This window comes from Methanoregula sp. (genome assembly GCA_041645435.1).
Classification (GTDB): domain Archaea; phylum Halobacteriota; class Methanomicrobia; order Methanomicrobiales; family Methanospirillaceae; genus Methanoregula.
Genome location: JBAZQB010000007.1, coordinates 56,036 through 141,750, shown reverse-complemented (window position 1 = coordinate 141,750; position 85,715 = coordinate 56,036). Strand labels below are relative to the sequence as shown.

The 85,715-nt window shown below is 44.1% G+C and carries 80 protein-coding genes; 24 read left to right on the top strand and 56 right to left on the bottom strand.

What is annotated here, in order from left to right; genetic code table 11:
* On the bottom strand, positions 1–250 hold a 250-nt coding region (locus WC593_14095), incomplete at its 3' end, for a hypothetical protein (protein MFA4826279.1).
* An 887-nt stretch (positions 251–1,137) separates the two neighbouring features.
* Here WC593_14095 and WC593_14090 point away from each other — a divergent pair.
* Positions 1,138–1,662, top strand: a complete 525-nt coding sequence (locus WC593_14090; protein MFA4826278.1) for a hypothetical protein — start codon at positions 1,138–1,140, stop codon at positions 1,660–1,662.
* 91 nt (positions 1,663–1,753) lie between these two features.
* Here the strand turns inward: WC593_14090 and WC593_14085 are convergent, their stop codons facing one another.
* From WC593_14085 to WC593_14075, 3 genes are all read right to left on the bottom strand, one after another.
* Entirely contained in the window at positions 1,754–2,092 is a 339-nt protein-coding gene (locus tag WC593_14085; GenBank protein ID MFA4826277.1) for a hypothetical protein, read from the bottom strand.
* 390 nt (positions 2,093–2,482) lie between these two features.
* Complete coding sequence (locus WC593_14080; protein MFA4826276.1) at positions 2,483–4,180, bottom strand: LytS/YhcK type 5TM receptor domain-containing protein; 1,698 nt, start codon at positions 4,178–4,180, stop codon at positions 2,483–2,485.
* Between the two features lie 408 nt (positions 4,181–4,588).
* Entirely contained in the window at positions 4,589–5,161 is a 573-nt protein-coding gene (locus WC593_14075; GenBank protein MFA4826275.1) for an archaellin/type IV pilin N-terminal domain-containing protein, read from the bottom strand.
* Between the two features lie 513 nt (positions 5,162–5,674).
* Between WC593_14075 and WC593_14070 the strand changes: the two genes are divergently transcribed.
* Complete coding sequence (locus WC593_14070; GenBank protein ID MFA4826274.1) at positions 5,675–6,334, top strand: VTT domain-containing protein; 660 nt, start codon at positions 5,675–5,677, stop codon at positions 6,332–6,334.
* Positions 6,335–7,138: 804 nt separating this feature from the next.
* On the opposite strand, the gene WC593_14065 is transcribed toward WC593_14070, so the two are convergent.
* The gene (locus WC593_14065) at positions 7,139–7,654 is read right to left on the bottom strand and encodes a YqhA family protein (GenBank protein ID MFA4826273.1); all 516 of its coding nucleotides are present in this window, start codon (positions 7,652–7,654) and stop codon (positions 7,139–7,141) included.
* Between the two features lie 55 nt (positions 7,655–7,709).
* Positions 7,710–8,789, bottom strand: a complete 1,080-nt coding sequence (locus WC593_14060; GenBank protein ID MFA4826272.1) for a GHMP kinase — start codon at positions 8,787–8,789, stop codon at positions 7,710–7,712.
* A 284-nt stretch (positions 8,790–9,073) separates the two neighbouring features.
* Here WC593_14060 and WC593_14055 point away from each other — a divergent pair, with 284 nt between their 5' ends.
* Together WC593_14055 and WC593_14050 are read left to right on the top strand one after the other, a co-directional pair.
* Entirely contained in the window at positions 9,074–11,065 is a 1,992-nt protein-coding gene (locus tag WC593_14055) for a cation:proton antiporter (GenBank protein MFA4826271.1), read from the top strand.
* A 1,035-nt stretch (positions 11,066–12,100) separates the two neighbouring features.
* A complete protein-coding gene (locus WC593_14050) occupies positions 12,101–13,168 on the top strand; it encodes an NYN domain-containing protein (protein ID MFA4826270.1) in 1,068 nt (355 codons plus the stop codon).
* Between the two features lie 178 nt (positions 13,169–13,346).
* On the opposite strand, the gene WC593_14045 is transcribed toward WC593_14050, so the two are convergent.
* Entirely contained in the window at positions 13,347–13,742 is a 396-nt protein-coding gene (locus WC593_14045) for a hypothetical protein (protein MFA4826269.1), read from the bottom strand.
* 275 nt (positions 13,743–14,017) lie between these two features.
* Here WC593_14045 and WC593_14040 point away from each other — a divergent pair, with 275 nt between their 5' ends.
* Complete coding sequence (locus tag WC593_14040; protein MFA4826268.1) at positions 14,018–15,268, top strand: tetratricopeptide repeat protein; 1,251 nt, start codon at positions 14,018–14,020, stop codon at positions 15,266–15,268.
* 255 nt (positions 15,269–15,523) lie between these two features.
* Here WC593_14040 and WC593_14035 read toward each other — a convergent pair whose 3' ends face one another.
* Together WC593_14035 and WC593_14030 are read right to left on the bottom strand one after the other, a co-directional pair.
* Entirely contained in the window at positions 15,524–16,381 is an 858-nt protein-coding gene (locus WC593_14035; GenBank protein ID MFA4826267.1) for a PD-(D/E)XK nuclease family protein, read from the bottom strand.
* Between the two features lie 1,161 nt (positions 16,382–17,542).
* The gene (locus WC593_14030; protein ID MFA4826266.1) at positions 17,543–18,460 is read right to left on the bottom strand and encodes a hypothetical protein; all 918 of its coding nucleotides are present in this window, start codon (positions 18,458–18,460) and stop codon (positions 17,543–17,545) included.
* A gap of 446 nt (positions 18,461–18,906) precedes the next feature.
* On the opposite strand from WC593_14030, the gene WC593_14025 reads away from it, so the two are divergent.
* The 3 genes from WC593_14025 (at position 18,907) to WC593_14015 (ending at position 20,902) form a co-directional block, all read left to right on the top strand.
* The gene (locus WC593_14025) at positions 18,907–19,041 is read left to right on the top strand and encodes a hypothetical protein (GenBank protein ID MFA4826265.1); all 135 of its coding nucleotides are present in this window, start codon (positions 18,907–18,909) and stop codon (positions 19,039–19,041) included.
* A 622-nt stretch (positions 19,042–19,663) separates the two neighbouring features.
* Positions 19,664–20,425 carry a hypothetical protein gene (locus WC593_14020; GenBank protein MFA4826264.1) on the top strand — a complete coding sequence of 254 codons (762 nt, stop codon included), beginning with the start codon at positions 19,664–19,666 and terminating at the stop codon, positions 20,423–20,425.
* Positions 20,426–20,710: 285 nt separating this feature from the next.
* A complete protein-coding gene (locus WC593_14015; GenBank protein ID MFA4826263.1) occupies positions 20,711–20,902 on the top strand; it encodes a hypothetical protein in 192 nt (63 codons plus the stop codon).
* Here the strand turns inward: WC593_14015 and WC593_14010 are convergent.
* The 9 genes from WC593_14010 to WC593_13970 form a co-directional block, all read right to left on the bottom strand.
* Positions 20,899–21,498 (bottom strand): hypothetical protein, encoded by a 600-nt coding sequence (locus WC593_14010; protein ID MFA4826262.1) that lies wholly within the window; start codon positions 21,496–21,498, stop codon positions 20,899–20,901. The two genes, WC593_14015 and WC593_14010, sit on opposite strands and share 4 nt — an antisense overlap.
* A 199-nt stretch (positions 21,499–21,697) precedes the next feature.
* Positions 21,698–22,162, bottom strand: coding sequence for a zinc ribbon domain-containing protein (locus WC593_14005; protein MFA4826261.1), 465 nt, complete (start codon positions 22,160–22,162; stop codon positions 21,698–21,700).
* 366 nt (positions 22,163–22,528) lie between these two features.
* A complete protein-coding gene (locus WC593_14000) occupies positions 22,529–22,690 on the bottom strand; it encodes a hypothetical protein (protein MFA4826260.1) in 162 nt (53 codons plus the stop codon).
* Positions 22,687–23,109 (bottom strand): PGF-pre-PGF domain-containing protein, encoded by a 423-nt coding sequence (locus WC593_13995; GenBank protein ID MFA4826259.1) that lies wholly within the window; start codon positions 23,107–23,109, stop codon positions 22,687–22,689. The genes WC593_14000 and WC593_13995 overlap by 4 nt, the downstream gene beginning before the upstream one ends.
* A gap of 202 nt (positions 23,110–23,311) precedes the next feature.
* On the bottom strand, positions 23,312–23,581 hold the full coding sequence (locus WC593_13990) for a hypothetical protein (GenBank protein ID MFA4826258.1): 270 nt from the start codon (positions 23,579–23,581) through the stop codon (positions 23,312–23,314).
* 86 nt (positions 23,582–23,667) lie between these two features.
* Positions 23,668–24,081, bottom strand: coding sequence for a PaaI family thioesterase (locus tag WC593_13985; GenBank protein MFA4826257.1), 414 nt, complete (start codon positions 24,079–24,081; stop codon positions 23,668–23,670).
* 33 nt (positions 24,082–24,114) lie between these two features.
* Positions 24,115–24,813: a glycosyltransferase gene (locus WC593_13980; GenBank protein MFA4826256.1), complete on the bottom strand. Its 699-nt coding sequence runs from the start codon at positions 24,811–24,813 to the stop codon at positions 24,115–24,117.
* Positions 24,814–24,879: 66 nt separating this feature from the next.
* Positions 24,880–26,196, bottom strand: a complete 1,317-nt coding sequence (locus tag WC593_13975) for an FAD-dependent oxidoreductase (protein MFA4826255.1) — start codon at positions 26,194–26,196, stop codon at positions 24,880–24,882.
* Between the two features lie 303 nt (positions 26,197–26,499).
* A complete protein-coding gene (locus WC593_13970; protein ID MFA4826254.1) occupies positions 26,500–26,709 on the bottom strand; it encodes a hypothetical protein in 210 nt (69 codons plus the stop codon).
* A gap of 149 nt (positions 26,710–26,858) precedes the next feature.
* Between WC593_13970 and WC593_13965 the strand changes: the two genes are divergently transcribed.
* Positions 26,859–27,821, top strand: a complete 963-nt coding sequence (locus WC593_13965; protein MFA4826253.1) for a phosphatase PAP2 family protein — start codon at positions 26,859–26,861, stop codon at positions 27,819–27,821.
* 288 nt (positions 27,822–28,109) lie between these two features.
* On the opposite strand, the gene WC593_13960 is transcribed toward WC593_13965, so the two are convergent.
* Positions 28,110–28,358 carry a DUF2769 domain-containing protein gene (locus tag WC593_13960; GenBank protein MFA4826252.1) on the bottom strand — a complete coding sequence of 83 codons (249 nt, stop codon included), beginning with the start codon at positions 28,356–28,358 and terminating at the stop codon, positions 28,110–28,112.
* Positions 28,359–28,437: 79 nt separating this feature from the next.
* Between WC593_13960 and WC593_13955 the strand changes: the two genes are divergently transcribed.
* Entirely contained in the window at positions 28,438–28,629 is a 192-nt protein-coding gene (locus tag WC593_13955) for a hypothetical protein (GenBank protein MFA4826251.1), read from the top strand.
* Positions 28,630–28,884: 255 nt separating this feature from the next.
* On the opposite strand, the gene WC593_13950 is transcribed toward WC593_13955, so the two are convergent.
* The 6 genes from WC593_13950 to WC593_13925 form a co-directional block, all read right to left on the bottom strand.
* Positions 28,885–29,130, bottom strand: coding sequence for a DUF2769 domain-containing protein (locus WC593_13950; protein ID MFA4826250.1), 246 nt, complete (start codon positions 29,128–29,130; stop codon positions 28,885–28,887).
* Between the two features lie 177 nt (positions 29,131–29,307).
* The gene (locus WC593_13945) at positions 29,308–29,676 is read right to left on the bottom strand and encodes a hypothetical protein (GenBank protein MFA4826249.1); all 369 of its coding nucleotides are present in this window, start codon (positions 29,674–29,676) and stop codon (positions 29,308–29,310) included.
* A gap of 546 nt (positions 29,677–30,222) precedes the next feature.
* Positions 30,223–30,429, bottom strand: coding sequence for a hypothetical protein (locus tag WC593_13940; protein ID MFA4826248.1), 207 nt, complete (start codon positions 30,427–30,429; stop codon positions 30,223–30,225).
* Between the two features lie 529 nt (positions 30,430–30,958).
* Positions 30,959–32,137 carry an ATP-binding protein gene (locus WC593_13935; protein MFA4826247.1) on the bottom strand — a complete coding sequence of 393 codons (1,179 nt, stop codon included), beginning with the start codon at positions 32,135–32,137 and terminating at the stop codon, positions 30,959–30,961.
* A gap of 328 nt (positions 32,138–32,465) precedes the next feature.
* Entirely contained in the window at positions 32,466–32,840 is a 375-nt protein-coding gene (locus tag WC593_13930; GenBank protein MFA4826246.1) for a HepT-like ribonuclease domain-containing protein, read from the bottom strand.
* 251 nt (positions 32,841–33,091) lie between these two features.
* On the bottom strand, positions 33,092–33,358 hold the full coding sequence (locus WC593_13925) for a hypothetical protein (protein MFA4826245.1): 267 nt from the start codon (positions 33,356–33,358) through the stop codon (positions 33,092–33,094).
* Positions 33,359–33,548: 190 nt separating this feature from the next.
* On the opposite strand from WC593_13925, the gene WC593_13920 reads away from it, so the two are divergent.
* Positions 33,549–34,931: an ATP-binding protein gene (locus tag WC593_13920; GenBank protein ID MFA4826244.1), complete on the top strand. Its 1,383-nt coding sequence runs from the start codon at positions 33,549–33,551 to the stop codon at positions 34,929–34,931.
* A 539-nt stretch (positions 34,932–35,470) separates the two neighbouring features.
* On the opposite strand, the gene WC593_13915 is transcribed toward WC593_13920, so the two are convergent.
* A complete protein-coding gene (locus tag WC593_13915) occupies positions 35,471–35,725 on the bottom strand; it encodes a hypothetical protein (protein ID MFA4826243.1) in 255 nt (84 codons plus the stop codon).
* Between the two features lie 297 nt (positions 35,726–36,022).
* Here WC593_13915 and WC593_13910 point away from each other — a divergent pair, with 297 nt between their 5' ends.
* The 9 genes from WC593_13910 to WC593_13870 all read left to right on the top strand — a co-directional run bounded on the left by WC593_13910 (position 36,023) and on the right by WC593_13870 (position 47,212).
* Entirely contained in the window at positions 36,023–37,021 is a 999-nt protein-coding gene (locus tag WC593_13910; GenBank protein ID MFA4826242.1) for a glycosyltransferase family 2 protein, read from the top strand.
* Between the two features lie 592 nt (positions 37,022–37,613).
* Positions 37,614–38,504 carry a glycosyltransferase family 2 protein gene (locus WC593_13905; protein ID MFA4826241.1) on the top strand — a complete coding sequence of 297 codons (891 nt, stop codon included), beginning with the start codon at positions 37,614–37,616 and terminating at the stop codon, positions 38,502–38,504.
* A 59-nt stretch (positions 38,505–38,563) separates the two neighbouring features.
* Entirely contained in the window at positions 38,564–39,670 is a 1,107-nt protein-coding gene (locus WC593_13900) for a glycosyltransferase family 4 protein (protein ID MFA4826240.1), read from the top strand.
* Between the two features lie 31 nt (positions 39,671–39,701).
* On the top strand, positions 39,702–41,543 hold the full coding sequence (asnB, locus tag WC593_13895; protein ID MFA4826239.1) for an asparagine synthase (glutamine-hydrolyzing): 1,842 nt from the start codon (positions 39,702–39,704) through the stop codon (positions 41,541–41,543).
* Between the two features lie 422 nt (positions 41,544–41,965).
* A complete protein-coding gene (locus WC593_13890) occupies positions 41,966–42,802 on the top strand; it encodes a class I SAM-dependent methyltransferase (protein ID MFA4826238.1) in 837 nt (278 codons plus the stop codon).
* On the top strand, positions 42,799–43,746 hold the full coding sequence (locus tag WC593_13885; GenBank protein MFA4826237.1) for a glycosyltransferase family 4 protein: 948 nt from the start codon (positions 42,799–42,801) through the stop codon (positions 43,744–43,746). Before WC593_13890 ends, WC593_13885 begins: the two co-directional genes overlap by 4 nt.
* A 167-nt stretch (positions 43,747–43,913) precedes the next feature.
* Positions 43,914–45,056, top strand: a complete 1,143-nt coding sequence (locus WC593_13880) for a glycosyltransferase family 4 protein (GenBank protein ID MFA4826236.1) — start codon at positions 43,914–43,916, stop codon at positions 45,054–45,056.
* A 56-nt stretch (positions 45,057–45,112) separates the two neighbouring features.
* Positions 45,113–46,600, top strand: a complete 1,488-nt coding sequence (locus WC593_13875) for a radical SAM protein (GenBank protein ID MFA4826235.1) — start codon at positions 45,113–45,115, stop codon at positions 46,598–46,600.
* A gap of 426 nt (positions 46,601–47,026) precedes the next feature.
* Positions 47,027–47,212: a hypothetical protein gene (locus WC593_13870; protein MFA4826234.1), complete on the top strand. Its 186-nt coding sequence runs from the start codon at positions 47,027–47,029 to the stop codon at positions 47,210–47,212.
* Positions 47,213–47,265: 53 nt separating this feature from the next.
* Here WC593_13870 and WC593_13865 read toward each other — a convergent pair whose 3' ends face one another.
* Positions 47,266–49,035, bottom strand: a complete 1,770-nt coding sequence (locus tag WC593_13865; protein MFA4826233.1) for a glycosyltransferase — start codon at positions 49,033–49,035, stop codon at positions 47,266–47,268.
* A 621-nt stretch (positions 49,036–49,656) separates the two neighbouring features.
* On the opposite strand from WC593_13865, the gene WC593_13860 reads away from it, so the two are divergent.
* Both WC593_13860 and WC593_13855 read left to right on the top strand, forming a co-directional pair.
* Positions 49,657–49,917, top strand: a complete 261-nt coding sequence (locus WC593_13860; protein ID MFA4826232.1) for a hypothetical protein — start codon at positions 49,657–49,659, stop codon at positions 49,915–49,917.
* Positions 49,918–50,423: 506 nt separating this feature from the next.
* Positions 50,424–52,277, top strand: coding sequence for a hypothetical protein (locus WC593_13855; GenBank protein ID MFA4826231.1), 1,854 nt, complete (start codon positions 50,424–50,426; stop codon positions 52,275–52,277).
* A 13-nt stretch (positions 52,278–52,290) separates the two neighbouring features.
* Here WC593_13855 and WC593_13850 read toward each other — a convergent pair whose 3' ends face one another.
* The 29 genes from WC593_13850 to WC593_13710 form a co-directional block, all read right to left on the bottom strand.
* On the bottom strand, positions 52,291–53,277 hold the full coding sequence (locus WC593_13850) for a glycosyltransferase (protein ID MFA4826230.1): 987 nt from the start codon (positions 53,275–53,277) through the stop codon (positions 52,291–52,293).
* Between the two features lie 328 nt (positions 53,278–53,605).
* Entirely contained in the window at positions 53,606–54,784 is a 1,179-nt protein-coding gene (locus WC593_13845; protein ID MFA4826229.1) for a glycosyltransferase family 4 protein, read from the bottom strand.
* Between the two features lie 78 nt (positions 54,785–54,862).
* Complete coding sequence (locus WC593_13840; protein ID MFA4826228.1) at positions 54,863–55,972, bottom strand: glycosyltransferase family 4 protein; 1,110 nt, start codon at positions 55,970–55,972, stop codon at positions 54,863–54,865.
* Positions 55,951–57,069: a hypothetical protein gene (locus WC593_13835; protein MFA4826227.1), complete on the bottom strand. Its 1,119-nt coding sequence runs from the start codon at positions 57,067–57,069 to the stop codon at positions 55,951–55,953. Before WC593_13835 ends, WC593_13840 begins: the two co-directional genes overlap by 22 nt.
* A gap of 7 nt (positions 57,070–57,076) precedes the next feature.
* Positions 57,077–58,111, bottom strand: coding sequence for a glycosyltransferase (locus WC593_13830; GenBank protein MFA4826226.1), 1,035 nt, complete (start codon positions 58,109–58,111; stop codon positions 57,077–57,079).
* Entirely contained in the window at positions 58,101–59,213 is a 1,113-nt protein-coding gene (locus WC593_13825) for an SGNH/GDSL hydrolase family protein (GenBank protein ID MFA4826225.1), read from the bottom strand. Before WC593_13825 ends, WC593_13830 begins: the two co-directional genes overlap by 11 nt.
* Positions 59,214–59,217: 4 nt before the next feature.
* Positions 59,218–60,492, bottom strand: coding sequence for a hypothetical protein (locus WC593_13820; GenBank protein MFA4826224.1), 1,275 nt, complete (start codon positions 60,490–60,492; stop codon positions 59,218–59,220).
* Positions 60,489–62,738: a DUF6044 family protein gene (locus WC593_13815; protein MFA4826223.1), complete on the bottom strand. Its 2,250-nt coding sequence runs from the start codon at positions 62,736–62,738 to the stop codon at positions 60,489–60,491. The genes WC593_13820 and WC593_13815 overlap by 4 nt, the downstream gene beginning before the upstream one ends.
* A 21-nt stretch (positions 62,739–62,759) precedes the next feature.
* Positions 62,760–63,737, bottom strand: coding sequence for a glycosyltransferase family 2 protein (locus WC593_13810; GenBank protein ID MFA4826222.1), 978 nt, complete (start codon positions 63,735–63,737; stop codon positions 62,760–62,762).
* An 11-nt stretch (positions 63,738–63,748) separates the two neighbouring features.
* Positions 63,749–64,897 (bottom strand): DegT/DnrJ/EryC1/StrS family aminotransferase, encoded by a 1,149-nt coding sequence (locus WC593_13805; protein MFA4826221.1) that lies wholly within the window; start codon positions 64,895–64,897, stop codon positions 63,749–63,751.
* Between the two features lie 16 nt (positions 64,898–64,913).
* Positions 64,914–65,954 (bottom strand): SDR family NAD(P)-dependent oxidoreductase, encoded by a 1,041-nt coding sequence (locus tag WC593_13800; GenBank protein ID MFA4826220.1) that lies wholly within the window; start codon positions 65,952–65,954, stop codon positions 64,914–64,916.
* Positions 65,951–66,622: an acyltransferase gene (locus WC593_13795; protein MFA4826219.1), complete on the bottom strand. Its 672-nt coding sequence runs from the start codon at positions 66,620–66,622 to the stop codon at positions 65,951–65,953. The genes WC593_13800 and WC593_13795 overlap by 4 nt, the downstream gene beginning before the upstream one ends.
* Complete coding sequence (locus tag WC593_13790; GenBank protein MFA4826218.1) at positions 66,615–67,700, bottom strand: DegT/DnrJ/EryC1/StrS family aminotransferase; 1,086 nt, start codon at positions 67,698–67,700, stop codon at positions 66,615–66,617. The genes WC593_13795 and WC593_13790 overlap by 8 nt, the downstream gene beginning before the upstream one ends.
* A gap of 12 nt (positions 67,701–67,712) precedes the next feature.
* Positions 67,713–68,723: a Gfo/Idh/MocA family oxidoreductase gene (locus WC593_13785; protein MFA4826217.1), complete on the bottom strand. Its 1,011-nt coding sequence runs from the start codon at positions 68,721–68,723 to the stop codon at positions 67,713–67,715.
* Between the two features lie 46 nt (positions 68,724–68,769).
* Positions 68,770–69,690, bottom strand: coding sequence for a class I SAM-dependent methyltransferase (locus tag WC593_13780; GenBank protein MFA4826216.1), 921 nt, complete (start codon positions 69,688–69,690; stop codon positions 68,770–68,772).
* Between the two features lie 5 nt (positions 69,691–69,695).
* Complete coding sequence (locus WC593_13775) at positions 69,696–70,073, bottom strand: hypothetical protein (protein ID MFA4826215.1); 378 nt, start codon at positions 70,071–70,073, stop codon at positions 69,696–69,698.
* A complete protein-coding gene (locus WC593_13770; protein ID MFA4826214.1) occupies positions 70,070–70,561 on the bottom strand; it encodes an acyltransferase in 492 nt (163 codons plus the stop codon). Before WC593_13770 ends, WC593_13775 begins: the two co-directional genes overlap by 4 nt.
* Before the next feature lie 35 nt (positions 70,562–70,596).
* Positions 70,597–71,982: a glycosyltransferase family 2 protein gene (locus WC593_13765; GenBank protein MFA4826213.1), complete on the bottom strand. Its 1,386-nt coding sequence runs from the start codon at positions 71,980–71,982 to the stop codon at positions 70,597–70,599.
* Positions 71,983–71,995: 13 nt separating this feature from the next.
* The gene (locus WC593_13760) at positions 71,996–73,036 is read right to left on the bottom strand and encodes an N-acetylneuraminate synthase family protein (protein MFA4826212.1); all 1,041 of its coding nucleotides are present in this window, start codon (positions 73,034–73,036) and stop codon (positions 71,996–71,998) included.
* A gap of 3 nt (positions 73,037–73,039) precedes the next feature.
* On the bottom strand, positions 73,040–73,996 hold the full coding sequence (locus WC593_13755) for an NAD(P)-dependent oxidoreductase (GenBank protein MFA4826211.1): 957 nt from the start codon (positions 73,994–73,996) through the stop codon (positions 73,040–73,042).
* Positions 73,997–74,041: 45 nt separating this feature from the next.
* The gene (locus tag WC593_13750) at positions 74,042–75,058 is read right to left on the bottom strand and encodes a class I SAM-dependent methyltransferase (protein ID MFA4826210.1); all 1,017 of its coding nucleotides are present in this window, start codon (positions 75,056–75,058) and stop codon (positions 74,042–74,044) included.
* Positions 75,059–75,823: an acylneuraminate cytidylyltransferase family protein gene (locus WC593_13745; GenBank protein MFA4826209.1), complete on the bottom strand. Its 765-nt coding sequence runs from the start codon at positions 75,821–75,823 to the stop codon at positions 75,059–75,061.
* Positions 75,824–75,848: 25 nt separating this feature from the next.
* Positions 75,849–77,117, bottom strand: a complete 1,269-nt coding sequence (locus tag WC593_13740) for an ABC transporter ATP-binding protein (GenBank protein MFA4826208.1) — start codon at positions 77,115–77,117, stop codon at positions 75,849–75,851.
* On the bottom strand, positions 77,118–77,954 hold the full coding sequence (locus WC593_13735) for an ABC transporter permease (GenBank protein MFA4826207.1): 837 nt from the start codon (positions 77,952–77,954) through the stop codon (positions 77,118–77,120).
* 1 nt (position 77,955) lies between these two features.
* On the bottom strand, positions 77,956–78,882 hold the full coding sequence (locus tag WC593_13730; protein ID MFA4826206.1) for an NAD-dependent epimerase/dehydratase family protein: 927 nt from the start codon (positions 78,880–78,882) through the stop codon (positions 77,956–77,958).
* Positions 78,882–79,745 carry a UTP--glucose-1-phosphate uridylyltransferase GalU gene (gene galU / locus WC593_13725; protein ID MFA4826205.1) on the bottom strand — a complete coding sequence of 288 codons (864 nt, stop codon included), beginning with the start codon at positions 79,743–79,745 and terminating at the stop codon, positions 78,882–78,884. Before galU ends, WC593_13730 begins: the two co-directional genes overlap by 1 nt.
* Entirely contained in the window at positions 79,746–81,011 is a 1,266-nt protein-coding gene (locus tag WC593_13720) for a UDP-glucose/GDP-mannose dehydrogenase family protein (GenBank protein ID MFA4826204.1), read from the bottom strand. It lies immediately after the preceding gene.
* A 665-nt stretch (positions 81,012–81,676) separates the two neighbouring features.
* Positions 81,677–82,924 (bottom strand): nucleotide sugar dehydrogenase, encoded by a 1,248-nt coding sequence (locus WC593_13715; GenBank protein ID MFA4826203.1) that lies wholly within the window; start codon positions 82,922–82,924, stop codon positions 81,677–81,679.
* Positions 82,897–83,835 carry an SDR family oxidoreductase gene (locus WC593_13710; GenBank protein ID MFA4826202.1) on the bottom strand — a complete coding sequence of 313 codons (939 nt, stop codon included), beginning with the start codon at positions 83,833–83,835 and terminating at the stop codon, positions 82,897–82,899. The genes WC593_13715 and WC593_13710 overlap by 28 nt, the downstream gene beginning before the upstream one ends.
* Before the next feature lie 882 nt (positions 83,836–84,717).
* Between WC593_13710 and WC593_13705 the strand changes: the two genes are divergently transcribed.
* Positions 84,718–84,936 carry a hypothetical protein gene (locus WC593_13705; protein MFA4826201.1) on the top strand — a complete coding sequence of 73 codons (219 nt, stop codon included), beginning with the start codon at positions 84,718–84,720 and terminating at the stop codon, positions 84,934–84,936.
* Complete coding sequence (locus WC593_13700) at positions 84,933–85,463, top strand: hypothetical protein (protein ID MFA4826200.1); 531 nt, start codon at positions 84,933–84,935, stop codon at positions 85,461–85,463. Before WC593_13705 ends, WC593_13700 begins: the two co-directional genes overlap by 4 nt.
* Positions 85,464–85,715 lie beyond the last annotated feature (252 nt).

Here is an 85,715-nt window from a genome sequence, read left to right as displayed (position 1 = left end):
CGTTTGTATACAAGTTTGAGGACGTCATGTTCAGCTGGAATGTATTCGTTGCCGCAAGTCCGGTTATCCGGATAGTAACCGTATCTCCATTGTAGACATTGTTGATATCCGAGGGAGATGTAAGCTCTGCCGTAAATGCAGATACCGAAGGAATCGCTACAAGGATCAACATTGCACACACCAGGAGCAACAGTGATCTTCTCTGCCAGGATAAGGCACCCATCTTCACATTCATGATCAAAACCGTCATTAATTATACGTTACGACGGTTATTTTATTTTAAAACAGATTAATTGTTCGGTATTGAGATAAAAATAACGGGAAGACTGTCCCGCGAACAATCCGAATTGGTGACCCGCGTACCGGGAAAAATGGCTCTCGATATATTTGCTCGTACGAATGATAAACGAAGTACGTTCCGTCAAGGCATTTTCCTGGGCAAACCATAATCCTGCTCAGGAATCACAGACCCTGTCCCGGACAGAACGGGTCGGTTTCTATATGCCGGAAAAAATCTATGATAACATCCTGTTTCTGATCCCAGTACTTCACTAATTTTTAGCCCGTACTAAAGAAACGTGTAAGATCTAACAAGAAAGCGGGTGCCGGGAATTGTCACTATTACACAAAAAGTCAGCTGAATACAAGATCTCATCCAGAAACGTTGCGATCCTGTATTTGCTGACTATCCATTGTGTACGGAGGAAATTTTAGAGACGCACCGGGTTCGTACGATTTGTTTGGATTAAGGCATTCTCCAGAGCAGATTTTTTCACGCAGGCCCTGCCTGAAAATTTTCAATCGCGATCTTTGGGTGTCAGTAACCTTGCTAACAGTTGGATAATTATCCAACTGTTGGATATTTATCTAACAGAAACCAGTTATCTCCGGCGTGAGAGGTCGGGCTGATCAACCGGACCCTGCCTGAAAAAATGTGAGCAGGGGGTGAGGGGGTGGTTGATTTTTTTTTGCCGGAGATCGATTGCGATGCTAATATTGCGATGCTGATAATGGTGTAACTATTCACTTCAGATTTTTGACAGGTAAATTAGTGAAGTACTGGATCCCGGGACACCCCGGGATCCGCAGGAACCTGACGTGGGTATTTATTTGTGCATTCCAAACGGAACATGGTACATGCAGTTACAGGAAGCAACCCCAGGAATGATTAATGCCTGGAAGAAAACTTTCGATCAATATCGGACCCAGCTGAGCCCAAATAAAAAAACGGGGTATGAAATAATCGCATATATTCAACAAAAGTATCCTATTACCGAGCTCAACGATGAAAAAATAAAACAGGTTGTTGTGGATAATGTCATCTCAAATGAGTGCCACGCCAAAAAACTGCCTGCTGGTAAAAGACCCCGGGCAAAGGGTTTTTTCTTAGACAATAAGGGAGCCGGAAAATACCTGTATGAAAACCAGGATGAGGTTTTCAGGGGAATGAACATAATCATCGGCGTTGAACTGGAAACCGCCTTTTTTGTGGTTGAGGGAAGCAGCCTGTTATGGGATGAATTATTTGCATTCCGGGGTTTGGATCGCGATGATTTAACCAATTTTTACCTGGTTGCGGAATATATTTCCTGTCTGAAGAAATCTGATCTACCAGACCCGGGAGTGACCCGAATGAACGGTGGAACATCCCAACGGTCATGACTGGGTTAACAACATATTCTGTTGAATATCCGGGCAGAGTGGCCCGATTACCTATTTTTTAAATTATTTACTGTCCGCCACGTATTAATTCTCATGATTTTTTATTCCCGATCGTGGCACAGGCTGAAAAAAAACCTGCCCCGGATCCAAACTCATTATAGCCGATAGAAATCTCTTCAAAAAATAATTCCATGTGTTTCCGGACTTCATTCTCGAAGGTAACCATGGTATCGGGGGGACAAAACACCTTTGAAAAGACTACAATTGAAGAGTTGTTTTCATCCGGAATTGCTGTTTTTTCTGCATGGCTGAGAAGAAGATACTTTTTTAGGATCTCATCATATTCATGAAAACCGTTCTCTTTTCCAAACGTCTTGTACTGACAATCGATGGTGCACTCGTCCGGGTAACAGAGGGGAAGTTTGATCATATTCTTTGAAAGTTCTCGCGTTTTTGGCTGCATCTTCTTTTTATTTTCCCGGCGTCTTTCCTGCCTTGAAGGTAACATTGCGTAAAAAAATGAACCTTTATGCAAATGAACTCTTGGAATAATCTGCAAAAAATGGGAAGTGAGAGATCCGGTCTTTTGGCATTGCAATAATCCGTAGATTACGAGTCGGGGCGCATGACACCATGTGATCGCCAGCACAAACGGGAGTTCCTCGTACATCTCTGGTGTCAGCCCCGCGTTATCGATTTCGGATATGATGATGTATCCATGGATTGAGGTTCCGGCAAGATCCATCCGGCACGAGAATATCGGATCGTACGGCTTTGCCCGGCCTGCCGGTCCCGCGAATCGTAACCATTACCCAGGATTTTAAAAAAACTCCTCTTTTTCTTTTACCACAATCGTAAATATTGTTCCGGCACGCCGGTCCAGTTCCACGGTCCCGTTCATCTGGTCGACAAGGGTGGTGACCAGTCGCAGGCCAAGTGACGGGGCATTTCTCCAGTCAAGATCCGCTGGTATGCCGCAACCGTTATCCCGGAACAGGATGGTCAGCGTATGGTCTTCCTTTTTCACGCTAACGAAGATCTCACCTCGCCGGTCATCAGGAAATGCATATTTGAGTGAGTTTGAGATCAGTTCGTTGATGAGGAGTCCAAGTGGGATGGCAACATCGATATCAACATTGATATCGTGGATATCCGCCGTAAATGTGATCCCCCGGCTCTCGGCGTCATAGGAGGAAAAAAGACCCGTACCGAGGAATTTGATATAGTCATCAAGGCTGATATACGATATATCTTCAGACCGGTACAGTTTTTCATGGACAAGTGCCATGGCCTTGACCCGGTTCTGGCTGTCCTTTATTGCTGCAAGCGTAGGATCATCCTTAATATACCGTGACTGGAGATTGAGGAGGCTCACAATAATCTGGAGATTGTTTTTGACCCGGTGGTGAACCTCTTGTAATAGTATCACTTTTTCATCATAGGATTTCTTGAGTTTTTCTTCTGCGTCAAGGCGTTGGGAATTTTCCTCTTTGAGATTCTCGTTTGTCTCCCGCAGCGCCTCTTCCGTTTGTTTGCGTCCGGTGATATCCTGGATAATGCCGACAACAAAACCCGGGCAGGGTGCATCCTTAAACACGGTTGATGTCGAGATGATAGTGCATTTTTGCCCGGATGGAATCGTTATCGTCACCTCATTTTCCCGGGTTTTCTGGCTTTGGAAGTTCTCGTTTGTCAAATTTATGTGGAACAGTGAATCACCCTCAGGGAAAAAATCGAGGGGCGTTTTTATAAGGATCTCATCCTTTGACCTTCCGATAAACCTGCAGAAACTGTCGTTTACAAGAACAAATCTCTGATTGCGATCAAGGACATAGACCGGGTAGGAAATCGTATTGATGATAGCAGAAAGATTCCTCTTGGATTCCACTTCCAGTTCCAGTAACTGCATCTTTTTCTGGATGTTCTTTTCGTCAAGGATGTTGTGGACAACCATTGCAAAAATCACCATGCCGATTACATTGAAGACAATCATGGGAATTGCAACGGTTGTTACGACATTGAAAAACTCCGAAGGTTTAGTTACGAGAATGAGGGTGTAGCACGAGATAAACGTCTCAGAAAGACCGATCAGGAGTACGGCAACCCACGTGGGAACGAACTGCCGTTTGTTGGCAAGATACATGATGCCACCAAGAAATCCCGAGAGGATGGGGGCGGATAAACCGGTCCAAATATACGCTCCCCCCTGCGCAAACCTGAACAAACCCCCGATAATCCCGGCGCCAATCCCGATATACGGCCCACAGACCAGACCCGCGACCATGGGACCGAGATCCCGGACATTTACAACAGCACCATGGAGTGTGAGCCCGCTGAGTGTGCCGAAGACCGACATGATGCCGAAAAAAACCATGAGGAGTATCTGTGTGGTCCATGCCGGGTGGTGTTCGAAAACCTCATTAAAAAACCTGCTTCTCATGAAAATGGAAGCAAAAACGATAATCACACAGAGGATCTCAAAAAGAGTAACCGAACTCTGGATGATTGTCAGTTCCATGTTACCGAATCGTTATAGGATATATATATAATTATTTTGCATCCATTGGGTGATTTAAAGATCATACCAATGAGCGGAGCGGAGATGTTCCATCATCTCTTTTTATGAATATTCACTTCATCCTGTTTTTACACCAGGAAGTTGTTTTCCTTGTTTCTGGCATATTTATGGTACCATTTTGTTCGCACGGGTTACCATTGTTTATGTAAAAAAAAATACCGGAGGATTTGCCTGGCAGTACTCCGTTACGGATGGGTCAGTTCTCTCAATCAATATCCAGGCCGCAACAGAATAGTTTCCGGTGCTATCGTTTAAAAAAACCTTCATCCGCGTGAAGGTACTGAAGACTATTTTATTTTCCTAAAAGGATTCTGGCATTGTATCCGGAATACAACTGACTAAAAAAAATTAGTAGAGGATGTTAATCTGCTGGATTGAAGCCGGGGCAGTACGGGTTATACCGAGAGCCGCACCGATCGAGGGCTTGACTTCAAGGGAGAAGTAGTCATTCTTCGTTATCCCGTTAGTTGGCTTTGCCATGATATCGAACTGCTCTCCACGTTCAAGAACGCTGTCATCCGTTATCTGGTTCTGAACGGCTGCAATACCCCATTGCCCTGCATTGGGTTCCGTTCCTTTGGCGGCCTGCGTCAGGGTCTGGAGTTGGGTAGCATTGCTGTAGGTCAATACAACCTTGTCAAAATCAACCGGGGTTCCACCGGGAGCTAATGCCGCTGTGAAATTAATTACAGTGATTGACGCTCCGGCAGTAGGGGCCGTACCATACACATTACCAACGATTTCAAGGGTTGAGCTTGCCTGCTGTACACCCGTGTGGACGACTTCCTGGCTCTTCTGGGTTGTGAAGAAACCGGCGCCGAGCACCACGTACGAGAACACCGCTGCAACGACAACGAATGCGATGAGCACAATCGCTGCCTCAAGACCGGTGAATGCATTATCATTTTTAAAAGATCTCATAATTCGCCTAAAAGAGCCCTGGTTTATTCAAGACCCTTGATGTTCTCAATGCTGTCCAGAGTATTTGTTAGTATTTGTTACGATCACTTCAAAAATGTCCTTTTTCATTCATTGATGCTCGTAACTTGTCATAAAAAGTATGTCTGGATTCAATTTAGTTGCGGAGTATTATATAGTGTTTTTGTTTTATTTTTCCTGTCAATTCTTTGAAAATTTTATATTTCCGTAGCGCAAGGGTCGGGAAATGGTTATCATTTGAAAAAGATCTTATGTTTTATGTTTTTCCGGTAGAGTCCGGTACTCATTTTTGATTATCATGATATTGTAGATTAAAAATCCTGTTGAGAGATTATCCAAAATATATTCGTGAACTATCTGTACCCCGGCGATTGGCACATGGCGGGCCCATCGTTCATTGAGGTCATGTTGTAGGAGCGGGGGTTATTATCACAAGGGAAATGAAGCCCCTATCCTCCAGTTTAATATAGTGCCAGACGCAACCTTCCGGTACTCATGATTGACGCGCTCATCAGCATCTTCCTGCATCTCGATCAGGATCTGCCGCTCATCACCCAGGAATACGGGATGTGGACCTACCTCATCCTGTTCTTCATCATATTCCTGGAGACCGGTTTTATCATCTTTCCGTTCCTCCCAGGTGATTCTTTGCTCTTTGTTGGCGGCGCAGCTGCCGCGAGCGGAATCCTTGATCCCTGGTGGCTGCTGATAGTCATTATCCTCGGTGCTGTTATCGGCGATACTGTGAACTACTGGATCGCCAACCGGCTCGGGCTGCGCATCTTTCTCGAACGGTTCCCGACCCTGGTCAAGCAGGAGCATATTGATCGCACCTACGGGTTTTACGAGAAATACGGGGGGGCTACTATCTTTGTTGCCCGCTTTGTCCCCCTTGTAAGAACGTTTGCACCGTTCCTTGCCGGGATCGGGTCCATGCAGTACCGCAAGTTCCTGTTTTATAATGTCCTCGGCGCAGTCTGCTGGGCAGTCAGCATTGTCCTGTTAGGATATTATGCGGGGACGCTGACCATTGTCAAACAGAATATGAGCCTGCTCTTCCTTGCCGTTGCACTGCTCATGGGCGGAACCATCCTCCTCATTGTCGCCAGCATCATCAAAGGCTATTTCATGCAGAAAAAAGCCGGGTCCGGTTAACCCGCAAAACCATTTTTATCCCCGGATACGCGATCCAAACAGGTCATCGTAAAACCGGTATCGGCCTGTCCTGTCCACATCCGGACTTTGATTTTTTTTGAATGACGATTTCCTGTCCTATGGCCCAATACGGCAGGACTTGGAAGATTTCAATCCCGTATTCCCCATGGGGACGCATCGGAGATCGTTTCATTGCAGTTTCATTTGCCAATCATACAGATGGTATCACGGTTTTCCGATTTACGAGGCAGGAAACAGACCCCCATTACTTACGGGTCTGCATTGGGTTCAGATCGAAATTCCGAAAACGTCAATATCGTCAGAAATAATGTCTCCCGCTCTGGTATTTCATTCAGGGTTCACTGAAATGTTTTTGATCGCGATGGAAGGGTGTTCGTAAACCTGCCTACAATAGGATAATTATCCGTTTGTAGGATAATTATCCAACAACAAATCGTTTTTTCTGGAGTGAACCATCCGGCCGATCCATCAGGGGTCGATAAAAAAATTTCAGTCAGGGGCTGAGAGGGTGATTGAAATTTATTTGCCGGAGATCGATTGCTCGCCAAATATCTGTACCCTCATTCTGCTGCAGATCTGCATCCCCAAGGATGCCAACATCCGGGAGATTGCATCTGATCAATCATTTCACTGCCTTACACCCTCCCGGGGCCGCTCGGTTCTGGGTTACAGCGGTTGGTGGGGGTAACAGCGGACCAGGAAACCGGTTGGGAGTCTTCGGATTCGGGGGGCAGAGTGCGGGTATCACCGCATGCAAACAACAATTTTTCCGGGAAAAATCGGTTATTCGTTTTTATGGCCGGGCGGGACTCCATGCATCATCAAAAGAGCGCCAGCCAGGCAGACGATCGAGATGGGGATGATCAGGGTTTCCCATTTCAGGGCATCTGATCCAACAAGGATTACATGTTCGAGGACATTTACCGCAAGAATGACGATGATGACCTGAAGAAGTGTTGTCTTGAGCTCGCTGATGCTGCTGATACGGAGCCAGCCGGGGAGGTCCTGCCGGGTGCTTTCCTTCTGGCTGTTGATGAACAGGTTGTAGATCCCATAGGAGAATATGAGGAGGACGAGCGCAAAGAGGAAGGCATCCACGGCCTGGACCAGGGCTACTGAAGTAACGGTTCCACGATCGAGATGTTCCGGTATTATCAGGGTACCCACATCAAAAAACAGAAACAGGATTGCGTTGAGTGTGCGAAAAGCCCCAACAATAAACATCAGCGCTGCCCCGACAAAGAGGGAGATGACCGCAATGAGGCTGATATACCGCAAAGACAGGAACCGGGCAAACATACTGATCTATTCTTATCTGAAAGGGTTATGAAATCTGCTGCTGTATCCGGAAAAATTATTGGCGGTATGAGATGACGAGACCCTTGTTATCGACTTTTGATGCAATGGCAATCTTGAGCCCCAGGGGTTTAAGGATCGTTTCAAGTTTTTTCCGGTCGAGTGTCGTGACTACCGCAATCGAGGGACCAACGGAACTCATACCAACGAATTCCAGGCCGGCTTCCCGCAGTTTGCTCATGTAGTGGTAGATCTCAAAGCTGTGATGCTCGACTTCGGCCCGTTTGGATCCCCGGAACTCGATCTCCCAGATGACCTCGCCAATCTTCTTTACGTCATCCTCTTCGAGAGCCGGGATGAGGTCCATCATGAAGAGGTACGCCTTGAGCTCGCGATCGCGGTAATCCAGCGACCGGGCCCGGTTCATCAGCAGGTCGAACTCCTGGGTGCCTGCCGATGAGATGTCTGTCGGGGGAATGATGATGAACACGTTCTTGTTTTCAGCAAAAGCGTGATGGTACACCAGGGTGAGTGAGTCGCCCATCACGGCCATGCCCCCGTACGTACTTGCCGCAGGGCCTACGCCGGTTTCGAACCCGAATGCGAGCGAACCGTCAGAAGTCTCCTCAACATAGTTGTGGCCAATCAGTTTGCGGAGCTGGACATTTGAAAGCGGGGATCCCACGGCATCGTTGAGTGCCGTTGCCACGGCAATCATTACCGTGCTTGTGGACCCGAGACCAACGTGTTTGTAATCGTGGTCAGTTACCCGGATGCGAAATCCCCCGGTGTAGCCGACCACTTTGTTGAAGACGGCAACGAAATTTTCCACAATGATTGCACGGTTGTAATCGATCTCAATTCCGTTTTTTATGCAGGTAACTTCTGCTGTGCAATTACACTGTATGGCAAACCCGACTCCGCCCCCCCCGGCGTGAGCCGGAGAGAAGCGGTTCATATCAAGAACCGTAAGATGGATGCGGGCAGGAGCTTTTACGATAACAGTACCTTTCTTTGGTTTTAAGGTGTAGGTATTTTTCTCAAGGCCAAGGGTCTTAAGGTCTTTTCCCGGTGCAAATGTCTTGAAATCGTATTCCACGAGGTCAAGATCGCCCCCGCGGATCTTCATTATCGGCATAGATAACAGTTCCTGTATGGAGCACTTCCTGAAAATGGTTTCGAATTCGGATTGGAATATGAATTCCTGAAGAGAGGGTGTGTGAGGGCCCGGGGTTCCGGCTGTATTACCCTGCACGGTGTTCTGTTGTATGATCTCCGTGAGTTCAATATATTATCATCCGGGGTCGCCATTGAGCCGGCCCGGTGAGATCAATATATTTACCTCAATAGTCTACGGAAAATACACTGCGATTATCCGGCAGCGGGTGTACCCGCCTAGTCGGAAACGCGGGCTGGAGGACCATGGATGTAATTCTGGCGGTTGTCTGCCTCGGGCTGCTTGCGATCGTCCTTTTGTATGCAGGCCAGCGGCTAGGGATTCCGAGCATCGTCATGTTTCTTCTCATCGGGATCCTGGCCGGGCCCTATGCCCTTTCCATTGTCGAAGACCAGTCCACCATTGAGACAATCGGCGAGATTGGCGTCATCCTTCTGCTCTTTACCATTGGTCTTGAATTTTCGTTTGAGAAACTTCTCGGGGCGTGGCGTGTTGTGATCTTCGGAGGTGTGATGCAGGTCGTGACAACGATTGTCGCAGCCTCTGCCATCATGTACTTTGCACGAGGCCTCCAGTTCCAGGAAGCGGTCTTCTTCGGGTTCCTTGTCTCGCTCTCCAGCACAGCCATTGTCATGAAGATCCTCCAGGAGCGCGGGGATGTAGAAACCGTGTCGGGAAGGACGCTGCTTGGGATCCTCATCTTCCAGGATCTCGCCATTATTCCTATGATCCTCCTCACGCCGTTCATGATGGGCAGCACCGGCACGTCTTCTTCCACTCTGCCGTTCCTTGCAGGAAAGATCGTTCTCATCTTTGTTGTCCTGATCGTATCCGCCCGCTGGATTGTACCCTTTGTCCTGCGCAAAGTAACCGGTCAGAAGAGCCGGGAGCTCTTCATCTTCACGGTTGCCGGGATCTGTTTTGCGGTTGCCTATCTCACGAATATGGCCGGGCTTTCCTATTCGCTTGGAGCGTTTGTCGCCGGCCTCATCATCGGCGAGTCCGAGTACAGCATCGATGCGGTCAGTAACATCATCCCGTTCCGGGATGTCTTTGCCGCGATCTTTTTCATGTCGATTGGGATGCTCCTCGACACCAGCGTTCTTCTCTCACACTACGAGATCATTGCAACGCTCATCATTGTTATTGTCGGGGTCAAGGTTGTAACGGGATCTTTCTCCGCAGTGATTCTCGGCATGCCGGTCCGCGTGGCTGTTTTCGTGGGGCTTGCCCTCGCCCAGATCGGGGAGTTCTCCTTCGTGCTCGCGAAAAGTGCTCTTGGCTCCAACCTGATTGGCACCGGTCCGTACCAGTACTTCCTTGCAAGCGCCATCATCACTATGGCTTTGACGCCATTCCTGATGAGTACGGCAAAACCCCTCACCGGCCTCATCTTCCGGATCTTCCCGTCACTCAAACAGGTGCACGAGACTGAAGCGGGAGAGATAAAACCGGATGAGAGACCAGCCAATCATATCGTTATCGTCGGCTATGGAATGACGGGGAAAAGTGTTGCACGGGCAGCGGAACTGGCCGCTATTCCCTATACGGTTATTGACCTTGACCCGGAAGTTGTCGAACGGGAACACACGCCGGGGGGCTGCCGGAACATCATCTTTGGCGATGCCATCCATGAAGAGATCCTCGAACATGCCGGTATCCGCAAAGCCCGGGCGCTCGTTGTTGTCATATCGGAACAGAACGTTGTACCGGCAATCATCCATCTTGCCCGATCTCTTGCCCCGGACCTCTACATTATCGTCCGGACCCGCCATGTCAGCGAGGTGCAGCATCTTCTGGACATTGGTGCCGATGAAGTGATTCCGGAAGAGTTTGAGACATCAGTGAGCATTTTTGCCTGTGTTCTTGCCAAATATGCCATGGCAGAGAACGAGATCGATTTGCTGACCAAAAAAATCCGGCAGAGCGGGCACCAGGGGTTCAACCGGGCAACCGCTCCCTGTCTGAACGGCAGGGAGATTCCCTCTGAATTATCCGCGGATCTTCGTATCCACACGGCTACGATTGCAGCCGGTTCCCCGCTTATCGGGAAGACCCTCAAAGAGCTTGATACCCGGAACCGGTATACCATCATGATACTTGCAATCCGGCGCGGAGATGTGACGATTACTTCTCCCGAACCGGATTTTCAGCTGGAATCCGAAGATCTCCTGGTCCTGAATGCCACTGATGATGGTTTCCGGCAATTCCGGTCAGAGGTTTTAGAGAAGAAATAAGAAGAACGTGCAGATTCAGCGTCTAATTACCCGCAATAGGTTTCAGTATTTCACAAATTTCCGAAAGGATCAATTACCCCAAATTTTCCTGCGCATTTCTAATCCGGATTATAACCCATGTTGGCCTACGGAACCCGATCGGGTACCAGATGATACAAAGTTCGACAAAAAAACACTCCTTGCGGAACACCCCTAAATGGAAAAAAACCCCGCAATTTGACCGGTTTAGAATTTTTGTTACAAATTATGGGAATATTTTCCATGGTGGACAAAATGGTTCCATTTTTGTTTTCACCACAGGAAAGTGCCCCCATATTCCCGCAAAATATCGTGATGTACCATCACACCGGTAAGTATTGGGTTGCCCTGCCGACTACTGGCGGGGCTGCCAGTTGGGGGAAGATCAGCTTCACGGCAATATGCCCTCATTTTTGCGGTATGCCATACGCACACTGCCCGGCATCGTTGATAATCAGAACGTCTCCTCAGCTCTGTTAACTATCGGGGACCTGGCGCCGGTTTCGGCAATCGTGAAAAGTACTGTACCTGCAACAATGGCACCGGTTGTGCAGTAGACAACGGTCGTACCGTCAACTCCTGACAAATCCGATCTTCCGCTTCGTGCTATCGCGAGTGGCGGTGTCCTTGTCCTGGTGATTACCGGAAATATTTTCCTCCAGTGGCGTTGGTGGATCCGGAAACAGAACCCGGCATTGTTCCGGAAATATGATTAATCACTCCACATTTTTCCCGGGATGTTTATCCGGTACATTGTAGGGTCATAACACCAGACGAGGTCGGTTACCGGATTGTTGCTTTCATGGTGCACTATTCTGCCATGGATTTTCTGGTGCAGTAGGGAGGGGGTTAAACCGTATGTCATGGAAATCCAAAAACTCTGACGGGGGGGATCGAATCCGCGATAGTAACGAATTGGTCCCACTCTTTCATAATTTCTGAATAACCGGATGTCCATAAAAAAAGTTCCCGAGCAACATTTCTTAACCCGCAGGCTCTATATTCTGAACGGGATTTATGGCGCTGGATACGAAAGTTATCGCATTATACATTGATTTTGAAAATATCGAGATCGGCCTGCAGCGGCAGTACAAGACAAAGTTCAAGATTGAGCCTATCATCAACAAGCTTTCAGAGCTCGGGGTTGTGCGGATCCGGAAGGCCTATGCCGACTGGGTCAAGAACCAGGATTACCGGGAAAGCCTGCTCAATTACGGCATAGAGCTTATCGAGAAGCCCAGCCTGAATACGGAAGGAAAGAATGGGGCGGATATCAAACTCGCCATAGATGCTGTTGAGACTGCGATTCTCAACCCGAATATCAATACATTTGCGATCGTATCCGGCGACAGCGATTTCCTCTCGCTCATCCAGAAACTCCGGGAAAGCGGGAAGTATGTCATAATTTTAAGCGGCGATGCATTCACGAGCAAGCTCATCATCAAAAACTGCGATGAATTCATCTCCTACGAGCTGATAGCCGACATCCATGAACCGGATACGAAAAAGGAGACATCGATCCAGAAAGAATCGTCCCATGCCATCGACCTGCTCAAGGATGCCCTCCGGATCCTCGAGGATGAAGGAAAACACCTGGATTATGCCGGCATCAAGATCAAGATGCTCCAGATCGATCCCACGTTTACTGAGAAGAAGATCGGTTTTCCGAGTTTCGGGAATTTCATCAAGTCGGTGAGTGAGAATAAGCAGATGGATATCGAGATCATCCAGATCGATGGGATCTCGTATGTGAAATCCAATCTCAATGAAGACGATGGCGAGGAGTTTGAGACACGGCCCCCGACGAAGAAAGAATGGAAAGTGATAATCGATGCCGTCCAGATGTTTTTTACCGAAGGCAAAGGGAAAAAATCGGAAGGCAATCCCTGGATTCTGCTCTCGTACCTTGACCGACGGCGGGATGTAGGCCTTCTCTCTATCTCGAAGCGTGCGATGAGAGATGCACTCCATACCCTGATCGAGTCGGGGATCATCCAGAAGAAGAAGGGATCCGGTTTCTCCCCCTATTTACTTTCTGAAGATTTCGACAACCTGAAAAAAGAGTTTCTGGGAAAACTGAAATAAGATCCCTTTTTCCGTTATACAAAGCGTCCCTTCCTGTTCCGCAGGGTATTGAGACATTCAGCCGGGTAAATTTCCGGAAGGATTGTGCCATACAATCGGGATTTTACCGGGAAATTAAAAGAAAAAAAATCTGACCTTGTTATTGATCCCGGATTGCTACGTTGGAATCATCTCGTATTCACGGTTTCTTCCTTTCAGCCAGTTCTTTTACCGATTTTTTGTAATACTGATTCTCGATACCCTCATTTTTTTGAGATTCGATCAATTCTTGAATGGATCTCCTGCTGTCACGGGTTTTTGTGCCCGCCGCTTCTTCCGGATCAGTCACTTCTTTTACCATTCCCCAGAAGAGCAGGATAAACCCGATTACCATAAGAATAATGACCGGGGCTTTGGCATTGAAGGTCATTACCATCGGGTTTGAACTGATCCCTTTGAAAAGGGCTTCACCGTACCGGGTGAGAAAGGACTCAATCTCCGGGGAATAGACAAACTGCCCCGGAAGCAGAAAACCAATGATTCCTCCCATCAATGCAGCCAGACCAATCATTTTGACCAGACGCGTCAGCCTCATACGTTCCCTTGAAAGAACTATTCGTTACGGGTATTGAAAGTATCTTTTACCCCCAGGAATTGCACATCAGCTGTTCCATACATTACCCGGATTACTCCGATTGACACAAACTATTCCCCACACCCGAAACAATCCTCACCAGATTCCAGGCATAATCCCGGATTAATTTGCCCGGTTAAGGGAATACTGTCAATCTTCCTGAGAGAATCATAACGGCCGGGCAAAAAAGAAACACTGATAATCCGACCAGCCGATATCCAATCCGGAATAATACCATGGCAGAAATAAAACTCTTCTCGCTCCTTGCCTGCCTGTTCATCATTGGCATGGCAGTAACTCCCGGATGTTTTGACATTTCCGGACCTGTTCCGGACAACAGTGTTGGATCGTACTTAAGGCAGGCTCATGGAGCCGAGGGTATCGGCTCGTATTCTTCGGCTACCAGCTATTATACAAAAGCACTCGAAATCGAACCTTCGAATGCGTCGGCTCTGCTCGGGAAATCCCATGCCCTGATAGTCCGGAAACAATACACGGAAGCGCTGGATACCAGCAAAAAGGCTCAGGCCGCCGCCCCGTCAAGCGCCCTGCCCTATATTTACGAGGGCGTTGCCCTTGACGGTCTCGGCCGGTACCAGGAAGCGGTGAAGGCTTTCACAACTGCTCTTGCCATTGACCCGAAACTGGTCTATGCCAAATCCTTAATAACTGCTGCTATTGCACGCGATGAGCTTACGCGTAACCCGGAGAATGCTATGGCCTGGTACATGGCAGGTTCGGCATATTATATCCTGGACCAGAACGGGTCGTACCTGCAGCGGAATGCAAATACCCTGTACCAGGACATTGCAGAGCAGGCCCTGAAAAATGCAACCCGGCTCAACCCGGAGAACAGTGTTGCCTGGGAGGAACTCGGGACTATCTATCTCAAATCTTTTGACTATACGGATGCAGCGGTATCTTACCGGAAATCGCTCGCCCTCAATCCGGACAACGGGGAGGCCTGGTACGGTCTTGCACAGACTTACAGATTAAACAACCAGTACCAAGACGAGATCACCACAATCGAATCCGGCATTGCCGCTGTGCCGGATAACCCGAAACTCTGGCTGTTTAGGGCACATACCTATTCCTCGCTCTATTTCAGCCGGCAAAACAACCAGACCGTTAATGCAGGGACTTACTCTGCGCTGAACTTTGAAGACGAGGCGATCCGGTCCTATGAACAGGCAACGCTGCTTGATCCGGCGAATGAGGGTGCGTGGGAGGACAAAGCCCGGTTCCTCTCCAGTACCGGGAGATATGAAGCTGCGATAGCTGCCTGGCAGGGACAACTGGCACATACCCGCGAAACAAGTCTCGGAAAAGCAAACATCTATGCGGATATCGGCGATGCTTATTACAAACTCCAGAAATACCCGGAGGCAAAATCAGCCTATGAGGAGGCAGTCCGGCTGTACCCGAACCACGAACGGGCAAAGGATGGCAGGGATAAATCTGCAAATCCGTTAATGAGAGTTATCTGATACCCGGACGCGGGAAAGAACCCGGACTTTTTTTATACGGTTTCCGGGGTTTTTCAATAACAGAGATAGTGATAGAAAGAAAAATTGTTTTTCCGGCTCTGCAGAAACCCGCAGAATCAGTCGGCGCACACCGGCACCATGAAAACCGGAGCCCGCCATTTTTGGTTGTGGGCAGCTGTTTCCTGTTTCTGGCAATTCCCCCTCCGCATTCAAATATGTATTCCGGCGTACGGAAAAGACCTGTGGATCTCCTTCTCACCTAACCTTTGCTGCCGGACAAACCTCCGTAAACTTGCAGCTCAGGCATTCCCGCTGCGAAGGGTTTTCCGGGAAATCCCCGTATTCGTACGAGGCGTTCATTGCCGCATATTCTCGGGGGATCATCTCCAGCATATCGTGTAACTGGTCCTCATAGAACCGGTAGGGCTTCGTTGCACCGGTTTTTAAAAATATAAGCTCGGTGCTGATCTCGTCCGGGCTCATCTGGTAGTATTCCTGTGCCCAGAGCACATAGGCCGCCATCTGGAGTTCCGTCTCGTACTCGTCATCGTCCCGGCCGGTCTTCCAGTCGGTGAGGACAAGCGTGCCATCCGGCATCTTCCCGACAAAATCCACCTTGACCGTTATTCCGACATCCCCGATATGAAAATGATCGAACTGCTCGTGCCGCAGGCATTCCCGTTTCCTGTAACCCGGCCATTTTCCAAAGAATGTCTGGAGGCAGGTCTTCCCGTTCGTATCGATGTAGGAAAAAAATGACGATGGGATCTTCTCGCCATTATGGTACTCGGTAAAGGTCTCGCCGCCAATATCCTTGTAGAGTGATACTTTCTTTGAGAACGATTTCAGCGCCGAATCCAGGTCCATCGGCCGGTTCGTGCAATGGAGTTCGATCTGCTGGTCGATGATGTCGTGAATGAGCTGGCCCTGGACAACGAATTTGGAGGTGAAGTTCTTGAGCCATCGGATTTTTTCGGGACTGACAACCGGAGCCGTTTTCACGTACGGGGCAATGTACTCGAAATAATACTGGCGCTGGCACCGGTTCCAGACCCGGTGTTTGGTGAAGGACCAGGTATTGATGGTAAAGAAAAAGGGATCCAGATCTGCCATTATGGTTTAGTTGAGGGGATTGAGGAAATATTTTCCGGTTCTAATCCGAGTCGCATTGTTCCCCACCCCACAGAGAGAACATGGTGGGTTCCCGGGTTATCGATCTCTTTCTGGCAATCTGGAATAGAGACTACGGGAAAATCCAACTCCCCGATTCCTTGTCCCGGGACCAGGACTCATCAGAAGATCGGATACGATACCTGAACGCTGCTCCACATGACCTCTCAATCTCAGATATGAACTCGATCGCAAATCCGGCGAACCTTACCCTCATTTTTGCGAATTGTCATCCACGGATCCGGAAAGCCGGAAATCGGCATCCTGTGCGTGGATATTTCAGAAAGGGTAATGTACTATTCCAGCCGCTGAACCCAGGATGGATTTACTGAGTGAAAAAAGGTAAAAAATACCTGCCAAAAATTTAATGCAAAAAAGAAATTCGTTTTGGAGCGGAAATACTGACGCTTCAGGGGCTTCGCCCCGCCGCTATGGCGCCCCGGTTGCGATAGTGCTGTATTACCTGAATCGGGATTTTTGGTAATACCGAGAAATCGCATGCGCCCCCGCCCCCAATGGGGGCAGGGCTGGCGCAAAGGGGGGCGGACTATTGTAAAAGATAGATGTCAGGGGCTGGGTTGGCACTTTACTCTTCAGAAAATACCCGGATACTGGGGTATCCTTTACAAAGAATAAGTAATGTTGAAATTCCTCTCAACAAGACCCCGGAATCCCACACCATTCCCCCCATCCAGAATACGCTTGTATCGGGCCCCGTTTCCATTCCGAAAATTCCCGGCTCTCGTGGTGGACTGCAAATCGGGCCCAAATTCGGGTCCTGAAAAAAATGTACCGGAATATTGCCCCGTTTGCCAAAATACCGCTGGAATCGACCGCATAGAATGACTCTTAACGGTCGTCCAACCGACCCGGTTTTTGCAGGTATTTTCCCCCGTCCGTGACCGTGAAATGCCCGCAGAATGTGAATATGAGCGTCATATATTCGGGCAAGAATTTTAAAACCGGTTCATCCCAGAACCGGCATTATCCACAAGCCCCTCCGAAGATGTGATTATCTTTAGTAATTGTGCTGAATGCCGCTACAGAAATCAGACATGAAAAAGATAAAAAAACCGGAAACGGTGTTTAAAAAAGTTCGTTTTCTCACCGGCTGGCCCGGAACTGGAACTCCGGAGCTTTCCGGTAGTGCTCGAAAAAATTCCCGATGAGATCGTTTTCCAGTTCCCGGAGATTGTGCAGGAACACATTCTCGCCAAGGGGCTGGTACGAGAACTCAAGTGTGCGATCATCCCATTCTTTCCCGCACTGGACGAGCAGCCTCTTCTTACAGTCAGGGGCCTGGCCTATGAACAGAATCTCCTGCGATCCAGCATCGGTAAGAAGGTAGAGCCCTGCTCCCGGCAAAATGGTCTCGATATTTTCCGGTGTAAAAGGTTTTGCCGGGGTCCATTCCAGCTCCATCCAGTCCGGGTCCCCGGGTTTTCCGGCTGGGCTGAGCGGGGGGATACTGGGCCATCCGGCCGGGTTGTCCTTCTGATTGTCCAGGAGTTTTCCGCCCCGCAGGTTCCCGCTCTTGTTCGTTGAACGCCGGTACCGTGGGTGGAACCGGCCGAAGTTGCAGAGCGGGGACTCCTTTACTTCCTGCCGGTACTGGTAAATGAGGAAACTCTCCATTGCCCGGCGTCCCGCCGGGGATGCATCCAGGGGTGCAGCTGAACATTCATACTGGTATCTTTCGGCATCCCTCCAGGCCCAGAGCGGAGGCGCGGAGGTGTCGGGATCGTTCCAGGGCATCAGGTCGGTCCTCCGGAGGCTCTGGCGCAGTTCGCCGAGGCGCTGGTGGAGGGTCCGGTTCGTTTCACTGATGTATACCAGGAAATCTTTCCCGACGGGCCGGATGCGATAGATACCGGGCTCTTTGGGAATGTAGAAAAATTCTCTCGGAGCATCGAACGGGACCCACGGGGACCAGGGAAGGTCCTGCCAGAATTCAGAGAAGTAATAAAGGTCGTTGAAATTTTCCGGGGTGCCCGGTTCTTCGGGTTCTGGGTCGGGCGACATACGCAGCTATTACTTGGGCGGGGAGCGGGATAATGGTGGCGGGAAGATCCAGTCTGCCCCATTTTACCAAATGGGGATCCATCGATAAAGACCGCCGGATTGGTTCTGATTGAAAGCGTCAGATTTTTTACCCGCTATTCGATTCAACACCATGCACTGCCAGCATTCGTGCTCCTGATATCCGGGAATGTTTTTGCTTCCCTTACCCGAGCATGAATATCGGGGGGTGCGGTTCTTTGTTCCAACCAGGTTCACCCGGGAGTCCCGCATAAGGGTGTAAAGAAAAATATGTCACAGTTTTATGGAGTGTGCAGGTTTCAAAAAATAACAGGAAATTCCGGTGCAGATTGTTGTTGTCCAACATATGCCGGTTAATGGGAGCCGGGTCTGCATGGAGGTCACAGCCGGCAGCACATCTTTATAGGGTGACGGGGTAACCTTTTCGCATGGATAAAGAACCCCAGAAGATCAAAGTAAAGCATGATCGTCCGGTCTGTGACCGGTGCCAGGATCCCAAGATTGTTCTGAAACCTGATGGAAGTTACAAGTGTAAGCGTTGCGGGTACGACAGCTCGAAATAATGCGCTGCTCAAAAAGTGATGGGAGACACCGGTATTCTTCAGGTTCATACAGGTTTGAAGGATCTCATCACTGGACAAAATTGATGCATTTTTTTTCGTTAATCGTTCATCCCGGTGGCAGCCGCTCCCGGGTTGTGGGTGTAACGCTTAGGATCTGATTCCGGCAGACACCGTACCGGAACGGATCTGAACGCAAAATTCAGATCCCGCTTTAAATCCCGGAGAATGGCTGCGGCATAACGATAGGGGGGATTGAGGCTAGTCCGGAAGTATAATGGTCCACGGGATCGCTTCCGCTCTTGCTCTTGCTCTTGCGCACAGGACATCTGGTGGGTCTGATATCATTTTTTAGTTACATCGAAAAATGCGCGGTTCGCTCCCCGCACTCACCGGGGATGTTTGCTGCAGGTACAAGGAAAGGGTTATGTATTATTTATTTGTATAACCAATATAGAGAATCTATTAATACAATAACTTCAAACAGTGATCATAGACTCTGATTGGGACCATCCATGTATAACCAGCTAACATTTTACCAGCCAATAGGGAAATTGCCCATCATTTACATTCGTGCGGGTTGTGCATTCGTTCATCCACATGCGTTTATGGGAGAAGAGGATTCATGGCAAAACAATTAATTTCCAACGCGCTTCTCTGCCTCATCCTGTTCTGCCTTGTACTGATCCCCCCGGTCAGTGCAATCGTGGAATACCTTGAGGTTCCGGCAAGCAGCGACCCCCTTGAACGGGACCGCCCGGAGAATATTGCAGCGCTCAGGAACCACATTGCCTATATCAGTGGATCCCAGGAAGCCCGCATGGACGGAGTGATTGCCTATATCGATACGATAAGCGGAAGCACGGAAATCGATGACCTCCGGCAGATCCAGGCCGATTACATGGCAGCGGCAGCAACTATCCCGGTCATGAATACATCGGACCAGATAAATGGACTCCGGGACGAGATGTGTACCCTCTCCGGCCATTTTGCCCAAGAGACACAGTCCCGTCTGCTCCGGTTCAATGGCAATTCCGGCGAAATGCAGAGAAGTATCGCTGTCTCGATCAATGCCTTCGACCTGTCGCTTGCCGGCACGACCGATCCCATCTGGCTCACTCAGCCCGGTGCCCGGATAACCGTCTTTGGCCGGGAATCCTATCAACGCAACTTTACCCTGCGGAGCCTGAAAGAGAAAGGCTTTGAAATGAGCGGGGCACAACAGGTTTCTGAACGAATCGATGCAATCCGCCCGGAGCTGGAAGCGGCAGTGCTGGGGAACAAAGCCGAAACCGTCCTAGAGATCAACACAAAAATCAAGAGCCTGACCCAGCAGTACCGGAACACCGTTGCAGCATCCCTGGCAGGCACGGAATTATCCGGTTAATTTTTCTGCCGATACCGATAAGCCCGGGCTGTCATCTACAGGATCTTACAAAGAGGATTTTCCCGATCAATGACGGTGACACCATAACATTTCCCCAGTCCAGTTCCGGCCTGTCAACACTTCTCTGAAGAAATCCGAACTATTTTTTTTAAAGAGATCTTTTTACTGGTGAATGTGACACCGGCATTTCTGCATCGGGAAAGGCACCATGACAGGAAAATCCCCCGGCATCCGGTTTACGTTCATACAATTAAACGAGTGCTATGAGGTTCGGGATGCTCATGTTTGCGCGAGGACTACGGAACAGCCGTTCTGATTGTTTTTCCAGAGTATTCAAAAAAGCTTATCCCGCATTCCCAGGATAAAAACACCAAGGTACCTTCAGAGAACACGGTGATACAGCCAGAAATGATTCAGATTGCTAAAAACAATACAAAAAAGTGTGGGATGAACTCCCGGGATTACCAGCCGGCTTAAACCGCAATTACCGTATCAGGGAACTGGACGGTAGTCTCATCGCAGGTTGCCCGTGTTTTTAAGATCAGGGTCTGCGAGACACATTTTGAGGCAAGGAAACCACAATCCGCTTCAATCTTGATGGGCTCACTCCGGGATTCGCCGCTTGCGAGATTCCCGACACATTTCTGGATAGACGGTGCACTATTCAGGGCAATAAGTTCTCCTTTGCTGTTGTGCATATCAATCGTAAAGCAGACATTGTGCGCTGTTGCTGTGCCGGTATTGGTAACGGTGGGTGAAAGCTGGCGGCACGTAAGCCCGCATTTCTCCTGAGCGCCTGCATCGATCGCGAAATCAACGGCTTTCTGAGCTGTAACCTGTGCTGCAGCCGGCAATGACTGCTGGGCTGTGCCCGCAGCAGATTTTGAAACCGCTGCAGCCGCAGGAGTGGCAGAGGACTGCACTGCACTGCCACCTGCAGGGGCAGGCAGGGTGTACAGGGCAATAATTGCAAGAACAACTACCACGACAATAATTCCGGCGATGATCATCTGCTTTTTATCCGGGCCCGGGGATACGGGTACGTTGTTTGCGGAAGAGACAGGAGGTACCATGGAAAATTCCTGGTTTTTATTTTCGTATTCCTATCCATTAAAGGATGCGATTTATCCACACGATTTCAGCCATCCTGGGATCGCGTGCTACCCGGGGTTTCCGGAAATTGCCGCTGAGAAATTACCCGCAGACTCGTGACAGAGTCGCATCTCATAAGGAGCGCAGGGAAAAACCGAAGATTTTCCCGGAGCAGAAAAATCAATCGAAATCTTTCTGGAATTCAACTATTTCGGCCCTGATTTTATTCCTCTCCTGGATAAGTTCACTCGCCCACCAGGTGGCAAAAATGATCAGAGGGATCCCAAGGAAAGCCCCGAAAATAGTTTTTATGACCGCAAGACAGGAGAAGATCCCGACAATCAGCGTAACCGCAGGTCCGACCAGGCTGACCTGGCGGAGCTGCCGTTCCTTGTTCGAGATCCTTGCAGCAACGATCCGGTCATTCCGTGAAATTTTCGGACCGCCTTTTATTGTATCCAGCTTTGCACCAAGACATTTTCCGCAGAACGTCATGCCGGGTTTAACCGGATAACCGCAGGACTTGCAGACTGCCATTGCAGCCGGGCCGGCGGTAGTTGCCGGAGACCGGGCGAGTTCAGCTCCACAGGATTTACAGAATGTAGTGTTGTCCTCATGGTCAGTTCCGCATTTTTGACAGATCATTTCATACCCAGTTGCCTTTTTTATATATTTAGCATTTTCTTTTCGCATGGATCGACGGGATCTGCAACAGGGCCAACAATGATTGTTGAGTGTCACCACCGGTTTTATTGTATGACTTCGGGATCAGACCTGTACCAGGGATCTGGTATGAGTACCCCCATAGGGATTCTGGTTGCAGTAATTGCCCCGACCGGGTTCGCCCTGCCGGAGTCGGTTGCCGGATAGACAGTACTCCCGCGACCAGGTATGTACATAAGAACCGGAAAGCGTCCGGCACTATTGTCATTGACAGCACGGGGGAACTTCCCGAAAAAAGGTGTGGGATCAATCATATTTCCGGAACAGCGCCGGGTTCTGTCTTCGGATTCACCAGCGCCGGAGGAGGAAAATACCCCCGATAATCACCAGGACAACAACACCGCCAATTGCGATAGTTGGAAGCGGAAGGCCGATTTCGCCCTGAGTTGCCGGTACGGCAGTGGTCTGTTGCACGACCGGGGCCGTTGTTGCCGGTACAGTACTTTTCACCGTAGCGGAACCGGTGCCAGGTCCCCGATTGTTACCGAGGATGAAGTGATGGTCTGGTTACTGCCTGTGCCGGGCTGTGCACTTATAGCATAGAGCGAGAACGAGGGGCTTATTGCCGTGAAGGTGATCTTCCCCTGGCTGGCGGCCCCGGCTGTTGTCGGCAGGGCAACCCACTCCTTGCCGGTGTAATGGTACATCACGATATTCTGCGGGGACATGTGGTGCTCTTCCAGCCACGAGACCGGGACCGTGAAGGTGATGGTTGTGCCGGTTATCGTCGTGTACTGCGCGGGGACGAGGCTGATATACTCGTATATAGTGTCCGGTGATGGGGAGATCCCAGCTCCCGGTGAGGAGAGTACTGTACCGGTGACGATAAGATCGGTAATCCCGGTGCCGGTCACTTCAACCCTGCTCACCGCGGAATCGCCGCCAACATTTACTACCGCAGAACCGGAAGCCGGCGCGGATTTTGCTGCCGACGGTCCATCACTGCCACCGTCAATATAGGGCGAAGACCCGACCGTAATGTAACCACTCTTCTGCGTACTAAGATCTCATATCATTGTGGCGCAAACCCGGAAAAGGCCCGGCTTGTTCCTGGGTATTAAAAAAGAAAAATTATTCTTCAGATCCGGATTCTGTCGGAGGAGTTGTTCTGACTTTCCAGCAGAAGTAGAAAATCGAGATTATAACGAGGACTGCAAGAAGGGCTGCACTGAAGATGTTTTCTGCAACAAGCATGTTGATGGGGATTTTCATGTGGGCCATATCGTTGAAGTACCCGATAAAGAGGGCGACTATAAGAAAAAAAATAGACCCGACTATGCAGCCCAGGATGACTGCTGCGATATACCGCAGTACGCTCGGTTGTGATGGGTTTTCCGTCATTAAATGACTATTTTGCTCTGCCTGCTATTTAGCGGTTGCCCTTATGAGCAGCGATCCGGTCGTTTTTTCCTGACACATTCCGGTCATTACGGGGGACTGACCTGGAGCGAGATACCTTCGAACTCTGCGATAAGACGCGGGCCCTCGCTCACGATAATCCGGTACGTGGAGTATTTTCCGTTATCCGCCACCAGCTCAGCCCGGGCCAGAAGGGACCCGGTTGCCGGGGCAATATACAGGATGTGCACAGAAACCGCGACCCGGTTATCCCCCCCGCAGTTTGCGGCAATGCCAAAGGCATGATCGGCAAGGGCGAAGATAGCGCCCCCGTGGGCAATCCCGTCCGGGTTTGTCTTTCCCGTAAGATCCATGACAACTTCCGCGTACCCGTCATGGGCTTTTGTCACGAACATACCAAGAAGCCGGGCAAATTCGCACTCATTGAATGCAGCAATGCTGTCCTGTGCAGTCTTGTCGGCAGAATCACCGGTATCAGACATTATTCCCTCAAAAAAAATGTGGCACGGTGCGGGTCATTTGTACTCTTTCTGGGTATACGAGTACTTGTCGTTTTCACCGCCATCGGCAACGATATAAATCCATTCGTAGATGGATTGGAGAGTCCCAAATTTCTGGTACCGGCGCATCGAGAATCCGACTTTGAGTTTGCCGTCAAATTTTATTTTACCCTGGTCTTTTAACCGCATGGCGATTTCAAGGTCATCGCCGGCATCGATACACCGGTACATGCCGGCTTTTTCAAATGCCTCTTTCCGGAAGGCCGTGTTGCACCCGAGCGTGTAATAGAATGTCCGGCTGTAGTAACCAATGCGGGAGAAGGTGTTTGCAAGCAGGAGGGAGAAGCGGTTGCCAAGTCCTTCTTCAATGGGGTAGACCGGGCCATAGAGCTGGGCTATTCCAGGGTTTTTGAAATTCTCCTCAACCCGTTTTATCCAGTCAGGCGGGAGGATGCAGTCGGCATCAGTGGTTGCGATGATATCCCCTTTTGCCTCCTTAACCCCGTCGTTCCTTGCCCCGCCGACTTTTTTGCTGGTCTGGGTGAAAACCTTGTCTGCATATTTTTTTGCAATCTCGCAGGTTGCATCCTTTGAGCCGCCATCTACGACAATGATCTCGTACTCGTTCCGCGGAACGGTCTGGTGACAGAGGGAAACGAGGCACTGGGCGATATTTTCTTCTTCATTGAACGTGGGGATGATAACCGAGATCATGTGCGGGAAACTCCGGTATCGTTTTTGGTCTGGCGCATAATAAGGGTGATGCAGGGTCCGGCACGGTTACTGCGCCGGATATGATGCAATAAAATCCATGACACTGCGGATGCAGCCGTCCATATTCAGGTACTCGAACTGGGAGAATCGTCCAACAAGCGGGATGCCCGTGGACTGGCAGTACTCTTTGACAATTCCGATATTTTCCTGGTAGTTGAGATCATAGACAACATAGGCAAACGGCTGGCGTTCAATGGACGAAAAGACAACATCCTCCCGCTTCCCGATCTTCATGGTTTCGAGCATGGATACGACTTCATCGGTCAGCTCTTTATCCGACATACCGGCGACTTCGTCCCCCGGCTGGTGGGTGATCTCGGCAAGTACGGCGCTCTTCCCGTCCGGGGCAACATGCCGGCTGTAACTTGAGGGGAACGAGACCCGGTTGGTTTTTCCGAGCGCCGGGTCCGGCAGGTACAGCCACGAGATCTCCGGCACGCCTGCCTTATAGCCGATATTCACGCAGACAAGCGAGTTGTATTTCAGCGACCGGCAGGCCTCGGTCACCCGGGCCGGTACCCCGTCCAGGCAGGGAAGCAGGTGCTGGACCGGGATAGTGCTGATGATGCGGTCAGCAGTAACGGTCTCTTTTCCATTGCTGATGAGCCACGATTTGCCGGACTTCCTGATCGAACTGATCCGGAAACCGGTGCGGACGAACTGCTCCACCGGCCGGGCAATCGCGGTTACCAGTGCCCCGATCCCGCCATCCAGCGGGTACGAAAAGACGGCCTGGTGAGTGTAGCCCTCGGTCTCGATCCCGATGGCGGACTTGATGATGTCCTCAACCGGTGGCCGGGGGATACGGCCGTCAACCCAGTGGTGCGACATCTCGTCGGTTTTGTATTTCCAGATCTTCTCGTTATAGGGCACAAGATAACATTCGGCGATGCCGTCACCGAATGTATAATAGATCCATTCCTTGAAATTGTTCGGGGGAGAAACTTCGCCTTTCTCAACCGCAATAAGATTCCTGATGAACCCAAAGGTGCAGGCAAGACGGTCCTCATCGGGAAGCTGGGAGAGGCCGTTCTCGAACGGGTACTTGACATACTGGCCTTTGTAGAAGATCTTGGTATGCCGGTTGTTCCGCTGCTCGTTTCCTGCTATCATCCGGCGCATGAACGCGAGCACTTCGGTGTCCCGGGAAAAGATGATGTGGGAACCCCCGATATCGAACGTAAATCCCTTGTCGGTTTTCGACCGGCAGAGCCCGCCATATTCTGCCTCGGCCTCCAGCACCACGACCTCATCGCCCCGCTCGTGCAGGAGCCGGGCAAGGGCCAGGCCGGAGAGTCCGCCTCCCAGTATTGCCGTCTTCACGCCTTAACGTTGGGACGGCTGGATTTATATTCATGAGTATTGTTTTTTCACGCGGATTCCGGTTTGTGTTCCGGGCCTTTACCCGCCCCGTGCAAAGACCACTTTTACGCCATATCTGAACTTGATGAAGAGGTCGCTTGTAAGCATGACCCGAGTTCCCGCTGTATCGGGATCGAAGGTTGCTAACCCGCTCGCGAGTTCCCCAATCTCTGGTGATATATATCGAAACGTATTTTTTCCTGGTGGGTGAGCACAATACAGGGCGTTTGCCTATCGCAACCATGAGTGTACCGCTCTGTTCGGTCACAACTGCCGGGCTTTTTCTGCATTGGTATCAAAAACGGCGATCGTATCATTAAGTTTTACATCTGCCGTGGAGCGGGGAGCCTGTTGTGCTGCATTGAAGGTTTTTCCGGGCGGGATGGCATGAGTATGAGCGGTTGTGCAGCCAGAGGTAAGGAGCAGGCCGGTTATCAGGAGAATCGAGAGAAACGCGTATCCTCCAAGATTCATGAGCGGGAATTTTTTATTCCCACGATATCAATGTCCTGGAACAGTACTCTGGATATTTTCCCAGCACGTTTGGGGTTATGATTCTCAAATCCCGATGAAAGAATCTTTTCAATCAGATTATATCAATAAAAAATGATACAAAAACTACGATGGAAGGAAGCATCCCGTTTATCCAGACCCTCCAGACCAGTGCCCCGGATCTCGGACCTTTCATGCAGGGGGTAGCAAGCCTTGGCTCGCCCGAATTTTTCCTCATGGTAATCCCCCTCATCTACTGGTGTTTTGACAGAACCCTTGGTATCCGCCTGGCACTCATCCTTTCACTGAGCGGGGCCCTGTGCGATGCCCTCAAGATCGCAATCCATTCTCCCCGGCCGTACTGGGTGAGTCCCGACGTGAAAGCCCTGGCGAGTTATCCCTCGTTTGGTATGCCCTCCGGGCATGCCCAGAGCGCAATGGTTTTTTTTGGGTATCTTGCAGCGTACCTCAGAAAAATGTGGGCCTGGATCATCTGCATCATCCTCATCCTGCTGATAGGCCTTGCACGGGTATTCCAGGCAGTACATTATCCAGAAGATGTTATCGCGGGCTTTGCGGTCGGGCTCGTCATCCTCGTCCTCTTCCTCCGCTTTGAGGAACCGGCAGCCGGGTGGATCGGTAAAAAATCCCTTGGAGTCCAGGTGGGCGCGATCTTTCTTGTATCAATGGGATTGATCGGCATCAGTATCCTGGCGCTGGTATCTCTCGGTTCATGGCAGCTGCCGGCCGGATGGTCCGCGCTGGCATTATCGCAGACCGGTATTCCCATTGATCCTCTTTTCCCCCGTGACACTCTTATTGCCGCAGGTCTGTTGTTTGGATCTGGTACCGGTGCAGTACTTGCGAACCGGTTTATTCCGTTTAACGTGTCAGGTACCCGTTCCCAGAAAGTTGTCAGGTATTGTATTGGTATGGTCATCCTGTTCATCCTCTGGCTGGGACTCAGTCCGCTGACGCATTCCCCGACATTCACCGGCTGGCTTATGACGTACCTGCAGCCTGCCGCTGCGGGCTTGTGGATCGGTATTGGTGCCCCCCTGCTCTTCCGGAAAGCCGGGCTTATTGATACCTAACGACTCGTATCTGTCGGGCAGCGGATCTCTTAACGCAATGGGGATACCTTAAGATTTCTCCCTGCAGGTAGCAGGAACGAATCACGGCATGGAGGGGATGCCGGGATGCTTATCCATCACCAGAGTTATTCCCCGTCTTTCTCTTTACTATCCGCCAATCCCTGCTTTCACACACGTCTCTGCCGTAATAACCTACAGCAGTCCAGGTGAGCTGGAGGGGATGAAATTTTACCTCACACTCCATAGGGCACATGAACAACGATTCAGATCTTATCAGATGAAAAAAGGTTAACGTCTTACGCAGAAGTACCCGCCGCGGAGGTGGTATTTCGTATAGATCTCGCAACCCGAACAGAAACAGCCGATCAGTTTCATGTCCGTGGCCGATGACTGACCGCATGCGCAGAAGAGTTCGGTTGGCTTGTATTTATCCAGGCAGTATTTCCTGTAGTTCTGGCAGTTTTTGCAGTATTTCTTGCAGATTGCGCGGTTCTCTTCGGTATCTTCTACAACAGGTTTGTTTCCGGTTTCAAACATGGTAAAAAAAGTGTGCGATGATGGATTATAGATCTTTTTATACGGGTCTCTTTAGATGAAACCCTGATTCGGATCGGTAATGTACTATTCCAGCACCTTAAATCCAGGAAGGATTTACGGGGTGAAAAAAGGTAAAAATACCTGCCTGAAATTAATGCAAAAAGTAAATTCGTTTTGGAGCGGAAATACTGACGCTCCAGGGGCTTCGCCCTGCCGCAATGGCGCCCCGGTTGCGGTAGTGCTGTATTACCTGAATCGGGATTTTTGGTAATGCCGGGGAATCGCATGCGCCCCCGCCTCCAATGGGGGCAGGGCTGGCGCAAAGGGGGGGCGGACTATTGTAAAAGACAGATGTCAGGGGCTGGATTGGCACGTTACCCATTCAGATTATCTGGCGATGACGCGGAAGTCAGATCAATTTCGCGCACTACAATAAACCGTCCTTGAATATTCTACCCGGTTACGATGACAGCAAGTACCGTGAACGTTCCGGCAACGTAAGGAAAAATCCCCCCAAAAAAATGGTCTAGTGTTTAGCGCAGAAGTATCCAACGCGGAGATGGTGCTTTGTGAAGAGCTCGCAGGCTACGCAGAAACAGCGGATCTCTTTTTTTGGCGGAGCAGAGGATGTTCCGCAGGCACAGAAGAGTTCGGTTGGCTGGTATTTTTCCAGGGAATGAGCTTTGTAGTTCGGGCATATCCCGCAGTATTTCCTGCAGATAGCCCGGTTCTCTTCCGTGTCCTCTACACTATTTTTGCTGGGATTTATCATATTGAAGGATGTGTTCGCTGATGGATAAGAGGTTTTTGTGGTGGGTTCCGTTTCAGAGAAAAAGGCCTGTTCCCCCGGACGGTACTTTATGCCTCACCTTTGCGTCCGGACACGCAATCCCAAGGGGGGTTAACCGGGAGATTACTTCCTGTTCTTTGTGTACTGCAATGCAGGTATTCATGACGGTTTTCCGAACTTACGCTGCGTTGCCCAGCTCGCTATACCGTCGGCAAGCGCTCCATAAATAATCCCAAAGACAAAGAGCAGGCCGGCTCCGGCATAATTGTGGGCAGAGACAGGAACTATGCAGAGCAGGAGGCTGAACAGTGCACCAAGCCCCGCACCCCGGAAGATCGGGCTTATGAGAATCCTGTCGGCAAAACCGATAACAAACCCCTGGAGGGCGCGGCCGTAAAAGATCATAGCCATGAACCAGGGTTCCGGTGTTACTCCCTGGGGGGCGAGAACAAGGAGGCTTCCGGCGCAGTACAGGCCGGTCAGGACACCGATTGCCGTTGTTATTGCTATCCGCTTTTTCTCTGCCATTATTTTCCACTGAACAGTGTATTGTGCCAGAGAAAATATTATTTCTCCACTTCCGGTCCACGGGCAGCCGGGCCCGGGTTCATCATTGCCGTGGCTGAAACGATGTGCTCAGTAGAACCGCACATGACCCAGTTTCACCCCCGGACTATGAAAAATAATACACGTTGTGTTGTGAAAATCGAAAATCCACGTAACGATAGTCCAACAGGGTCCGCATTCTGCCGGAATTACTTCATATAAAACATCTGGAGAAATTAACAATTATCTGAAAAACAAGAATTTCCTTCGGATCTCCCGTGCCATATGGTAAATAAAACTTGCCCGGACATTTCCATTGAAGATCTGTTTCACTGAAAAGAATACCGCTTCGACAGCCCATCCTGTATCATATTTTTTCTCATCGGCCCAGGTGCAATAGCATCCGTTTTGTTTCTCTTAAAAAACATTCTGCGCGATCGGGGTATCCGCCCGATTTGGTGGAGCCCGTCTCCTGGATCTTTATGCCGGAATAGATGTGGAATTTTTCATGACCGTTGAAATATCATTCTAATCATAAGCACCATTTGGAAGGACCTGGGGACTGGGGGGATCCCCGAAAGCGATCTGGGCCTGTTCAAGAAGAACCGGGAACACTTCACCATCGCTGACTTGCTCGTTGGTAATCGCAATGCTGAGGAGATCCTTACTCTTCATATCAGCAATAATGTGAGATTGAATCCATTCCCGGTGAATACTCGCCACCCCCGCATCCATTCATCCCGACGGGTGACATCAATCCCCGTACTGTCGCAACAACAAGATCATTTACCTGATCGTTGAATTCAGGGAGCACCAGACATAATCGGATACGTGATTTCAAAAGAGCCGGCCTTAAGTCTCCCATTCAAACAACCCACCGCCCATGGCATACTTCCATGTCTTGGATATCCACACAACGGTTTTTATTACCTCTATTTTTTATCAGAAACGCAGGCATAGTTCTTTTGGGCGATCTCCTCCCGGATCAACCGGAACTATGCCCTCAAATATGCCCTGTATAAACACCGGTAAAGGGAAACTATTTCTTCCATATAATCGGTTATTTTTGCCTGTAACCTGATTATAACAGGTTTTTTTATGGCGGCGGACAATTTACCGGTCTTATCGTGTCCACCGCAGATTTGTGTCAACAATCGGAGCCCGAATCGCGCGTATTTCTTCACAATCTTACGATCTATCCCTGAAACGCACCGTGGTGTGATCCAACGGTCACTCCCGCTGGCGCATTGATCCCTGAGTTCTCTCAATCAAGATAGTGAAAAACCGGGTCCAGATGAGCATATCCAACCAGATGGCCGGCAGTGCGCAGTTGTGACTGCTCCCCCCCATAGACTACAAACGATCGGTCGGGAGTGTTGCCGGACAACCCGTTCCAGTAGGTGATATTATTGAAATAATCATTATTTGCGGTCCTGCCGGATTTTATTTCAATCGGGATAAGGACTCTTCCCCGTTGTTCGATAAGACAATCTACCTCGTGCCCATGCTGATCCCGCCAGAAGTACAGGTTTCCTTCCAATCCCCGGTTGAATCTGTACTTTAAGAATTCAGTTATGATCAGGGATTCAAAGAGGCCCCCTTTCAATGGATGATACGCGAGATCCTCCGGGCTCTGTATTCCCGCCAGATGGGCAGCAAGCCCGGGATCGGTAAAGCAGAGTTTGGGCATTTTCACCAGTCGCTTATTGAAGTTTTTCTGATGTGGTCTGATAAGGACGATGATGCAGGATGTTTCGAGAAGTGACAACCATTCTTTCGCGGTATTATGAGTAATCCCGCAATCCTGTGCCAGGGAAGAATAATTCACGATCTGCCCGTTCCGGAATGCGCACATCTTCATAAATGTCTGGAATGCGGAAAGGTTCTGTACCTGTTTTAACTGGCGCAGATCGCGCTCAAGATATGTCTGGATATACGACGGATAGAAATCTTCCGGCTGAAGTGCTGTACTATAAAGGCGGGGAAAAAAGCCGGTGAAGAGATACTCTTCGTACGGCCTGACGGGGAATCCCTCGCGCGCAAGTTCCCTCATTGAGAGAGGGAGCAGCCGGATGATCCCGACACGCCCGGCCAGCGACTGCGAGATACTTTCCATCAGCAGAAAATTCTGCGATCCGGTCAGGATATACTGTCCGGGCCGGCCGTTCCTGTCCAGTATTCCCTGAAGATAGGAGAAAAGTTCAGGGACCCTCTGCACTTCATCAATAACCGCACCGGTTTTTTCAAACTGTGCGAGGAAACTCCGCGGATCCTCCTCTGCAAAGGCACGGGTGTCAGGATCTTCCAGGAGGACATAGGGTTTGTCCGGGAAGACCGATCTGACAAGGGTTGTCTTTCCGGACTGACGGGGACCAATGACCGACACGGCTGGAAACCCGTTTGCAAGTACCCTGAGTTTTTCCTCGGCATCCCGTTTGATCATAACCTTTCCCTCTTCCTTATACTGGACAAATTGTCAATCGCTTTTACAATTTGTACAGTGTAGGGTATGGGTACTATAAAATCCTCTTCTCTTGCCATAACCCGACGAGCCACATCTGCTTCCGTTCGGCCGTGACAACCGGAGCCCGTACAAGGGAGATTTAGGATGTGGAATAGCTGACACTCACTGAGGAGAGCGCCTGGATTTCCGCATTTCACGGATATTTCCTCGGAACCGAAAGGCTGGTTGAACCGGTATACAACGTTACTATTTCCGACTTCCGTCTTCTGAACATCTAGATACTAAACAAAATCCGGAGGAAAACCGTTCACTTTTTTTGCTTAATCTGTATCATATCCTGCATTACACCCACGAATTGTTGTATGCAGCCGGTTTTTTTTGTCAGGCTGAAAAGAGTCTCTTCAGAAATTCCATGGTACTCGTGTGAAAGGAGATTCCGGTAGGTTACCAGGCCAACCATCTCATGGGTGAGATCACTTCCGATGATCTCATCGTTCTTAAGGAGAACAAATATTTCCCGGTATGTGGCCGATATGCCGAGATTATGCGCTATGGCCATTTCACTTCCAAGATCGAATACCCGGTTGAGAAGGGAAAACAGAATCATGGATGATGCGTAGAAATTCTGTTTATCATGAAGTTCCTCAATGTTGTGTATACCCAGTTCATCAAGATCCTTCAGATACCGTCAGATATCAGAAACCATTGTCCCGATCCTCACCTCATTGTACTGGATATCGTTTTCATGGTATCTTACACCCGGACTTTCATTGCATGGAGGCAGTGTCTTCGGATAAGAGGAGCTATATCGATATATTCACGGATAGTCTCCGCTAATATCCGGTGGAACCGGAGTTGAGTCTTTGCAAAATAGTACACGCCTATCCCGGAGTACCCGGAACCGTATCGTTATGGGGAGATCCCAGAAGAGGTTCACATCGACTCCCTCAGATCCATAACTAAGGAGATCCCACCGGTCAGACGGGGGCAAATCCTTTGGTGTAACAATGCAGAGATAATATCGGATATACTCCGCGCCTGGTCGCGTGCAACAGAACCGAAGAGTACCAGGGCAATGACTTCTTCCTTCAGAGAAAGTTCACTGATGAGCGGGGTTACCTGCTGCATGTCCGGAATAGTATCCGTTATAGCGGAGTCCTGCAGGGTATTTACCGTATTAATGGCACTTTCGGTGAGCATTCTTATATTGTTTTAGGTTGGGAGAATGCAGGCTCATCAGAAATTATCTTTTGAGAAAAGGCGGTGCCCATGATCGGGTTTTTGTTCATTTTAGTAAACTTTTGTTTTCGCGTGATTCCGACATCCATTGGGTTCTGGTTCTAAAATGGGGGTAATGATTATATCTGCAATCATTATAACTATAATCATTATGAGATTCTACAACCGGGAGAAGGAACAAACCCTCATGGAGCAGCTGAAGAACGCCTCTCCTTCCTTCCTGGTCATTACCGGACGGAGACGGGTTGGGAAAACCGAACTTATCAGGGAATTCTGCCGGAATAAAAAATCTCTCTACTATTACGTTGACCAGAACAAGAGTATCGACATCATGATGGAAGAGTTCGGGCACTATACTGCAACGACCCTGGATTTGCCCGCCTATGTTAAACTCGATACCCCTGAGTCCCTGCTCGAATTCCTCTTCTCATATGAACATCCGGTTATCGTTGTTTTTGATGAATTCCAGCGGTTCTTAAAAGTTTATCCTTCGTTTATCGCACAGGTCCAGCGCTTCTGGGACCAAAAGAGTAAATCGGCACCGGTTTTTTTTATCATCTCGGGATCTTCTGTGGGGATGATCAGAAAGATCTTTCTCGAGGGGGAATCGCCACTCTTCAAACGGGCTGATAATATCCTCACCCTCCGTCCGTTTCCCCCCCGGGAATGCCTGTCTATCCTTGCGGATCTGGGTGTTGAGGATCCGGACGCGCAACTGGATCTGTATCTTCTTTTTGGCGGGACAATTTACTATTACACGTTTCTTGAAAAATACCGGTGTACCAGCCTTGAGGAAGCACTCGATACCCTTGTTCTTGCCGATCTCGCGCCATTCCGGAGGGAGATGAGTGATGTTCTTATTGAAGAGTTCGGACGGGAACATGCAACGTATTACGAGATCCTTGCTGCGATCGCGGAAGGCAGAGGTGCGCAGAAAGAAATTGCTGATTTTACCCATCTTGCACCGACTTCGCTTCCCCCCTATCTCAAAGACCTCACCGATCTTTTGGGGATCATCGAGTACCGGGTCCCGGTTACGGAAGATGACCAGCGCTCGAAAATGGGGAGATATTTCTTTTCCGACAATTTCTTCCGGTTCTATGCCCGGTATATCTACCGGAACATGAGCCTGTACCAGGGTGGGCAGTATGGGCTTCTTAAAGAAAAGATTCTGTCCGAATGGAGGGGATTTTCCGGCCTAGCATTTGAAGAGATGGTCCGGACGATCCTTGTGCAGGAGCTTGCCGGCCGGTACGGGCATATCGGTTCCTGGTGGAACCGGCGGGGAGACGAGATCGATCTTCTCGGTCTTGGCCATGAGGGCAATCTTGCAGTGGAAATTAAAAACCAGCACCTCACTGAATCCGAGGCACGCAGTCTTCTCTCGCACCTCAATAAGAAGATCCCGCTGGTCAAGGGTCTGGCCGGCCCCGTGACCCTGGGGGTTGCCGCCCGGACGGTTGAAGGCAAAGAGAACCTGGTCCGCGAGGGATATTTCATCCGCGATCTGTCGGATCTCGGCATTGGCGGGTGACGTGGGAGGGGGTCTTCTTTTTTTAAAACCTTCATGAGAAAAAACCGGAAATTCAATGAGCAGAAACTATTTTTTTGTTGAGAGTGGGGTAATGTGCCACAATGACAGTTCTTTTCGTTGAACGATCTTTTGATTCTCCGTCAAAGTGGACGCAATTTTTTTTTATCAGCCGGATGTTCTGACACTACCGGAAATTGGCCATAGCCGACTAATTCAGGTCAAAAAGGTTGTGGAGCCGTTCCTGCACATGAGTTTGCATTACGGGTGATAATATGCCTAATTCTCGCTGTAGCATTGATTTTGTGACGGTCATTAATCGGTGGAGTTGAAGTGTGGACGAGACCCGTAACCCTGTTGAGGCAAAACCGGGGTCTAAAGAGTCTATGACTAAATCCGTTTTCAGGGGACTGATTGGAATGCGGCTTGTAATGAAAGCCAGAATAATATGGTCCTGCGGTCCGATCGGGTCAGTAAGGCACACTGCCGGGCGAACTTTTGTATTTGAAAGATCATCGAAGGGAAATAAAATGAGACCTCCTTTATGCTTCGTCTGGGTACGGTTTCCCGTCACTTAAGGTGTAGATCTCCTCCGTTTGATCTTTCAGATTGTTAAAAGCAGGACTTAACATAGCTGCATGTAACCATTTTTTTTCATCCCATTCATCAACCGGCGAGTATAATACAATGACTCGCACATGTTTTGGGACTGATGGGGGAAGTATGCCGTCCACTTTCAACTGGTGATCATCATTGACAGTTCCTGTAAGTTCTATGGCAGTCAGTTGAGTTTCCATTAAGTGTTCCCCCCGTTTTAATTAATATCGGATGGGATCGTTAAACCTGATATATCCTTTAGTTGCATTTTGTCGCGTCAGGATATCACCATTTGGTTGTCCTTTACTTTTTAAAACTATCTCAAGAACGTGTGCCTTTCCTGTAGGCCATCCAACAATGTATATGGCTCGTTGATGATCCTCTTCGTAATCTCTAAATAATTCAGTCACGTTATATTCTTTACATAATAAAAATCACGTTACATTTTATTCACATCCAGAATAATCGGGATAATCAAAACCTCGAGGATTTATCCAATGGTGGAAACAAGCAATAACAACCCTGATTCCAGTTCCAAAGGAGCGTTTTCTGTAAGCTCCCCCCCACAGAATTCCTCCACGGTTGAAGTGAATGTGTTGGATGGGACGCACCTGAAGGGACTCGTTGCCGTGATACCGGCGTACAATGAGCAGGTATCCGTGGGATCCGTTATCCTGCTGGCCCGGGAATATGTTGATACGGTTATTGTTGTCAATGACGGTTCCTCAGATCGGACTGCTGAAGTTGCAAAGCTGGCAGGAGCAGAGGTAATCTCTCTTGAACATAATATGGGAAAAGCGCATGCGCTTCTTCTCGGGTTAAGAAAGGCCCGGGAATCCCACTGTACAGCGGTTGTCATGCTGGATGCGGACGGGCAGCATCACACCCGTGATATCCCGCGGATTGCCGCTCCGGTCCTGAGCGGGGATGCGGACCTGGTGATTGGCTCCCGGTTCATTCATAATTCCGGTAAAATCCCCCTTTACCGGAAGTTCGGACAGAAAACCCTGGATGTTTTTACCAATATCGGAACCAAACAAAAGGTTAGCGATTCCCAATCCGGATACCGGGCGCTGAGCCGGAAGGCGCTTGAGTATCTTGATTTCAGATCCGATGGTTATAATGTAGAATCGGACATGATCGCCCATTTTGTTGCAAAGGGTCTCGTGCTCCGGGAAGTTCCCATTGGCGTGCGCTATGATGTTCCAAACAAGCACAAGAAGAACGCGGTAAGTCATGGTATGGGTGTTTTGGCCCAGCTTATCAACCTGATCAGTTACCGGCGTCCGCTGCTGGCATTCGGGATTCCCGGATTTTTAATGATAGTTGCCGGGTTAATTTCAGAAATCTGGGTTTTTGCGGAACTGTATGCAGGGCATTCTTTTCATTATGTAATCGCAATCGGGAGTGCTTTTGTCCTTGTTCTTGGCATGCTTCTCGTGATTGCCGGGTTAATCCTGAATACGCTTGTAAGGATTGTTAATGAGTGTAAGTGAACAAATTACAGGGAAATACAATTTCTTTTGGGTTCTGTCATTAAATCAGGAAAATTTACCGATTATCCCTCTTCGGATCGAAGATTCTGAATAACGTTGAATAATTAGGATCTATTAGTAAATTGAAGTGGTTTTTGAGTGAATACCCTAAAAAAGTATCATAATCACGGTTTTTCCCATCCGTTTTGTTCCATAATGCCAAAGAATCCGCCAGATTATGCCATGATGTTTGGAGGCCCGACTGTTTCGGAGGGGAATACTCCTTAATCGAAATCCCCATCAGATTGCAGGAACCGTAGGCTGGATGATATCTCATTGTGGCAGGGCACCGTTACCTTACTGCAGTATACCATTTCTCTTGCGGTATCTGGAATATGGGGGATATTTTTCTTCCTCATAATCGATTATTTATTCAAAACTGCTTCTGATATCGTATGGTTTTTATATTCTCAATATCTCATAATTATTGATATTCTTCTGACAGATTCTAAAAAAACCTCACTATCCTTGAGATAATTATCATTACCGGAGGGCTGATATCTTGGAGACTTCAAACAACTCACATCTCATTTTCCCATCCCCCCCGAAAAAAATGAAGATCGCGGATGTCATTGTCGTTATACCGGCATATAATGAGGAACTGGTTATCGGCAGTGTTGTTCTGAAAGCCTGCCGGATTGTTGACAAAGTTATTGTTGTTGACGATGGTTCAACCGATCGCACTTCTGAAGTTGCACAAATGGCCGGTGCCGAAGTATTACGCCTTGATGAAAACCAGGGAAAAGCCCATGCCCTGCTCCTTGGTTTGAAGCATGCCCGAAATCTTGGCGGTAATGCTGTTGTTACCCTTGATGGAGACGGCCAGCACAAAACCCGTGAGATCCCAATCGTGATAAAACCCGTTCTCGATGGAAAAGCAGATCTTGTGATTGGATCCCGATTCCTTCTAAAGGAAAATGGTGTACCTTCCCATCGCAGGGTGGGACAAAAAACCCTGGATCTTTTCACGAAAATTGGTTCAAAGCATGCATGCACCGATTCACAGTCCGGCTTCCGGGCACTTTCTCCCAAGGCTTTGGAAAATCTTGATTTTGTCTCGTACGGCTATGGTATAGAATCCGACATGATCACACATTTTGCCGGACGCGGTCTTACCATTGCGGAGGTGCCCATAACAGTCCGCTATGAAGTCCCCCAGAGCCATAAGAAAAATTTTCTCACCCATGGTCTTGGCGTTCTCGCAGGAATTATCAATCTCCTCAGCTACAAGCGCCCGTTACTTGCTTTTGGCATACCAGGTTTTTTCCTCTTGGGTGTTGGGTTTATTCTTGGCATTTTCTCGTTCTCTGAACATGTAACAACCTCCAGATATTCTCTCACAATCTCCTTGATGAGTGCTACACTTCTGGGTCTTGGTTTGCTGCTGATGGTTGCGGGATTGATTTTGAATGCGCTGGTGATCATTATGGCTAATAAGAAATAATCCACTATGTTTACTGCAATCGATTCAATATTTTTATGTAAATCTAATGTGAGATTAAAATGAAAATTTTACGAGTGACTGGAGATTTATACCCTGCGGTTGTTGGCGGTGTTGGAATCCACACCCATGAATTATCTAAATGGCAGGTAATTAACGGTCATCAGGTGACTGTTTTTACAAACAATCAAAAAAAAGCCCCTGCATGTGAATTTATTGATGGATACGAAGTGAAAAAATTTCCCGTTAGATTATCTCTTTTTGGTAACTCAATCTCTCCGGATTTAATACCTGCAATAATTCGATCAAGAAAAAAATTTGATATTATTCATGCGCACTCACATCTTTTTTTTCCTACGAACATTTGTGTTGGTACTTGTCTCATTGGATCCGCTCCTCTGATAATAACTAATCATGGTTTAATATCGGCAAGTGCACCCCTATGGCTGAATAAACTCTACACGCGAAGTATTACAAAAATCTCTTTTGAAATTGCCGACTGTGTCCTTTGTTATACGGATATAGAAAAAGAAAAATTACACAAATTTGGTGTTCCAACTGAAAAAATTCGTGTAATTCATAATGGGGTTGATACAGAATTGTTTTCTCCACGAAAAACTGGTGGTAAGAAAAAATATCAACAATTATTGTGGGTGGGACGCTTTGTTCCTGGCAAAGGGGTGAATAATTTAATTGAAGCGTTTCAAAAAATTGTTAAGGATTTCGAAAATACACGTTTGATTCTGGTTGGGGAAGGTCCACTTAAATCAACTATTGATGATCAGATTGAAAAATTAGGTCTAAAAAATAATGTTGAGATCTATGATTACTGGAATAACTCTAAATTACCCGAATTGTACAATGAATCCGATATTTTCATTCTTCCGAGTCTAATGGAGGGGGTTCCCCGGACGATTCTTGAGGCAATGGCATGTGGCATACCGGTAATAATTACCGAATTGCCTCACCTCAGGGAAATTGTTAATGGCGCGGGTCTTATTGTTCCTCAAGGGGATTCAGAAAAACTTACATGTGCCATATCTCAATTATTAAATAACAAAGAAATGGCACTGCAACTCGGAAAGGCAGGTAGACAAAAAATCTCGCAGCAGTTTTCATGGCAGGATACTGTTGAAAAAACATTGAATGTGTATAAAGAATTTGTTTAATTCATAACCCATGTGATTCTCGGGTTTTTCCATGTGCGGTATTGTTGGATTCAACTGGAGTGATCAATCGATTTTACGGTCAATGATGGATACCGTGAAACACCGAGGTCCTGATGAGTCGGGTTTTTATATTGATAATCATATCTCTCTCGGTCACCAGCGACTGAAAATCATTGATCTTCATTCAGGAAAACAACCCATCCATAATGAAGATGAGACCATCCAGATTATATTCAATGGTGAGATATACAATTTTCCTCAATTACGTAACCTACTGGAAAAAAAAGGCCATTCTTTTTACACCAATACTGATACTGAAGTTATTGTTCATCTTTATGAAGAATATGGTACGGGATGTGTCAATTATTTAAATGGAATGTTTGCTTTTGCCATCTATGACAACATAAAACATATACTCTTCCTGGCACGAGATCGAATCGGGAAAAAACCGCTGTATTACTGGTTTGATGGTACACGGTTTATTTTCGCATCTGAAATCAAAGCCATACTTGTGCACAAGAACGTTGCACGAAAAGTAAACTACTCTGCGTTTCAATCGTTTCTTCAGTTTCGCTATACTCCTGGAGAAGATACGCTCTTTACCGGAATTAAAAAACTTCTACCCGCACATTCTCTCCACTTGCAGGGAAATCAGATTACGATCAATAAATACTGGGATGTCAGAGAAAAAATCACTATCGGCTCTGAAGATGTGTATCTTGAAAAATGTTTAAAGTTATACCGGTCTGCAGTCAAATCACGTTTAATCAGCGATGTGCCTCTTGGGGTTTATTTGAGTGGTGGCCTTGATTCAGCAAGTATTGTCGCTCTTATGAGTGAATGTACTGATACTATAGACACATTCTCTGTCGGATTTGGATCGACCGCTAATTCCGAAATTTCCTATGCCCGGATGGTGGCAGATGAATTCGGAACTAATCATCATGAATTCATTGTTGAAGACAAACATCTCTCTTTAATCCCAAAAATGGTATGGCACCTTGATGAGCCAATCGGCGATGCTGCAACATTACCTACTATGGTTATTTCACAGGAAGCAAAAAAATTTGTTACTGTTGTTCTTGCCGGCGAAGGCGGGGATGAAATTTTTGCCGGATATGATAATCAACGGGTCATGATGCTGTGTTCAAAGGCGTCTGGGATTCTTCGTCCGGTTTCTGGGGCAATAAATGCCCTCAAACAGGTTCTCCCGCCAGAGAAAAATGCATGCCGGTTGCTGGATATTCTCTCGCAAAAAGATTTACCCCATCAATATTTTGTTCTGAACTCTTTGTTCAATCCGAGAGAAATGAAAAATCTCGGGCTTTCTGAGGAACCTCCGGATCTTTCCTCATTTCATACAGAAAATATGAACAAACTTAATACATTGCTTTATTATGGTATTCATACGTGGCTTCCGAATGATTTCTGTATGAAAGCGGATAAAATGACCATGGCTTATGGTATTGAAGAACGTGCACCACTCCTCGACTACACTCTTGTCGATTTTTCATTCACACTCCCTGTATCATTAAAACTCCGAAATGGGTCGGGAAAATATATCCTGAAAAAATCTATGGATCATATCCTGCCTAAGGATATTATTTACCGGAAGAAGCATGGCTATAATGCTCCGATGGATGCGTGGTTCAAAGGACTGTTGAAAGAATCACTTGAACATATTCTCGAAGAACGTTCACATTTATTATATGATCACTCTTATATCACAGGATTATTGGGGAAATTTCAAAACGCGGGAAATGATTACCGGATGAATTTCTATAATGCCCAGAAATTATGGAGTATATTCATGTTTGAAATGTGGTATAAGATTTTTATTGATAGAGTTGATTATAATAAAATTCGGATATGATCTTTTAAATTAATTCCCTGAATGAAGGAAGAACTCAGAATGGTATTTGGGATGGTAGGGGACGGCATTTTCGTGAATCATAATGATATTATGTTTTGTCAATAGAAACGCATATGAACGCAATTTCACGCCCAAACCATGAAAATTGCGTAAAATTAAATCGATGTTGAATGTAATTTTTCTGGAGATCTGGTGGAAAATAAGTGGAATTCGAGAATTGCAGATCACGCGGTGGATAATTCAATAAATAGTGTATTCCGGTTTGCTGACATTTTTTCTCGATACAGTATGTGAACATAACATATTAAGGAAACAATGTACCTTACCCCTTTTGGTTGATCATACCTTGTTTTTATCGGAAAAAAAGATTTTATAGAGCCATTATTTAATAAATTACTTCAATAAGTTATAGAGGATTATCTATGGGAAAATTAAAACCTCAACCAATCCAATCACAGAATTCACTCATATTAAAGAAAAAAACGGCCCATAGTTTTGGATTTGAATGGACACGATTCCACAAATTAAAGAGCGAGAAAGGTTTTTTAGAATTTGTCAGCCCGATCGATAAGAAATATTTTAAAAATAAACGAGTACTTGATGCAGGATGCGGCAATGGCAGCTATGCATACTATGCTGCGTCTTATGGCGCAGAAGTAATCGCTATTGATTTTAGTGATGCCGTGTCTGTTGCACAAGAGAATACAAAGAATATGAACGTCCAGGTAGTGCGGGGAGATATTACCCATCCACCATTCAAAGAAAACAAATTTGACTATATTTTTTCGATAGGTGTATTACATCATCTCCCTGAACCGGAAACCGGGTTTCATCAACTCATTCCATTATTAAAGCCCGGCGCGCTCATTTCAATTTGGGTGTATGGGAGAGCGAAACAATGGGCAGCGGTTTATTTTTATGAACCCCTTATTAAGATTACTCATCGCCTGCCTCATCGGTTATTGTATTATCTCTGTTACGTACCAGCGACAATAATGGAAATAATAAATGGTTTCAGTATTCTTTTGAAGAAGATCCATCTGAAAAAACTATCTTCTGTTATTCCCTTCAAATATTATGAAACGTACCCATTTTCAGTTAAATTAAATGATGCATTTGACGTATTTGCAACACCCTCCGCTCGATATTATTCTGATGAGGAAATTTTTAATTGGTTTACAAGAGCAAATTTAATTGATATCTCTATTACGACAGAAGGTGTCTCAAAAGGAATCAAGGGATTCGGGATAAAAAAATGAATCCGATCTCCGTAAATGTATTAACTCCCCCGCGATTAGGAGGTCCATTTACTTGGGCAAAAAATTTGGTGCAATTATTAAATCAAAAAAACATACGTTCAAAACATATTTTTCAAAGAAGAAATCTTCTTTTTTCTCCTATTTATCAGGATGCAGATATTATTCATACTGCATTCCCACAATTTTTTAAATTATATCGAAAACCGATTGTGTTTACATTGCATGGGGATTATACTATCGAAAAATCACAATGGATCTATCCTACAAAGCTCGCAATAAGAAAAGCAAACGCATTAACTACTCCAAGCTATTACCTAAAGGATAAATTACATCTTGATGATGCAATTGTAATACCAAATGCGGTGTACCCTGATTATTATAATATTGTCAATCACCGAAAAAACGATCAAATACATATCGTCAGCGTAACGAATTTTGCATTCCGGGATAAAGCAGAGGGTATTATACGGACGATAAAATTCATTGATGAACTAAAAAAATTGACGGATATCACTATAAATTATACTATTGTGGGGGATGGGAAATATCTTGATCATGTGAAAACAACCACTCAAGATATCCGCGTAACTCCCCACTTTACGGGTTTTCTCAAAGATATAAGACCCATATTAGAAAACGGAGATATTTTTATTTATTATTCAATACATGACAATTTTCCAATTTCTCTTTTAGAGGCTATGGCATCAGGATTGCCAATTGTCACCAACAATGTCGGGGCAGTCCCGGAAATTATTACAGATAGTTATGATGGCTATGTCTGTGCTGATGATGAAAAATACAAGGAATGTCTTTTGAAATTAATTGAAAATACTCAATTGCGTGAAAATATCGGACTGAATGCTAGATGTACTGTTGAAGAAAAATTCAATTGGGTTTCGCGCATTTATCAGTATATTTCCATATATAATGAGGTTCTTCATTAATAACTAAAAAGAAACCCATATTTATTCTACGATTTTCTCTCACAGCATTTAATCGGTTAACATATATATAAAAAACAAGATCGATTGTTGAATCTTCACCATGTGAAGGTAAAATATAACTTCAATAAATAGGATAAACTTCATTATCGCATGAACCTGGTGAAAATTTGAAAATTACAGCGTTTAATAATTTCAATCCTCAAAAAATTTGTTTTTGTGCTCCTTATGCATATGATTTATTGATGCAGCACAATACGGGCTATGTTGGGGGTGCGGAACTCCAGCAAATGCTAATTGCTCAGGGTTTAAATAAAAGGAATTTTAAAATATTTTTTATTGTTCTTGGTGATGGAAAAGATCAAAATAAAATTGAGGATATTGATGGTATAAAGATATGTAAATCGATCCCTTTGGGACTAAAAATTAATGGTATTTTAGGATATTTCTTTACTTTCAAAAAAATGTGGAACTCTCTAAAAAATGTAAATGCAGATATTTATTTTCAACAATGTAGCGACAATTTAACCGGCATTATTGCTCTATTTTGCTTATTACATCGGAAAAAATTTATTTATCAGATTGGAAGTGATGAAGATGTTAACGGCAATTTTGTAAAACAAATGCATTTTTTTAAGAAGAGGCTATATTTTTTTGGATTATCCGTAGCAAAAGTCATCATATGCCAAAGTGAATATCAAAAACAACTCCTGAACAAAAACCATCACAAAATTGGCAGAATCATAAAAAATCCATACCCCCTAAAAACAATAGCCATTGAGAAATCCAAACCGCCAATTATCTTATGGGTGGGGTCAATAAAACCAATGTTTAAACAACCGGAATTGTTCTTAGATTTAGCAAAAAAGATGCCTGATATTTCCTTTCAAATGATTGGAGGTCCTTCTACGGATATTGAATTTTATGAGCAGATTAAAGAATCTGCAAAAAAGATTCCCAACTTAGATTTCAAGGGATTCATCCCATACAAAGACATTGATAATTATTTTGCGAAAGCGTCAATATTTGTAAACACCTCAAGTGTTGAGGGATTCCCGAATGTTTTTTTACAAGCATGGAATGCATATTTGCCGGTAATTAGTTTAAATGTTGATCCCGATAACATAATAAAAAAATTTAAATTAGGACTCTGTTCCGGCACAATTGATCAAATGGAAAAGGATATTACTGCATTTATCAATAATGAGGAATTAAGAATTGAATATGGAAATAATGGTCGGAATTATATAGAGAGAGAACATGAACAAAATAAGATCATTGAACAATTTATAAAATTAATTGATGAGTTATAAATGAGGTTAACGAACTATAAAAAATTCGTTAGTCTTTAATTGGAGGGCAGTTGATTATGGAAAAGCGGATTTTGTTTATTGAACCACCATTTTATAGATTGTACAAAGAAACATATTCATTAACTCGTTATCCGCTTTCTTTGGGCTATTTGGCCGGAACACTGACAGATAAAACGGAATGGACTGTGATGGCATATAATGCAGATTTCTGCCAGAATAATGAACCTTTTTCAATGAGTTCTCTTTCCGGAGAGGGGTTTAAATCATATTTAATGAATTTAAAAAATTTAAATTATATAACTTGGTGCGAAATAAAAAATGTGATTTTGGATTTTCGCCCATCAATTATTGCTATTACTTCAAAATCTCAAAATTTTTCATCTGCTGAAAATATTGCCCGTATTGCCAAATCGATCGATAAAACAATCATCGTAATTATTGGCGGTCCCCACCCAACAATGATTGGAGGAAAAATCCTTATAAATCCGGATATTGATTTTTGTGTCCGTGGAGAAGGAGAGGAAACAATTATCGGTCTTCTTGAATCGATTGTAGAGCATAAAAGTGTTAATGCTATTAACGGTATTTCATTCAGGGAGAATAACAAGATTATTGACAACCCTCCACAAAAATTTATTGAGAATTTGGATAGGCTTCGTTTCCCACACCTATCTGCACCCGCCATTTTAAAGGATTATGATCAATATCCAAAAAGTGCGTTTAAATATATTTTTGCTACACGCGGGTGTCCTTATAATTGTTTTTTTTGTGGTTCCCGAAATATATGGGGGCGTAAAGTTCGGTTTCGTTCACCACATAACGTCGTTGAAGAAATTATCAGCCTTCAAAGGATGGGTGTTCAGTCCATACATTTTGACGATGACACATTTGGTGTAAATAAAAAATATTTGACAGAGTTATGTTTATCAATAAGGGAAAAATGCCCTGATATTTCATGGAGCTGTGAAATCCATGTTAACCTTGTTGATGATGAGAATATTTCATTGATGAAATCTGCAGGGTGTAATTTTATCTCTCTTGGCATTGAGTCGGGAAACAACTATATCCTGAAAGAAAACAGGAAAAATATTACTATTGAAAAGACGCTTGCTGCAGCAAAAATTATCAAAAAACATAACTTATGGTTATCAGCGTTTTTTATGGTTGGATTTCCCCAGGAAACTATGGAGACCCTCAATGACACACTGGCTGCGATTAAAAAAATTCCCGCGGATGGAATTGTTTATAGTATTTTCACACCATATCCGGGAACAGAAGCATTTGAATTTTGTAAAGATAAGGGATTGATTAAAGATGATTTTGATGTATCACGATATAATCATCAAAGTCCGGAAAACTGTTTCTGCATGTTTTTATCCCCAGAGCAATTCCGGAAAAAAGTCAAGGAAATAGAAAATGTGGTAGATAGAAAAACAACGATGTTAAGAATAAAGTTGATATTTTCAAAGGCAGGGATTGATCTGGTTAAACAAAATGGCATAATCAATTCATTTAAATATGGTGTGAAGGGGTTATTTGGTTGAATATTACCTATATTACCAATACCTGTTTCTAACCAATGTTTGACGACGATAATTTTGAAACTAATGAAATAACAAAAATGTGGATATTATAAATTGGTCATTCCATGGATATTGCGATAAAATCTGATTTATATCGGTATTGCGGGGATACTTTGAGCAAGTCATTTTTTAATCACTTAAAATTTACGATTGGTTTCCGCCATTCGCATTATTTAAGAAAAAGTACTATGAGTTATGAGAATGGAAATAAATTCTATTTTTTATTCTGGAACTTTATGCTTACTCGTCTTCAAGTAAAGTACCATATTCATATCAGTCCATTCACAAAAATTGGTTACAGACTTTATCTTGGTTATGCAGAGTTTATCACAATCGCACAAAATGCAAAGATCGGCAACAATTTGAATATTAACCATGGGGCAGTAATTGGTAAAAACAATCGTGGGAAAAAAAGGAGTACCCACAATTGGAAATAATGTCTTGATAGCACCATTATCGTATGTAAATTTTGATGTTCCTGATAACGCAGTTGTTGCAGGTAATCCGGCACAAATAATTTCCTATTCAGGAACTGATGGATATATTAATAATAAATTGACGTATGCTGAATGAAATAATTTTGGAGATTTCTACAGAGCAGAAATTCTGGTACATCGGAAAATAATTCACTCAAAATTACCAAAACAATTACGACATTCATCGAATGGATAATCTCTCTTTTTTATCATTTTCCGGATTTCTTCCATTTTCTTAGATCGAAACGGGTTTACATCAGAAAAAATATTTCCAAATATTGGATCCGGTGGAATTTGTCGTTGACAGCCACCAATGTTTCCATCCCCATCCAGATTGATAACATAATTATGAGACCTGCAGGAAAATTTCGGGCTGCTCAAATCAACATAAATGGGTTTCTGTCGGATATATTTCCGATTCGCTGATATCCGATCAATAAAATTGATAATTTTTTCATCTTCAATTGTGATAGTATCTGGTTTATTATTGATTATTTCTGGTTTGTAGGAAAGGCAATTTTGAAAATCCAAGAATTTTGGCTCCAACATATCACAAAGTGATAAGATTTTTTCTAATTCTTGGTAATTTGCTTTTGTGATGATAAATGAAAACCCGACATTTTCAAATTTTGACTTGAGTTCCCTGAAATTGGAAATTACCTGCTCAAACATATCGCTGCCTGTATTGTTGATATAACTTGTCGAATCTGAACCATACAGACTAATTGAAATTGAGTTTGGTATCGTTTTTAATTGACGAAAAGGACCGATATTACTTCCATTGGTGATTATACCTACATACTTATGGTTCACTCTTAAAAAATCGACAATGAGAGGAAATTCAGAACATAATGTTGGTTCTCCAAACCCGGCCAGGGTAAAATACCGAAGAGTTGGATAAATTTCTAATACTTTTTTTATAACGTGTAATTCCATATTTTTCCTTTTTTCAAAGGTTTTGACACTTCTCCTGCAGATCGTACAATTAAAATTACATGAAAATGTCAAAAATAATGAACACGATACCGGTAAAACACGTGAATTTAGTATCGAATTAAGAATTTTTTTAATCGGTCGTGGTATTATTTGTCGCCAGATCATAGTAATTGGGGGTTTTTTATTACCTGACAAAATTTTCCTTTGACGTTCGCTCCATTGATTCCAGTCCTCCTTGAAAAAAACATTATGTTTTTCCGTGATTCTTAATGATGATTTCTCCAAATAATTGAAATCGTAACGTACCGCAACAGCATTCGTATCGTTTTCGTTTTTGGATGAGCGATGATCATGGATTAATTCGATATCGTCAATTAGGTAAGCGTGAATATCGACCTCATTTTTTATTGCGCGAATACATAATTCAAAATCTTCACCTCCCACGAACATTTTTTCATCATAGAGGCCGATTTGTTCAAATATCCTCCGATTAATAATTGATGCACCACCGGGAAACCAGTTGATGGTGTTGTTGATGGTATCTACGTACGTTACTTCCCCACCAACAATCCGTAATGAACGGGAATAATCATTGAATAATTTTTCATGGACATTATATAATCTTGGGATAAACACATCTACATCTGTGTTGGAGATAATGTGTCGTTGAATTTTATTCTGCCAATTTTGGGTTTTAACAACGATATCATTGTCAATAAAAAACAGCCATTTGGATGAAATATGAGAAATAAGAAAATTTCTTCCACCAGATACACCTAAATTTTCTTTTGAATCAAAAATTACTATCTGATTATTTTGTTGAATAATGTTTTCAAGCCGTTTTCGGGATTCAAGCGCAGAGCCATTATTTAATATATAAATGGGTAATTTTGATGGAAGAAAACTTTGAATACATTCAATTGTCTGATCGACTTTTTCGAAAAAAAGAATGCAGATTGCGATATCCAGTACATTATCATTCATAAATTTCGTGTCCTCTATTATATCATAATACGATTTGTTATGGTGTGCTCCAATTAATTCTTATTGTGTTGACAATGTTTATGCCCGATTTGGATATATTTTTGGGTCTCAGTACTTCACAATTTTAGCCCCCGAAAAAGAGAACCGTGATATTTAAATAATAGGCTGGTACCGAATATGTCCTATAACCGGCAAATTGCCTTCCGAATAAAGAATGAGCAACGAGCAGAAGATTGTATAGAAATAGCAGAATGCGATCAATCAGTACATCACCATTTCCATTAACGGAATGCTACAACAAAAGACAATCATCAAGTCACTTGTCGGGAAGTCAGCGAACAACGATCAGTGCATTCATGATGTAGAAAACATCCCGTGTGATACGTCGCTCATATACTATTGTCCAAGATGAACCTCGATTCACTTCTAGAGTTAGAATCAAAGATTCTCACCGATTTAAACGATCAAATCCATATTCCAGGAAAAACGTATCATTTTATAATTGATTTCATCTACGATCAATACTACGATGAGATTGTTGACGCGAATAAAGATTACGTCCTTAAAAGTAAAATGAAGGATTCTACGACAACATTTTATTAGTACGTTTCGCTCTACATCATGACGATGACGAAAGGCCAACTATGGACCCTCACAGTTTTCCCGGTAAAGAAAGGAATATCAAAGGTCTATTACATTCGAAAATTCCTGGCGATAATCAACGATGAAATAGTGAATATCAAGGTACTCTGTCTTGATCGGTGTTTTTATTCAAACGAGGTGATCTCGTTTCTTCAGGAGGAGAACATCCCGCACATTGTTCCGGGAAGAAAACACGGAAATGGATTCAAGAGAGAACTCAAGGGTAATCATTCCCAATAGGTCCAGGAAACGACGGGGAGACCTATAAACCTCTTGATCTTACTCTGCAATTGATGTTCAGTAACTACAGGGGAAGAATAAGAAATTCGGGAATGTGAATATCGGGTATGTCATATACGGTATTGATTGGATGCCCCGAAAAGTCAACAGGGTCTATAAAACCGGTTCGCTATCGAATCATCATACCGTATCTGTACATCGTGTGAGATAAAACCACTTCCAGAAATGTTGTGCTCAGGTCCTTTTTAATGATAATCTCATTCCTACTCAAGAATCTCATGTAGACTCTTCAATAGATCTTCATCTCAAAAGTCCGGGTCGAAGACGATTGACGAAGATTTAGAGAAGTACGGGACTTCTATATTGGAAGAGGGATGATTTTACAATCCTACTTAAGTATGGGGGAATCAATATAAACGTCTAAAATCGGTATCGTAACTTCCGCGGTAATGGGGGAATTTATTTTATCTAACATACAATCATAAACATTGTCCGGAGAATGAGTTTTGGAATCCATTCAGAAAAAAAAATTCAGTAGATTTTATTCATTTTTTTCGGAGAGTCATTTCAATTCATATTATACTACAAAAAAAATTGTACCAGTATTTATTTTTTTATCGATTATTCTGGAATTAATTATTATCATTTTAACAAACTTGGCAGCAGGGTATGAACTATCAATATACACCGCATTTCCATGGATATTCTGGGTATGTTTTTTCTCATCAGTTTTGCTAAGTTTATATTTAGTATTTTCTTCAATAATAGATAAACTTAAACAACTTTGGATATATGGACTTATTGGAATTATTTTAAACTATACTATTTTTTTATTGTTACCAACAATTCGTGGCTATTATTTCCTCGCACAAGGTAATGATGATGTTTTTTCACATCTTGCTTACACAGATGTAATACTTCAGACAGGGCATCTTTTTAAGGGGGATGTATATCCTGCCAGTCACATTCTTTTTTCAGTTCTTGCGGTTCTTGGCATTCCAATAAATATTATTGCAAATTTTTTCCCCTATTTATTTACAATACTATTGATATTGTTCTTTTATACACTCGGTCGTTCACTATCTTCAGAATTGCAGCTCGCTCTATTAATGGTAATATTTGCGACACCCCTATTATTTTCATATTTTCATTATACCTTTCATCCATTTATCTATGCACTTTTTTTTATGCCACTAATTCTTAGTTGTATTCATAGGATAAACCATGGAAATTCCATAAATTTAATTATTATTTTCATTTTCCTTATGGCAATTGTTTTTTTTCACCCACTTGTTACATTTTTCACCATAGGTATTTTAGTAATATATTTTTTGAACGCTTATTTCCTTAAAAATGAATATAAGAAATATTTCAGAAATACAATTATCATGATCTCCCTCTATGGTTTCATCGCTTTTTTCACATGGTATTTTTCTTTTTCTGGTATTTTGCTAACAATTAAAAATTTTTATGATGCATTTTTTAATTTTGAACCCGACGAAAAAACAATTGTATCTCAGTACTCACAAGTCGTAACTTCAAGTCAATCAGACACTCTAACAATAATAATAAACTATATCAAACCTTATGGGGCGATTACACTATTTCTCATTATTGCCATCGTGTGTTTGTTGTATGTTGTGTATATGCTTTTTCAAAAAAAATATCATTATCAAGAGATATTATTCAGCACACAATTGTTATTTGGTATTGGGTGTGCAATAGTTGTAAGTTTTTTGGCTTCAATCGTTTCAGAACCACAGCGGGCTGTAGCACTAGAACTGATAATGGGAATTATTCTTTCTGCTATTTGCTTTGACCAATGGTTAAAAATATATCCAGAAAAGAAAAGAAAAATCATTATTCTATCTGGACTTTTTATTATTATCTCATTTGCAATTATCTTCGGATTAATGGCGGTATATGAGAGTCCCTGGACAAGTACTCCAAGCAAACAAATGACATATATGGAAAAAGACGGGATAACGTGGCTTTTTTCCTACAGAATTATTGACCAGCCGACCTATCTTAAAACCGCCAATTACAGAAAAATGGAAATGTACGTCTTTGGGATTATAAATTATAGAAATAATCAAGGCGTTTTTATTTCCGAAAGTATTCCAACTCATTTTGGGTATAAATCAGTAAATCATCTCGATGTAACCCTTAAAACCAAACAGCAAACATATTTAATCACTCATGAGAAGATGCGACAATTTATTTTAGCTATTCGTGAAGATCGTCGTGATCGTATTGATTCGTATAATGGGGAGGATTTTTTCCGGCTTAATAATGACAACTCTGTGCAGAGTGTTTATAAAAATGGAGAGTATGAGATTTGGATCATTCAACCGTATTAATCCTATTAATTAATCATTTTTTTAAGCGAGAACAATATTTCCTGCAAGGTAATGCACGAATATAAATCTGTGTTGATAAATTCATCACTGTAATGCCAAAATATGTTCTGAAAAAATTAATTAAATAAACCAATCTATGAGGTTGCATCTTGAACAGTTGCCAGTATTCGTTCCTAACTAGCTTAAGATTACCTTTCATTAACAAAAAGGAAACCCTTGCATTATGATAATATTCTTTTTCACCAGAATTTAACGAGTCAATAAAATCCTTTGTATTATCTCCTTTAAACGGGTATTTAGTAATATCAATTTTTTCATTGTTTGCATATCTTATTACAACAATATGATAGGCAATCGATTTTTCAAAATTTGAAATAGTAATTGACTGATTATGGGTTCTTGATCGATACAATATTTCCTGAAGATTTCGAATCTTGTGATTCTTAGCAATTTTTAAAAATAATGCATAATCCTGACATAATCGGAATTGAACCGGATATCTTCCATTTGCTTCAAATACATTTTTTCTTGCCAGAATAGATCCATGAATAACCTGATTTGAATCCAGAAAATCAATAAACTCTGGCTCAGCTATTGGGAACTGCAATTCAATAATTTCTGAGTTTTCGTTTATTTTCTCTGCTCCGGTTCCAACGATAGATATATCCGGGTGTGAATCCAGATAATCTACTTGTTGTTTCAGTCGTTGTGGAAAGGATGTATCATCTGCATCCATCCGCGCAATATATATCCCGCGCGATTCAGATAATCCTTTATTGAGGGATCGTGTAAGGCCAATATTCTCAATATTCCAGACAATCTTTATCCTTGAATCATTATATAATTGAAGGATTTCTCGGGTAGAATCTGTAGAGGCATCATCAATAATTAAAAATTCAAAATCAGTAAATGTCTGAGAGAGGATACTATCAATTGCATCTTGGAGATATTGCTCACCATTATATACTGACATTATTACGGTAACTCGTGGGGGGGTCATGAATACCTCATGGAGTATACGCGCTGTAATACTCCATCTCCCACTCTGTTGATGTTCGAGATTGCCTCATATAAACCCAGGCGGGGTCGAATTCTTTTTAAAAAAAATTTTCCAAATATTCCGTTCCGTGGGAATAATATTGTCTGAAAACAATACCCACTTTCTTTATTCAGAGCATTCCTTCGACAACGATCAAATCCTGCATCCCCGATAAAAAACTTTGACTTTTTGAATTTTTTGTTTACATTATGGGGAAAACCTTCTCGTAGGGAAAGATATCGGATTGATTGGCCAAGAATCATTTGTGTAAACGTTTTCACTTCCCGGATCATTCTGCCATGACCTTTTGTAGCAGATCTAATTCTTTGTGCACAGTCATATCCAGTGAATAGTGGGAAAGAATATATTTCCGTGCCTTCCTTCCCATTTCCATCTGAAGGGATTCATCGGTCATGACAGTATGAATCGCATTTGCAATACTTGACGGTTCGGTATTGCAGAGATATCCTGTCTCGTTATGAATTATGTCTTCCCGTATTCCTTGAACGTTTGATCCTATGCAGGGAAGGCCACAACTCATTGCTTCTAGGAGTGATTTTGGATGGCCTTCATGAAATGATGGGAGAATAAATGACGTTGCACTGTTTAATAAAACCGGTAACTGGGAATTAGGCACATTATCGCTAAAAACAATGTTTAACTCTGACGCTGAAGCGATCTTCCGGATTTTTGGATCATTGCTACAACCACCAACAATGTGCAGGCGATAGTTCTTCCCTTGTTTTTTTAGCAGGCTCATTGCCTGAAGGAGGTTATAGACATTTTTCTCTTTACCACACCTACCCACATATATCAAATCGAAGGTTTTTTCAGCAATAACTGGCTTGAAAAGATCCGTGACAACATAATTGGGAATAACATGAATCTTTTCATTGGGTACTTTATAATCCCGTATGACTATATCGCGCTGCCAGTTACTGGTAACAACACCTGCATCGGCCGTTTGGAAACTTGAACCCTCGAGGGCAATCGCTTGAGCTAATGTCCGTTTGTCCACTCCGTTTTGCTTCATGAAATCGGAATAAAGGTATCCACAGCGGACAATGACTTTTTTCCCCATCTTTTCTTTCAGCCAGAGGGGGATATCTGATCCTAATATCTGATTGGTTTTAAAAATATCAACTTTTTCAAGAATTTTTTTATAGCGCGCCATAACAAAATATCGAGTAAAAAAAGGAGTGCGCAGCCAAGCTACAGGATGAAGGAACAGATTTCCCAATGATGCTGCATAACACAGATCTTGGTTGCCCCCATAGCTTACAATATGCACTGATTTGAGTTGGTTAGAAAGCTGGTGATATATAGCAAGTTCCCGATCAAGATTTCCGACATGATCCCATGCTTGTAATCCGACACCTCCGGTAAAAAATAGGGCCAGTGAAATATCCTTAATATTTTTTACCATTGCATGATACCCAACCAGACAACAATTGTCTTCAGTATTCATTTTAAAATTTTCCAGCGTTATTATGTATGAGGTTTGAATGACAAATACCCGTCTGGCAAATGAGTCCTTCACCCGGTTTCATATTTCGTCAATACATGGTTTATACAGGTCGTTATAATAACTTGCTGTAACCCGGTTCCAGTCGAATTGTTTCACATCATTTAGCGCGTTTCTGGAGCATTGTTCCCTCAACTCTGTTTTTTCCACCATCGCAGTAACATGCTCTAATAAGCCAGTTTCATCACCAATATCTGCGATCAGCCCATTTTGCCCATTTATGATATAATCCGCGGGCATTCCAACTCTTGTCGATATAACCGGAACCCCAGTTGCCCAGCTCTCAAGAAATGCTTTCGGGCCTCCTTCAGCGCGGGAGGTTATCAAAGTAAGATCCACAGCATGGTAAAACCGGACAATATCAAGATAATCTGGAACGTTGTGATAAATAAACGGGATGCCAGCCTTTTTTAGACCTTCCTTAACATACCCTCGGGCAGGCCCGGTGAGGAGGACGAACAGATGTTTGTGCTGATTATATGCATTTTTGATTGTGTTAAGGAAAATATCCGGGCCCTTGACAAGTTTAGGTTCATCCCCGTCGCCCCATCCGGTCCCATCTTTCTGGAATGATCCGATACAGAAAGCACCATCAGGAATCCCAAGACTCTCCCTAATACGGTTCTTCTCTGCGTGAGTCGCTGGGGAAAAACGTGTGAGATCAACACCCAGAGGGATTGTAATGATCCTTTCGGGGGAGATACCTTCACTAATCAAGATATTTCTCGATATACTGCAAGAAACCAGATACCGGTCGATATATGGATCCGCATCACCAAGTAGGGTAAATAACTCCTGCATATCTTTGTTTGGATCCATTCTGTCACCATGAAACCATGTGAGTATAATTCGATTGGACCTGTCAAGGGTTGAAAATGGACCGCCAAAAAAAGCATACCGGTCACTGAAATGGATGATCTGTCGCCGTAGTCCCCATGGAGACTTTGTTGAATGAATTGGAATTTTTAGCAATTCCATCCCGAGTCTGATGTAATAAGCATCCCAATAAAATGACCACTCATCTCCACCAACAAAAAAAATTTCTTTTTGTTTCAAGCCCAGTCTCCCATAGGGCAGCTGAATGAGGGACGCAAGAAAATTTCTGATTTTCAAGGCCGTATCACCTCCCATTCCAGGATCCTCTCTTCAGAAATCTGATCGAGCATAGCAACTGCCCAAGTTAAAAGGCAGGTACCATGGAGATCACTTATTCCTGTCTTCTGGGGAAAATGGACCCCGTAATACCAGTTCTGGGTTTTTCCTATATGATACGAGAAACCCCCGTCTTTATTCTGGTGCAGTTGTATCATATGAAGGATCTTCGTACAGTATTCCCTGATTTCCTGTTTTTTATAATCCGTCTGAAGGTTGCACCGGTGGAGTACATACACAGCATCAACCAGATGACATCCTTCAGACGAGGGCATCTGTGAGAGGCAGGTATCGATGAGTTGTTCAGGATAATGAACCCGTTCCTCGAGCCAGTCTAGAGCGGTAAGCACTTTCATAGCTCCATTGATCATCTGCCCGTAATTGGGCTTTGGGTTGATGTAATATGCTCCGGTAACGGGGTCTGCTAACGAACCAAAAAAACCGGAAATCTGTCCAGAAAGAGCCTGGACCTCGGCCTCGCCAAGAAATCGGGGTGCTTCAGTTTTTATAAATACTGCCAGAGCTGCAGCCTGTCCCCCAGCACCCCATGGTTCTCGCCAGTTCAAAGAGATCAAATGTGAATACAGATCTGATAATTCAGTTGGGAAGGATGTGTAAATATGATCGTTGTGTTCACCAACTTGGTGCAAGGTTGCAATTGCCTGTTTTGTTTCTGCATAAATGGTTCGTTCCAGATCCCCGAATTTGGGTTTTTTTAAGAGGATTCTTGTTATCTTCTTAACGACGGAAGATTTCTGTAAAAGATAATCAACAACAGGCGGATCGATAAAAGCATTTTTTTCGTAATGTTGCTGATAGTTAGTAGGGGTTCCTATCTGGAAACTCTTGATGTAGTTAATCCATTGTTGTCGTTTCAGTTCAGGAATTTTTTCCCACTCATTTATCGTATAAAGTGTCTTCAGGGCAAAGCAGCTATACCCCAATGCGATGGGGGTCTTGGGGGTTTGTGAAGGATCCATTGGATAGAAATGCCCTGCACAAAGTGGGTCTTCCAATGAACGAACGTATCCGCTGATTTTTTCCTTCAGGTCTGATAGAAAATCCAAATCGTTCATTTTCTGCCTAACTCATCACAATATTCTTCAGAAGACAGAATGGGTTTTTTAGCCACGTCCGGGATTGCAGATACTCTTCGCGGTTCCTTACCATGTGGTTGAATAATGTGAGATATTCATGACACATTTTTTCAGCAGTATACGGGTAACTTTCCATTCTTTTGACCCAGCATTCGTATTTTTCTGTCATTTCATGCAATTTTTCCTGGAAGTTTTCTTCATTGAATTCAATGCCAAAGTAGTGACAATATTCCGGTATCGCTCCACCAGTATCGCGATAAAGCACGGGAAGACCGCAAAGGGCCCCCTCGATATGATGCATTCCCGCCGGCTCGTACTGCGATGCTGTCAGGTAGACATGATGTTTCTGAATTTCAGATGCCAACTCGACACCGGCAAGAGGCTGAATGTGGTGAGAATTATTGAAGGTAATGTTTTTTGGGAGTTTTCCAATATAAGTAAATTCATACCCTGCTGCCATCGATTTGTCCATAAGGATCTCATCAAATTTCTTATAGATATCATATCCTTTCAGTCCTCCTCCACCCCAATGATGAGTTACTACTTTTAGCGGCTCACGCGTATTCCATTTCCTATATTGAAAATTATTGAAAATTTTTTGATCCGCACCGTTCATGATCACATTTGAGTGTACAGGCACCATGCCTCTTGATTTGTATAATTCCTGAAGCCAGCGGGATATAAAAATCGTATGGTCGGCACAGGTATTTGCATTCATAATCAGGTTGTTCATATTGGTTGTCCCCTTCCGTTCATCACATTCGTTTATCCGGTGAACAACCAGTGCATTACGGTTTTTTAGGAGCAAATACCATAAAATGTCTTTGTGATTAAAAGCGCAAATTGCCGTGCTTTTCCGTGGCTCACATAACAGGATGATGTCGATATCTTGATCATTTAGGCTAAAGACAACTTGATGACCTTTGTCCATGAGATATTCTGATAAAGCCTGCCCAAACTGGTTCCCCCCTCCCCAGGGACCGGTCCGGAGGTTCATCCCAATACTGATCTTAAGAGTCATTTTTCCTCATCCCGTTTATTTTCTCACTGATAACATCTGCCATGATCTTCTGCCCCCGGTCAGTAAGATGATACCGGTCAAGGAAGAGCCATTCTTCGGTTTTGAAACATTCAATATCATTGGCATCGATGAAATCGATTCCCGTCTCCTGACAGATCCTTTTTACTGCACTCCGATATTTTTCTTCATTACCCAATAAATAAGAAGAAACTTTTGCCCAGTTCACTCCGCGTTGTTGTTTTACCAGATCAAACAACATTTTTTCTTCAGGAGAGAGGGTTTTTTTATTCCATTCGGCTATCGGTTGGAGAATAAATGTCACCCGGCATTTTTCCCCATTTTGGGTAATATCAGACCAGATCTCCATATCCCTCCTGAACCGCTCAAGGGATCGGGTAAGACCTGATGGATCTTTGAGAAGATCTGGAAATACTGTTGCACCATAATACAACCTGTTTCTGATAAATTCAGGGCAGAAGGAACGGGTATCATCTGGAGTGGTTTTACCTGGATCCAATCCCTTACCCTTAATTAATTGACGTGTCAGATTCCGGAAATACTTTCTTATCCGTGGTACGACCGCATTCTTTGAAGGGGAGAGAAGGAGATCCTGATACAGATTCTGAAGGTGGTAGGGGGGGATATACGTATGAATATCCCCAAACCACCGGTACGCTAAGTCGAAATTATTTATCCCGGACAGGATTATAATTTTCTCAACATCCGGAGGCCGATAAAGGAGATACAGGATGAGTTCCTGTGTGGACTGAAACGTCCTGCCGGAAAAGTTAAACCATGTATAGCCGGTTTGGTTATTCAGGAGGCTGGAGATCGAATTGACATCAGAAGTTGCCCCAACACCAAAACTTGTGCTGTCTCCTACCAGTGCGGCTCGTCTGCCTGAATGTTGCTTTCCATAATAATCGGATAGCGCGAGGGGTTTTCCCTGGTGGAGTGTCGTGCGAAAGCCAAAACTATCCGTTGAGAAGTAGGGGGAACTCACACTAGGCCGGTTCATATGCATGACATATGGCATGTGAACATGTGCAGTATCCAGATAATCTTTCATCTGCGGGGCAATAGTGAAAAACTTTGTGTCCATCTGATCAAATCCCCATAGAGCCCCGGATTTTCTGTAATAGAGTTGGTTTATATTTGTTAATAAATTCAATAGAACCATCCACGATTCTTTCAGAGGATTTTCCATCAGATTTATACCAGAATTCGCTGATAAATCGGTTTTTTTGAACTTCCGGGATCTTCAACGGGAGTTCTGTTTTCAGGACATAGGAAAGATTTTCAATTCTAGAAAAAAGCCCAAGCCACGAGGGAAACCAGGGATTAACTTGAGTCAAAGGAACATTATCCCAGTGAGACGAGGGGCCTAGTGGAAGCGAACACAAATGGTTGATGTGAAACTGTACCGCATCCGGTGGCGTAAACCTATCAGAATCTACATAGATAAACGGTTTTCCGAAGTAGCCAAGATCCAATGAGGAATGAGTATTAATCCCAATCCCGCAATCCGTGTGCCTGTAGCAGTCATATGTATGGATAGGGTCAAGTATTTTAGCCCACGGTATCTTCTGCCAGAACGCATATTCATCATCGGTTTTACATTTGTATGATACATACGCTGTCGGATGCATTTTTATGAGAAGATTGCAATCGGAGTCCCGGACCGATTTGCAAATCTCAAAGTATTTTTTTATGAATTGATCGTTGTATTCTTGTTTTTTAGCGGAAGTAGAATCTTTAAACCATGTACCGACTTTCTGTGCAAAGCTGCCTATACCTTTTGGGAAGAAGGTGATTATGGGGCGTGAAGCATCGAAGTTGTAAAAATCACAGAATTCATCTTTTGTTATCGGCAGGGCATCTCGTTTTGCTGTTTGCTCCTGTTCATGTGCTACGGATCCGGTAACAATTATTTGGTTTTCCCTCAGATTACCATATCCTTGGATAATATTCTGGAAATACAGGATTTGCCTTTTACTGAACGGACCCTTAACAAATGCACAGTCAACGTAGTGCGGCCAGTGATCGAGACCACTGGTGGAATTGAAATTAAGAACCGGTCGTCCCACGGTCCGGGCTATTTTAGCAAGAGAGCCATACGTTTTCCACGACCCGAACAAGACTGCATCACAAAGTCTGACCTGTTGTTTGAAATCCTGCGGGGAATGAATAATTACCGCACCATATTTTTTACACAGGTTATGGGTAATTTCTCCTTCTTCATATCCGTGCTCGTTGATCGTCCGATCGGGTAGTGCAAATACCGTCTCATAGCCACTCGCTTCAAACTGGCGTTTAATTGCAAGTTCCCGATAAGGATTCTCTGTCTGGTAACGTCCGGATACGATGAGAATACGTTTCATTCCAAATCGTCCGTGAAAATATTATATGGAGGTTTATACAATAACGTTATTTCATTCTTACCTTTACTGATCAGTACTCCCTGAAATGAATGGTATACCGGGAAGATCTTACATGGGTCGCCATTCACATCACACTGCCAGTAAGGGCTGTAATTGTTGGTGATTACAAGAATTCCCGGTCCCTCAGTCTCAACATCGAGAGATATCCGATCCGGAGTGTAACCAGTAATGTTAATTTGTACATTTCCAGCATTCATGTTTATAAAAGATGATTTTTTAATGTCTGAAGAATTCAGAAATGCTGTTGTTCGTATCTCTTCAATTCTGGCTTTTTTCAATCCGTCCAACAAGGCAGCAGATGTATCGAACGTTTTTATTTTTGATACAACAAATATACGGGGAAAAACATCTTTATTTTCATAAATATACAATGCACGCGCGGGTTTTTCGCCTTGTAAGTAAGCAATGATTTGGGAAGTAACGGGTTGTTTTTCCCATGCATCAGTATCCCGGTATGAGCCGGGAGGGATGTACACGGGTTTCAGGGAACTGTGATTCAGAGCCCAGCGGGAGATCAGGTATTTTGTATTTGCTAAAGAGAGTAAGTTCAGATTGTAATATTCTGAAAATTCAATTGTGCTCTTCTTTTCAAACGATCCATTGAATGGGGCGTACAAATACATCCAGCGCGTGATATACCCTTCTTTGTTCGACTTTAAACGTTCATCTTTTTCCACGGCAGGATCAATAACAATGCCCCAGTAATCCGAAAATCGTTTTAAATGAAAACTGTTGTACCCGTCAATTGTCTCAAAGCCATAAATTGCTGCATATGCAGGATAAATCTCATATCGGGATGCCTGTTTTGTTGTCGCCATCTTGCAGCCAACGGTCGCTACCCTGAATTGTTCTCCGGATTCATTGATTGCCAGTTGCTTCAAAGCGGGATTTTCATAATTAATGTAATAGTTATCCGAAGGCAGATAGGTTACAATAGTCACGTTCAGCAGAAGCGAACAAATCAGGCATGCACATATTCCGCATGATCCAACCGTTGTTCCGAAATTTGAAAAACCACAGGAAAGCTTCCTGCAGAATCCCGAAATCCGATCTTTTTTGTCTTCACTGAAAAAATTTGATATGGCATAAATACTGTATCCCCCGGTTATGGGAACGAGCATATACACAAACTGTCCAAACCGGTTCAGTGTAAATGTCGCAAGATAACTCATATGCACTGCAATCCATGGGGAGAGGAACGTGAAAAGCCGGCTCACAATCTCAATGAAAAGGCAGAGTGCAACAAGTTTCAGCAGGGTTTTGTCCTTTAATCTCGTGATAAACAATGCAGCCAGTATCAATAAGACAGAAATAATCTCTATCGTTGCATCCTGGACAAAACCCCTGACAAGATTGTCTATTCCGATATCATAGGAGCTGGTTCTCCCGGTTAATGGTGCGTTTGCGAGGAGCGCCCAGATTTCCGGGGCTGCAAGTGCAAGGGTTCCAAAAATAAACAACACATATATGAGAACAAAACTCGGTTTCCGGACCTCCCTGATAAAGACAAACCAGAGAAATACAAATCCCCAGAAAAATGGAATAAAAAGAACAACAGGGGCAATAAGATAAAGCAATATCCCCGCTACAAAGGCAAAAATATATTTTTTATAATCTCCCATCATGAGGATCCGTTCAATCACCCACAGGAAGAGCGGGGCTGCCGGAAGGCCCAGTCCATAATAGAGTGTCCAGTCCATCAGGGACCATTCAAGAAGAGAGAATGCAAACCCGGCATATATGGAAGATGTGACATCCATCCCAAGGCAATCACGACAGAGCCTGAAGGTGAAATACGATGCAACAAACCGCTGGATAAGCATCAGCAACCCATATGCCAGCCATGGGGGAAGAACGATAAACGGCAGTGAATCAAAAAGGAAATGCGGCAGCCCGGGCAGTGTCAGGGCATCTACACCCCCTAAGAATTCCGGCCTCCATGTGGTAATACCGTACTGAATCAGGTCTTGTGTAGCAACAACCCGGTAAAGAAGATTCCCGTCTCCCGTGTCATGAACCCTTAAATACGAAAATGCCCCCAGCCCCCAGTAGAGAAAAGACAGCCATATCGCCCAGAATAAAAAGAACAGGAAAAAAAACAGTGCCGGATTTGTATCCTTAAAAACCAAAATCCGTTGAATGATTGGATTTTTCTTGATTGTATCTAAAATGGTTTTTGCATTCATGGTCTTTCCGATTTGTTATTATCAGGATGTTGTTTCTTCGATAAGGAACTGGGGTCTTTTCCGTGATTCGTCCAGTGCCCGCCAGACATATTCCCCAAGAACTCCCAGCATTACCATCTGGATACCCCCTATAATCAGGATTACAACCATCAGGGAGGACCAACCTTCAGGAGGTTTGCCGGTGATTGCATTCAGAATTATAAAGAGAGCGTAAAGAAACCCGAAAATTGCAGTAATAATTCCGATATAGGACATAAATCGTATCGGAAGATAGCTGAATGACGTGATGGAATCGATCACAAGTGTGATTTTTTTCTTGAAACTCCATCCGGATTCTCCATGGAGACGGGCCTTTTTTGTATATTCGATAAAATCCTGTTTGTAACCCATCCAGGCAACTAATGCCAGAATACTCCGGTTTTTTTCTTGGAATTGCAGAATGCCATTAATAACACGATGATCGATTAAAAAGAAATCCGCACCGGATGGATGAATATTCTGTATGCCAACAATATCCCGCATGATCCGGTAATAAATTCGTGCAAACAAGTGATCCTGAGTACGAATCCCTTCACGTTGTTGTCTGACCGCCCAGACAACGTGGATCCCGGCTTTCCATTTTTCATAGAGTGAAGGAATGACCTCCGGCGGATCTTGGAGATCTGCTGCCATGATAACTGCACAATCCCCCCGTGCATAACTTATCCCACACATTATTGCGGTATGTGATCCATGGTTACGTGAAAGACGAATTCCACGGACCTGTGGATCAGAATTTGAGATATGCCTGATTACATCAAAGGTAGTATCTGAAGAGTGGTCATCGATAACAATCCACTCCCAAGAAATTCCTAATCTTGTAATCACTTCGTTGAGGCAAGTATACAATTCAGGAATATTTTTTTCTTCATTATATGCAGGAGTAATAACAGAAAGCAGGGGATTTTTTTTTTTATCAGAATTATTGTTATTATTTAACCCAGCCGGATTATCATGCATATTGTTTTCAGTCATTTAATCATCTCATGACATGCAGTTATCAAGTGTTTTGCAACATAATCCTGTTCTTTATCTGTCATCTGGTGAAACAGTGGCAGGATAATACAATGGTCCTGGGCTTTTTCTGATTCAGACAAATCAAACCGGCAGGTACCTACATAGGGATTTTCCCGGTGGGCACACATAACCCCGCGACGTGTGGCAATTCCCCTATCGAGCAGATACTGCATTATCTTCTTCTGATCACATACGTCAGTGAGTCTCACACAATAACTTTGCCAGTTACTACTTGCCCAGGGTGGTTCATACGGGAGGATTAAATCCGTAGTTCCATCAAGAACCTGCCGGTATCGTTCCGCAAGATACCTGCGGCGTTCAATCATATCATCAAGCCGTTTTAACTGCTCCCTGCCAACAGCTCCCTGAATATCGGTCATACGGTAATTATAACCAAAAACCGGATAGGATTCAAAGATTACTTCATGAGCACCATGACGGACAGAGTCCGGTACATTCATCCCATGCTGCCGGAGAAGACGGAATGTGGCATCACGGTCAACCTGTCCGGTGGTTAACATGCCCCCGTCACCGGTTGTGAGAAGTTTGCGGGGATGGAAGGAGAAGCAGGCAATATTCCCGTGAGGTTTTCCAATCTTTTCCCATGTTCTTCCATTCCGGATTTCGCTTCCGCTTGCACATGCAGCATCTTCAATAACCGGTATGTCATAACTACATGCAATCGTATTGATTTTTTTCATATCGCAGGGCATCCCCAGCTGATGCACTGCAAGTATTGCCTTTGTACGATCTGTGATGGCGTCTTCAATCAGGTCCGGATTCATATTAAAAGTACGGGGATCAATGTCGATAAAGACCGGGATTGCTCCACAGTACCGGATACTGTTAGCCGTCGCAATGAACGAGTGACTGACCGTGATTACTTCATCGTTGTTTTTTACACCGGTGGCAAGGAGGGCGACATGAAGGGCGGTTGTGCAGTTGGAAACAGCGCAGGCATATGTGGCACCAACTGTAGCAGCAAACTCCCGTTCAAACGCTGCAACTTCCGGTCCCTGGGTAACCCACCCAGAGAGAATTGCTCGTTTTGCAGCATCAGCCTCTTCCTGTCCCATCCAAGGTTTTGCCACAGGAATTGTCATGCGTTTTTCTTGAACATTACGGTTCATGTTTTATCCAGGTATGAGTTACTTCTTGTTCGAGTAAGTCTTCAGCAGAGGATCCCTGACTTGTATACCAAGCCATCAGATTGGATAACCCCTCTTTCAGCGTGACCTTTGGCTTAAAATCAAGGATCTTTCTTGCCCGGGATATATCGGCATACAATCGCAAGGTATCTCCAGGGCGCTGCGTTTCGTGTTGCATTCGGGCATCTGGTTTTTTCGTGACACCAGAAATGGCCTTTGCAAGTTTATTGATGGTAATCTCAGAACCTGATCCCAGATTAATGGTGTTTCCTATAGTATCAGCAGACTCCCCTGCCAGAATAATTCCTCGAGCAGTATCACTGACATAGAGAAAATCCCGTGTCTGTGTCCCATCCCCAAAAATAACCAGGGGTTGATCCGCAAGACACCTCAACATGAATTTCGGGATCACTTCCCCGCTGTCTCCTTCATGGTGGCATCGTGGGCCATATGTATTGAACGGCCGTACAATAACGGTCGGGAAACCATAAGTCCGGTAAAACGCGCGGGCATACGCTTCGCCAGCGAGTTTGGCTGCACCATAAACGGTCATCGGATACGTGGGATGATCTTCAACCATGGGAACAGTCATGGCAGTTCCGTATACTTCGGAGGTAGAAATGTGGACAAAACGCTTTACTTCCGCCTCTTTTGCGGCAAGGAGGAGATTAAGTGCGCCAAAGGCATTCACTTCATGGTTTTCCACCGGGGAGTGGATTGAATGCCGGACGCCGAGACATGCAAGGTGGAATACCATATCAGTTCCGTCCATGAGATTCCGGATAAGTTTCTCATCCCGAATGTCTCCCTTAATGATCTTTAAAGATTTTTTCGGAACCCCTGCAAGGTTTTCACGTTTCCCATTCACAAAATTATCTACAACTGTTACCTGATAACCACGCGAGGCAAGTTGTTGAACTAATTCAGAACCGATAAAACCGGCTCCACCGGTTACGAGAGCCGTTTTTAATGATTTATTGAAATTATTCGGCCCTTCTTCGGTTTTCATCATACTTTCCTACTCCTTATTACTTTTGCTGGCACACCAGCCACAACGGAATATGGGGGGACATCCTTTACAACCACAGCTCCAGCACCGATTATACTTGATTCCCCAATAGTAACACCCGGTAAAATTACAGCATTTACTCCAATATCGACATTGTTCTCAATTATAACGGGCATAATCTCCAAATCCGTTTGAATTATCGGAACATCAGCTGGATTCCCCGTATGTTTTGAACCAAGAACTTTTGCTCCAGGACCCCAACCAACATTTTCTCCGATGATTAGATCCCTTGCATCAAAATAACTCATGGGACCGATCCAAGTATTGTTTCCGATAATACATCTTCCATCAAAACGACCTTGAATATATGTCCCTTCTCCAAGAAACACATTATTACCAATTTCAAATGTTTCGGGGTGTTTAAATTGAACACCACTGTTAATTTGAATACCACTACCAAAACATTTGACTATACTACGCAAAATAGCACGACGTATCAGTAAATCCAGTTCACCATTTCCGTTGACAAACCTGCTATAGAGTTCACACAATCCTTGTCGGCTATATTTTTCATGTAAATGTTTTGACAATCCAATTTCAAATTCCGGATCCTTTTTAATTTCACGGATGCCATGAACTGCTTTTACAACTCGTGATTTTGGTTTATCCATTATAAACCAACCTGCTTACCATTTCGATCTGTTCATCCGTCATTTCCGGAAACATCGGCAACGACAAAACTTCATCTGCTGCTTTCTCACTGTGGGGGAAATCCCCTTTCTGGTATCCGAGTTCCTGCCATGCTTTGAGCAGGTGAACAGGAATCGGGTAATGAATCCCCGTACTGATTCCTTGTTCCTGCAATTTCTTTTGCAGCAATTCCCGCTGTGATGTCCGAACAGCATATACATGGTAGACATGGCGTGAATATGCCATCTCTTTCGGAGTCGGGACACCGGTGATCAGATCGTTATACTTTTTCGCATGGGCACGCCGTGCTTCAGTCCATTGTTCAAGATACCTGAGTTTTACCCGCAGGATAGCCCCCTGCATTCCCTCTAGGCGGTAATTAAACCCTTTGAGATCATGATAATATTTTTTCTCTGCACCCCAGTCCCTAAGCATCCTCACAACACGGTTGTATTCCGGATTGTTTGTTGTCACCATGCCCCCTTCACCATAGGCCCCGAGGTTTTTTCCCGGATAAAAACTGAAACAACCCATATCCCCGATGCTTCCGACACGACGTCCTTTATATTCTGCACCATGCGCCTGTGCAGCATCTTCAATCACCGTCAGGTTATATTTCTTCGCAATAGCCATGATGGGATCCATATCTGCAGGCTGACCATAGAGATGAACCGGAATAATCCCTTTGGTACGGGGCGTAATTTTCGATTCGATAAGATCTGGGTTTATAGTGAACGATTCCGGGTCGATATCAACAAAAACGGGTTTTGCACCGGTATAACCAATCGCAGCAACTGTTGCAACAAAGGTAAAGGGAACCGTAATCACTTCATCGCCCGGACCCACACCGGCAGCCAGGAGCGCCAGGTGAAGGGCACTGGTCCCGGAATTTACCCCGGCTCCATGCTTTGCACCGCAATAAACTGCAAATTCTTTTTCAAATGCAGTGACTTCATCCCCCAAAACAAACTGGGTGCTCTCAAGAACCCTAAGTACTGTTGCATCAATCTCTTCTTTTATCGAATGGTATTGTGCCCGAAGATCAAGAAATGGAATCATGGGTGCTCCGTATTATGAAATGGGGATAAATTTTCCATTTTTGGTCATCGATTCAGATGCTGCTTCGAGGATTTTTACGATCTGAAGGCCGGATTCGCCACTCGTGAGGGGCTTTTTGTGGTGCTGGATGCAATCCACGAAATGCCGGGCTTCTTTTAAGAGTGCTTCAGTAATATCAAGCTGCGGCGCATGCATATCGCCAACACGATACCCGATCATGAGTTTGTAGAGGTCGTCCTTGTCCTGCTGAACGGTGATACCCCGGTCATAAATCTTGATCTTTTCACTGGGTTCAAGATCATCATACACCACCATCTTGCGACTACCGCCCAGGAGGGCACGACGTACTTTTACCGGTGAAAGCCAGTTGACATGGAAATGGGCAATCAGGGTGGAATTGAAGAGGAGCGTGATATAGGCAAGATTCTGGGGCTTTCCCGGCACATGGCTGATACCAATGGCAGATACTGAAACAGGACGTTCCGGAATAATATAATCCATGATGGCGAGATCATGGACTGCAAGATCCCAGACCACACTTACATCGTTCTGGAAGAGACCCAGATTCACCCGGACCGAATCATAATAGTAAATATCACCCAGCTCATTTCCTGCAACAAGCTGGTGCATTTTTTCGACGGCACCGGTGTAAATAAAGGTATGATCTACCTGCAGGGTAAGTCCCAGTCGTTTTGCTTCATCGATCATTTCCTGAGCAGCTTTTGAGGAGTGGGCAATCGGTTTCTCTACAAAAACATGTTTGCCTGCACGCAATGCCTGCATAGTAAGATCATAATGAGTTGAAACCGGTGTGGCGATAACAACTGCATCGACAGCCTCATTACGAAGAATATCTTGAAATTCAGTTGTAGTCTTTACTTTGGGATAACGTTTGGAAACGAGTGATAAGCGTTCTTTCCTGAAATCAGAAACAGCTACAACCTCACAGCAGTCAACCTCGGAAAAATTTCTGACCAGATTAGGACCCCAATATCCATACCCGACAATTCCAACACCTACCATACTATTCACTTACCCCGATAATAATTAAAAATATGCAATTTCGTATTCATTTGCGGTCACGTTTTTTTACGATTGTTGTTCCCATCGATTTTTCAAAATAAAACTTACCTGAAATGAGACTGTAATTGGAATTAATAAAGTCTAAAACTTCTTTTCTTTGTCTTAAGGCTTCGATTGTATCCAGTCCTTTCCCCTCACTTTTTACAAAATCAAATATTAGGATTGCATCATCATTTAGATTATTCGTTATTCCTTGGAGAACTTCGAGGGGATCGGGTAAATGTTCAATCACAGTCATTAAAAAAACCAAATCAAATTTTTTTGGAAATTGGACCGGTTTATGCGGTGGAATATCTATAAAAGTAACTTTTTCAAATTTTGATAATTGATATTTCGCATAGTGAAAAGAAAAACTCCTGATATCTGCAATAGTAAAACATTGTTGTTCTTTAATTGAAAACCTCAGACAACTTTGAGTAATCGGTGCAACACCACATCCATATTCTAATATCTGGTTTGCACGTCGTATGTAATTTTTATATGGGTAGAATGAAATCGGATATAATGCATATTTATACACACTTTGGAATACCAGAAAAATATTCTCTTTTTTTTGCCAAGTGTTAAGAAATTCGTCTGCGGTTGAATTATCCTTTATCTCAATCGAATGAAATTTTCCACGATAATTGGAGTATAAATAAAAAAAATCATGGATTCTTAATGGACGTCCTTTAAGTGATGATGTCCAATAATTGGAGAATTCTTCAAAATAATAACGAATATTACCCGAATCTATGAGTCTTTCCCATAATCCAAGATAGATCAATAAAAGGGTTGGATATAATTTTAATTTAAAAAAAAATGATGATGTTTTTCGATTGAACTGTGAGTGTAATTCTTCAATGTTGATATCGATATCATCATATTTATTGACAAATTGTAATTTACTATTCAATTCCCCCACCATAAAACTCACTTACTCCAGCTCATGATAACAATTCCCACAATTATTGTTAATACTCCAAGGATTTTTAACCATGTCATTGATTCCTGAAAAATCAACACAGCCCCGATAGTGACAAGGATAAATGTGACACTCACAAGAACCGGATAAGCAATACTCAGTTGTTCTGTTGCTATTATCCGGAACCAGATTATAGCCGCCAACGCATAGAATATTACGCCAATATCAAACAATGGCTGGCTCAATAATTTCATCATTGACTGACTCATGGTTGGAATATTGAAAAAAAAACCTCCTGCCCGATCTACACCGGCACGTAAACACAGATTTGCCGCTGTTTGTACAATACCACAAAAAAGGAGGAGAATCCAACCCATATATGTCATAATATCCTCTCGGCAACATCGGTTACGTTTCCAAGAATGCGTGCGGGTACTCCCGCAACTTTAGCATATGGGGGTACATCATGGGTGACAACTGCACCTGCTCCCACAAGCGCAGACTCCCCAATTGTTACACCGGCAATTATCGTTGCATTGCTCCCAATAGCTGCCCCTTTTTTAACAAGAGTTGGGACAACTTTCCAGTCGCCATCTTTTTTCAGCAATCCTGTTCTATCAGTAGACCTAGGAGTTGGATCATTGGTGAACATAACACCATGCCCAATAAAAACTTCATCTTCAAGGATCACACCCTCACAGATAAAACTATGTGAAGAGATTTTACATCGGGAACCGACCCGCGCATTTTTTTGAATCTCAACAAAGGTGCCGATTTTTGTGTCATCACCAATAAAACATCCATAAAGATTAACAAGACCTGGATGATGGATTATTACATTCTTTCCTACAGTGACAGAATCTGCAACCGGCATTTTATCACCCGTGCATAGAATAATTAAAGTATATACTACTCATGCATAACTCCAGATGTGTGTCGGATTTTTTTTTGTTCATGATAGATCATCATAATCAGTTTTCTTGAATACTCATTATCATATTTTATCGTAAAGAGTGGATCTTCGAGCGGAAGAATTCCAATCTTCCCCCCCACCATCTTGCCACTACGTATAAGAGGAACAGATGTCACACATCCCAAACCATAAAGCGAACGAAATAAAGGGTTTTTATGATCACGCGGTTTGAGGTTTTCGTTGATGGGTTTGAATGAACCCTCCGGTGAAAGTTCCCAATAGTTCTGAAAATCTTTGAATCCCGGAAATACATTGTCAAGCCCTTTATAAATATAATCACAGATGAGGTTATCAAAGAGATCTTTTGGACGGAAGGGATACAGATAATTTGCGTAAAGGATTATATCCGGATAAACACCGGTTTCTTCTATTTGAGTTAAAGCGAATTGCAAGACATCTTCTATACTCTTATTCGTGGACAATAACCATTCTGGACGCCGTATGCAGGAAATCCCTTCCTCAAGAGATATCTTTATAGCGGATTCTGATTCAGAAAAAACGTAGATCCCTTTGATATATTTTGAGTCTTTCGCTGTTTTTATTATTTGTTTGAGGAGATTCAAATCATCAATCTGGATAACCTCCCCAAGGACCGGTAATATTAACATAACATTACAGTTTTCCGGCTTCATGGGATCCGGTAAACCGTTAAGTGCAGTACCGGCAACCTGTTCGATTATTGATACGACCCCTTTTGCTCGGACAGGATCGTTACTCTGGTGAACCCCGTGGTAATGATAGACCATTGCTTCAGGTTCATAGGCGAGATTGAATCCTGCATCGATGACAGCCTTACCCCAGACACGGTCTTCAATATTGGTAACATTTTCATCAAATGGATATTTCTCCCAGATCTCCCGAAGGATCATGCTGTTTGCGTTATGAAAAAACGTATCTTTTACTTGTATCCTGCGATCCAGGCCAAACGTATTAATCAGATCTCTCTTATCGAGAGTGTCACTGAAACAGACCGGTATTTGACGTCCATATACTCCCGCAATTTTTGGATCGGAAAAATTCTCCAGCAACCCGGACAGCCACATATTCGATTCGGGAATGCAATGTGCGGATAGGCATACGATATATTTTCCCTGAGATGCACGAATACCTTCATTGAGAGCATGACCTGGCATAAATTTTTTAATAGTGAGTGTTTTTGCAATAGGAAAACGTTGTGCAATGGTCAACGTACCATCACTACTGTCATTATCCACAATAATTACTTCAAAATCGTTATATTCCTGTGAAAAAACCATTTTCAGACAGGATCCAATCCACCTTTCTTCATTTTTTGTCCGAATTATTATCGAAACGTTCACCATCGTTCCAACCCCATTATTCAAACCAGGACATTTCAAGGATAATATCTTCCGGAATATCTTTCCGTGCTCGTTTTCCCAGAATTGTTGCAATATTTCGTGGCGCGATGCCGGTACCTGGGTTTTTATAAACGATCATATCTTCGGAAATGAATGTACCGATAGGAATTTTGCATGCAGATACTGCAGAAACATGATATTTTTGCCGGGTGATATTTTCTGTCGGAGACACTTGTTTTATAGGCTTTCCACGTGCTGCAAGTATTCCTTTGACCTCCCGAACAAGAGTAATTAGCTCACAAGGTTCAAGGGAAATACGATGGTCAAATCCGATCATCGTATGGTCAAGGGTAATATGACGCTCAATGCATTCTGCACCCATAGCAACGCTTGCGAGTGTTGGCAGTAATCCAATTTCATGACCGGAATAACCTACAGGCACCCCATAACGTTCTTTTAAGAAGGAGATCATGGAAAGGTTGCATTCTTCCAAGGGAGTCGGATATGCTGAAACGCAATGGAGCAGAACTAGAGGGGTTCCTGCATGTTTGAAGATTGCGACCGCATCATCAATCTCGTCAAGCTCACACATTCCTGTAGACAGAATTGTAGGTTTTCCCGTTTTTGCCACACTGTTGAGCAGAGGAATGTTCGTCAAACTGTGGCTTGCCAGTTTATAATACCGAACGCCAAGGCGTTCAAGAAATATTACTGCATCCTTATCAAAAGAGGTACAGAGAAATTCCAGTCCTTTTTGTTCCGCATATTCTTTTAATTCCCGATAAGCTGTAAAATCGAACTCAAGATGGTTTCGGATTTCACCGTAAGTTTTACCGAATTCAGGAAACCTGCTGTCCTGAGCATCAAGTACAGATTTTACGGCTAGGTCCTCAACAGTTCGTTTCTGGAATTTAACCGCATCTGCTCCGGCAATAGCACAGACATCAATCAGTTTTTTCCCGATATCTAACGAACCGTTGTGGTTTAAACCGATCTCGCCAATGATGTAACAGGTTTCCGGATTTATTTTATTTTGAAATATTTCTATGAGTTTCAATTCTCAATCCCCCTTTTCAAGGAAATTTTTTAGTAATTTTGCCGCATGGGAATATGCGATCATCTGACCCTCGACCGTCATTCCCCCAATATGGGGTGTAATGATCAGATTATCTTGCTTTTTGGAATAATCAATAAATAGATTTTGTTTTTTAGACTGGACTTCATCCGCAATAACATCCACTGCAAGACACGAATCCGGATGTGTTCTTAAAAAATTGATCGCATCCTTTTCAACAATAACATCACCCCGGGAAGTATTTACTAAAATGACCGTCGGCTTTACTATTGAAAACCACGAACTGTTTACCATATTTTTTGTTTCAGTAGTAACGTGAACATGCAAACTTATAATATCTGAATCCTGAAGAAGCTGATCGAGTCCAACTTGGTAGATATCGGTTCTTTCAACAGTTTTATATGGATCATAAACAAGAACTTTGCATCCAAATGCACGGGCATAGGCAGCAAATTTTGTTCCGAGTCTGCCATACCCGACCACCCCTACGGTAAGGAAGTCCATCTGTCTCCCAATGTATTTAGTATAATCCCACTCACCGGACTTTACCGATTCAAAAGCCTGAGGTATATGACGCAGGGCCGCAAACATAAGGGCAAATGCATGTTCGGCGGTGGATGAAATTTTCGTTATTACATCTATCTCTGTTGTCAGGGAAATTACTGTAATTCCCTTGCTTTTTGCATATTGAATGTCTATATGATTCAGTCCGGTTGATGCTGTGCAGATTGCCCGCAGATTTTTCCCTGCATCAATCAAATCTCTGCCGATAAACACGTTAGATTTGTTAGGATTGGTAAAAATCACATTATATTTAGGTATTATTCCCAAGACCTCGTTTAACGTTGGATTATCATAATATTCAACATCACCTGCGCTTTCAAGTAATTCCTGAACCCCAGGAATATGTTTAACTGGTGTGATGACAAGTATTTTTGGCATTGACAATCCCTCAGTCTAGATTTTGATTTTATGAAATTAGTTGAATTAATTCTTTATTGCGATACAGATGATCCGATCGCTCTGACCTTTTTTATCAAAGATTAATTGTAATTCATTGATATTATCGATAAACGCTCTATACAACTCAGAATCCTGAACCCGGGGATTTACTAGTATAAGATTATTCAAAAGTTCATAAATATCTAGTCCGTGATACCAAATAACGACGGGCGTGAAACCGGTTTTTTCAAGTGCGGTTATTAAAGATTTTTCAGTAAAGAGCATAATGTGCTCACTGGGGCTCATATGTCGGAAAACATTTTCCGGGAAAAGGGATTGGGTCATTGATGCCACTGAATGGGCATTTGGAACCTGAATCATGACTGCCCCCCCGGATTTCAAGAGAGAATGTGCCATTGAAAGATGATTCAATGGATTGATAACATGTTCAAGCAGACCAATGAATGAAACCACATCCATTTTTTCCGAGTTTTCAGAATGGACCGCAATAAATTCCTGTAGGGTCTGATTCATCAAAAATACATTGAAGGTATCTTTTGCGAAATTCACAGAACTTTCACTCAGTTCAAGACCATATGCGGACCAACCCCGGGATAAAAGGACACTTACAAGATCCCCTATACCAGATCCAACATCAATCCATTTGCCCCGGGAAATCCCAAGGTGTTTTTCCGCAAATTCAACTTTTGGCAGAGCAACATGATCTCGCCGGTAAAAGCAGGTCTCCTTGTTCGCATAGGTTATCTCAGACCAGTATGCATTTTTCTGATAAAATCTCCTTATTGATTCTTCTGAGTAACGTTTATTTGTATATACATGGCTGCAGTTTGTGCATTCTACATAAGGAAATCCATGTATGTTTACGACTAGTCTTGATTCCTTATTCCCGCAAATATAACATTCTCTTTGCTCGACCGGGATTTCATTATCTGATAGAAAATCTGTAATTTTTTTAGTTTTTTCGAGGTGCTCCCGGATATTATTCAGAACCGGTTTTTTTAATTGAAAAATATCAATCTCTTTACCGTAAACATATTCCATTTAATCACTCCTTTGTTTCAGAAGATTAGTGGTTTTAAAATCCACCACATATGGGCGTGGGTCCTGTTTCATGAGTAGTTCAGCAATATAAAAATCCATAATTGAGTCCACGTTGACTGAACGTTCATCAGGCATGTAATACGGACGACTATCTGTGGTACCATATCGAGCGTTTTTAACCATGAGGACATTTCGGGTCATGGCATAGATTGAACCATTTCGGATATATGCATCCGGTTTAAGATCCTGACGCCGACTGGAAAGTTCAGGGACACAGAAATCTACGATCCGGTCATCAACAATTTTCTTGATCCGTGCGGGATGATGATCATTAAGTTTTGTTACACCAATAACTGAATCGGCACCGGTTTTTATCAACTTTTCAATTGCCGCATCAATATCTGCAGTTATTTTCATGGGATTTGTACACATAAGTTCTACAACAAAATCATATGGTATCCCTTCCTCCGTCTCAGCCCATTCAACAGTATGTTTCATGGCATCGAGCGATGTGGCCTCATCCGTTGCGAGATGGGCGGGTCGCAAGAATGGTGCATCAGCTCCATATTCTATGGCTACTTTCTGGATTTCGGGGTCATCGGTAGAGATAATATACCGGGATATAAACGCGCTCTGTTTTGCCTCCGCAATGGTGTATGCAATGAGGGGTATGCCGAGAATCGGGCGAATATTTTTGTGAGGGACACCTTTTGATCCGCCTCGTGCAAGAGTAATTCCGAGAATCCGGTATTTTTTAGTGTTCATAATTCAGATACACTCCGTTTGGATATTATGGCTTTTTGTGAACATGCCATGGTAATAATGTGCTGAAATGGCCCCGACGTTTATTGCCACGCTTGGATTTATGATCCTGCAAGTCGAATGAACAGACAATCCCCGGTGATTCAACCTGAAATGATTTTTCGTGGAATTTACTGGTAAAGTTGATAAATACATCATAAGTTCCCGGGCCAAGACTTCGTTTTGGTACTTGTATCTGAAGAGAATAATATCCTTCGTTCAGTTCATCGAGAGGATTTTCTCCCATATCGAAACTGTCCGAGACCATGACAATAGCCCCGTCTTTTTTGCGTATTTCCATATATCCATACAAGCCAGGAATAGTTTTGTTCACTTTACATTCAAAATCAATCAAGAAATCATGATCGCAATAAAAATCGGCAACCTCTTGATGTTCAATATTTTTTGTTGTTGCTGCCAGAATCTGGAAATCCTTGTGAGGTTGTTCTTCAAATAAGCGTTTTGTCGATTTATCATGATTTACCTGCATGGAAAGGTATACTTCAATAACGTCTGAGGTTTTTCCGATTTTAATTACCCGCCCTTTATCGATGAGAATGGCTTTTTTGCATAATTGTTCAATGATTGCCATATTATGACTGACAAAAAGGACGGTTCTTCCCCTTGATGCGACTTCTTCCATTTTTCCTAAGCACTTTTTCTGGAACGCCGCATCTCCGACAGCAAGCACTTCATCAATCATCATTATTTCCGGGTCAAGATGTGCTGCAACAGAGAATGCGAGTCTGACATGCATACCACTTGAGTATCGCTTCACCGGAGTATCGATAAATTTTTCTATACCGGAAAAGGATACAATTTCATCGAATTTGCGGTCGATCTCTTTTTTTTTCATGCCAAGAATCGCGCCGTTAAAATATATGTTCTCCCGTCCGGTTAATTCCGGATGAAATCCGGTCCCTACTTCAAGAAGGCTTCCAACGCGCCCGCGAAGGATTATCTCTCCATCGGTCGGACTGGTAATTCGTGTAAGAATCTTTAGGAGCGTACTTTTTCCTGCACCGTTTGGCCCGATTATACCAACAATATCGCCACGATCAAGAGTGAAGTTAACCTCTTTTAATGCCCAAAACGTATTGTAAAAATGTGAAAATTCATGAAAGGTTCTCACAGGGTTTTTGATAATGTCTGAGATTGTTTCTCCAAGAAGCTTGTACGATCGGTCTGCACCGATACGGTACTCTTTTGACAAGTGCCGTACTTCGATGATCGGTCGTTCCAATTTATTTTCTGCCATTTAGATCAGATCCGCAAAATATTTTTCTGTTTTTCTGAAATAGACAATTCCTGAAAGGAAGATTGCCATTGTAATAATCGCCGATATAATAAGTCCGAACAGATCAAATTCAATTGTTCCCAGTAAACAGGCGCGGTGTGCATTAATCAACCCGGTGAGAGGATTGAGGAGAAGGAGCCAACGATAATTCTCTCCAACCATAGTTGTCGGATAGATGACGGGGGAGATGAACATCAGAAGCTGGATAAGGAATGGAAGGACGAATTTCACATCACGGTATTTGACACAAATCGATGAAAGCCAGTATCCCATACCGGCAGCCAGCAACAGGGTGAGAAGGATAATTATTGGGAGAAGAATGATCATTACACCAGGGTAAATTCCATAATAGACCATCATTATCGCAAGGATACTTATCGCAATACTGTAATCCACAACTCCAGCGAGACAAGGTGCTGTAGGGATAAATATCCTGGGAAAATAGACTTTTGATATCATATTCATATTACTGACAATGCTAATACCAGAAAGACTTACAGAATTTGAGAAATATATCCAGAGTAAAAGCCCAGAATAGGAGAATATTGGATACGGGACTCCATCAGAAGGGATATTGGCAAGGCCACCAAAAATTAAAGTGAATATGATCATGGTAAAAAATGGTTGAAGTAAAGCCCAACCTGCACCAATTACCGTTTGTTTGTAGCGTACTGTGATCTCGCGAAGCGAGAGAAAAAAAAGGAGCTCGTGATGTTCGATAATTTCTTTCCAGTTAAGATCTAGAATCCCATAATTCGGCTGTATTACCAGTTCATAATCATTGTCTGCATCCGGCATCTCAGAAACTTCCTTTAACCCACTGAATGTATTTCCGGAGTCCGTCCTTTATATCAACATCAGCGTTCCAATGAAGGAAATCCCTTGCTTTTTTAGTGTCGGCCCATGTATTATCTACGTCCCCTTTCTGTTTATCAAGATAATGAATTTTCGGGCTGTTACCGGAAATATCACCAATAGTTTGAATAAGATTAATTACGGAAATACGATTTCCACCGCCAATGTTGAAATATTCACCTTTAATCTCGCTCGATGCTGCGAGCATGTTTGCCTTAACGACATCGTCAATATATGTAAAATCACGTGTTTGGGTACCGTCACCAAAAATTGCAATGGAATCACTGTTGATAACCGAATGGACAAATTTATTGATTCCCATATCCGGTCTTTGTCTTGGGCCATAGACGGTAAAATATCGTAATGAAACAGTGGGTATCTGGAAATTTTTCCAGTATAAATAACAGAGATGCTCAGCAGCCAGTTTTGATACACCATATGGGGATATTGGTTGGGGTTTCATGTCCTCACGCATGGGTAAAGGTGCATCTCCATATACAGAGGATGAAGAAGCATAGACAAATTTTTTCAAAGGGGTATTCTTGTAATATTCGAGAAGTTTTTGGGTTGCATCAATGTTATTCCGGGTATATATGGCAAAACTGGACCCCCAAGACGCCCTTACTCCAGCCTGAGCTGCTTCATGAAAGATATAGTCCACAGCCGGAAACGAGTCTATCTCCAAGATGTCCTTTTCAATAAATGTGAAATGGGAGTTCTTTCGGCAATCACGAATATTGGATTCCTTAATGGATCGGGGATAATAATCTGTGAAACAATCAATACCAGTTACGTCATATCCTTCCTTCAGAAGACGATCTGTCAGATGGCTTCCGATAAAACCTGCACAACCAGTGACGAGAGCTTTCATTATTTCACGCTCTTTTTGAGAAATGCGCGCAACGGAGTTCTCAAAGTTTTATCCTCAAGTGCATACGCAATAATCGTTTCGATATACCCCAGTTTGTCCCCGGTATCAAATCGTTTTCCCGGGTAACAATATGCATACACATCTTCTTTCTTCATAAGATGACGAATTGCATCAGTGAGTTGAATTTCGTCACCGGCTCCTTTGGAGGTCTGTTTAAGGCAGGAGAACAGTGTCGGAGTGAATACATATCTTCCAATAGAACCGAAATTCGAGGGAGCGTCTTCCAGACGTGGCTTCTCAACAATATCTTCCAGAAGGATAAGGTTTTCTCCGCATTCCTTACCTTTAATAATACCGTATTTACTGATATGTTCCTCAGGAACTTGTTGAATGGCAATTACTGATGACCCTGTTGTATTAAAAATGTCTATAATCTGTTTTGTACATGGTGTATGGTCCTTCATAATATCATCTCCGAGAAGAACAGCGAATGGATCCATCCCACAATGTTTCTCGGCATACAGTACTGCATCCCCAAGCCCCTTGGGTTCCCGCTGTCGGATGAAATGAATCCCTTCAAAACGTGAAATACACCGGAGATCTTCGAGCTGCTGGCACTTACCATGGTGTTCAAGATGCATCTTGAGTTCAGGTGCATCATCAAAATAATCCTCAATCGCCCGTTTCCCCCGACCCGTTATGAGAAGAATATCCTCAATACCGGAATCGACTGCCTCTTCGACTACATAATGAATGGCCGGTTTATCGATGATCGGCAACATCTCCTTTGGCATCGATTTTGTAACTGGCAGGAACCGTGTTCCAAGCCCTGCAGCTGGGATAACTGCTTTCGTAACGCTCATTTACCAACAGACCCCTTCATAAATTGCTGCTTCTTTACGGGCTTTTTCAACTCTGCGCCCATCAATGACCAATTTTCCATGGTAGTCAAGTGATTCAAATTCTTTCCATTCTGTCACAATGAGCACGGCATCAGCATCCAAAACTTCTATTGCAGATGTTGTATAGAGCAGATCCGGAAATTGCTGTTTGAAATTATCCATGGCAACCGGGTCATATGCTATCACATGCGCACCGGCCTCTTGGAGCATATTGATTATGATTATTGCTCGACTTTCGCGGATATCATCAGTGTCAGGTTTGAATGCAAGTCCCAGTACGCCAATTGTGCGGTTTTGGAGATTCATATGTTTTTTTAAGAGGGATATCATTCGTGCAGGTTGATCGTCATTTATCTCCATTACGGCATTGAGAACTCTTGGTGTGATTCCGATGGATTTTGCATGGGCAATAAGAGCGCATACATCTTTTGGGAAACAGGATCCTCCAAAACCTATGCCCGTACGAAAAAATTTTGGATTAATTCGTGTATCAAGACCAACACCGTCAAACACGGAGAAACTATCGATCCCCAGTTCTTTGCAGAGATTTCCGATCTCATTGGCAAAACTGATTTTTGTTGCGAGGAAGGCATTGCTGGCGAATTTGATCATCTCGGAGGTACGAAGAGTCGTTACAAAGATTGGGACATTTAGTGGGGAATAGAGATTTTCCAATAATTCGTGGGTTATTTTATCTTGGGCACCAATGACAACCCGGTCGGTTTTAAAAAAATCTTCAACAGCAGTTCCTTCTTTGAGAAATTCTGGATTTGAAGCAACGCCAAAATCGACAAATGCTTTTTTTCCGGATTCGTTCTCTAAAATTGGGATAATCAGGTTTTCGATTGTCCCTGGAAGGACAGTACTTTTCGTAATTATCGTGTGATGTTTTGGATCGGAATGAAAAGCTTTTCCAATGCTGTGGGAGACAGTTTCTATTTGGCTTAGGTCACTGGATCCATCTTCAAGGGGGGGGGTTCCCACACAGATAAATGTGGCTTCAGTTTTCCAAACCGCATCGGCAATATCTGTTGTCGTCGTTATTTTTTTCTGGTTTTTCAATAACAACTGATCCAGACCCGGCTCAAAAATTGGGCTTTTTCCGGATTTTATTATATCCAGTTTCCTTGCATCCCTACCAACAAAAATAATGTGATGCCCCATTTCTGCAAGACATGCTCCTGTTACAGATCCTATATAACCTGTACCGATTATCGAAATGTTCACGAAATCACGTTCTCCGATTTTCTATCATATTTAGATGGGCATAAAAATAAAACAATGTTTCGAAATATTCGTTCCCTTCCGGAGGTATATTATATCTATACGAGAGCCAGTTTCTAACATAGTTAATATTTTTCGATAAAAAAATCCAATTTTTATGATTGACTACCGGGATAACCTATTGTGTTGTACAAAATTATAGAATGTTAAGTATTTCGGTTTATCCGAGATCAGGTCATTATAAAAAACTAATGATAAAGAGCGATTGTTAGTGAAAACCATTTTGAGATAACTGTGATTGGTCAAAATTTAATGAAAATGTAGTTCCATATCGAGAGAGTTTTATCTTTCATTGGTTTTTATCGCGGGTTGGGATTTTTAATTTTCCGGATGAATTCCCACAAACAATTTTGATTTGCCCGTTTTGATCCCGTTTTGCGTAAGTTCTAATCGAGATAATATTTGAGGAAAATTATTAATTCAATCTTCAAATAAAATGATAGTTATTCATATTATAAGTAAAAAAATGAGGCAAGAATAACATGGAGGTCAAGAGAATTCTTCTTAAAACTTGTACATCTCATGTGAACGGTTTTCCTACCCCCATTTGTTGCAATTAATAAACAAATGATGAGAAAAAAAGCGTTCAATTGGGAAAAAACCTGCTGTTACAACCGGTAATAGGAAATCCCATTCTCCTCTGCCACTTCGCGGTCAACCATGCCACGGACATCCACAAGAACCGGGTTGGCATTCATCAAGTCACGGATGTGATCAATTTTCATGGACCTGAACTCATCATGAGCAACGGCAATGATGATGGCATCGACTTTTTTGTCGAGCGCCGGAAGAGGAATAGCACCAAATTTCCGGATCACGCTGTCAGGCAGCAAAGGATCATACCCGTAAACCGTTACACCAAATTCCTTTAATTCCGCTACCATCTCTTCAACGGGGGACTCACGGATATCCGGAACATTTTCCTTATAGGTAAGTCCCATGATCAGGACATCTGAACCTTTGATAACGTTCCCGGCATTATTCAGCCCCTTGACCACCATGTCCGCGACATACTTTGGCATGGAGTCGTTGATTGCGCGACCGGCAAGAATCACCTGGGGATGGTACCCGTATTCCTGAGCCCGGGCAACCAGATAGTAGGGATCAACCGGAATACAATGGCCTCCGACAAGACCAGGTGTAAAATGCATGAAATTCCATTTTGTTCCGGCTGCTTCCAGGACATCCGCCGTATTAATGCCGAGACGGTGGAAGATAATGGTTAGTTCATTCATAAGCGCGATATTGAGATCCCGCTGGATATTCTCAATGACCTTGGCTGATTCGGCAACCTGGATGCTCTTTGCACGGTATACGGTCGTTACTTTGCCATAGAGGCGGGCAAGGTCCTCAAGGGTCTCATCATCCATGCCGGCAACAATCTTGGTAATTTTTGCAAGCTCGTGAGCATCATCACCGGGATTGATCCGTTCCGGGGAATAACCGATCCGAAACCCTTCCCCGCATTTCATACCGGATTCTTTCTCCAGAATGGGGCGGATAATCTCCTCCGTTACACCCGGGTACACGGTAGATTCAAGAACAACGGTTGCACCTTTTTTCAGGTGTTTACCGGCAATAGTAACTGCACCCCTGACCGGGGAGAGATCGGGCTGTTTGTTTTTTGAGACCGGTGTCGGCACGCAAATCAGGATATAATCCGCGTTATGGATATCTTCCGGGTTACTTGTTGCAGAGATCTTTGATCCTGATTTCCGGATCTGATTGATTTTATTTGTATCAATATCAAATCCAATCGTTTTCACGTGCTGCGAGAATGCTTCCGCAAGAGGATAGCCGACATATCCAAGGCCTATTACACAGACCGTCACGCGGTCATTCTGTCCTTGTACCATTGTACTGTCTCCTGTAATCCTGTTTTTACCGTATATGCCGGGCTGTAGCCGAATGCTTCGCGGGCACGGGTACTGTCCGCAAGCGAATCATGGATATCCCCGGGGCGGGCGGGCTCATAAACCGGTGATGTCTCGATTCCGGTAAGGTTCATGATCATGTTTGCAAGGGAATTAAGATCAATCTGCTGCCCATAGGCAATGTTGCAGACGCCTTCAGCCGAACTCTCCATTGCCCGGACGTTTGCTGCTGCTACATCTTTTACATACGTAAAGTCCCGGGTCTGAGTACCATCGCCATAAATTATCGGTCGTTCATGAGCCAGGATGCGGGTGATGAATTTCGGGATCACTGCAGCATAATCTGATTTTGGATCCTGCCGGGGACCAAAGACATTGAAATACCGGAAAGAGAGTGTCTTTAATCCATAAAGTTCCGAGAATACCCGCAAATACTCTTCACCGGCATGCTTGGATACGGCATACGGTGATTTGGGGCTGGGACACATGGATTCCCTCTTTGGAAGGGTCGGAGTGTCGCCATACACGGACGATGAAGAGGCAAAGAGCACTTTTTTTACCCCGGCATCACGCGCTGCAACAAGAACATTGAGTGTGCCGGAAATGTTCGCTTCATTTGTTGCAACAGGGTTGTTCACGGACCGTGCAACGGAAGCAATCGCCGCTTCGTGAAAAATGCCATCAACGGATTCACAGGCGGTTTTAAGGGTTGCCGGGTCGGTTATGCTCCCGTTAATTATGTGGATTTTGCTATTGTCCTCCAGGTGAGAGATATTTTCTTTCCTGCCGGAAAAAAAATTATCGAGAATTATTACCTCATGACCGCATGCTAAAAGATTGTCGGTAATATGAGAACCGATAAATCCTGCTCCTCCTGTAACGAGATATTTCATGTAACCCTCCTCAGTGAATTGACGGGTGTTGCTCTGATGAAATCCATCCCATTCCGGAACCTTTTGGAAAGGGAAACCACCATGTAATAATAAATTATACTAATATTATTTGTATCTGAAATAATTTAATTGAACGGTTCAATAATGGGGAACGATTCCATTCTCTTTGGATAACCTTAAAAAAATACTATTTATCCTGTTGCAGACCTGCGTGCCATAAAACCCCTGTTGATTTGAATGCATATCCGCAAAAATACCCCCGAATCGGCCCCCGTTTCCGCCCGGCATATCCCGGTGAAAACCGTATTTCAGGTCTTCTGTCCACCAGAGGAGCTTCCGTCCGAATCTGCACCCGGATTGGACAAAATACCGGTAAAGTCAGGACCAAATCCTTCCTCTTTAATGGTGTTCCGGAGGATGCATTTTTTGCACATTTTGTTCATTGAGGAATCCCGGAACCTGCCACCGGTCGCATCCATGGACGATTTTTTTTATTCCGGGAATCGGCAAAAATGATGAATAATGGTGGGTAAGGGCAATAATCGATCAAACGAGTGCTGCGATACGATATTTGTCAGATAACTTCAAATGGGGTAGAAAAATAATCGTATTCCGGGAGATAGGGCCGGTTGACCGGCCCCGAATTTTCTTCCATTCAGCAAAATTCAAGAACCCTTTCTGACAGAGTATAATTTGCCACACGGCCGGACCTCAGGGCCGGACGGAATCGGCGAAGACTTTCTCCGGACCGTATCGCAGATAGCGTACGCTTTCGTAAAAGCGGACGAGATCACCAAAAAACATTCTCCGGAAGTATCGCGGATAGCGTACGCTTTCGTTCAGCCCGGGCGATTGTCCGGCACGCGGCAGGAAATGCATGACATGACACACACAAAAGAGAATACAGAGAAACGGGAGACGAATTACTGCAGCGGAACCCTCCGCACGGAAAATAGTACCGGTTCCGGGGCAGGCCGGAGAAGTCATACTGCGCGAACCTCCCGGGTTCCTGAGGTACGGTATGTCGAACAGACCGGGACACCGGATTATTTCCGGCTGGAGCACCTGGCACACCAGTCAATCCGGAGTGATGCAGGATGAGCCGGGGAAAGAGGCCGGTTGTTGCGATTGGCGAGGCAAAGCGTGCGGCGGTTGCAGCAGGGTTCATACTGATCGAACTTAAAACGGTAACAGTGCTTCCGTTCGACTTCGTGGTCCGCCGGGACGGGGTGACGATCATTGTCCGGGTCAGGAGACTCAAACAGGCGGGGTTCAGGATTGAAAACATCCTGAGTGCCTGTGAGCAGCAGATCCAGGAATTAAGGGATCGTTCTTTGATGAAAGAGCTGATCCCGGAGCTCTGGGTACGGGGCCCGGCCCGGGCATTTCACCGGTACCGGGTTTTGCCGGAAACCGTACAAGAGATTGGAATTGGCGTCAAACCGCCGGAAACGGTACCCGAAGTCAAATCATTCAGTATCATTGAAGATCCGGTACACCGTGACTCCCCGTCACGGGTTATAGGAATCCCATACGAGGCCCGTCTGCCTGCAACACCAATAATCACCCAAAAGGATCCCGGCCCGGAACTGACGGATGGTATGGGGATTACTGCCTTCAGGAAATAAACGATTTGTGGGAACTATCCATGCTGGTCGGGATCTACCGAAAACTCCGGGTCTGGGGATCGCACCTTACTCTGGTACCATATTCCGGAAGAGGATATTCAAACGACAAAAAGGGTGCACACAATCCGGAACCGGGTAATTCTGCCGGGTTACGGCAGAGTTATCTGTGACACCCCCCTCTTTTTTTCCAGTTTATTTTCAAATTATTGGCGTGGTCCTTTGGACAGACATGTATCGTTTCGTCATCCCTCT

Excerpts from the sequence above, each read along its gene's own strand:
- WC593_14090 (MFA4826278.1), top strand. The coding sequence starts at position 1,138 with ATGCAGTTACAGGAAGCAACCCCAGGAATGATTAATGCCTGGAAGAAA.
- WC593_14085 (MFA4826277.1), bottom strand. The coding sequence starts at position 2,092 with ATGATCAAACTTCCCCTCTGTTACCCGGACGAGTGCACCATCGATTGT.
- WC593_14080 (MFA4826276.1), bottom strand. The coding sequence starts at position 4,180 with ATGGAACTGACAATCATCCAGAGTTCGGTTACTCTTTTTGAGATCCTC.
- WC593_14075 (MFA4826275.1), bottom strand. The coding sequence starts at position 5,161 with ATGAGATCTTTTAAAAATGATAATGCATTCACCGGTCTTGAGGCAGCG.
- WC593_14070 (MFA4826274.1), top strand. The coding sequence starts at position 5,675 with ATGATTGACGCGCTCATCAGCATCTTCCTGCATCTCGATCAGGATCTG.
- WC593_14065 (MFA4826273.1), bottom strand. The coding sequence starts at position 7,654 with ATGTTTGCCCGGTTCCTGTCTTTGCGGTATATCAGCCTCATTGCGGTC.
- WC593_14060 (MFA4826272.1), bottom strand. The coding sequence starts at position 8,789 with ATGCCGATAATGAAGATCCGCGGGGGCGATCTTGACCTCGTGGAATAC.
- WC593_14055 (MFA4826271.1), top strand. The coding sequence starts at position 9,074 with ATGGATGTAATTCTGGCGGTTGTCTGCCTCGGGCTGCTTGCGATCGTC.
- WC593_14050 (MFA4826270.1), top strand. The coding sequence starts at position 12,101 with ATGGCGCTGGATACGAAAGTTATCGCATTATACATTGATTTTGAAAAT.
- WC593_14045 (MFA4826269.1), bottom strand. The coding sequence starts at position 13,742 with ATGAGGCTGACGCGTCTGGTCAAAATGATTGGTCTGGCTGCATTGATG.
- WC593_14040 (MFA4826268.1), top strand. The coding sequence starts at position 14,018 with ATGGCAGAAATAAAACTCTTCTCGCTCCTTGCCTGCCTGTTCATCATT.
- WC593_14035 (MFA4826267.1), bottom strand. The coding sequence starts at position 16,381 with ATGGCAGATCTGGATCCCTTTTTCTTTACCATCAATACCTGGTCCTTC.
- WC593_14030 (MFA4826266.1), bottom strand. The coding sequence starts at position 18,460 with ATGTCGCCCGACCCAGAACCCGAAGAACCGGGCACCCCGGAAAATTTC.
- WC593_14025 (MFA4826265.1), top strand. The coding sequence starts at position 18,907 with ATGGATAAAGAACCCCAGAAGATCAAAGTAAAGCATGATCGTCCGGTC.
- WC593_14020 (MFA4826264.1), top strand. The coding sequence starts at position 19,664 with ATGGCAAAACAATTAATTTCCAACGCGCTTCTCTGCCTCATCCTGTTC.
- WC593_14010 (MFA4826262.1), bottom strand. The coding sequence starts at position 21,498 with ATGGTACCTCCTGTCTCTTCCGCAAACAACGTACCCGTATCCCCGGGC.
- WC593_14005 (MFA4826261.1), bottom strand. The coding sequence starts at position 22,162 with ATGATCTGTCAAAAATGCGGAACTGACCATGAGGACAACACTACATTC.
- WC593_13990 (MFA4826258.1), bottom strand. The coding sequence starts at position 23,581 with ATGACGGAAAACCCATCACAACCGAGCGTACTGCGGTATATCGCAGCA.
- WC593_13985 (MFA4826257.1), bottom strand. The coding sequence starts at position 24,081 with ATGTCTGATACCGGTGATTCTGCCGACAAGACTGCACAGGACAGCATT.
- WC593_13980 (MFA4826256.1), bottom strand. The coding sequence starts at position 24,813 with ATGATCTCGGTTATCATCCCCACGTTCAATGAAGAAGAAAATATCGCC.
- WC593_13970 (MFA4826254.1), bottom strand. The coding sequence starts at position 26,709 with ATGAATCTTGGAGGATACGCGTTTCTCTCGATTCTCCTGATAACCGGC.
- WC593_13965 (MFA4826253.1), top strand. The coding sequence starts at position 26,859 with ATGGAAGGAAGCATCCCGTTTATCCAGACCCTCCAGACCAGTGCCCCG.
- WC593_13960 (MFA4826252.1), bottom strand. The coding sequence starts at position 28,358 with ATGTTTGAAACCGGAAACAAACCTGTTGTAGAAGATACCGAAGAGAAC.
- WC593_13955 (MFA4826251.1), top strand. The coding sequence starts at position 28,438 with ATGTACTATTCCAGCACCTTAAATCCAGGAAGGATTTACGGGGTGAAA.
- WC593_13950 (MFA4826250.1), bottom strand. The coding sequence starts at position 29,130 with ATGATAAATCCCAGCAAAAATAGTGTAGAGGACACGGAAGAGAACCGG.
- WC593_13945 (MFA4826249.1), bottom strand. The coding sequence starts at position 29,676 with ATGGCAGAGAAAAAGCGGATAGCAATAACAACGGCAATCGGTGTCCTG.
- WC593_13940 (MFA4826248.1), bottom strand. The coding sequence starts at position 30,429 with ATGGATGCGGGGGTGGCGAGTATTCACCGGGAATGGATTCAATCTCAC.
- WC593_13935 (MFA4826247.1), bottom strand. The coding sequence starts at position 32,137 with ATGATCAAACGGGATGCCGAGGAAAAACTCAGGGTACTTGCAAACGGG.
- WC593_13925 (MFA4826245.1), bottom strand. The coding sequence starts at position 33,358 with ATGCTCACCGAAAGTGCCATTAATACGGTAAATACCCTGCAGGACTCC.
- WC593_13920 (MFA4826244.1), top strand. The coding sequence starts at position 33,549 with ATGAGATTCTACAACCGGGAGAAGGAACAAACCCTCATGGAGCAGCTG.
- WC593_13915 (MFA4826243.1), bottom strand. The coding sequence starts at position 35,725 with ATGGAAACTCAACTGACTGCCATAGAACTTACAGGAACTGTCAATGAT.
- WC593_13910 (MFA4826242.1), top strand. The coding sequence starts at position 36,023 with ATGGTGGAAACAAGCAATAACAACCCTGATTCCAGTTCCAAAGGAGCG.
- WC593_13905 (MFA4826241.1), top strand. The coding sequence starts at position 37,614 with ATGAAGATCGCGGATGTCATTGTCGTTATACCGGCATATAATGAGGAA.
- WC593_13900 (MFA4826240.1), top strand. The coding sequence starts at position 38,564 with ATGAAAATTTTACGAGTGACTGGAGATTTATACCCTGCGGTTGTTGGC.
- asnB (MFA4826239.1), top strand. The coding sequence starts at position 39,702 with ATGTGCGGTATTGTTGGATTCAACTGGAGTGATCAATCGATTTTACGG.
- WC593_13890 (MFA4826238.1), top strand. The coding sequence starts at position 41,966 with ATGGGAAAATTAAAACCTCAACCAATCCAATCACAGAATTCACTCATA.
- WC593_13885 (MFA4826237.1), top strand. The coding sequence starts at position 42,799 with ATGAATCCGATCTCCGTAAATGTATTAACTCCCCCGCGATTAGGAGGT.
- WC593_13875 (MFA4826235.1), top strand. The coding sequence starts at position 45,113 with ATGGAAAAGCGGATTTTGTTTATTGAACCACCATTTTATAGATTGTAC.
- WC593_13865 (MFA4826233.1), bottom strand. The coding sequence starts at position 49,035 with ATGAATGATAATGTACTGGATATCGCAATCTGCATTCTTTTTTTCGAA.
- WC593_13860 (MFA4826232.1), top strand. The coding sequence starts at position 49,657 with ATGACGATGACGAAAGGCCAACTATGGACCCTCACAGTTTTCCCGGTA.
- WC593_13850 (MFA4826230.1), bottom strand. The coding sequence starts at position 53,277 with ATGACCCCCCCACGAGTTACCGTAATAATGTCAGTATATAATGGTGAG.
- WC593_13845 (MFA4826229.1), bottom strand. The coding sequence starts at position 54,784 with ATGAATACTGAAGACAATTGTTGTCTGGTTGGGTATCATGCAATGGTA.
- WC593_13840 (MFA4826228.1), bottom strand. The coding sequence starts at position 55,972 with ATGGGAGGTGATACGGCCTTGAAAATCAGAAATTTTCTTGCGTCCCTC.
- WC593_13835 (MFA4826227.1), bottom strand. The coding sequence starts at position 57,069 with ATGAACGATTTGGATTTTCTATCAGACCTGAAGGAAAAAATCAGCGGA.
- WC593_13830 (MFA4826226.1), bottom strand. The coding sequence starts at position 58,111 with ATGACTCTTAAGATCAGTATTGGGATGAACCTCCGGACCGGTCCCTGG.
- WC593_13825 (MFA4826225.1), bottom strand. The coding sequence starts at position 59,213 with ATGGACACAAAGTTTTTCACTATTGCCCCGCAGATGAAAGATTATCTG.
- WC593_13820 (MFA4826224.1), bottom strand. The coding sequence starts at position 60,492 with ATGAAACGTATTCTCATCGTATCCGGACGTTACCAGACAGAGAATCCT.
- WC593_13815 (MFA4826223.1), bottom strand. The coding sequence starts at position 62,738 with ATGAATGCAAAAACCATTTTAGATACAATCAAGAAAAATCCAATCATT.
- WC593_13810 (MFA4826222.1), bottom strand. The coding sequence starts at position 63,737 with ATGCATGATAATCCGGCTGGGTTAAATAATAACAATAATTCTGATAAA.
- WC593_13805 (MFA4826221.1), bottom strand. The coding sequence starts at position 64,897 with ATGACAATTCCTGTGGCAAAACCTTGGATGGGACAGGAAGAGGCTGAT.
- WC593_13800 (MFA4826220.1), bottom strand. The coding sequence starts at position 65,954 with ATGATGAAAACCGAAGAAGGGCCGAATAATTTCAATAAATCATTAAAA.
- WC593_13795 (MFA4826219.1), bottom strand. The coding sequence starts at position 66,622 with ATGGATAAACCAAAATCACGAGTTGTAAAAGCAGTTCATGGCATCCGT.
- WC593_13790 (MFA4826218.1), bottom strand. The coding sequence starts at position 67,700 with ATGATTCCATTTCTTGATCTTCGGGCACAATACCATTCGATAAAAGAA.
- WC593_13785 (MFA4826217.1), bottom strand. The coding sequence starts at position 68,723 with ATGGTAGGTGTTGGAATTGTCGGGTATGGATATTGGGGTCCTAATCTG.
- WC593_13780 (MFA4826216.1), bottom strand. The coding sequence starts at position 69,690 with ATGGTGGGGGAATTGAATAGTAAATTACAATTTGTCAATAAATATGAT.
- WC593_13775 (MFA4826215.1), bottom strand. The coding sequence starts at position 70,073 with ATGACATATATGGGTTGGATTCTCCTCCTTTTTTGTGGTATTGTACAA.
- WC593_13770 (MFA4826214.1), bottom strand. The coding sequence starts at position 70,561 with ATGCCGGTTGCAGATTCTGTCACTGTAGGAAAGAATGTAATAATCCAT.
- WC593_13765 (MFA4826213.1), bottom strand. The coding sequence starts at position 71,982 with ATGGTGAACGTTTCGATAATAATTCGGACAAAAAATGAAGAAAGGTGG.
- WC593_13755 (MFA4826211.1), bottom strand. The coding sequence starts at position 73,996 with ATGCCAAAAATACTTGTCATCACACCAGTTAAACATATTCCTGGGGTT.
- WC593_13750 (MFA4826210.1), bottom strand. The coding sequence starts at position 75,058 with ATGGAATATGTTTACGGTAAAGAGATTGATATTTTTCAATTAAAAAAA.
- WC593_13745 (MFA4826209.1), bottom strand. The coding sequence starts at position 75,823 with ATGAACACTAAAAAATACCGGATTCTCGGAATTACTCTTGCACGAGGC.
- WC593_13740 (MFA4826208.1), bottom strand. The coding sequence starts at position 77,117 with ATGGCAGAAAATAAATTGGAACGACCGATCATCGAAGTACGGCACTTG.
- WC593_13735 (MFA4826207.1), bottom strand. The coding sequence starts at position 77,954 with ATGCCGGATGCAGACAATGATTATGAACTGGTAATACAGCCGAATTAT.
- WC593_13730 (MFA4826206.1), bottom strand. The coding sequence starts at position 78,882 with ATGAAAGCTCTCGTCACTGGTTGTGCAGGTTTTATCGGAAGCCATCTG.
- galU (MFA4826205.1), bottom strand. The coding sequence starts at position 79,745 with ATGAGCGTTACGAAAGCAGTTATCCCAGCTGCAGGGCTTGGAACACGG.
- WC593_13715 (MFA4826203.1), bottom strand. The coding sequence starts at position 82,924 with ATGGTACAAGGACAGAATGACCGCGTGACGGTCTGTGTAATAGGCCTT.
- WC593_13710 (MFA4826202.1), bottom strand. The coding sequence starts at position 83,835 with ATGAAATATCTCGTTACAGGAGGAGCAGGATTTATCGGTTCTCATATT.
- WC593_13705 (MFA4826201.1), top strand. The coding sequence starts at position 84,718 with ATGACACACACAAAAGAGAATACAGAGAAACGGGAGACGAATTACTGC.
- WC593_13700 (MFA4826200.1), top strand. The coding sequence starts at position 84,933 with ATGAGCCGGGGAAAGAGGCCGGTTGTTGCGATTGGCGAGGCAAAGCGT.